Raw genomic sequence first — 95,832 nt, forward strand, 5'->3', positions numbered from 1 at the left:
GCTGGCGGAAGACCGCAGCAGCCTGCGTGACGATCTGCGCCGCTACTTCGCCGGCTGGGCCGCGCCGGTGCAGCGGCTGATCGCCGCGCTGGATCCGGAGACCACCAACCGCATTGAGATCCACGATATCGACCCGTTTGAGCGGCTGGTGCGGGGGCGCATCGCGCTGCTGGGTGACGCCGGCCACAGCACCACGCCGGATATCGGCCAGGGCGGCTGTGCGGCGATGGAGGATGCGGTGGTGCTGGGTCAGGCGTTTCAGCAGCATACGACAGTCGCCGACGCGCTGGCCTGGTACGAGGCGCAACGCGTCGAACGGGTGCAGGACCTGGTGCTGAAAGCGCGCAAACGCTGCGACGTCACCCACGGCAAAGATCGCCAGCTGACCGACGCCTGGTATCGCGAACTGGCGCAGGAGAGCGGCGAACGGATTATTAACGGACTCTGCGACACCATCCAGGGCGGGCCGCTGGGCTAAAACCCGCTGCGGTGACAGGTAACAGGTAACAGGTAACAGGTAACAGGTAACAGGTAACAGGTAACAAGTGAGTGTGCCCGCACCGGTAACGCGCCAGGCTAAACCGGTGTCGACCCTCGTTCGGGAGCGGCGGCGGCATCGCTCAACCCAGATCGACCTGACGCCCCTCAGCTCACGTGCGGCTGATGTAGTCCTTCAATCACCTTCGTCAGCTGCTGGATCGCCTGCTGCGCCGCGCGTGACAGCTGCCGCGCGGGGGCCACGCACAGCGCCAGCGTCAGCGGCCGCAGCCGGGCGTGGCTGAGCGGCACAAACGCCAGCTCACCGCGCGCCAGCTCCGGCAGGACGTCCAGCTTACTCAGCACCGCCACCCCGCTGCCCCGCGCCACCAGCGATTTAATCAGCCGCACGTCGTTGCAGCTGATCGGGTTGCCCGGAGCCAGATCGTGATGGCGGTAAAGCATCGCCACCCGTTCATGCACCATCAGCGGCGGGCCGGGCAGGATATGACGCCAATCGCTCAGCGCCCCCGGCGACAGGCTCTCCGCCCCGGCCAGCGGATGGTTCGCAGGCATCACCACCCCCATCGCCAGTTCGGCAAACGCCATCACGCTCAGGCCCGCCTGCCCTTCCGGCTCCAGCACCAGGCCAAAATCCAGCTGCGCGTCGCGGATCCGCTGGCTGATGCTCTGGCTGTCGGCCACCTGCAGATCCAGCGCCAGCCACGGCCAGCCGGCGATGATCTCCGCCAGCGCATCGGCGATCGCCCCGCCGGATAACGCCTGTACCAGCCCGACGCTGACCGAGCCGCGCTTCAGCCCCTGCAGCTCGTCGAACTTTTGCCGGGTGACGCGAAACTCGCGCTGCCAGCGCAGCAGATCGCCGTACAGCAGCTCGCCGGCGGTGGTCATGCGCAGCCCCTCCGGCAGCCGTTCAAACAGCGGCGTGCCCAGCTCCTCTTCCGCCTGCAGGATCTGCCGGTTGATCGCCGAAGCAGAGATATGCAGCCGCTCCGCCGCGCGGCGCAGGCTGCCGCTGCGCGCCACTTCGGCAAAGTAAAGGGCAAAACGGGAAAACGGGCTCATCGGTGACCTGTACGCATTTTTGCAACACCTGATTGAATTAATGCTGATGGATGCGTACACCCTATTATGACCACAATAAGCCTGCAACTACTATCGTTAACCCCGGCAGGTATCCCTATGACGAAAATCACGCCCCCCGCGCACTGCACCTTTGAACCCGATGACTGGCTGCGCCTGGCGCGCTACTGGCACCCGGTGGCCCGTTCCGCCGACGTCGCCGCGGCCCCGGTCAAAGTGACGCTGCTGGACGAACAGCTGGTGATTTACCGCATCGGCGGTGAAGCGGTGGTGGCACGCGACGTCTGCCCGCACCGCGGCGTGCCGCTGACCCTCGGCTATAACGATGAGGAGGGCATTATCTGCCCGTATCACGGGCTGCGTTTTGGTGCCGGTGGCCGCTGTAACCGCATTCCCTCGTCACCTGACCAGCCGATCCCGGCCAAACTCAACCTGATCAACTACGCGGTGCAGGAGCGCTGGGGGCTGATCTGGACCTGCCTCGCCCCGGACGAGGAACATCCGGCGGCGCTGCCGACGATGCCGCACTGGGACGACGCCGGTTTTCAGCAGATCAACTGTCCGCCGTTCGAGGTTAACGGCTTTGCCGGTCGCCAGGTGGAGGGCTTCCTCGATGTGGCACACTTCGCCTGGGTGCATACCGACACCTTTGCCGACCCGGCCAACCAGCTGGTGCCCGACTACCATCCGCAGGAGACCGACTACGGCTTCTTCGCCGACTACTGGAGCAGCGTCAGCAACTACGCGGCCAACTCCGGCCGGTCGGCTCCCGCCGGTTTTCAGTGGCTGCGCCACTTCGAGATGCATCTGCCGTTTACCGCCACGCTGACCATTCACTTTCCCGGCAGCGAGCGGCTGGTGATTATGAACGCCGCCTCGCCGGTCTCCGCGCGGGTGACGCGGATGTTTGCCCCGATCGCCCGCAACCTGGATCTGCATATTCCGGTCGCCGACGTACACGCCTTTAACCAGCGGGTGTTTGAGGAGGATCGCCTGATGGTGGAGACACAGCGCCCGGAACGCCTGCCGCTCGATCTGAGCATGGAGGCGCATATCCCGGCGGATCGCAGTTCGATCGCCTACCGCCGCGGGCTGAAGAAGCTCGGCTTCGGCGAGTTTTTCCTGGTCTAAGGGGGCAGCATGGAGACAACGCTGAAGGTGGTGGTGGACGGCATCTGGCGCCAGGGCAGCCACAGCCTGGCGGTCAGCCTGGCCGCGGCGGACGGCGGCGAGCTGCCGGGCTGGCAGCCGGGCGCGCATATCGATATGCAGCTGGCCAGCGGGCTGACCCGCCAGTATTCGCTGACCGGCAGCCCTCAGCAGAGCGGGCGCTATCTGGTGTGCGTGGCGCGCGACGCGCGCTCGCGCGGCGGCTCGCGCTACGTGCATGAGCAGCTGCGGCCGGGACAGACGCTGACCATCTCCGCGCCGCGCAACCTGTTTGCCCTGCAGGAGAGCGGCCGGGTGCTGCTGCTGGCGGCGGGGATCGGCATTACGCCGCTGTACGCGATGGCTGAACGGCTGGAGGCGCAGGGCCGCCCGTTTGAACTGCACTACTATGTGCGCAACCGGCATGAAGTGGTGTTCGCAGAGGCGCTGACGCGGGCGTGGCGGCACGGCAGCTGCACCCTGCACGTCAGCGCCGAAGGTGACAGCGCCCGCGAAAGGCTGCCGGCGGCGCTGCGGCAGCCGGACGGCCACCTTTACCTGTGCGGGCCGGCGGAATTTATGGCGGCGGTGACCGCAGCGGCGCAGGCGCACGGCTGGCCCGCGGACTGCGTGCACAGCGAGGCGTTCCGCCCGGCCGAAGCGGCGGCCGGCGCCGCATCGCAGCAGGCGTTCAGCGTGACTCTCGCCTCATCCGGCCAATGCTGGCCGGTGCCCGCCGGGCAGACCATCGCCCGCGTGCTGCTGGCTAACGGCGTCGACGTGCCGCTCTCCTGCGAAATGGGCATGTGCGGTGCCTGCCTGACCCGGGTGGTCAGAGGCGATCCCGATCACCAGGACAGCGTACAGTCGGCGGCGGAGAAGAGTGCTGCCGAGCAGTATATCGCGCTGTGCTGCTCGCGCAGCCGCTCGCCGGAGCTGGTAATCGATCTTTAATCGTCAGCCTGGCCAGCCCGGAGAATATCACCGGGCTACCGGGGCAAGCCTTCGCGTTTACGCCCTGCCTTCAGCTATTCAGCCATTTTTGGCAATATGCTGGCCTTCACGATTCAGCGTGATCTGCCCCCCCATCTCCTTCGGCAGCCGTCGCGCCTGATAGTAGACTTTTTGCCAGTAAGGGTTATCCAGCGACGAGCGCATTACCCCTTTACTGACCGACGCGTGCAGGAAGTTGCGCGAGGTATCATAGAAGCCAACGTGCATGCCGCCGTCGATGCGGAAGAACACCAGATCGCCGGTGCGCAGCTGGCTCTCTTTCACCGGCTGGCCCATCTTCAGCAGATCGCCGGTGTTCATCCGCTCAACCGGCAGATTGAAACGATCCTTCAGCGTGCGCCAGACAAAGCCGGAACAGTCAACGCCGTTAAGGTTGGTGCCGCCCCACTGATAGGGGGTGTCCTGCCAGGTGTGCATCTGATCGTGCAGCGCGGCCAGCACCGGGATCAGGTCCTGCTGGGAAGCATCTTCAGCCTGGGGTGCGGGTGTGGACGATGCGGCCTGTTGATGATGTGCACAACCGGCCAGCGTCAGCAGGCCACAGCAGAATAAAAATCGGATTGCTCTTAAATTCATAATTAAATCAACAGGTAAGAAAGAGGTTTAATTTCGTGGACTTATAACACCGAATCCGCCCCGGCAACATCATGCACCTGCCCCTTTACACATATTTACCTTACCGGCGGTCCGTCAGCCCGGGATGGTGCAGATTCAGTATCTGAAATTCTGCGCGCTCCCTTCTCCCACCGACGTAAAAGGGAAAAGCGGGCTAATCATCTGAGACTGTGACGGCAATAAGGGTAATGGGAGTAAAGGTTTACGCAATACCAGCATCAAGCGTAGTCAAGGATCGCCGCGTGGTGAAGCAGGGTCCACTAAAAACCGCCGGGAAAGAGTGCAAATATCCGGGATAGTGTGACGGGTCAAGAGTGCTGCGAGGATTGCGATTGCCGGGATATCCGAATTATCTGGCTGACCGGCAGACCGGGAGGCAGTGCAGGTATCAGGCCGTGAGGCTGTGAGGCTGTAAGGCTGTAAGGTTGTGAGGTTGTGAGGTTGTGAGGTTGTGAGGTTGTGACGTTGTGACGTTGTGACGTTGTGACGTTGTGAGTGTTTTCTACGTTCTGTGCGTTCTGTGCGTTCTGTGCGTTCTGTGGGGATTATCCCCCACGCAGGCACACGGCCAGCGTGGGGGATTGGGATTACCTGCGGTTAAGAATGCGCAGGAAGTCCTCTTTACCGGAGATCAGCGACAGCGCGTTAGCGATAATCTCATCGCTGAACACCGACGCCACGTCCTTCAGCACGTCGATATGCTCTTTCTCTTTCGCCGCCACGCCAATCGCGATAAACATCACGTTGCTGCGGTCCCAGATAACGCCATCGGGGAACTGGAAAATCTCTACGCCGGTTTTCAGGATAATGCCGGTTTGCGATTTCGGCAGGTGCGGTAGCGTAATGCCGTTGCCTAAGAAGGTCGACACCTGGCGTTCACGCTCGTCGAGAAACGCCACGCACTCCTGGCTGACGTAGCCTTTAGCCTTAAACTCCCGGCCGACCATGGCTAACACCTCGGCCTTGTTTTTCGCCTGGCATCCAAGATGCAGGTTATCGGTGGTAATGGTCTCGATCATACTCTTTCTCCGCCTGATGAGGTGTTGATAGCGGTTTCACTACCCGAGGAGAGCTCTTCTTCCAGCTGCTCCAGTGACTTATTGGCCGTTTCCGGCAGGGCTTTCACCACAAAGATAATGGCCAGGTAGTTAATTACCGCAAAGATCAGGAACACCGGCCCCAGCCCCAGCTTGGCCTGCAGCAGCGGGAACAGGTAGCTGACGATGGCGTTCATCACCCACATAAAGAACACCGAGATACCCATCGACAGGCCACGTACCTTGAGCGGGAACAGCTCTGCCAGCACCACCCAGGTGAGGAAGCCCAGCGTCGCCTGCATCACGCCGACGAAGAGCGCCCCGAGCAGCCAGATCACCGTTGCCTTCAGATCGCCGACCAGCAGATAGTCCGCGCCGGCAATAATCAGGTGCAGGGTGGCCATCAGCGCGAAGCCGTAAACAATCAGGGTTTTTCGTTTGAAACGGTCCACCAGATACAGCACGCCGAAGATCATCCCGCCGACCGAGAACACGCCGTTAAGCACGTTAGCAACCAATGACATTTTCTCCGAGAAGCCGGCGCTTTTCAGGATTTCGGTGCCGTAGTACATAATCACGTTCACGCCGGTGGTTTGCTGTAAGGCCGCAAAGGCCATGCCCACCAGAATCAGTTTAAACAGCCATGGCGTATTCAAAATAATCGATACGGCGCTTTTCTCGTGCAGCTTCTGCTCTTTTTCCGCCTTCATCAGCGTCAGAATATCTTCATACTCTTTAATCGCGCGTTGTTCAGGGCGGATCTGTTTCAGAATCGTCAGCGCTTCCTCATTTCGCCCTTTACTCATTAACCAGCGCGGACTTTCCGGAGAGCGCAGCATGCCAATCAGCAGGAAGATAGCCGGCAAAGCCTGCACAATCAGCATATAGCGCCAGACATCAGGCAGATGCCCAAAACCAAAGCCGATAGCTGCGTTGATGGCGAAGGCGGCCAGCTGGCCGACCACAATAGCCACTTCGTTTAAACCGGTGAGCCGACCGCGCATCTCGGTGGGGGCAACTTCAGAGATAAACGTAGGTGCGGTAACGGAAGCACCGCCAACGGCATAACCGAGCAGGAAGCGCGCCAGCAGCAGGCTGGTAACGTTTGGTGCAACGGCTGAAAGTACCGCGCCACCAAAGAAGATGACGGAGAGCCAGATCAGGTAGGTACGGCGGCCGAAGAAATCCGCCAGTTTTCCCCCGCAGACGCTGCCGATGGCGGCACCGATCAGCAGGATCCCCATCACCAGCCCTTCTGTTTCCGGCGTTAGCGCCATATTGCTTTTCAGGGAAGAGAACGCCCCGTTAATCACCCCGGTATCATAGCCAAACAGTAAACCACCGAAGGTGGCCACTAAGGTTATCTGATGTAATCGCTTTCTTTGCTGCGGATTGAGACTCATCGCTAACGACATGTTTTTACCCTTCGTGTAAATGATCCGTCAAAAAAATTTACGTTCTGGTAACTAACATATCAGCAAATTTGAAATTAAAATTCTACTGTCGTCACACAATGGCGATTTGATTTCAAAGTGGACGCATTTACAAACTTACATCACCGCACTCAACTCAGGCATTAGATGCTGATAATGATGGTTTTTACTTCATAATAACCTGAAAAATAGTGCGTGTTTTCTGGAATAAGTGGAAAGGTGATTTCAGAACCATCTCTTTTTACAAAACTTTTATTTCATATTGTGGCGAGGAGTGGAAAACTTGCTTTGCCGCTGTCGGGCAATGTCGTTACCGGGCAAAGGGTGCCCGGTAACGGAGGGAACGTTAAGAGGAGGAACGGTAGTGCCGTGTGGCTAACCCACTATGCTTCATCATCCTCGTCATCACGCACCCGCCCGCCGAAGCGGTTACGCACCACCACAAAGAACAGCGGCACAAAGTAGACTGCCAGCAGGGTGGCGGCGACCATGCCACCAATCACCCCGGTGCCCACCGCATTCTGCGCGCCGGAGCCGGCCCCGGAGGCGAGGGCTAACGGCAGCACGCCGAGGATAAACGCCAGCGAGGTCATCAGGATCGGTCGCAGACGCATGCGTGCCGCCTCCAGTGTGGCTTCCACCACCCCTTTGCCCTCTTTCTCAATCAGATCTTTGGCAAACTCAACGATCAGAATGGCGTTCTTCGCCGACAGTCCGATGGTGGTCAGCAGCCCCACCACAAAGTAGACGTCATTATTCAGACCGCGCAGCAGGGTCGCCACCAGTGCGCCCAGCACCCCGAGCGGCACCACCAGCATCACCGAGAACGGGATCGACCAGCTCTCATACAGCGCGGCCAGACACAGGAACACCACGATCAGCGACAGCGCGTACAGCGCCGGCGCCTGCTGGCCCGACATCCGCTCCTGCCAGGACATGCCCGTCCACTCATAGCCGATACCGGGGGGCAGCTGCTGCGCCAGGTGTTCCATCAGCGCCATTGCCTCGCCCGAACTTTTTCCCGCCGCCGGTTGCCCGAGAATTTCCACCGCCGACAGGCCGTTGTAGCGCTCAAGACGCGGTGAACCGAACACCCACTGCGCCGTGGAGAAGCTGGCGAAGGGCACCATCTTGTCGTTGCTGGCGCGCACGTACCACTGGTTAAGATCCTGCGGCATCATGCGGTACGGGGCATCGCTCATCACGTAGACTTTTTTCACCCGACCCGCGTCGATAAAGTCATTAACGTAGTTACCGGCCCACGCGCTGCTCAGCGTGGCATTGATGTCGGCCAGATCCACCCCGAGCGCCAGCGCTTTTTCCTCGTCAATATTCAGCCTGAACTGCGGGCTGTCTTCCATACCGTTAGGACGTACCGCGGCCAGCGTCTCGGGATGCTGCCGCGCCAGATCCAGCAGGGTATTGCGCGCGGCAGTCAGCTGCTGATGGCCGAGTCCCGCCTGGTCGGTCAGCTCAAAGTCAAAGCCGGTGGCGTTACCCAGCGCGATAATCGGCGGCAGGTTAAAGGCCACCACGTTACCGTCAATAATCGCGCTGAACGCCTTCATTGCGCGGCTGACGATGCCGTCGACCTTGTTCTCATCGCCCGCACGCGCGGACCAGTCTTTCAAGCCCACAAAGGCGATCCCGACGTTCTGCCCGCGGCCGGCAAAACCAAAACCGTTGACCGTCAGCACGTTCTCCACGTTATTTTTTTCCGCCGTCAGATACCAGTCACTGACCCGATCCAGCACCGCCTGGGTACGCTCCTGGGTGGCACCGGCAGGCAGGATCGCCTGGGTGGCCAGTACCCCCTGGTCTTCCGAAGGCAGGAACGAGGTCGGCAGGCGCATAAACAGCACCGCCATGCCGACCGCCAGCACGCCATAGATCGTCAGGAAACGACCGCTGCGGTGCAGCATCCGCCCGACGGCATGGCTGTAATGGTCGGCGCTCTGGTCGAACCGGCGGTTAAACCAGCCAAAAAAGCCACGATGCTGGCCGTGGCCGCCCGTCTTAACCGGCTTGAGCAGGGTGACGCACAGCGCAGGGGTGAGGATCAGCGCGACCAGCACCGACAGCACCATCGCCGACACGATGGTAATTGAGAACTGACGATAGATAACGCCGGTACTGCCGCCAAAGAACGCCATCGGCACAAATACAGCCGACAGCACCAGCGCAATCCCCACCAGCGCGCCCTGAATTTGTCCCATCGATTTGCGGGTCGCGGCCTTCGGTTTCAGCCCCTCTTCCGCCATCACCCGTTCAACGTTTTCCACCACCACGATCGCATCATCCACCAGCAGACCGATCGCCAGCACCATACCGAACATCGTCAGGGTGTTGACTGAGTAGCCAAAGGCATCGAGGATCGCGAAGGTGCCCAGCAGCACCACCGGGACGGCAATCGTCGGGATCAGCGTGGCGCGCAGGTTCTGCAGGAACAGATACATCACCAGGAACACCAGCACGATCGCCTCTGCCAGCGTCTTAACCACCTCATGGATAGAGATCGTGATAAACGGCGTGGTGTCATACGGGTAGACCACCTTCAACCCCTGCGGGAAGTAAGGTTTAAGCTGTTCAATTTTGGCACGGATGGCGTTAGCGGTGTCGAGGGCGTTAGCCCCGCTGGCCAGCTGAATACCCAGCGCCGAGGCCGGTTTACCGTTAATTTTCACCACGAAGTTGTAGTTTTCACCGCCACGTTCAACGCGCGCCACGTCATGCAGCCGCACCTGCGAACCGTCCGCGTTAACCTTCAGCAGAATATTGCCAAACGTCTCCGGCGAGGTCAGCCGCGTCTGGGCGATAATCGAGGCGTTAAGCTGCTGCCCTTTTACCGGCGGCGCACCGCCCAGCTGGCCGGCCGCCACCTGCGCATTCTGCGTTTCAATCCGTGCGATCACGTCAACCGGCGTCAGCTGATAGGTGTTGAGTTTGCCGGGATCCAGCCAGATACGCATCGCATACTGCGAACCAAACAGGGTGGTATCCCCTACGCCGCTGATGCGGCTGAGCGGATCCTTCAGGTTGGTCGCCACATAGTCAGCAATATCTTCCATGCTCATGCGGCCGGTTTCATCATAGAAACCGGGCACCAGGAAGAACACGCTGGAGGATTTACGCACGGTAATGCCCTGCTGCTGCACTTCCTGTGGCAGCAGCGGCGTGGCCAGCTGCAGCTTATTCTGCACCTGGACCTGGGCAATATCCGCGTCGGTGCCGTTTGCAAATGACAGCGTCAGTTGCAGCGTGCCGGAGGCGTCACTGGTGGAAGACATGTACATCAGCCCGTCCAGCCCGCTCATGTTTTGCTCAATCACCTGGGTGACGCTGTTCTGCAGCGTGGCCGCATCGGCACCCGGATAGGTCGCACGTACCTGCACCGCCGTCGGGGCGACGTCAGGGTACTGTTCTACCGGCAGTTTCGTAATCGAAATCGCCCCGGCCAGCATCACGATTATCGCCAGTACCCAGGCAAATACCGGCCGATCGATAAAGAATCTGGACATCAGTTGTTGGTTCCTGTGAGCGCTAAAATAGCCAGCGCACAGAACAAGGCCGAAGGCTTAAGTGCCGCATGATAGGGCATTATTATTTTCTCCCGGAGACCGGTTACCGATATATTTAAAGTGGATGGGTGATGCAGGTAGTATTCAACCGCCGATAAGTGGCGGGTGGAACCTGATATTTTTTTGCGAACGAGCGGGTAAATGACTGCTGGGAGTCGTAGCCATATTTAACAGATATGGTTATGACCTTCTCATTACTGCTTATCAGGTCATCCGCCGCCAGCGTCAGCTTACGGTCGCGGATATAATTTCCCAGACTGACGTGGGTGATGCGATAGAACATCCGCTGCAGGTGCCACTTCGAGTAACCAGAACGCAGTGCGACATCATCGATTTTCATCGGGCTGCGGATATTGTTGTCTATCCATTGCAGCAGTTCACAGATAATCGTTGTTTGTCTGTCCATTCTCACCCCGCCTGATTACAGATGCTGCAGATAAATAAAGATGATACACATGCGCAGAATCTTTGATTATGCGCAGAAAAATCAGACGTCCGAAGGTTATTGAACGGACAGTGTTATACCCGCAGGAATATTTCGTCTTTGTCCCGGCCTATTTGTAGATTTCAGCCACACCCTGCATTTTATTCTCGCCACCGGCGGCGATGATTTTCATCGAACCGGCCCCTTCCCGCTCGGCTTTAATAGCCAGCTTGCGGGTCAGGTTATCCAGCGAATAAGCACCGCTGGCGGAGACCACGCCGATTTTGGTTTTACCGGTGGCGTCATTCACCACTTCGACGGCAAACGCCGTGTTAACGCTAAACAGCGCGGTCAGCGCAATAATGGCAACGAAGTTTTTTTTCATAACAGCCTCACAGATGAGTCGTGCTGTCAGAGGCGTCTGACGGCTAACAAAGAGTATCATTGCAAGTTGCACTTTATTAGCGGGGGAAAGCTGATAGGCTTTATGATTAAAAATCATTAATAACCTCAAAAAACACGCTAAGGTAGCCGGGGTGAGGTTCAGGCGCTGATGCGCATCACACAAAACAGGCTGCCGTTGCAGGATTCGTGAAAATTTCACATATATTTCAGTTTATGTATATCGGTCAGGTTGAAGTCTGGCTCTCATTGACAAAGGCGTACACATGCTCAGAGAAAATTTTAACGACCTGATCTATCTGGTGATGGTCGCCCAGGAGCGCAGCTTTACCCGGGCTGCGGCGAAGTTAGGCGTTTCTCAGTCGGCCTTAAGCCACGCGATCCGCGGCCTCGAAGAGCGTTTAAACACCCGTCTGTTAACCCGTACCACCCGCAGCGTGGCCCCGACCGAGGCCGGGGAAAACCTGATCCAGAGCGTCGGGCCGATGCTGCTGGATATCGAGAAAACGCTGCTGCAGCTGACCGACAGCCAGGGCATTACCGCCGGCACTATCCGCATTACCGCCGGGGAGCACGCACTCTCCTCTACGCTGTGGCCGCTGCTGAAACCCTTCCTGCAGCAGTATCCGCAGGTGAAGGTGGAACTGTCGGCGGATAACTCGCTAACCGATATTGTTAACGGCCGCTTCGACGCCGGCGTCAGGCTCGGTGAGCAGGTCGAAAAGGATATGGTGGCGGTGCGGATTGGCCCGGACTGGAAAATGGCGGTGGTCGCCTCCCCCGACTATCTGCGGCAGCACGGCACGCCCGCCACGCCGTATGAGCTGCAGCAGCATAACTGTATCAATATGCGGCTGCCGACGATGGGCGGCTTGTACAGCTGGGAATTCAGCAAGGAGGGCAAAGAGATCAACGTTAAGGTTGAAGGCCAACTGGTGTTTAATAACCTTGCGTCGCGGGTCGATGCGGCGCTGTCCGGCATCGGCATCGCCTGCGTGCCGGAAGACTGCGTGGCTGAACACGTGGCTACCGGCCGGCTGGTGTCCATGCTCGGCGACTGGTGCCGACCGTTCAGCGGCTATTACCTCTATTATCCCAGCCGCCGGCAGCATACTCCGGCCTTTGCAAAACTGATTGAGGCGGTGAGATATCGCGGTTGAGGACCACCCCGCCGCGCCATGACCGCAAACACTCAGCCGATACTGCGCGGTTTTGCTGCATGCTGGCCGGTGGCCGGGCTGCAGAAGTGAGCAGGCAGCAGGTCTGCATGGCTCGGGATCCAACGGGTAAATGTCACCCCGCGCAGCGCCAGCGGGACGTGATCGACAGGGCTGAAGAAGAGCGCCTGAGGGTTGCAAGGGCAGCCGACCGCTGAGGGGTCACCGGCCAACAATCCGGTGCACGTTGCTCTCCAGCCAGTCGGCCAGCCCGGTGACCTGGCCTTCCACCTCGTGGCCAAGCGGCGTCAGCCGGTACTCGACGTGCGGCGGCACCACCTCCCAGGCAATACGCTCAACAAAACCGTCCTCTTCCATATAGCGCAGGGTCTGCGCCAGCATCCGTTCGCTGACGCCGCCAATTTTGCGGCGCAGTTCGCTAAAGCGCAGCGTGTCGTCGCGCAGCGCCAGCAGAACCAGCACGCTCCAGCGGCTGGTAATGCGTTTGAGCACGTCGCGGGACGGGCAGTTGACGTTCAGCAACTCGCCGCGTTGAAATTTTTCACTGAGGTTTTCAGACATTTATCCTGTTCTCTGCAAACTAACATTTCTGTAAGTACTTACTAAAAGTTAGTTTATCGTCCACACTCTTTCCACACCAGATAAAACTGAAGGAGTTAACGATGATTGCGATTACCGGTGCCACCGGCCAGCTGGGCCGTTTGGTGATTGATGCCTTACTGAAAAAAATCCCTGCCGCTGAAATCATTGCCTTAGTCCGCTCGCCGGAAAAAGCCGCTGACCTGCAGGCACAGGGCGTGACGCTGCGCGTGGCCGACTATAACCAGCCTGAAACGCTGGCCGGCGCCCTGACCGGCGTCAGCAAGCTGCTGCTGATCTCCTCCAGCGAAGTCGGCCAGCGCGTCGCGCAGCACCAGGCGGTGATCGACGCGGCCAAAGCGGCGGGCGTCGACTTTATCGCCTACACCAGCCTGCTGCGGGCAGACACCACCCCGTTGGGCCTGGGCGTAGAGCACCGCGCCACCGAGGCGCAGCTTAAGGCGTCGGGCATCCCGTTTGCGCTGCTGCGCAACGGCTGGTACACGGAAAACTACGCCGCCAGCATTGCGCCGGCGCTGGCGCATCACGCCTTTATCGGCGCGGTCGGTGAAGGACGCATTGCTTCTGCGGCACGCGTGGATTACGCCGAGGCGGCGGCGGAAGTGCTGGTGCGCGACGGCCAGGGCGGTAAGGTGTACGAGCTGGCCGGTGACGACAGCTACCAGCTGGCCGATTTTAGCGCGGAGATCGCCCGCCAGTCCGGCGAGCAGGTCGACTATGTCAATCTGCCGCAGGCCGAGTTTGCCGCCGCGTTGAAAGGTGCCGGGCTGCCGGATGGCCTGGCGGAGATGCTGGCCGACTCTGACGCCGGTGCAGCACAGGGCGGGCTGTTTGACGACAGCCGCACGTTAAGCGGGCTGATCGGCCGGCCAACCACGCCGTATGCTGAGGTGATTAAGGCCGCGCTGAAAGGCTGATGTTTTTCGCTGGCCGGTCAGTACAGGAAACGCCGCCCGGCCAGTGCGCAGTTTCTGCACCAGCCAGCGGGTTGACTAAGCAAGTCATCAGCCACTCGCTGGTTTTTACTGCGCTGGTCTGACCGGCGGCGCGGGGCCGTGGCTATCACGGGTTACGCCGGGCTTTCTGGCTGTGCGGTTCAGGGTGGGCTGTCACCGGCTGGCTCATCACCGCCTTACTCAGCGATTCAATAATATAGATCACCGGCATCTGGCTGGTGATGTTGATCACCTCTTCAATGCGCGTCTGCTTCATAAAGTAACAGAGCTGCGAGTCGGCCATCTGCGCCAGCGGCGAGCGGATATCGCTGGTGATGGCGATCACTTCACAGCCGGAGCTTTTCAGCTTAGCGGCGATCTCCAGCGTCGGCGGTGACTCTCCGGAGACCGACAGCACCAGCGCAATATCCCCCTGCCACGCCGAGGCCGACACCGGAAAGGTGGCATCGTCGATGTAAAAACACATTTTTCCGGTGCTGGAGAGATAGCGCGCGCCGTACTTGGCCATAATTCCGGAGATACCGGTGCCGACGAAGACGATGTTCTTTTTGCTTTTGATTTTCTCCGCGCAGCTGGCGATGGCGCGATCCATCTCGTCGTTGTTGATCAGGGTGAAAAAGCCCCGCGCTTCTTGCGCCAGGTCCACCGCGCTGCCCTGCGGATGCGTGTCCAGATAAGCCTTTAACCCCCGCTTAAAATCACTGTAGTTTTTGTAGCCCACCTTGTGGCAGAAACGCAGGATGGTGGTGGTGGAGACGTCGCAGGCGGCGGCGAACTCGCGGATGGTCATATAGCCGAGCGTGGCGTAATTTTTAATCAGATAGTCATAGACTTTGAGGTCGGTGTTGTTGAACTCCCTGACCCGCTGCAGATCGATCATGCTGCTCCCTGGTGCTTATCAGCTGCGCCGTAAAACCCATTCTTCAGGACGGGGAGGTGGTCAACACCCGCTGAAGTGAGCGCTTATCATAAGTCGCGCTTGTTTTTGTGACAAACGTATTTAATTTTTCCAAATGAAAATAAATTTTTTACATTCAAAAAAAAGCGATCTAAATAAAACCCTCAGCAACACAAACAAAATGTTTTTTTGAAAGCGCTATTTTTCACCATAAAAAACAGGGTGTTTTTATTACGATCTGTGACGTTTTTTATCTGTGACAACAATCACACAAGGGTCGCTAACCAGCTGTTTTTACTTGATGTAAAAACCTGGTCATGCCACCGTATCACTATCGACCGCATAGCAGAATGTATTTATCAGCAACGATTAAATTCTTTAACCGCCGATCGTGGCGAGTGAAATATCACTAACAACGTGTGTTCATTGCTATTTCACCATCGGTCTGACACACGCCGCTTATATTCGCACAACGTCGGTTTAACCCGTTCATCCTTCAGGAGACAGCGTGATGACTTATCAATTTCCGGAAAACTTTTTATGGGGAGCCGCCACCGCCGCCAACCAGCACGAAGGCGGCTGGCAGGAGGGCGGTAAAGGGGTCAGCATCTGCGATATCTACCGCGGCGGCGATCTGCACACCGCCCGGGTAGTAACGCCGGAAATCCAGCCGGACGTCTTCTACCCGAACCACCACGGCACCGACTTTTACCATCGCTACGAAGAAGATATCCGCCTGCTGGGCGAGATGGGGCTGAAGTGCTTCCGCTTCTCCATCGCCTGGTCACGTATTTTCCCCGAGGGAACCGAACAACAGCCGAATGCCGAGGGGGTGGCGTTCTATGACCGGGTGCTGACCGAACTGGAAAAATACGGCATTGAGCCACTGGTGACGCTGTCACATTACGAGATGCCCTACGGGCTAACCAAAGCCTTTGGCGGCTGGGACAACCGCGAACTGATCGGCCATTTTACCCGCTACGCCGAAGCGGTAATGAGCCACTTCCGCGGCCGGGTGACCCGCTGGCTGACCTTTAACGAGATCAACATTCTTACCCTGCCGTTTGGCGCGTTTCTCGGCGGCGGTATGATCTTCCCTCAGGGTGAGGACTCGCCGCAGCGCCGTTACCAGGCGATGCACCACCAGCTGGTCGCCAGCGCGCTGACGGTGAAAAAAGGCCATGAGATCGACCCCAACAACCAGCTGGGCTGCATGATTGCTTACCTGACCGCCTACCCGCGCACCTGTTCACCGCAGGACATGCTGTTACAGCAGCAGTGGAACGAAGAACACAATGCACTGGCGGGTGACGTTCACGTGCGCGGTCACTATCCGGCATGGGCACAGCGCTATTTCCGTGAAAACAACGTTACCCTGCAGCAGCGGCCTGAGGATGCGGAGATCCTGCGCGCCGGCGTGGTGGATTTTTACAGCTTCAGCTACTACAACTCGGTGTGCGTCGGCGAGAGAGGCGAGAACGACCAGATCAGCGGCAACGGCCATATTGACGCGCTGGATAACCCGTACCTTAAGGCCAGCGACTGGGGCTGGCAGATCGACCCGCGCGCGCTGCGCTGGGTGCTGAACGGCCTGTCACAGCGTTACCCGAACACGCCGCTGATGGTGGTGGAAAACGGCCTCGGCGCGCTGGACGAGGTGGCGGCAGACGGTGCGATCCACGACGATTACCGCATCAGCTACCTGCGCGATCATATTGCTCAGCTGGGCGAAGCGGTGGCCGACGGCGTAAACGTGATTGGCTACACGCCGTGGTCGGCGGTTGATATCGTCAGCGCCGGCACCGGCGAGTACCGCAAGCGCTACGGTTTTATCTATGTTAACCGCCACGATGACGGCACCGGTGACTTTGCGCGCAGTCTGAAGGATTCGTGGTACTGGTATCGCGGAGTGATTGCGTCTAACGGGGCCGATCTGGCGTAAGTCGCTGTGGGGTTGGCACCCGGCTTACTGGGGATTGGCTTCAGGGCCGGGACGCTTTCGGTTCAGGTGTCTGGCCTGGCGGGGGGTAGCTTCCAGGCCGGGTCGCTTTAAAAACGGTGACGGGCTTATCGGGGGGGATATCCGGAACGCGGACACGCTGTGAATGCGTCCCTGCACGCTCGGCGTCGCGCATCCCTGCGCGCCGACGGTCCGCTTATCCGGATATCCCCCCCGATTGCCTTTCATCTGTTGTGTCGCTGCTCTAAAACCTTTGTACTGGACTCAGCACTAAGCACTAAGCACTAAGCACTAAGCACTAAGCACTAAGCACTAAGCACTAAGCATATAAAATCCATCCTTAGCCGCAACACTTTCCTCTAACGATTAATCTGAGCCTAAAGCCCTGCCTGTAACCGCAACGTAAGTGCCTGCATGGGAGGCCGTTGGCGAGCAGGTTAGCCGGGCGTATGCCGCACGGATGCGGCATCCGAGCCTCCAGGGATGGATTATTTTTTAAAGCCCGTACTTTTGGGCTTTAAAAAATTAACGGCGTCCCGGCGTTCTGTCGCCAGCGGCCGAACCCGGCACCAGTATATGAAGCGATGCCTTTAAGACAGCAAAACAGTAGCTTACAACGGCCGAACCCGGCGCCCAGACTAAAAGCGACGCCCTTATTACAGCAACGCAAATGCCAGAGAGTGAAGCAGCTGGCATCTGACGCGGGGGTTACTGCACCCCGTACTCCCGCAGGCTGTCGCGGCACGATTTCGCGATATCGGCGAGGTCCCACTCCCAGTGCTGCGGGCTGAGCAGCTCCGGGCACCAGCCGCCCCGATAGCCGGTTTCCCGCACCGCCGCCAGCCAGGCCGGAATATCCACATCGCCCTGCCCCGGCGCGTAGTCGCGCTGCACCCACTCATCCCAGGCTTCGCCCGGACGCGCCGCGCGGCCATCGCAAAAGTGCACGCCGTAGATCAGATTAACATCCATCGCCGCCACCTCTTCCGGCCGGGTGTTACCGCCCGCGTGCAGGTGCCAGAAGTCAACCACCAGGCCGACGTTGTCGCGGCCGCAGGCGGCGATCATATCCAGCCCCTGCTGCAGCGAGTTGAAGGCGGTAAACGCCACCACTTCGATCTGGAACTTCAGCCCTAAGGGTTTACCGATATCGGCGATCGCGCAGATATTTTCACGCAGGATGGCGTTGCGTTCGGCTTCCGGCAGGTGGTCCAGCTCGGTCAGCGCCATGATCTGCACCACCGGGCAGCGCAGCTCTACCGCAGCTTCGCAGATGCGCGCGGCTTCACGCAGCAGCGCCTCGCGCTCCTCCGGCTGGTGGCGGCCAATGCGCTTCAGCGCGTTGATGCAGGTGATCTCAACCTGATTTTCCGCCATCAGCTCGCGGAAGCGGGCATAGCTGCCGCCGTTCTCCAGATAGCGGTACAGGTGTTCGGGCAGCAGTTCCAGCCCGTCAAATCCGGCTTCACGCGCCAGCCGCAGCTGGGTAACGGCGTTGCTGTACCAGACAGAGACGCCGTGCAGAGACAACTTCATGTTCGCTCCTTGATGCCGGCCAGCCGCTGAGCGCATCCACGACGCGCCCCGGCGGCTGGCCGCGGTTGAGTAAGCCTGTGCCGGCACGTATTACGCACCTGCGCGGCGATTATGTGATCAGATGCACCCGGGTGCAAACTGCATTTTGCAACCGGGTGCGATTTAAATCAATTCTGTGAGCATGATTTTATTTCTGAAATGAGGCCAATTGACTAATTTTCCATCATGGCAGAGATTCAGGTTAACAGCATGTTGCCATATGCGACGTAATGTTAATTATCCGGGCTGCTCTCATTCTTTCTTGCACCCGGGTGCATAAAAACAAAACCAACTGACCTGACAGGAAATAACAATGAAAAAATTCAAGTGGTTACTGATACTCATAAGCGCCCTCAGCGTATTCACAGCCCAGGCAAAAACCTATATGGTCGGCGTGGCGCTGGCCAATCTGGATCTCAACTTTGTCTCAATCCTGCGCAGCCAGATGGAGAAGCAACTGAACGAGAAAGGGGTTAAGAGCCAGTACGCCGATGCCAAAGGGGACGTGTCGCTACAGATCCAGCAGGTCGACGACTTTATCAATCAGGGAGCCGACGCCATTATCCTCAACCCGGTGGATACCCAGGGCGTGCTGCCGATTATCAGGGCGGCGCAGAAGGCCAATATCCCGCTGGTATTTGTTAACCGCAAGCCGGAAACCGCGCTGACCGGTAAGGTCGCCTACGTCGGTTCTGACTCCGCCGTCAGCGGCAAAATGGAGATCGAGGCGCTGGCGCAGCGGATGAATCATAAGGGTAATGTGGCGATCCTGATGGGCTCGCTGTCGACTGAAGAGGCGCGTCAGCGCACCAAAGCGGTGGAAGACTTTGTCAGCGCCCATCCGGGCATGAAGGTGGTGCAGAAGCAAACCGCCAACTGGCAGCGCAATGAAGCGGTGGATAAAACCCTCTCCTGGCTGCAGGACGGTAACCAGATTGACGCGATAGTTGCCAACAACGATGAAATGGCGATCGGTGCCATCATGGCGCTGGACCAGCTGAAGAAGAAAGATGTGCTGGTGGCGGGGATTGACGGTACGCCGGACGCGCTGCAGTTTGTTAAAAACGGCAAACTGGCGGTCACCATCTTCCAGGACGCCAAAGGTCAGGCGATCGGCGCGGTCGACGTTGCCCTGGCGATGCTGGCCGGTAAGAAAACCGAAGTCTATAACTGGGTTCCTTATCAGACCATTACCCAGGCCAATCTGCAGGAGTTTAGCGATAAAAACCTGAAGTAGACCCTCATCCGCAGGCGGCCATTCCGGTATGGCCGCCGTGCAGGTTTACGCCTTTATCCGCCGTAGCGCAGCAGGCAGCAAATTCAGCGCCGGCGGGTCAGCTTCGCCGCCATCTTCGTCACCGCGATAAACAGCACCGGTACCACGAAGATCGCCAGCAGCGTGCCGCTGATCATCCCGCCAAACACCCCGGTACCGATGGCGTGCTGGGTGCTTTCGCTGGCACCGGTTGCCAGCATCAGCGGCACCACGCCCAGCGTAAAGGCCAGCGAGGTCATCAGGATTGGCCGCAGGCGCAGGCGGGCGGCCTGTACCGTAGCCTCCAGCAGCGGCGTACCCTGTGCGTGCAGCTGCCGGGCGAACTCGACGATCAGAATGGCGTTTTTGGCGGACAGCCCGATCAGCGTAATCACCCCCACCTTAAAGAATACGTCGTTAGGCATCCCGGCGATCCAGACGGCAGCCAGCGCGCCTGCCAGTCCGGCTGGCACCACCAGCATCACCGCCACCGGCACCGACCAGCTCTCATACAGCGCCGCCAGCACCATAAACACCACCAGGACAGACAGCGCGGCCAGCAGCAGCATCTGCGCGGCGGAGTCGCGCTCCTGCAGCGAGCTGCCCGTCCACTCCAGCAGGTAACCTTTCGGCAGTTCTGCCATCAGCTGCTCCATTTTCGCCATCGCCGCGCCGCTGGAAGCCCCCTCCGCCGCACCGCCGGAAATACTGACCGCCGGATAGCCCTGAAAGCGGTTTAACTGCTGCGGTGCCTGGGTCCAGCCGGCGCTGGCGAAGGCGGAGAACGGCACCATCTCACCGCTGGCGTTCTTCACGTACAGCTTCAGTACGTCCTGCAGGTGCATTCGCCAGGCCACGTCGGCCTGCACGATCACCTGCTGGACGCGGCCGTCATCGGTGTAGTCGTTAACGTAGTAAGAGCCGGACGCCGCGGAGAGCGTCTGGTTGATCTCCTCAAAGGTAACGCCCAGCGCCTGGGCTTTTTCACGATCCACGTCCAGCGCGGCGCTGACGCCTTCCGGCAGACCGTCGATGTAGGCATACGCCGCCACGCCGCTCTGATTGGCCAGTTCGGTTAACTGCTGCGCCGCCGCCATCAGCGCGGCGTAGCCGTGGCCAGCACGATCCTCAAGCGCCAGCGTAAAGCCGGATGAGGTGCCCATCTCCGCAATCGCCGGCGGCATCAGGCTCATCACCGTGGCGTCAGGCTGTTTGCTCATCTCTTCCTGCACGTAAGCGGCTTCTCCGGCGGCGGTCGCGCCCTGACGCTGGTCCCACTCCCTGAGGGTGGTAAACGCCATCGCGGTATTCGGGCCGGAGCCGGAAAAACTGAAGCCAAATATCGACAGGTTGCTCTCCGTGCCCGGCCGCCCGGCGACCAGCGATTCCAGATGGCCGACCACCTCACGGGTGCGCTGCTGGGTCGCGTCCGACGGCAGCTGGATGGAGGTCATAAAGTAGCCCTGATCCTCGTCCGGCAGGAACGCCGAGGGCAGCGCCCGCCAGGCAAACAGCAGCACCACGCACAGCACGCCGTATAAGGCCAGCACCCGGCCACCGCGCTTTAGCGTGGCGCGCAGGCCGGACTCATAGCCGGCCGTCAGACGGTTAAAACCACGGTTGAAGCCGCCAAAAAAGCCTTTCTTCTCATCAGGATGTCCGTTTACCGGTTTGAGAAGCGAGGCGCACAGTGCCGGCGTCAGCGTCAGGGCCAGAAACGCTGAGATCAGGATCGACACCGCCATCGACAGCGTAAACTGGCGGTAGATAATCCCCACCGAGCCGCTGGCAAACGCCATCGGGATAAACACCGCGGTCAGTACCAGGGTAATACCGATAATCGCCGGAGTGATCTCCTGCATCGCCTGCTGCGTGGCCTGCTTTGGTGACAGACCCTGCTGCGCCATCAGCCGTTCAACGTTTTCCACCACCACGATGGCGTCATCGACGATGATGCCAATCGCCAGCACCATGCCAAACATGGTCAGCACGTTGATCGAAAACCCGCTGAGCAGCATCACGGTGAAGGTGCCCATCAGCGCCACCGGCGCGACGATGGCCGGAATAAAGGTGTAGCGCAGGTTCTGCAGGAACAGCAGCATCACCAGGAACACCAGCACCATTGCTTCCAGGAAGGTGTGGATCACTTTTTCAATCGACAGTTTGACGAACGGCGCGGTATCGAAGGGCACCGAAAACGCCATATCGTCCGGCAGCACGCCGTTCAGCTCCGCCAGGCGCGCACGCACGCCGGCGGCGGTGCTCACCGCGTTGGCACCGGGCGACAGCTGTATGGCCGCTGCCGTTGACGGCTGGCCGTTCTCGCGAATGGCAAAGGCATAGCTCTGCAGGCCCTGCTCCACCCGGGCCACGTCGCCGAGGCGCACCCGCGCGCCGTTGGCCTGCGCTTTCAGTGTAATATTGCGGAACTCCGCCAGTGAATGCAGCTGCCCGCGCACGGTCAGTGGATAGGTGACGCGTTGCCCTGCCGCCGCCGGCTCATCCCCCACCCGGCCGGGTGAGATCAGCGCATTCTGCGCGCTCAGCGCGGCAATCACCTCAGAAACCGACAGGCGATAACGGAACAGCTTGTCCGGATCCAGCCAGACCCGCATCGCCTTTTCGGCACCGAACAGCTGCACTTTTCCGACGCCGGGCACGCGCTTCAGCTCGTCAGAGGCATTACGGGCAAACCAGTCGCTGAGATCCGCCTCGCTATGGCTGCCGTCGGGGGACTTCAGGCCGACCAGCATTAAAAATCCGGAGCTGGCCGCTTCGACGCTGAGGCCATTCTGCCGCACCGCAGCGGGCAGCCGCGACTCCACTTCTTTAAGTTTGTTCTGTACGTCAACCTGCGCCAGCTTGATATCGGTACCGGGACGGAAGGTGATGGAGATACTGGCGCTGCCGGACGTATCGCTGGAGGACTCAAAGTAGAGCAGGTTTTCCACGCCGGAGAGATCGCGTTCCAGCAGCGAGATGACCGAGGTATTCATCGTTTCCGGCGTAGCGCCCGGATAGCTGACGCTCACCGAAAGCTGCGGCGGGGCCACCGAAGGATACTGCGCCACGGGAAGCTGCGGAATGGCGATAACGCCGGAAAGGACGATAAAAAGAGCCACCACCCAGGCAAAAACAGGGCGATGAATAAAGAACTGCGGCATCGGTAATTTCCTTTCGCGTTACCACGTGTTAACAAAAAATAAAACAGATATGAATCCCTGTTTTGCACCTGTCTGACAGGACACAGCACGAAAGGTTCATGTTACGCTATTTTTTAATTAACGAAAATGACTTCACGTTGATCCTGTTTTACCCTGTTCACATCCCCTTTGCGGTTTTATCCTTATTTAAAATTCATTCAGGCGTCTGCGGCGTTTTTTTATTTTTGCCGGATTTCCCAATGAATCATAAACAAAGTGGAAACGCCTTAGTACTTCCCTGAAAACCCCGGACCCAACGTCGCAATTCGATTACTTCCAGAAAAAACGAAATTTAATATCGCATTACCGGTCATTGATGAATCATTGATAATCGCTACGCATAATCGGTTTACACCGTCGGGTCGCTTACACCGATGACGCCCACCCGATTAAAATGCGTCACGCAGTCTGACAGACTTTCCTGAAAAGGAGGTCATGCGCTGCGTTGAAATTAAGGTTAACTCTATGTCGCAACTCACAGATATCAATACCCTGCCCGCGCTGCCCACTACGCCGCTGGCCCTTTTTATCGCCTTGTGCAGCGGGAAACTGATCCCCCATTCCCTGTGGCAATCCCCGAAGTTTCGCCGTAAGTATCTGTTGCGCGGACTATTGTTGCCGGTACCGACCTACACCCTCCTGACCATGCTGATCCGTCACCCGCACTATGAGCAGTTGCTCTCTTCACAACCCCGTCTGCCGTGCCGCAACCACCGCCCCTATCTGACCAACCGCCTGGGCAGGCAGGCGGGCGCACGGGCGGTAATCCTGCATTATCAGCACATTACCGAACGCCTGGGCGTAACTCTCTTTGCTCAGCACCTTGGCGGAGCGGGGCTCTGCCTTGCGCAGATCGCCGCGAAAGACGAGCAGCGTTATGTAATGAGCCTGATCTCAACGCATACCCTCGATCGCGAAGGCGAAGCGAGCATTATATTACGGGACGCCGCCGGGCAGCTGCTCTGTGAGCTGACCTTTACCCTTTGTCAGCACCACGGGCAATTAACCCTGATGATTGGCGGCCTGCAGGGGCCAAATAACCCGGACGCCCAGCAGATCGTGCAGCAGGCGACCAAAACGCTGTACGGACTGTTCCCGAAAAGAGTGGTATTCGAAGCGCTGCTCCAGGTCAGTAAATGGCTTGACGTGAAAGCGATCTGTGCGGTTTCAAACGCCACCCATGTCTACCGATCCCTGCGCTACGGCAGCCGAAAAAAACTGATGCACGCGGATTATAACGACTTCTGGGAAATGCTCGGCGGCACGGCGACCGCCGAAGGCTATTATTCACTGCCTGCGGCGATCCCCCGCAAAGAGATGGAAGAGATCGCCAGTAAAAAACGTTCTGAGTATCGTAAACGCTATGCGCTGCTTGACCAGCTCGAACAGGATATCGGGCAGGTGCTGCCGCGGCCGCTATCCACTGGCGTGAACGCTTAGCCGACGTAACGTTTCAGCCGCCGCCCACCCACCCGTTAATTCCCTTTGAAAAGACGCCTGCCATCACGTTTCTCAGAAACGGCGGCGTCCGTCATGGAAAATTAAACTATCTCGTATAGAAGATTAAGTAGCGCTGATTTCTGCAAAAATACCGAAAAAGAGGTTCGTATGATCGCAACGCATCAATCACTTCGTTTCAGCAGCCTGGCCATCTTCCTCGCCCTAACCGCCCCCGCCTGCGCATTTGATTCGCTAACGGTGTTTGGCGACAGCCTGAGCGATACCGGCAACAACGGGCGCTGGACATGGAACAGCAGCCAGAACCCGCTCTACGATGAACAGCTGGCCAGCCATTACGGGCTGACGTTAACCCCTTCAGATGCCGGCGGCAGCAACTATGCTGCCGGTGGTGCCACGGCGGTGGCCGCGCTGAACGCCACCGATAACAGTGCGGCTCAGGTCGCCGCGTATCTGAGCCAGAACGGCGGCCGCGCCGACGCTAACGGCCTCTATATTCACTGGATCGGTGGCAACGATCTGGCAGCCGCCGCGACGCAACCGGCGCTGGCGCAGGGGCTGGCGGTGAACAGCGCCACCAGCGCCGCGGCCCAGGTCGGCAGCCTGCTGGATGCCGGAGCAGGTCTGGTGGTGGTCGCCAACGTGCCGGATATCTCAGCTACTCCAACGCTGCTGGAGCTGGTGTTGACGACAGGGCTGGGGGCAGCGGCAGCGCCGGCTATCCAGGCCGCGTATGCGTCACTGAACGCCGCGGCGACGCCAGACCTCGCCAGCCGTCAGCAGGCGATCGATCGCTCACTGCTGGCCGCTGCATCGGTCGTCAGCGGCAATTCCGCCGTTCAGCAGGCTATCGCCGCCCAGCTGAGCGCCGCTTACGCCACCGCCGCCCAGCAGGCTTCTGCGCTGACCGGCCTGTATAACCGTACCGAAGAGGCGGCGTTGCAGCAGCACGGCGGTAACATCGCGCTGGCCGACATCAACGCCGTGTTCCGGGAGCTGCTGGACGACCCGCTGGCGTTTGGCCTGACCAACACCGCCGGTATGGCCTGCCCGGCCGGCGTGGCCGCCACCGACTGCACCACCAGCACCAGCGGCTTCAACACCGCGCAGGATTATCTGTTTGCCGACCATTTCCACCCCGGCCCGCAGGTACACGACATTATCGCCCGGTACATTACCTCAATTGTTTCCGCCCCGCTGCAGGTCACGGCGCTGAACCAGGGCACGCTGGCGATGGTTAACGGCAGCCGCAGTACCCTCGATAGCCGCTATCAGCAGCTGCGTCAGAACCCGGCGGCCACCGGCGCGCTCGGCGCGTTTGGCGGCTACAGCGGCGGTTATCAGCGCTATCGCGCTAACGGAGAAAACGGTTCCGGCAGGGGCAATGCCAACAGCCTGACGGTCGGCGTCGACTACCAGCTGAGCGACAATCTGCTGGTCGGAGGCCTGATCGCCGGTTCGCTGGACAACCAGCGCCCGGACGACCGCTACCGTTATGATGCCCGTGGTTTCCAGACCGCGTTGTTCAGCCAGCTGCGGCTGGGCCAGGCGTGGATCGCTGGCGACGTGCACTATCTGTCGGCGGACTTTGCCAATATTCAGCGTGATATCACCCTAGGACAACTGACGCACACCGAAAAAGGCGAGACCAGCGGCAGGCTGTATGGTACGCGGCTGACGGCAGGCTACGACTTCGCGGCGACCGACTGGCTGACCACCGGGCCAACGCTGCAGTATGCCTGGGACTATGGCCACGTGCGCGGCTACAGCGAACAGGGCAACAGCAGTACGTCAATGCGCTTTGGCGACCAGAACGGCCACTCGCAGATCGGCAGCGCGGGGTGGCGTATTGATGCCCGCGCGGGTACGATCAATCCTTGGGCACAGGCCAGCTGGCGTCATCAGTTCGGCGATGACGTGTACCGCGCCAACGGCGGCCTGAAATCCACCGCGCTGACCTTCACCCGCGTCAGCGAGAAACAGGATAAGGACTGGGCCGAACTCTCCGCCGGGGCCACTATGCCGATCTCGGACAGGGTGTCGGCGTTTGCAGCGATTGCACAGACCGCCGGGCTGAGCGACGGCAACCAGACCCGTTATAACGCCGGTATCAGCGTAAAATTCTAATCAGCAAAATGTGATGAGCCTCATAGCCCGGTCCCCGGAGCATATTTCTCTATGTTCATGGCAGCTTATTTTATCTTTGCGCTTTTCATCCCGGCTAACGTACCGCAACTGTGTACGAGAACTAACGGGGATGAGAGATGGAAAAGCTGTTATACGGTGTGGCCTATTATCGTGAGTATCTGCCGGTAGAGCGGCTGGATGAGGACATCCGGCTGATGAAAGCCGCCGGGATCAACGTGGTACGCATTGCCGAGAGCACCTGGAGCACCTATGAACCGCGCGACGGCGAGTTTGATTTCAGCAGCGTGCTCACCGTGCTGGAACGGATGCATGCTAATCAGATCGCGGTGATTATCGGTACGCCAACCTACGCACTGCCCGCCTGGCTGGCAAAAAAACATCCGTCGGTGATGGCCACCACCCCACAGGGAGTCAATAAATACGGCCCGCGGCAGAAGATGGACATCACCAGCCCGGTCTATCTGCGCTACGCCGAGCGGATCATTCGCCAGCTGTTGCAGGCTACCGCGCAGCACCCGGCGGTGATCGGTTTTCAGGTGGATAACGAAACCAAGTATTACGACAGCTGTGGCGAACACGTGCAGCGCGGCTTTATTCAACAGCTTAAACAGCGTTTTAACGGCGATCTGCAGCAGCTCAACGCGGCGTTCGGTCTTGACTACTGGAGCAACCGCATCGATGCGTGGGAAGATTTCCCGCCGCTGGAAAGCACCATCAACGCCAGCCTTGGCGCCGCGTTTCAGCACTATCAGCGCCAGCTGGTCACCGATTTCCTCGCCTGGCAGGCGGCGCTGGTGCGCGAGTACCGGCAACCCGCGCAGTTTATCACCCATAACTTCGATTTTGAGTGGCGCACCTGGTCTTACGGCGTGCGCGGCGAGGTCGATCACTTTGCGGCGTCAGAAGCGCTGGATATTACCGGCGTGGATATCTACCACCCCAGCCAGCATCAGCTGACCGGTGCCGAAATCGCCTTCTGCGGTGATATCGCCCGCACCACCAAAGATGCCAGCTACCTGGTGCTGGAGACCGAAGCCCAGGCGTTTAAAAACTGGACCCCGTATCCGGGCCAGCTGCGGCTGCAGGCCTTCAGCCATATCGCCTCCGGCGCCGGGATGATCGGCTACTGGCACTGGCATTCGCTGCACAATTCGTTCGAAACCTACTGGAAGGGGCTGCTCAGCCACGACCTGCAGCCCAACCCGGTGTATCGCGAGGCGCAGCAGATCGGCGCGGAGCTGGCACGGCTTTCACCCCAGCTGGCCGGCCTGCAAAAACCCAACCGGGTGGCGCTGCTGGTCAGCAACGACTGCCTGACCGCCATTGACTGGCACCCGTATCAGGGGCATCAGTTTGGCCGTCACAGGGAGCATCAGTACAACGACCTGTTCCGCCGCTATTACGACACGCTGTACCGGATGAACGTTGAGGTGGATATCCTGACGCCGGACGACCCGCGCATTGAGCGCTATCAGCTGCTGGTGGTGCCGCTGCTGTATGCGGTAACGGACGAGGTACTGCAGCGTCTGAACCGCTTTGTCGCCGAGGGCGGCCATATCCTCTATTCGTTTAAATCGGGATTTGCCGACGCCGACCTGAAGGTGCGTCATGAACGGCAGCCGGCCATTATCCGTGAGACGATTGGGGCCAGCTATCAGCTGTTCGTTGAGCCGCATGAGGTCACGCTGCAGTCGGAGGTGCTGGATCTGCCGCCGCAGCACGGCGAGGTCAGCCACTGGATGGAGCTGCTGGAGGTGGATAACGCCGGAGCAGAGGTGTGGGCGCGCTATCAGCACCCTTACTGGGGAAAATACGCCGCCATCGTGCACAACCGCAGCGGCAAGGGCAGCGCCACCTATATCGGCTGCGACATCAGCGAAGCGGCGCTGCAGGCGGTAATGACCCGTCTGCTGCCGCAGGCCGGCGTGCACGACGTGAGCGGTCATCGCTTCCCGCTGGTGGTGAAGCACGGCGTGAGTCGTACCGGTCATTCACTGATGTTCTATCTCAATTTCTCGGCAGAGCCGCTGAGCGTGGCGTGGCCGGCCGCCGGCCGTGAGCTGCTGAGCGGCCACAGCGGACGGCACGGTGAGACCCTGACGCTGGCCGACTGGGGCGTGGCAATCGTTGAACTGGAGAAGCAGGCATGACGCAATCAACTCTGCCGGATGAGCTGCAACGCATTGGCCTGAAGGAGCGGCTGGCCTTTGGCATCGGTGACTACGGCACCAATCTGACCTACACCATGATGGTGACCTTTCTCGCCTATTTCTACACCGACGTGGTCGGCATCTCCGCGCTGCTGATCGGTTCGCTGATGTTCTTCGCCCGCGTGCTCGACGGGATTATCTGTATCTGGGTCGGCATCCGCATCGATAAAACCCGTTCACGCCTCGGCAAGGCGCGGCCGTGGGTGCTGTGGACCGCGGTACCCTTTGGCCTGTCGGCGTTTCTAATGGCCACGGTGCCGGACGTCAGCTACGGCCTCAAGGTGGCCTACGTTTGCGTTACCTACCTGCTGGCCAACGTCTTTTTTACCGCCAACAATATCGCCTACGGATCGCTGCTGGCGCTGATCACCCGCGATCCCTATCAGCGCGGCATTCTCAGCGTATTTCGTAAAGGGTTGTCCACCTGCGGATCGCTGACGGTGGGGGTGCTGACCCTGCCGCTGGTGGCGCTGTTTGGCGACAGCCACGCCTCATGGGTGATCGTTTTCGCCATCTTCGGCTTCTTTACCGCGCTGCTCCTGCTGCTGACCGCCCTCGGCACCCGCGAACGCATTGAGCCGGTGAGCAAGGATAACAGCCAGCGTATTACCCCCCGCCAGGTGGTCAGCTCGATGCTGGCGAACCGCTACTGGCTGATTATGTTCTTCTATCTGCTGATCACCTTTACCGGCTTAACCGCGCTCTCCGCCGTCGGCGTTTACTACTCGAAGTATATTCTCGACGACGTGTCGCTGATCGCCTACATCAGCATGGCGCAGTATATTCCCGGCCTGCTGACGCTGCTGATTATACCTTTCCTGCTGAAAAGGCTGGGTAAACGCCGGCTGGCGATGCTGGGCCTGCTGGTCAGCTCGCTGGCCTACCTGCTGCCGCTGCTGGGTAAACAGGACGCGCTGTTTGTGATTATCGCGACCGCCATCCGCAGCGTCGGCTTCTGCGGCATCGGGGCGACCACGTTTGCGCTGCTGGCAGATACCATCGACTACGGCGAGTGGCGCACCGGGCTGCGCATCGAAGGTATCCTGTTCAGCGCCGGCACGCTGGGGCAGACGCTGGGTATGGGGCTGGGCACCGCCAGCGTCGGCTGGATCCTCGGTGCCGCCGGCTTTGTCAGCGGCGGCAGCACACCGCAGCCGGCCACGGTGGTCGAAACCATCGAGTTTCTGTTTATCTTCTTCCCGCTGATCCTCGCCGCGCTGAACCTGCTGCTGCTGTGGTTCTACCGGCTGGATGAGATCTACCCGCAGGTGGCGGCGGACCTCTCCGCCGGGCGCTACCAGCAGGGCGTCAGCGGCACAGCGGTATCGACCGGAGAGCAGTTGCCCGGTCAACCGTGAGCGATAGCACAAAAGTAACCTGCGGCCTCCGGTGAGACGGGGGCCGCGGCTATACTAGCCGCACTTACTTCCGCCGGATGCCGCCGATGACCGCGTCAGACAACGCCGAGCTGTTAAACTTCTCCCCGCTGATGAAGCGCTTTACCTTTAACGCCTTTATGGTTTCCGGCTTTACGCCTATCACGCCCGGCAGCAAGCTTGACTGGTTTATTCACCGCCCCAGCGGCATGAAGGGTTATATGCTTAATCTGACCCTGAAAGGCCGTGGCGTGATCCATCACGCCGACGGGCAGTTTTGCTGCAGTGAGGATGAGATGCTGCTCTTTCCACCCGGGGTGATCCACCATTACGGTCGCGCCAAAGAGAGCCCGGCGTGGGATCATCTGTGGATCTATTTTATCCCGCGCCCCGGCTGGAGCGACTGGCTGCGCTGGGATCGCTACCAGGGCCAGATTGGACGCACGGCGCTTGATGCGACCGCCAGCCGGCAGATGGCGCTGCTGTTTAAAGAGGTGATCCGTTGGAACGCGGCGGCGGAGCCGCTGGCCGAGGCGCTGGCGATGAACACGCTGGAGCGGCTGATACTGCAGACTTTTCAGCTGCAGCCCGCCAGCAACCGGCAAAACCGCGACCCGCGCATCCAGACGGTGTGCCACTACATCAATGAACACCTGGCCGAGGAGACCCGGGTAGAGCAACTGGCGCGCATGGCTTTTATCTCCACCTCGCGGCTGGCGCACCTGTTCCGCAAAGAGATGGGCACCACCCTTTCCGCCTGGCGCGAGCAGCAGCGCGTCTCCCGCGCCTGCGATCTGCTGCAGCAGACGCAGCTGTCAATTGCCCAGGTGGCGCGCGCGGTCGGCTATGAAGACCCGCTCTACTTCTCGCGCATCTTCAGCCAGCACCGCACGTTAAGTCCACGCGAATACCGTAAAAAGTTCGATCAGGCACCGCTGTTTTGACCGGTGAGGATGATCCGGAAGCGTGGCATTACAGAAAAGGAGGCGCCAGGCTTAAAGATCACTGGACAGCGAAGTATAAAGACGCTGAGACAGAAAAGCGGAGAGAATGGCTAATGGCTAATGGCTAATGGCTAATGGCTGCCGGGTGCCGGGTGCCGGGTGCCGGGTGGCAGGATAAACCTGACGGAAAAAGGGCCCTGAGTTCCCTCAGAGCCCTTTGTAAAAGCGCTTGCGCTGCCCGCCACATCAGTGACCGAAAGGCGGGGTTACCCCCGCCAGTGGTTCGCTACTTACCCGGTTCGCAGGTCATCATCGCCGCCACCTCCCTGAACGGATCCCGGTAGCGGATCTCACACAGCGATTTCCGCATCAGAAACGTGAATATTAACAGCGTTAAACACAGCGTTAATACGCACCAGAACAGGGTGCTTTGCGGCAGTTTCATGACCTTCTTCTCCTTGCCTTGCGGCAGGTAAGAGGATACCCTGATGTTGCGTGTCATACAGGGGCCTCGGGGTTAATGAGAATTAACTTCGGGGCTTTTCTGCATCTGCCTCACGCACATCAGCACTGCTGCCGACAACCTGAAGCAGAAGCTTCAAGCGCCGGGGTCATTATACTGCCGTCGTTCCGTTCCTGCCTGACGATCATACCAGGAATACATCCAAAATCAGTGTGTTACGCTAACCCGCTAGTGATAATTTGCGTGTCTGCCGGGCGCGGCGGCAGGCACCGCAGGATGCGCCAGCCTTAAGAAGCACTGAACAGAGAGGCTCCAGGACACTGAGCCAGAAAAACGGAGAGCGGAGAAAATGGCTACCGGGTGGCGGGATAAACCTGACGGAAAAAGGGCCCTGAGTTCCCTCAGAGCCCTTTGTAAAAGCGCTTGCGCCGCCCGCCCCATCAGTGACCGTAAAGGCGGGGTTTCCCCCGCCTGCGGTTCGCTACTTACCCGGTTCGCAGGTCATCATCGCCGCCACCTCCCTGAACGGGTCTCTGTAGCGGATCTCACACAGCGATTTCCGCATCAGAAACGTGAATATTAACAGCGTTAAACACAGCGTTAATACGCACCAGAACAGGGTGCTTTGCGGCAGTTTCATGACCTTCTTCTCCTTGCCTTGCGGCAGGTAAGAGGATACCCTGATGTTTCGTGGCATACAGGGGCCTCGGGGTTAATGAGAATTAACTTCGGGGCTTTTCTGCATCTGCCTCACGCACATCAGCACTGCTGCCGACAACCTGAAGCAGAAGCCTCAAGCGCCGGGGTCATTATACTGCCGTCTTTCCGTTCCCGCCTGACGATCATACCAGGAATACATCCAAAATCAGCGTGTTACGTTAGCGCGTTAGTGGTAACGACGGAAAAAGGGCCCTGAGTTTCCCCAGAGCCCTTTGTAAAAGCGCTTGCGCTGCCCGCCACATCAGTGACCGAAAGGCGGGGTTACCCCCGCCAGTGGTTCGCTACTTACCCGGTTCGCAGGTCATCATCGCCGCCACCTCCCTGAACGGATCCCGGTAGCGGATCTCACACAGCGATTTCCGCATCAGAAACGTGAATATTAACAGCGTTAAACACAGCGTTAATACGCACCAGAACAGGGTGCTTTGCGGCAGTTTCATGACCTTCTTCTCCTTGCCTTGCGGCAGGTAAGAGGATACCCTGATGTTTCTGGGCATACAGGGGCCTCGGGGTTAATGGAAATTAACTTCGGGGCTTTTCTGCATCTGCCTCACGCACATCAGCACTGCTGCCGACGACCTGAAGCAGAAGCCTCAAGCGCCGGGGTCATTATACTGCCATCTGCCTGTTCATACCTGACGATTAAGCCAGGAATCTGTCCAAAAACATAGTGTTACGGCAACGCGTTAATCGCCTCGCCCACGGATTATCGGCCCTCTCCGCCCTGGCGGAACTGCCGTTTCGTCAGAGATATCAGTGGTGCAGCATCTCGTCAACCACCTGCGCATCGTTCAGCTGATAAGGATAGTAAGTCGGCCAGTTGTCCATCTCTTTCAGCAGCGCTTCCTGAGAGGTATTTCCGGTGAAGATATGGAAATGCGCGGACTTGCGTGGGCCGATGGTGTGGTCGCTGAACTGCACAAACTTCGGTGCGCTGCTGCGGGCATCTTTGCACTCGAACAGGTAGCGCACGCCTTTTTTACCGGAGGCGTAGGTCAGAATTTTGTAGCCGGCGTAGTCGTAGCGGCAGGCGCTGCTTTTGTCGCCGCGATGGAACTCCATCACGCCGTTTTCGATACCCAGCATATCCACATCGGTGGCGTAGCCTTTGCGATAGTACTCTTTGAATTCTGCCGCCGTTTTACTGCCGTCCTGCTTAGCCTTTTTCTCAAACACCGGATCCAACGCCCCCTTCTGCAGCAGCGGATAAACCGACTGCCAGACGCCTTCCCAGTCGGTCAGCGCGCGGTCTTTCACGTCTTTATCCGCAAATACGCCTGCCGCCGCCTGGGTTTCAGCCGCGGTCAGCGGCTTGCCGTGATCGTGATGGCCATGGGCCAGCGCCTGATAGCTGAAGCATAATGTTCCCAGAACCACTGCCAGTTTTGTTACCTGTACCAAGGGGGGATCCTCTCTCTCTGTTATTTTATGTTACGTTATAACATATTGTGATGCATTTCAATCAAAGTTCCTCGATCGTCTCTAAAGTTCAGTACCGCAACGTCCTGCTGTGAAGCCGTGCGGAATGCCAGCATTGCCTGCGTGCATTAAGCCCAACCGATACACCTGTGGTTATGCCTGACTTCCTGTTTGCACTTAAAATAAAAAATGCACATATGTGCAAATGCATCGCAAAACTGTCATACGGCGTCGCTATAGTCCGCTTACTCTTTCACTGACCGAGGTCAGAGCGTGTCTTATCAAGCTGAACGCCCGACAACGATTTCCCCGTGGCAGCGGTTACGTCACGGTTTCGCCATCGCCAGCCATGAGCCGGCCAACCTGCTGGGCATGCTGCTGGTGCTGCTCTTCAGCGGATTAATTCTGGCACCGGTACTCTCGGTACTGGTGAACGCCGTGCTGGTGCAGAGCGGCGACGAGAACCGCACCGCCGCCGCAGAAGGCAGCCTCACCGCTTACTACCTGCTGCGCACCCTCACCTCACGGATGTCCGAACTGCTGCTGTGGACGCCGCTGCTCAACACGCTGACGGTGGCACTGTTTACCGTGGCCGGTGCGCTGCTGATCGGCGTGGTGCTGGCCTGGCTGGTTAACCGCACCGATCTCGCCGGGCGCAAAAGCTTCGCCACGCTGCTAATCGTGCCCTTTATGCTGCCCTCCTGGACCTTCGCGCTGGCGTGGAGCACCCTGTTTAAAAACCAGGCGATCGGCGGCCAGCCCGGCTGGCTGGAAGCAATGGGCATTCAGACGCCAGACTGGCTGGCCTACGGCGCGTTTCCGATGGTGGTAATTATGGTGCTGCACTATGCGCCGCTGGTGATACTGATGGTCGGTAACGCGCTGCGCAGGATGGACAGCCAGATGGAGGAGTCCGCACGCGTGCTGGGCGCATCGCGCCGCACTATTGCCCTGCGCATTGTCCTGCCGCTGCTGCGCCCGGCGCTGCTCTCAGGCGCGCTGCTGATCTTCGCCGACTGCATCGGCGAGTTCGCCCTGCCCTATATTCTCGGCCTGCCGGTACACTTTGATACGCTGTCTACCGGCCTGTATCGCGCCATCGGCACCCGTCAGTCTGGCGTGGCAGCGGTGCTGGCCTCGGTGATTATGCTGATGGGGATGGTCACCCTGCTGCTGGATATGAAGATGCTGCGTGAGGCGAAACGCTTTGTCACCGTCGGCGGCAAAGGGGTAATGGAGCGCCGCCGCGGGCTGGGCAGCTGGCGCATCCTCGCCGCCGCCGCGCCGCTGGCGTTTGTGCTGCTGGGGGTGGCGATCCCGCTGCTGACCCTGTTCCTCTCTACCATCATGATCCTGCCCGGGCGCTTTAACAGCGACAACTTCACCTTTGCTTACTGGATCGGCCACAACCTCGATACCGTGGCGCTGCACAGCGGTATTCTGTTGACCGGCGAGTTCTGGCGCGCTGCGGGCAATACGCTGGTGATTGTCGGTTCGGCCTCGCTGGCCTGCGGCGTACTGGGGCTGCTGGTGGGCTATGCGGTGATGCGCTGCCACCTGCGCTGGGTCGGCACCTTCCTGCGTCAGGTGACCTTTGTGCCATACCTGGTGCCCGGCATCGCCTTCGCCGCCGCGTTTTTATCGTTGTTTGCGGTCAGCCACGGTCCACTGCCCGCGCTGTACGGCACGCCGCTGATTCTGGTGCTGGCGCTGATCGCCGAAAAGATGCCCTACGCCAGCCGCTCCGGCATCGCGGCGATGACCCAGCTGGGCAAGGAGGCGGAAGAGGCCGCACGCGTGGCCGGTGCAGGCTGGTTGTCGCGTATCTGCCGCATCGTTATCCCGATTCAGGCCGGGCCGCTGGCCACAGCGATCCTGCTGCCGTTTATCTCCGGCATTAAGGGCGTCAGCCTGTTTATTATCCTGGCCATCCCCGCGACCGACGTGTTGACCACCTACTCACTGCGCCTGATTGATTACAACTACCAGCAGGCGGCCAATGCCGTGGTGCTGATGATCGCCCTGATTTCATGGGCCGGTACCCTGCTGATCCAGAAGATCACCGGCAGCGGGCTGGCCAGCGGACTGGAGAACTGACATGCCCTCAATTCAGCTAAGCAACCTGAGCAAACGCTATCCCGGCAGCGAGACGCCGGCGGTGAACAACGTCAGCCTGACGGTAAAAGACGGCGAGTTTTTGTGCCTGCTGGGCCCGTCCGGCTGCGGCAAAACCACCATCCTGCGGATGATTGCCGGTATAGAGCACGCCAGCGGCGGTGAAATCACCATTGGCGACCGGCTGGTCGATTCCGTGGCGCGCGGCACATATCTGCCGCCGGAAAAACGCGGTATCGGGCTGGTATTTCAGAGCTACGCGCTGTGGCCGCATATGACCGTCGAACAGAACGTCGATTTCGGCCTGCGCCTGCAGAAGCTGCCTGCACGCGAGCGCAGCGCCCGCTGCCAGGACGTAATGGAGAAGCTGCGCATCGCCGACTATGCACGCCGCTATCCGGCGCAGCTCTCCGGTGGCCAGCAGCAGCGGGTGGCGCTGGCGCGGATGCTGGCGGTTAACCCCGGCGTGCTGCTGCTCGATGAGCCACTTTCCAACCTCGACGCCACGCTGCGGCTGGAGATGCGCGCCGAGCTGAAGCGCCTGCATGCCACCTTTGGCACCACCATCATGTTTGTCAGCCACGACCAGTGGGAAGCGATGACGCTGGCCACCACCATTGCGGTGATGAGCGCCGGTGAGATGCAGCAGGTCGGCACGCCGGATGCGATTTACGCGCGTCCTGCCAACCGCTTTGTGGCGGAGTTTATCGGCACGCCGAAGCTGAATATGATCCCGCTGCATCAGCCTGTGAGCCTGCTCTCGGAACATCTGCAGCAGCGCTACCCGAGCGTTAACGGGGAGGCCTGCGCGTGCGGCATCCGTCCGGAAGAGATCGTGCTGCATGAACGACCTTATCCGCACAGCGTCGCGATGACCCTCGACAATATTATGCCCACCGGCGGCAGCTGGGTGATTGAGCTGGTCAACGGCCACGACCGGCTGTTCCACTCCACCCAGCTGCGCCCGCGCTGGCAGGCCGGCCAGCAGGTTTACTGCCAGCTGCCGGCCGATGCGCTGCACTTCTTTACCCCCGCAGGCCAGCGCCACGAGCCGGCCGCCGCCGATTTTTCACTTTTCACTCAGGAAGCAGGATGAAACAGACTCTGACCGCCCTCGCCGTTTTTGCCGCACTGACCGCCAGCCCGCTGACCCACGCACAGGACAGCCAGCTACAGGCGCTGATCGACGCCGCCCGTCAGGAGCAGCCGATTACCGTCTACGCCTCCACCGGCAAAATTGTTCAGCAGGCCAAATCCTTCAGCGCGCAGTACGGCCTGCAGGCGGTGGGCGTAAAGGCCGATGCGCCGCAGATCATTGAAATTATGAGCCGCGAAGCGCAGGCCAAAAACGTGCGCACCGACGTGGCGATCGTGGAAGACGCGCCGGCGGGGATCACCCAGCTGCTGGATAAAGGCTACGTACAGAGCTGGGTGCCCGACGACCTGAAGGGCAGCATCGCCGACCGCTATCAGCAGCCGCTTACCCTGGTACTGGCCCCTAACGTGTTTGCCTATAACACCGCTCATCACGCCACCTGCCCGGTGAACAACATCTGGCAGCTGACCCAGCCGGCGTGGCGCGGCCGGGTGGCGATGCAGGACCCGGGCAGCAAGCCGGCCTACACCGACTGGTTCAGCCAGCTGGAGACCCATTATGACGCACAGATCCGCGCGGCCTATCAGCAGGCGTTTGGCAAACCGCTGCAGACGACTGAAGCTTCGGCCACCGCCGCCTGGGTCAAGGCGCTGGCGGCCAACGGCGTGCTGCTGACCCATTCCGATAACGATGCTGCCGCCGCCATCGGCGCGCCGGACGCCAAATCCGATTTTGTCGGGCTGGTCTCTACCGCCAAGTTTCGCGATAACAAACAGGGCATGACGCTGGGGCTGTGCAGTGGCATGCAGCCGTTTATCGGCTGGAACTACCCGAGCCTCGGGGTGATCGCCACCGGCAGCCGCAGCCCGAACAGCGCGAAGCTGTTTATCCGCTATCTGCTGAGCGCCGAAGGCATCGCGCCGCAGGGGGTGGACGGCAAGATGTCGACCAACCCGGCGGTCAGCCTGCCAGCGGATGAGGCCTCCGGCATTGGCGCGCACCGCGGCGAGCTGATGGAGTACCTGACCGCCACGGCGAAAGAGGACTGGCGCAGCCGCCAGGACTGGCAGGACCTCTGGAGCCTGAGCGTTAAAAAATAACCGACCGCCGCGCCGGGCGCGGCGGTTTGCTTCTTTGCAACAGGGAGTACATTTTGACTCATTTTGAGACAGAGCCGCGTGAAGCGGCGTTAAAACAGCTGATCCTGCAGGCCGGCACGACCGCACTTGCCGGTTTTAACGCGCGCCAGCCGGGCGAATACCAGCTGAAGGGCCATCAGGATATCCTTACCGAAACCGATACGCTGGTAGAGGCGCAGCTGATGCAGGCCCTGCGCGAGCGGTTCCCACAGGATCTGATCCTCGGGGAAGAGTCCGCGCAGCCGCCCGCCGACGCGCACAGCCTGTGGGTGATTGACCCGATCGACGGCACCGCCAACTTTGCCCGCGGCATCGCCCATTTCTGTATCTGTATCGCCTGGGTGCGCCACGGCGTCACCGAGCTGGGGGCGATTTATAACCCGGTCAGCGAGGAATTGTATCTGGCGCGGCGCGGCCACTACGCGCTGAAAAACGATCGCCCGCTGCGCTGCGCCGGCACCGACGACAGCCGCCGTGCCGCCTTTGAGCTGGGCTGGTCGTCACGCCACAGCCAGCGCCGCTACCTCGACGTGATGGCAGCACTGCTGAACGGCGGCGCCACCGTGCGGCGTGGCGGTTCCGGCGCGCTGGCGCTGGCCTGGGTGGCCGAAGGGCGCAGCGATGGTTACGTTGAGGCCCATATGAACGCCTGGGACTGCCTTGCCGGGCTGCTGCTGGTGGCGGAAGCCGGCGGCCGCATCGGAGTCGTGCCCGAGGATTCCGCCGGGATTTACGCCGGGCTACCGGTGCTGGCTGCGGCACCCGGCGTGGCTGCGGCGCTGGCGCAGGCCAGTGCGATCCCGCTGGCAGAGCATTCAACAAAGGATCTGAAGGCTGAACGGCATAACGTCAACGCGGCGGGCAGCGAAACAGCCCTCTTCACCGATACGCTGCCGACTGACTCTGCCAACACCGGCGGATCACCCGCCAGCCAGCGGACGGCTGCTGGCCACGCTTCCGCAGAGGGGGAGGATGCGCTGAATAACGCCGCCCGGCATTATCCTCGACCGCCGGTCAGCCTGATTGCCGCCGACCTTCCCGGCTGGGGAATGGATATTTATATCGGCGGCTCCGACGGCGTCACCGATCTGGCCCTGCTGGACCAGCACCATATCCGCACGGTGATCAACTGCGCGGTCAATCTCGATATTGACTGGGTCAACCTTGCGGAGCCGGGCAGCGCGCCGCACCTGTTGCGCCACGGCAGCGGCAGCGTGCGCTACTACAAGCTGGGGCTGATCGACGGCGAGGGTAACGCGCCGGAGATGCTGCACGCCGGCTATCTGCTGATGCGCGCCGCGCTGCTGCAGCAGATCCCGGACAAAGCCTCCTACCGCAACCGCGAACGCGGCAATATTCTGGTCAACTGCCGCGGCGGGCGCAGCCGCTCGGTGGCGCTGGTGGCGCTGTTTCTGCATCTTGAATGCCCGCAGCAGTTTCCGACGCTGGACGCGGCGATTGCGCTGATCCGCGATAAACGTGAGCTGCACCCCGACGAGTGGTCTGAAACGCCGAAGCCATCGCTGACCCGGCTGGCAGAGTGGGCGATCGTCCGTGAACGGGCGCTGCGGGCCACGGAGCACCGCGATGACCGGGCGTGACGACGGTGGAAAGGGCCAGCCCCATGCTGGTGGATTAGCCAGTCTGGCCGATGTTGACCACGGCGACACCGGCCTGGCTCGCGCCGGTGAAACGACAGAGCAGGCCGCCCATAACGCTGGCAATAAAGGCCTGCACCACGCCGGCGCAGCGGCAGCGTGGGCCGAGGGTGTCAACGCCACAAAAGGCTTTGCCAGCGCCAGCGAGGTCGCGCGGCTGGCGGGCGTGTCGCGTTCGGCGGTGTCGCGCACCTTTACCACCGGCGGCAGCGTCTCGGCGGAAACCCGCCGCAGGGTGCTGGCCGCCGCCGAAACGCTGAACTACCACGTTAATCACCTGGCGCGCGGCCTGTCGAAGGAGGCAAGTCGCCCGGTGTGTATCCTCGGCGGCAACCTCAGTTCGCCGTACCAGGCCAGCCTGCTGGAGCACCTGACCCGCCGTCTGCACCAGGCGCAGCGGGCGGTGATGGTGATCAACACCGATGAGGGCGCGGAGAGCGCACGCGACGCGCTGGCGCAGACGCTGAACTACCGCTCTACCGCCACCATCGTACTTTCCGGCAAGCCGGACCGCTCGCTGATTGAGACCTGCCTGCAGAGCGGGCAGCAGGTGATCCTGATTAACCGCATGGGGGAGTTCAGCGGCGCTGACCATATTGAAATTGACTACCGGTCCACCATGAGCGAGGCCTTTGCCCTGCTGCGCGAGGCCGGACGTCGCCGGCTGGCGCTGGTCTCCTCTACCGCGCGCTCACCCAGTATGGTGACGCGGGAAGCGGGTTTTCTCACCGCCGCACGGCAGGCAGCCATTGACTGCCGGGTCGTACGGGCCGGGCCGGCCAGCTATCAGAGCGGGGTGGCCGCCGCGCGTGAACTGTTCGGCGGCGGCCAGCCGCCGGACGGCATCTTCTGCGTGACCGACCTGCTGGCCTGCGGCGTGCTGGACGTGGCACGGCACGAATATGGCCTGCGCGTGCCGGAGGATCTCAGCGTGATGGGGTTTGATGATATTGAACAGGCGGGCTGGATTGGCTATCAGCTGACTACCTTCGCCCAGCCGCTGGCGGAGATGGCCCAGGCCGCCTGCGAGATGCTGCTGTCACCGGCAGCGTGGCCGCCGGGCAAACGGCTGTTTCAGGCGGCAGCCGTGCGTCGCAGGACGCTGTAAGCGCGCTGGATGAGAAACGCCATCCCTGGGGATGGCGTGGACGGCAGAGCAAAGGCAACCCCGGCCGGGTGTAAACCCGCCCGGCAACTACACCGCTTCGCGCGGACGTGATTTCATCCATGACAGCGGCCCCGGGCCGCTGAGGGTGAAGACGGATATCAGCGTAAAGGCCAGCGCCACCAGACCCATCACCAGGTACGCGCCCTGGAAACCGATGCTGTCATACATGTTACCGGCAAACACCGACATAAAGATCATCGCCAGCTGCTTGAAGAAGCAGAAGCACACCAGGTAGATGGTGGCCGAGAAACGCACCTCAAACTGGCTGGTGATGTATTTGAAGCAGCCGACGATCAGGAACGGAATTTCAAACATGTGCAGCGTCTTCAGCACCACCACCTCCACCGCGGTGGTGGCAAACGAGGAGCCGATAATGCGCACCGACATGATCATCCCGGCCAGCAGCAGCGCGTTCTTACCGCCGATGCGGTTAACGATCAGCGGGGCGAAGAACATCACGCTGGCGTTAAGCAGCTCGCCCAGGGTGGTGACGTAACCGAACACCCGCGTGCCCTGATCGGTGGTGGCGAAGAAGCCGGTAAAGAAGTTGGCGAACTGCTGGTCAAACACGTCATAGGTGCAGGAGACGCCGACCACGTACAGCGACAGGAACCACAGCTTTGGCTGTTTAAACAGCTCCAGCGCCAGCCTGACGTTAAACGTCGGCTGATTGGCCCCGACCGCATCCGCCACGCCGGCGGTGGAGTTTTTATCCGTACGCGAGAAGTACAGCAGGATAGCGAGGATCACCGCACAGCCGGATCCGAGCCAGAAGACAAACTGATTGTTGATGGTGAACATAATGCCGACGATCGAGGCGCACAGCGCCCAGCCCACGCAGCCGAACATGCGCGCGCGGCCAAATTCAAACTGGCTGCGGCGGCTGGCTTTCTCGATATAGGCTTCGATCGCCGGCGCGCCGGCGTTGTAGATAAAGCCCAGGTAGATGCCGCCGACGATCGAGCCCAGCAGAATGTTGGTCTGCAGCAGCGGGCCAAACACGTAGATAAAGAACGGCGCAAACATCACCAGCATGCCGGTGATCACCCACAGCAGGTGCTTGCGCAGCCCCAACTTGTCGGAGAGCAGGCCAAAAATCGGCTGAAACAGCAGAGCAAACAGCGAAATACAGGAGAAGATAATGCCGGTGTCGCTTTTGCTGATGTGGTTAATGTCGTGAAGCCAGATCGGGAAGAACGGGAAATAGGCTCCCATAATGAAGAAGTAGAAAAAGAAGAAGAAACCAAACATCCAGAAATTGGTGTTCTTTAAATAGTTCATGCTGAAGATCCTTACGCCAGTGACGGGCAGGGTTAACTTCCCTGCCCGCTGAGGATGCCGTTAATTATTCTGTGACCAGCACAGCTGATAGTGATAACGCTGCGCGCTGAGCAGATACTCCGGCGACACCGACGGGCTCCAGGAGTCATCGCCGCCGACCCCCATATGGAAGCCGTCAATATTCAGCCAGGTGCCCTCTTCCGGCAGCAGCAGGTGGCGATGGCTGGTGGCCATCAGCTGCTGCTGGCCGTAGCGGCCGATGCTGAACTGGAAGTCGCCGCGCCACTGGTGTGCGCCGTACCGCAGTTCGCGGGTGCCGCAGCGCAGGCCGTTCTCACACGGATGCACGTAAGGGGTGTGCATCTCCTCCAGCGCCAGATCCCAGCGGTCGAAGCAGGCGGAGGCCAGACGATCCGGGTAGTTTTCATGCGGGCCAAGGCCCAGCCAGCTGACCCGCGGCTGCACGGTCGCCAGCTGGCAGCTGAGGCCGATACGCGCCGGGTGCGGCGTATTGCGCGACACCTCCACGTCCACGTCAATCTGCACGCTGCTGCCGCTGAAGCGGTAAGTTTTGCGGCTGATAAACTGCGTCTGGCCCTGGTGCTTCCAGGCGTGCACGGTGGTCACCAGCACGGCGGCGGCAAGCGCTTCTGCCTCGCACTGCAGCAGCTGCGCTTCGCCCTGATAGTGGCCGGCGGCCTTCCAGCGCTCAACCCAGGCATTGGGATCGATGCGGCTGGCTTCGCTGACGCCGATATCGTTATCCAGCGGCGCGCGGGTAAACTGGTCGGTGAGCGGGCTGAGCAGCTGCGCCTGTCCGTTGACCCACTGCTGCACCAGCAGCCCCTGCTGGCGGCAGATCTCCCAGCGGGTGCTGCCGCTGTCAATCGTAAAGCTCTGCTCGCTGACGCTCAGCTCTGGCGCCTGACCGGCAGGCTGCTCCGGCGTGGCGCTCAGCACCTCCGCCAGCGGCCACTGCTGCCAGGCGCTGATGTGCCCGGCGTCGGACCAGGCGGTGGCCTGCGGCTGTTGCACACGTACGGTGAGCCACAGATCGCCTGCGCTGGCGGGCAGGGTAAAGGCCGGCAGCGTAACAACCTGCGTCCCTTCCGGGCCGATATCCAGCGGCCACTCGCCGCTGGCGAGCTGATGGCCGTTCTGCGCCAGCGTCCAGTGCAGGACCTCGTTATCGCTGTGGCGGAACAGGTATTCGCTGGTGACTTCAATTTTCGGCGTTTCACCGTTCAGCAGGCGGAACTGGAAGAACTGCTGAGCGTGTTTCGCCTCGTACAGCGACGGGTGCGGCGTGCGGTCGGCAAACACCAGCCCGTTCATGCAGAACTGACGGTCGTTCGGCGTGTCGCCAAAGTCGCCGCCGTAGGCCGACCACGGCTGGCCCTGGTCGTCGTATCTGATCAGCGACTGGTCGACCCAGTCCCAGACAAAGCCGCCCTGCAGGCGCGGGTAAGCGCGGAACGCCTGCCAGTATTTGTCATAGCCGCCGAGGCTGTTGCCCATCGCGTGGGCGTATTCGCAGAGGATCAGCGGACGCTGCTCGCCCGGCATCGACAGCCATTTTTTGATCGACCATTTCGGCACCGCGGGGAACGGCTGGTCCTGGTCGACGCGCGCGTACATCGGGCAGATAATATCGGTGGCCGCGCTGTTGGCCCCACCGCCTTCATACTGCACCGGGCGCGACGGATCTTCCGACTTCAGCCAGCGGTAGAGCGCGTCGTGGTTTGCGCCGTGGCCGGATTCATTGCCCAGCGACCAGATGATGATGCTCGGGTGGTTACGGTCGCGCTGCACCATGCGGGTAACGCGCTCGCTCATTGCCGGCAGCCACGTTGGATCGTCGCTCAGGCGGTTCATCGGCACCATGCCGTGGGTTTCGATATTGGCTTCATCCACCACGTACAGGCCATACTGGTCGCACAGGCTGTACCACAGCGGATGATTCGGGTAGTGCGAGCAGCGCACGGCGTTAAAGTTGTTCTGCTTCATCAGCAGGATATCTTTAATCATCGTCTCGCGATCCATCACCTGACCGTATTCCGGGTGGTGTTCGTGGCGGTTGGTGCCGCGGATCAGCAGCGGTTTGCCGTTCACCCGCAGCAGCCCGTCCTCAATGCTTACCTGACGGAAACCGACGTCGCAGGCTTCCGCTTCAATCAGCTCGCCGTCAGCACGCTGCAGCAGCACCACCGCGCGGTACAGGTTCGGCGTTTCAGCGTTCCACAGCGCCGGATTTTCAACCTTAAGCGACAGCGTAGTGCGGTCCGCGTACGCGCCGCGTTCGTCAATAATGTCGCTGCCCAGCGCGGAGGTAGCGCTGCCGACCTGGGTTTCCCCCTGCCACAGCTGCAGGCAGATGCGCAGATCGTCCGTTACGGTCCCCTGCACTCTCACCTGCGCGTCCAGCACCGAACGGCTGAAATCGTCGTTAAAGCGGGTGGTGATACGCAGGTCGCGCAGCCGCGTGGCCGGCTTGTGCAGCAGCGACACGTCGCGGAAGATGCCGCTCATGCGCCACATATCCTGGTCTTCCAGGTAGCTGCCGTCGCTCCAGCGCAGCACCAGCACCGCCAGCCGGTTTTCGCCCGGCTGTAAAAACGCGCTGAGGTCAAACTCAGACGGCAGGCGGCTGTCCTGGCCGTAGCCGACCCAGCGACCGTTGCACCACAGGTGGAACGCCGAGTTGACGCCGTCAAACACGATGCGGGTCTGTCCGTCGCGCAGCGCGTCGTCATCCAGAGTAAAGGTGTGCGAGTAACAGCCGGTCGGGTTATCGGCGGGAACAAACGGCGGATTGACCGGGATCGGATAGGTGACGTTGGTGTAGATCGGCGCGTCGTAGCCGTCCATCTGCCAGTTTGAGGGCACCCGCACCGAATCAGCATCGGCCAGATCGCCGCTTACCCAGCTTTCCGGCACCGCTTCCGGCTGTGAAAAATACGAGAACTTCCAGCTGCCGTTCAGGCTGCGGCGCTGGTCCGAATGGCGGTTGTCACGCGCATCCGCGGCGTTACGCCAGCTAAAGAACGGCGGGTGCGCCTCCAGACGGTTAATCTGCGTTACGCCGGGGTTTTCCCAGTCGCGGCGGGCCAGTACGGCGTTCAGTGAATCAGTGTTCAGGGTCATCGCGCGATCCTCAGTAAAATTGTTACTCGCTCACAATTTTTTCAACATAGGTTGCGGAAATGATGCTGTAAAGCAAACGATGCCCAATGAGTGAGGTGCCTCACAGATATCGTTATCTGAACGGATGATATGCGTGGAAAACTGCGCCCTGCGGCGGAAAATTAACCTTCCGGTTTCATCTGCGCCAGCTGTCGGGAGATCTGCAGCAGCGTATCCGCCAGCGCCTGCGGTGAGGCGGCATGGGCACCGGGAGCGCTCACGGTCTGCCGCTCCACCAGCGTCACTGATAACAGCTGGTTGCCGGTGATCGTTTCACCCTGGGTCATGCGCAGCAACCGGTCAACGCTGCTCTGCCCCAGCAGCGGGAAATCCTGCTTGACGGTGGTCAGCGGCGGAATATAGCAGGAGCTGTCTTCGGTATCGTCATAGCCAATCACCGAAATATCCGCCGGCACCCGCAGGCCATACTCGCTGATTGCCCGCATCGCCCCCAGCGCCATCTGGTCATTGGCCACCAGCAGCGCCTGCGGCACCGTGCCGCCGTTGAGCAGGCGGCTGGTTTGCTCAAAACCGGAGATGGCGCTCCAGTCTCCTTCCAGCTGCGCCAGCGGCTGCAGCTGATGCTGCGCCAGCCAGCGATGCCAGCCGGCCAGGCGCTGGCGTGCGGCCACCGAACTCTGCGGGCCAGCCAGCAGCGCGATACGCCGGTGGCCGCACGCGACCAGGCGCTCCACCCCCAGCCGCGCCCCGGCCTCATGGGAGAAACTGACGCTGTTGATCGGCGAACTGTCGGAGACGTCCAGAAACAGCACCGGCACGCCGCCGCAGGCGGCGGCTACCGTGGCGGCATCGTCATCTTCCAGCGGGAAATTGACGATCAGGCCGCTGACCCGCTGCCCGAGCAGGTTGTTGACCGCCGCCACGCAGGCCTGCACGCCGCTGCGCTCGACCATCGCGATCACCACGCTGGCACCGGCGCGGTCGGCGCGGGATTTGATCGCCGCCACGATCTGTGACGGGGCGTGCAGCGCCAGGTTGACGGTGGCCACGCCGATCAGCGCCGTCTGCTTGCCCGCCAGCTGCTGCGCCACCCGGTTGGGAATGTAGTTCAGCTCCGCCATCGCCGCTTCCACCCGTTCACGGGTGCGATCCGAGACGTGCTTTGCCTGGTTCACCACCCGTGAAACGGTCTGATAAGAGACCCCGGCGTGGTCGGCGACGTCGTACAGCGTAACGGGTTTCATAAGAGGTTCCTGATGGCGGTGGGGGTTGGCGGGTATCATGCCACAGCGAGGCGGGGGTGGCACAGGAATCCCGGCGTGTTGAAAGCTAAAAAACCGATCGGCGCACCGTACGGGCCGATCGATTCGAGTGAACTCATTACGAGGTGGGTTTCTTATTACTTGCTTAGCAATTGTGCTTTTAACCAAACTGACGGCGGGTATTAGTGCGTGTTAGCCGCATGGCCGCAACGTTCAGCAGCCAAAAATCTGATATCCCCTTTTTACTCGCTAACGCCTCAAAACGACGATGATGGCCTTGTTGACGAAATGCGTGGTAGCGCACAGGGCTGACCCAGAGCAAACCTTCAAACATATCATTCCAGGCTCTTTCCAATAAATTGAGCGACGCATTAAGCCCATACACCGGCCGGGTATAGTCCCGCTTACCCGTTTCATCCATCTCATAAAACTTCCAGACAGCCTCATGGTGAGCTAACCGATTACGGAGATCCCGAATGAGATTAAACTTTTTGTCGACAATATGCCGTGGCATGCCTGCAGGCGCACCGGGAAAAACGTGTCCGGTCAGATTCGGCCACAGCAGGCTGCGATTGCGCGGTTCATCATAGGCAGAACTCAAAAAGTGTGTCCAGAATCCGAAATCCAATCCGGAGATCACACGCTCAGCGGTAACAATCTTACCCGCCATTTTTATACGTTTTGCTACCTTACGGATGCACTCTTCTTCCCAGACCGTTTTCTGATAAAGAGGGGATCCCTGGCTGTACCGCCTGTTACCCTGCGCATCAAGCTGAAATCGTTTACCCTGACGGATCCAGACTTTATCACCCATGTAGCGGGGAAGATCAAAAATCCAGTTACTGTCGGTTCGCCAGAGGCCCTCAGCACCTGGTGGGGGATGATTGCGGATGGTATGGTCAATGGCATTGCGCAGCGAAACCTCCAGACAATGAAACAGCGGCTGCATTGAGCTGCCGAGCGCCTTATTCCAGTTATAGCCTGCCATCACCTGATCGGGCTTAAGCTTAAGTATCTCAGTATAAATTCTCAATCCTGGCTCAGAAATATAATCCTGCAGTTTCATCTTGCCCCTCCCGGGCCACAGAAACAGAATACCGATTGACGACCTTCATCGATCCCGGTAGATTCATGCTCGTGAAGGCACGGATTTCTTCGGACCCGTGCGCCTGAGTTAGTACCGGAAAAGCCACCTGTAAAGGTGGCTTTTCTCGTTTACGTTCCAGCACGACTATCTTCCCTTTTTCAGCCAGACTCTTGAAGTAAGAACCACAGCGCGGGGAGAGTTAACGCTTCGATTTGCGAACTCTGCCGCAATTTCAGATTTAATGCCGCTTCGCCATCACGCGGTTATCCTCCGGCGTATTGCGGTAACATTGAGGTTTCTGGCATCCAGCCCATTCACAACCCCGCTTTCCAATTATATGGTGCCGGTTGGGCTAACTGTCGCCGAAAGTTTCGCCGTTGCTTACGGTGCCAGTGAGGTCACGATCGGCCAACCAGACAGGAATTTGATTGCAGCCTATCGCAGGGAGGGTAATAGGCTGGTAGCGGCTGACCGCTCACGTGAAAAGCGTGGATGCCCGATACGCGCAAAGTCGTTAATTAAGTAACTCAGCACAACTGCGTACATAATGAACAGTCGTGATATAACTCCTCAACGTTCAAAACAGAGGGATAAAACGATGAAACACGTTCCTGAGGCTGAAGTCCTGCAACGTTCCCGCCGACTGGCAGAAAACGCTTCCCTGAGAGCGACGAACTTAACGAGACCTACAGCGAGGTGCTTAACTTCGGATTGCGCTACAAACTGCGTGTTGCCTGTCAGTCCGCCCCTGATGGCGAGCACCTGATTTCAACTAACGTCAGACGTGCAATGCTGCGTCCGAAAGCCCACGTATCATCCTGCAAGCGACTGTGACGAGTGGGTCCCCGCCCCTACTTCGTCATATTCAAAATCGTGCGGATATTCTGCGCAGTCGTCGCGATGATATCGATAGCACCGGTGCGCAGCGCACCGAGGATCGCCATCGCTTTGGTGTTTTCGGAAGCGATAGCAATCACGCAGGGGATTTTGCGCAGCTCGTCGATGCTGACGCCGATCACCCGGTCGTTCATCACCGTATCCACGTGCTGACCCTGCGAGTTAAAGAAGTCATAGCCCGCCACGTCGCCGGTAACGCCCTGATTGAGGCTGGCGTCGATAATCTCGTGCGGGGTGAACCAGCCCAGCTTCACCATATAGCTGTTCTCGTTCATATCGCCGATGCCGACCAGCGCGATATCGGCCTTACGGGCGCGATCCAGCGTCTCTTTAATGGTGCCGTTCTGCATAAACGCCTCTTTCAGCGCTCGGTTTTCCACGTAGGCCGGCGCGTAGAGGGTTTCGCTGATGCCGCCGAACTTCTTCGCCAGGCGGCGGCTGATGTGGTCGGCGTTTATGGCATCGCCGGGGCGGTGGGTGCCGCCGATGCCGCTGATAAAGTGGCAGTTGCGCGTCGGTACCTGGCCGGGGTGATCGGCCACCGCCGCCACGTTCCGCCCCTGGCCGACAGCCACCACCGAATTTTCCTTCAGGGTCTGCTCAAGATAGCCGGAAACCAGCGCGGCCACCTGGCGCCGCTGCTCGTCGCCGTCCTGCAGGTCAAGGGCGATCAGCGCCCGCTGCATCTGCGGAAAGCGGTCGATCAGCTGCTGCTCCAGTCCGGTGCTGAACACCGGATGATAACGCACGGTGATCTCCACGATGCCTTCTTCCTTAGCGCGTTTCAGCAGCCGCCCGACCTTGATCCGCGAAATACCAAATTTGCGCGCGATCTCTTCCTGAGTGATTTCATCCTGGTAATAGGCAACGGCGATTTCGGTCAGCAGTTCCAGGTCCTGAGAGGGCGTCTTTTTTTCCATGCGCGAGGTCCCGCAACGTATGGCCTGACTGAGCTCAGGCGGTTCTGGAAGGATTTATATCATTGATACGGTTCATATCGCCAGGCATTGGCGATATGAACCGCAGGGCGGTCACAGATTAACGACGGATGGCGTCAATCTTCAGCATGCGGGCGATAACGATGTCGAGCTCTTTCTGATCGAAGATCTGCTTCCAGTCCGGCTTAACGATCTTCTCACGGCCGTACTCCATGGCGATCATGCAGGCGTCAGAGAACGGGTTGGTGGCGCGGAAGGCCACCGCCAGCGCGATCTGGATATGGCCGTAGAGCATCGCTTTGGCCGCTTCTTCCGGCACGCCGCTGTGCTTAACGGTCTCATCCAGCGCCTCTTTCATAAAGGCGCCGACCATACAGGCCACGGTTTCCACCAGCGTCGGCTCCAGGTAGGCCAGCTGGGTGACGGTCACCCAGTGCACCTCTTCCACCGGGCCGTACATCACGCTGATTACCTTACTCAGCTCCGCGCGCTGTGCGTCGCTGCCGGCTTCATAGGAGGCCGCCACGTGCTGGATGGCGGCGATACCGCCAAAGGCGTCGGCGTGCTCTTCTTTAGTGTAGCGCTCCAGAAACACCGACGGGTGGCACGGGTGCGCCACCGCGTATTCGATCCCGTCGCGCTGGGCAATCAGGTTGGCGTAGGCGGCGGCCGGATCCAGCGTCAGCAGGATCGCGCCCGCTTTCATCTGCGGCACCACGCCTTCAGAAACCTTACCCAGTACGATATCCGGCACCGCCAGGATCACCACGTCACTGACCGGCACCACCGAAGCAGCGTCAGACAGCTCACGCCCCTGGGCGATCACCTGCTCCTGCGCCTTCGGCGAGTTCTCGCAGTAGAACACCTGATAGTCGCTTTTCTGGAAATTGGCAGAGATACGCATGCCCATTTTGCCGCCGGCACCGATCACGGTGATGGTTTTCAGTACGCTCATTTCATTACTCCTGATCTTGTTTACTACGTAAGAATTCAACGGTGCGCAGCGTCCACTCGGCTTCCCGCTGGCAGGTCAGTTCAGCATCGTCCTGCCACGGCAGCCAGTGCTCTACGATTTGGTTAATGCCTTTTTCCGCCGGGCGCACCGCGGCGATCATCCGGTCATAGTCCAGCAGCCCCTCTCCCATCGGGCAGCCGGCGTAGGTGAAACCGACCCAGCCGTCGCGGCGGGAAAAGGCGAAATCTTTAATGTGCAGGTTGCCGACCCGCGCGGCGGTGCTGGCGATGGTCTGCTCCGGCAGCTCAAGCCCGGCCACGCAGTTGGCGGGGTCAAGGCAGACGCCCAGCCACGGCGACGGGAAGCGGTCGATCACCGACATCATGTCGGCGGTTTTAACCTGCTCGTAGGTCTCCAGGCACAGGCGCACCTGCTGGCGTTCAAAGGCCGGCAGGATCTCCGCTATCAGCTGCGCGGCCTCCTCCAGCGACGGGCGGTGGCTGGCGGTGTGGAACATCGAGCGCACCACGCGGGCACCGAGGATCTGCGCCATATGCAGGTAGCGCTGCAGGTGGGCGGTGCCCAGCCCGCGGGTGCCCAGTTCGAGGGTGATGTTCAGCGCGTCGGCCTGCTGACGCAGCTCCTCCAGCTGCGCGTCTGACCAGCTTTCGATCGCCGGGTAGTCGCAGATCTGAAACACCGGTACGTCAAGCGCGGCGGTCTGCTGCAGCATCTGCAGCAGGCTCAGCGGCTGCGGCACCTGCGGCGACATGCGCCAGAAAAAGGCGTAGGTACTGAGTCCGATCCGGCTCATATACGGCTCTCCGCTAACAGGGCGCTGGCTTCATCAACAATCTGCGCCAGCGCCTGAGGATCGTGGGCAAAACGCCCGAGGAACAGGCCGTCAACGTCGCGCCCCAGCCGCTGGATCAGGCCGGGACCGGCGCTGCCGCCATAGATAATCTGCAGGTCAATGCCCTCCGGCGTCGGCAGGTCGCGCAGGCCGGCGCACACCGCGCGGATAAAGTCGTCCGGGGCCGGCTGCGGCGCACCGATCGCCCACTGCGGTTCATAGGCGAAGAACAGCGTGCCCTTCGCGCCTTCCCGCGCGGCATCGACCAGCGCTTCACCCAGCTGCTGCTGGCATAACGCAACGGCCTCTGCCACTTCGCCCTGCTGCTCTTCACCGATGCACAGCACCGGGCTTAACCCGTGACGCAGCGACACCGCCACCTTGGCGGCGATCTGTGCGGCATCCTCGTGGAAATGGCGGCGGCGTTCGGCGTGGCCGATCTCCGCCAGGCTGCAGCCCAGCTCGGCCAGCATGCTGGCGCTAACTTCACCGGTCCAGGCACCGTTCTCCGCCTGGCAGACGTCCTGCCCGCCAACGCGCACCGGCGTAGCGGCAAAGATCGCCGCAACCGCCGGGATGGCCGGATAGGCGGGCAGCACAAACAGGCCGACCTCGCCGGACCGGATAGCCGGATGGCGCTGGGCCAGCGCGGCCACTTCACGGCTCCAGTCGAGGGTCTGCTGATAACCGAAATACATCTTCAGGCTGACGCCCAGCCAGATTTTTGCCTGTGACATGCTCAGACTCCGTGCGTCGTGGTGGCCTGCGCCAGCAGCAGCCGGCCAACGGTGTTGACGATCATCGCCAGCGACACCGCACCGGCGTCCGGCGTGCCCAGGCTGCGTTCCGCCAGCGGACGGGCGCGGCCCATCTTCGGCAGCAGCTGCGCGGTGGCCTGTGCGGCCTGCTCCGCCACCTGTGCCGCCTGCAGCCAGGCGTCGGTCAGCGAATCCCCGGCCTCCACGCGCTGGTTCAGCGTATCGCTGAACGGCACCAGCACGTCGACCATGGTTTTATCCCCGACGCGGGCTTTACCAAAGTGCTGAATGCCCTGCTGGGCGGCGCGCACGCCGCTCGCCACGCGTTCGGCGCTGGGGGCCTGCCGGTCGCCGATGGCCGTACCCAGCGCGGTCAGCGCCACGCCCCACAGCGCGCCGGAGGTGCCGCCAGCCTTATCGGCCCAGGCATCCGCCGCGCGGCACAGCAGGGTGCCGGCACCGGCCCCTTTCGCCGCCACCTCACGGGCTTTCTCCACCGCGCCCAGCACGCCGCGCTCCATGCCGATGCCGTGATCGCCGTCGCCGGCCACCGCGTCGATATCACCGAGTTTTTCCGCGTTGTCCTGCAGCAGCGTTGCCACCGCTTCCAGCAGCCCGAGCACGCGCTGCGCGCTCTGCTGCGATTCGGCGCTGGCGGCCGGCAGCGCCTCTTCTGCCTGGACTTCACATTCGGTGGCGCTCAGCGGTTCAGCAACAATCACGCTGCCTTTACGGTAGGCCGGGGTGTTAGCCGGCGCGCGCCAGAAGGTCTCCAGCTCGTCGTCCAGCCACATCAGCGTCAGCGACGCGCCAGCCATATTAAAGCTGGTGACAAACTCGCCGACGTCCGGCTCCACCACCTGCAGTTCGGCCTCCGCCAGCAGCTGCGCCACGCGGCGATAAACGACGAACAGCTCCTCATACTTCACCGAACCAAGGCCGTTGAGGATCGGCGCCACGCGCTGACCGGCCACCGATGCGACGTCAGGCGGCAGTTCGCCGAGCAGGCGTTCAACGAAAATTTCCGCCAGTTCATCCGCGGTGGGCACGTCGGTCTCTTTAATGCCCGGCTCGCCATGAATGCCCAGTCCCAGCGCCATGCGGCCGCTGGCCACTTCAAACAGCGGGTGGCTGGCCCCCGGCAACGTACAGCCGGAGAAGGCCACGCCAAACGAACGGGTGCGGGCGTTAGCCCGCTGCGCCACCTGCAGCACGCGGGCCAGATCGTATCCGGCCTCGGCCGCGGCGCTGGCCACCTTAAACACCGTCAGGTCGCCGGCCACGCCGCGGCGTTTTTCACGTTCGTCAACGCTGGCGCTGGAGATATCGTCGGTCACCGCCAGCAGCTCGCAGGGGATGCCTTCGCTGCGCAGACGTTCACAGGCCTGGCCAAAGTGCAGCACGTCTCCGGCGTAGTTGCCGAAGGTCAGCAGCACGCCGCCGCCGTTATCCGCGGCGCGCGCCACGTTGTAAATCTGTTGGGCAGACGGTGAGGCGAACAGGTTACCCATCGCCGCACCGTGTGCCAGACCTTGTCCAACCAACCCGGCGAACGCCGGATAGTGACCGGAACCGCCTCCGACAATCACCGCCACGCTGCCGGGCTGGCTGCGCGTGCTGCGCACCACGCCGCCGGGCACCTGGCGTACTTTGTCGGCATTCGCCGCGACAAACCCTTCGATCAGTTCGGATGCGAAAGCTGAGGGCTGGTTAAACAGGTACGTCATTATTATTGCTCCTGTGCGATAGAGGCCGGCTGAGGCTGGCGGCTGCGGTTCAGTAACACCATCAGCACCGCTGACAGCAACATGAATCCGCCGACCACAAACATCGGCACGGTATAACTGTGGGTGGCGTCGTGCAGCGCGCCGGTGATATAGCCCGCCGAGAAGCCGGCCACGTTACCCAGGGTATTGATCAGGGCAATGGCGGCGGCGGCGGACGCGCCGGTCAGGAACTGCGTCGGCAGCGTCCAGAAGTTTGGCAGCGCGGCAAAAATTGAGCTGGCGGTGATCGCAATCACCAGAATGGTGGTGAACGGTGAGTCCATGTACAGCGCCAGCGGCACGCTGATTGCGCCGGTCAGCGCCGGCAGCGCGATATGCCAGGTTTTGCAGCCGCGACGCGACGCGTCACGTGACCAGAAGAACATCACAATCGCGGCAATCAGGTACGGCACGCCGGTCACCAGCCCTTTTTCCATCACGTTAAAGGTGGTACCGAACTGCTGCTGGAAGCCGCCGATGATGGTCGGCAGGAAGAAGGCCAGCGCGTACAGGCCGTAGATAAAGCCGAAGTAGATCAGGCACAGCACCCAGACGCGGCCCTGGCCGATCACCGAACGCACGCCCTGATGGCCTTTGTGCTGTTTGGCGTTGTGCTCCGCCTCCAGTTCGCGGCTCAGCCACTCTTTCTCATCACTGGTCAGCCACTTCGCCTGGCGCGGTGAGTCCACCAGCCAGAACAGCGCCACGATACCGATGATAATCGCCGGCAGGGAAACGCCCATAAACATCACGCGCCAGCCTTCGAGTCCGAACAGGCCGTGCTGCTCAATAAAGGCGGCGGCCAGCGGCGCGCCAAACACCACGGTCAGCGGCTGAGCAAGGTAGAACAGCGACAGGATCTTGCTGCGGTGGCGTGCCGGAACCCACATGCTCAGGTAGAGGATCGCGCCCGGGAAGAAGCCGGCTTCGGCGATACCCAGCAACACGCGCAGCGTGTAGAGCCCCTCCACGCTGCTCACCCAGGTGAACAGCAGCGACACGATGCCCCAACTGATCATGATGCGCGCCAGCCAGCGGCGTGCGCCGAAGCGGTGCAGCGCCATGTTGCTCGGCACTTCCAGCAGGATATAGCCGATAAAGAAGATGCCGGAGGCCAGCCCAAACTGCACGGCGGTCAGGCCCAGATCCTGGGTCATGCCGTTCGGCCCGGCGAAGGAGATCGCGGTACGGTCAAGGAAGTTAATAAAGAACATCAGGGCGACGAACGGCACCAGCCGCCAGGAGATCTTACGGATGGCGGATTTTTCCACCGCGGTCATAGCTTGCTGAGTCATAACGCACCTCCATTCAGGGCGCGACGAGAGGGTATTAATGGTGTTGGCAACGCTTGCGCATTGTCGGTGCAGGTAGTCAGAGCCGGAATCAGGTAACGCATGTTCGAGTCCTCAACGGGTCTTTTTATCATGGGTATTGTTATGCGAACAAATGAACACTACACGGATAAATGCTCGTTACTCAAGCGCAGCATTCAAAACTGTGAGCAGGCTCAAATGAATGAAATTTTGCGTTCATACGCCGATAAATGGCGCGCACCGCGGCACGGCGGGGCCAGAACGGCGAATGGCGACGGGCTACCGCCCGGCAACACAAAAAAACAAATGATTACCCATTGAACATATGAACGATTTTATGGCAGGCTTACCGATAACAGCTTTAGCCTGCATGCGATGCAGGTACAACGCCTAACCTGCAGGAGAGTTCACCCGATGAAAACCATTGCGATTGGTGCCGACGATGCGGCAATTGAGTTCAAAAACCTGATCAAACGTCATCTGGAAGAGAAACAGTACGAGGTGCTGGATTACAGCAACGATGCGCAGAACGACCGCCCGATGTACCCGGACGTTGCCTGGGCGCTGGCCAGTGCGATTAAGGACGGCACCCACGATCGCGGTATCCTGCTGTGCGGCACCGGCATCGGCGTGGCTATCGTGGCGAACAAAGTGCCGGGCGTGCGCGCGGCGCAGTGCCACGACACCTTTTCCGCCGAGCGGGCGCGTAAAAGTAACAATGCGCAGGTGATGACCATGGGTGCGCGGGTGATTGGCCCGGAGCTGGCGAAAAATATCGTCAACGCCTGGCTGGCATCTGAATTTGAGGGCGGCGGCTCTACCGCCAAGGTCGAGAAAATCGCCTTCTACGAGCAGCACGCGCCGGACGCATAAACGAGGCTGCCGGCCGGGCACGGCGCTCTGTTTCCCACGGCACGCCCGGCAGTCACACCGCGAATTTACCGTTCGTTACGGCATACGCCCTGACGGCTCTCCCGTCGGAGAGTTGAATTAACGTGGCCTGTCGCAATGACCTGTCACTACCCATCCCGTCATTGCCCGTCGTGGTAATCTCTTCTTCACGCGCGATCAGGTCAGATCAGTTCATCTGGCGTAAAATGTATAATCACCTTAAGAACTCCCCCCGGTATCAACCGCCAGCATGGCTGATGACAGATCGCTGGTGCGCGGTTGGTGAGACATTCTCCTCAGGATACCCAGCCCCCTATGAAACCCAGGAAAGTGTTCTTCGAGCAACGAGGATTAACCCTGTACGATAAGCTCTGTTATTTTTTCAGCGGGGGGAGTTATGAGAAAAAACTTCGCCTGACGCTGTTACTGGCCGGAATATTTACCTTCTTAATTGGCATGTATCTGCTCCATCTGAGCGTCATTTCAGGCAGCCGCCGTCTGATCGCCCTCTACCTTTTTTCTTCCGGTTTCGGGTTTTATGTCCTGTGTACGGCATTTTTGAATCCCCTGCGTATTAACCTGCTGATCGTCACCCACGGTTTACTGCTGATCCTGTTCTTAATGTATTTTGTCGATAACGAGCATGAAACTGACGCAAACTATAACTACCTGATTGCCCTGACCGTCGGCGCGTCGCTGGCGCTGCGCCACGAAGACCGCTACCTGAGCCTGGCGTTCCCGCTGCTGTGCTTCAGCTGTTATCTGTTTTTTGTCACCACCGGGGCAGAACTCGGCCAGCAGGGCCTGCAGATTGCCTTTCTCACCTCGCCGGCCTTTTACTACGTTAACAGTATTCTGCCGATGCTGGCGCTGCTGCTGACCATCTTCGTCTACCGCGGCGACTATTCGGAGGCCAAGCTGATCAAACGGGACCTGGCCGGCGCCATCGAACGAAATCAGTTTGAGCTGTTCTATCAACCGCAGGTGGACACCGCCAGACGGGTGACCGGCGTTGAAGTGTTGCTGCGCTGGCATCACCCGCGTAAAGGCTTTATCCCGCCGGATATCTTTATTCCCATCGCGGAAAAAAGCGGTTTAATCATCGTCATTGGCCGCTGGGTAATAGAGCACACGCTGGCGCAGATGGTGCTGTGGCAGCAACATCCGCCGATGCGCGATCTCTGCGTGTCGATCAATATCAGCCCGATGCAGATGATTGAAGAGAGTTTTATCAGTGAAACCGAAGCGCTGCTGAAACGTTATCCGGTTAATCCTGAAAGGGTGAAATTCGAAATCACCGAAAGCACCTTTATTTATAATGAAAAGCGCATCAACCAGATCATCAACCATTTCACGGCGCTGGGCGTGAAGTGGGCGATCGATGATTTCGGCTCCGGCTTCTCCTCGTTAAAGTCGCTGACCACCTTTCCGGTGCATGACGTTAAGATGGATAAATCTCTGGTGATGGACCTCTCTTCTAACCCGTCAGCGGCGGTGGTCGTGGACAAAATTATCGAGCTGTCCAGTACCATCAACATCAATACCCTGGCCGAGGGGATTGAGACCGAGGAGCAGTTTGAGCGGTTGAAAAAAATGGGCTGCCGCTACTTCCAGGGCTATCTGTTTTCAAAACCGGTTAATGCCGCAGACGTTGTGCACTACATCACCCTGCAGGCACCACCGGTGCCTTGTGTCGGGGCAGCCGGCCCGGTTTAGCCCGCCAGCACATCATCTGTCTGCCGGCGGTAGAGAGCCCTCCGGCTATTGCCGCCCTCTGCAAACCGGCTGCTGCCTTGTTGCCAGCCGGTAATACACCAGTGAGGTCAGCCCCAGGCTGACGATCCACGAGATATCTGCCCCGCCCAGCCAGGTTGCCAGCGGTCCGGTATAAAGCGCCTGGCTGAGAAACGGCACCTGCACCACGATGCCAGACAGGTAGCAGCCGATCGCCACGCCGTTCCAGCTGCCGTAGCGCCCGTTAACGTCGTACAGCGCCGGAATATCGACCCGTTCGTGCGACACCAGGTAGTAATCGACCAGGTTGATCGCGCTCCACGGCACAAACACCGCCAGCAGCAGCAGCACGAAGTTCTTAAAAAACTTCAGAAAGTCGGCGCTGGCGTACAGTGCGATCAGCAGCGACAGCAGGATGAAACCAAGAATATACGCGGCGCGCGCCAGCCCGGAGATCGCCTGCCCGCGGCGAAATGCGCTGACCACCGTCAGGGCCGACATAAAGCCGCCGTAGGCGTTCAGGCAGTTCACCGTCAGCTTGCCGGTGACGATCGCCACGTAGATCACCGCGGCCAGCCCCGGTGCGGCCAGCCCGCCGAGGAAGCCAACCTGATCGCTGAGGAAGTGCCCGCCGCAGGCGGCCACCAGCACGCCAAAGGTCATCGCCAGCTGCGCGCCGGTGACGCTGCCGAGCAGCGTCGGCCAGAATACCGCCGCGCGCGGCGTGTCGGCGGGCAGATAGCGGGAATAGTCGGCCACATACGGGGCAAAGGTCATCTGCCAGCCTGCCGCCAGCGCCACGGCCAGCAGCAGCGTCGGCAGCGTAAAGGGTTTTTGCCCGAACGCCGCCGCCACGTCGTACTGCGCAAACAGCTGCCAGGCCAGGTAGCCAAAGCCAATAATGGCGACGACGCTGGCGATGCGCCCCACCACGTGGATCAGCCGGTAGCCGACGATGGCGATAACGGCGGTCAGCACGCCAAAGACGATCATGCCGGTCTGCGGCGCAGTGAAGCCGAACAGCCGGTTGATCGCCTGGCCGGAGAGCACCGTGCCGGTGGCGGCAAAGCCGAGGTACATAATAATTACCAGCAGCAGCGGCAGCGCCGCACCGCGCACGCCAAACTGGGCGCGGCTGGTGATCATCTGCGGCAGGCCGGTGTTGGGCCCCTGTGCCGCGTGCAGCGCCATCACGATGCCGCCGAGCAGGTTGCCGATTAACAGGCCGATGATTGCGGTCAGCGCCTCTGCGCCAAACACGATCGCCAGCGCGCCGTCAACCACCGCGGTGATCTGCAGGTTGGCGCCGAACCACAGGGTAAACTGGCTGGCGGGCGCGCCGTGCCGCTGGGTCAGCGGGATTGGATCGATGGTATGGGTTTCAATCAGTGGAGACGATGCACGGGATTCGGTTGAAGAGATCATTTACAGCCTCTCTCAGCGTTAATAACAGTGGCAACACGGGCGATCTGCGATAGCAGCGAACGGTGAGGAAAGAGGGCCTGATTCATTAAACACTCCTGGTAAGACTGGGAACGGCAAACCGTCAGTAACGACGCGCGACATATGTGTCATGTCATGTATATACAACTACATCGCAGGCAATACACCAGCAAGGGCGTAAAGTTGTGACCCGGTTAATGTTGTAGCTTTGTTAAATAACTTGTCATGACATGTACAGTCAGGATTAGCAAGGTTTGTGCCAGACCGGCTAAAGGCACGCGTGCCGTGACGCCCGACGGCGGATCTCAAGCCAGCGGCCGGGTGAGAAGCAGAACAGTTGCACCGTTTTAGCGCGACCCGCACTGACGGCTTGCGTACTCAGGCAATGGCCTGGGGTGAACAGGCAATGGCCTGGGGTGAACAGGCAACGGCCTGGGGTGAACAGGCCGGCCAGATCGGTGCTGAAGTTAAGACGAGGGACGCAGAAAGGGCCAGCCGCGTTATGACGCGCCGGCAAACTTACCCGGCAATCAGTAAGCGCGCGGTCGGATAGTCGGTGATCAGCACGTTAAGGTAGCCGCCCTGCAGCGCACCCTGGATAGCGGCGGCCTTCTGGCGGCCACCGGCCAGCGCCACCACGTGCGGGCAGTGCTTCAGCTGTTCCAGCTTGATGCCCACCGCCGGATCCTCCGAGGTTTGCAGCACCGGCTGGCCTGCGGCATCGTAGTAGTGCAGGCAGATATCCCCTACCGCGCCCCGCGCCGCCAGCCGATCGAGCATACCCTTATCGTAGTAGTTGCCGGAGTAACGCAGCAGCTGTGACGGCTCCATATCTCCGATACCCACCAGCGCCAGGGTGACGTCGTTAAACTTCTCCAGCACCTGGCGCACGTCGCTGTCGGCCTCCAGCAGATCGCGGCTGTCCACCGATCCTTCCAGCGACTGCGCGGGCAGCAGCCACGCTTTACAGCTGAGCATATCGGCCAGCCCCTGAGTGAGCATTGTCGCCTGCGCATTACCGTTAACGCCCACGCCGCCCAGCAGCTGGATCACCCCGGCCGCCTGCACGGTGAGCGGATGCAGTTCACTGACCATCGCTTTGATGGTGCTGCTCCAGGAGGAGACGCCGACCAGCTCATGCGGGCGCAGGCGCGTCTCCAGATAGTGGGCGGCGGCGGCACCGATCGCCTGACGCACCGCGCCGCCCTCTTCATCTTCCGGCACGTCGACAATAATCGCCTGCTGCAGGCCATAACGCTGCTCGATGCCGCGCTCCAGCTCGGAGAAGACGTTGGGCGGCTGCACCACGCTGATTTTAACGATGCCTTCCTTGACGCTGCGGTTAAGCGCGCGCGAAACAAACGACTGCGACAGGTTCAGCGTGCTGGCTATCTCAGTCTGCTTCATGCCTTCGTTATGGTACAGCGTGGCGATTTTCACCATCAGCCGGAGTTCATTTTGCCTGGTCATACGTCCCTTCACGTGGTTAAGCGGGCCGGGGCCCGTTTAGCGGATTATTAACATACTAACCTGAATATATATGCAACTAACGATATAAATGTGATTGAGATCGGACTTTTCGATCGCTGCTCTGGCTCAGTGTGCCAAAAATGAACACAATAGTGAATATTAAGTCTTGATGGAATATATATTCAATCAGGAATGAATCGAAGGGCACGGCGGCAGGTAACAGAGTGGTGTTGCTGACCGACGTACCAGTTAACTCAGTAGTGCCAGAGCAGGATGCAGCAGCTTAAGTACGCTCCGTTGCCATGGCTATACTGTACAACCATTGAATAAATATTCAATAACGAATTTGTATTCAGGAGGGCACCATGAATTCCTACGCACTCGACGTGCAGGACCTTGAGAAAAGAGCCCGGTCGATCCGTCGCCGGATTATTGAACTGAACGCCAACAGCCCGGCGGGCGGGCATACCGGTGCGGACCTCTCTCAGGTGGAGATCCTGACCGCACTCTACTTCCGCCTGCTGAACTGCGCGCCGGATCGTATTAACGATCCCGAGCGTGATATCTACATTCAGTCGAAGGGCCATGCGGCCGGCGGTTATTACTGCGTACTGGCGGAAGCCGGTTATATCCCGGTTGAGTGGCTGCCGACCTATCAGCACGCCGACTCACACCTGCCCGGCCATCCGGTGCGCCATAAGACGCCGGGCGTCGAGCTGAACACCGGCGCGCTGGGCCACGGCCTGCCCGTTGCGGTCGGCCTGGCGCTGGCGGCGAAGAAAGATAACAGCCCGCGCAAAATTTTCGTGGTCACCGGCGACGGTGAGCTGGCAGAAGGCAGTAACTGGGAAGCCGCGCTGGTCGCCGCCCACTACGGCCTGGATAACCTGATTATCATCAACGACAAGAACAAGCTGCAGCTGGCCGGTCACACCCGCGACATTATGAATACCGACCCGCTGGCGGAAAAATGGCAGGCGTTTGGCTTCAACGTCACCGAGTGCCAGGGCAACGTCATGCAGAGCGTGGTGGACACGCTGGAGAACCTGCCGGCCAACGGCAAACCGAACGTGGTGATCGCCAATACCGAAAAAGGTTTTGGCATCTCCTTTATTCAGGGCAAGCCGGAGTGGCATCACCGGGTGCCGAAAGGCGAAGAAGTGCAGCTGGCGCTGGAGGAGCTGAAAGATGAGTGAGAAAAAACACCTGGCGACCGTGATGGTCGAAGCGTTAATCGACGCGGTTAACGACGGCGTGGACGTGGTGCCGGTGGTGGCTGACTCCACCTCTACTGCCAAAATCGGCCCGTTCCTGAAGGCGTTTCCCGGCCGTACCGTTAACGTCGGTATTGCCGAGCAGGTGCTGGTGGGCACCGCCGCCGGCCTGGCGCTGGGCGGTAAAGTCGCCGTTACCTGTAACGCCGCGCCGTTCCTGATTTCCCGCGCTAACGAGCAGATCAAAGTTGACGTCTGCTATAACAACACCAACGTCAAGCTGTTCGGCCTGAACGCCGGGGCCAGCTACGGCCCGCTGGCCAGCACCCACCACAGCACCGACGATATCGCGGTGATGCGCGGCTTCGGCAACATTGAAATTTATGCGCCATCCTGCCCGGCCGAGTGCCGCCAGATTATTGACTATGCGCTGCGCCACACCGGGCCGGTCTACATCCGCCTTGACGGTAAAGACCTGCCGGTGCTGCACGATGAGCAGTATCAGTTCACGCCGGGTAAAATTGACGTGCTGCGCACGGGTAGTGACGTGGCGCTGGTGGCGCTGGGTTCGGCGGTACATGAAGCGGTGGATGCCGCAGCTCAGCTCAGCGAGCTGGGTATTCAGGCCACGGTGGTCTCCGTGTCATCGGTTCGCCCGTGCGATACCGCCGAACTGGCCCGCGTCATCGGCGACATTCCGCAGGTGATCAGCGTGGAGGAGCACAATATTAACGGCGGCGTCGGCAGTCTGGTGGCCGAAGTCATCGCCGAAAACGGCCTGCGCGCTCGTCTGAAACGACTGGGCGTCACCGACGGCGGTTACGCCATTGCCGGCGACCGTCAGTCCACCCGCGTCGGGCTGGGAATTGATGCCGCCAGCGTGCGTGATACCGCCGCCGCGCTGGTAAAGGGTGAGAACCGCGCCTGAAAATGACCGTTGAGTAGCTTAATGTTTCAGCACTGCGACGTCTGAGCATGAAACCCCGCCATCAAGGTTGCGGGGTTTTTTATTGTCCGGATCGGAAGAACGGGAGCCGGGCATGTTGCAGCGGACTGCGTGAGCTGAATCTTTGCAGGCCGGATAGCGGTTACTGTTGATGTACTTCTACAGCAGGCCTGCCGCCAGCGTCCGGTTACGGCTTCCTGAAGCTCTGCGTATTGAGGAAATTCCCTGTGCTGATTTTTCTGTATACGATAGCGATCACAGCCGCTTAAAATGATTACTGTAAAGTAACTTTACGCGCAATTTTCCCTGCAAAAAGGCGTGACGTCGCGCGGTTGATCCTGCCTGTGGCCGTGTTCAGGCCGCGACGAAAGATAGTCTGCGCACTGATAACTGGCTGAATGTAGAAATAATGATGAAAAAAAACCGCCGCGAAACCAAAGGCGAACGCACCCGTGAACGGCTGCTTACCGTAGCGGCAGAGCTGTTTGCCGAACACAGCTTCCACGGCACCCGCATCAGCGACATCGTGAAGGCCGCTGGCGTAACACAGCCCAGTTTTTACAGTTATTTCAGCACCAAAGAGGTGATTTATCAGGAACTGGTTTCGCGCTTTGACGCTGAACTGGAGGAGCTGGTGGTCTCCATGCTGATTGACGCGTCGCTGCCAAAGGAGGACGTGCAAAAAAACATCATTAACAGCTTTCATCGCTATCTGGAGTTCTTCACCACCCACCGCCACCTGACCCGCATCAGCCTGTTCCAGCAGCCGCAGGGGGAGGCTACCCGCAATAACCTGCTGAAGTGGATTTCACGCAATATGCGGCTGGAGCAGGAGCGTGGATTTTTCAGCACGGACATCTCTACCGCGGTGCTGGCCGCCTGCTATCTTGGCGTGCTGATCCAGACGCTGCTGGAAGATCCGGCTGAAGCGGCGCTGGCGGCGATTGCACAGGAACGCGGAAAATTTCTCTATGGCGGGCTGACCTTCTGAGGCGACTCCCGTCAGGGGTGGGAAAAGTTGCCGGATTCCCGACCACCTTCCCATTTGATATCACCGGGTATTTCTGTGATCCTGCCTGAGCGAAGATTTTTTTTATTATTCCTTCCCGGTTAACCGCAGTCATTTTTATTAACGCTTTCACGCAAAGCGTTAAACTTCCATTTAGTAATGACATCTGCTTTCAGTACATTAACGTCTAATGTATCAAATTTCTTAAGATCGTCATCCCGGAGAAGTACTCCTTTATGGCGCAAGCCACAGAATGCGTACATTTTACTCTCCGGGGTAGATGCACGATCGGAAAGGATAATTTCAAAGATCCTGACTGCGTTTTCGCTGGAAAGTGCTTCTTCGTATAGTTTTTGCTGTGGCATAATTTTCGGATAAAATCCGTTATAGCCCATTGAGAAAACACTGACTTTGCTCAGGTCACTTTCCATGTTCGCCGCAAAGCATTTCACGCACAGAAAGATCGCTATCAGGAAAAAAAGCGCTGGATTGCTCATACCCTCTCCGTAGAATCATAAATAATTCAGGACTGCAAAAAACGTATCAACAGCAGCACGCTTTTTCAAAAAAATATGTGTCTTTAAGCATCACCGGAGAAAAAAATTATTTCACATGAATTCCCATATCGCTGCCGTGCTGATAGCGCGATATGGAAATTCCCTCAGAAAAACCTGTACTGCAGGTTCAGAATGTTTTGGATGAAGAGAGTCAGATGTCGAATCAACCCTCTGCCACCTTGATTAATTAAAAGTACTTTTCCACTAAAGCCCAGAGAATTGCGGTGGTTTCCCCATCCATACAGCCGCAGTAGTTCGATGGCCGGAAATGCAGCTGAAACGCCCTGATCAGGTTCTGATAACCTGCCGGAGTGGTTGCCCCCGAGGTGTCATAACCATATTTCTGCAGCTTTGCGATAATATCTGCCTGCTGCGGCAGCGTATTGCAGAACTGCGTCTGATACTTCTGTTTCGTGGCATCGTCGTACCAGGCACCGACTCCCGCATCATAAAGCGCTTTCCACGGAAACAGCGCCCCCGGATCGCTCTTTCTGCCGGGCGCGATATCGCTGTGGCCGACCACGTTAACCGGCGACAGATCCGGATAACGCTGGATAATATTGAGCGCCAGCTGTTTCACCGCCTCAATCTGTTGCGGATTGTAGGGTGGGAAAGTGAACACGCCGTTATTTTCCGTTGCCAGATTGACGATCTCAATACCAATTGAGGTGTCGTTAAGGTTGCTGCGCCCTGCCCAGCTGCTGACCCCGGCGTGCCATGCCCGTTCGTTCTCATCGACCAGATTGAAAATCTTCAGCGTTTTATAACCGGCAGCGATCCAGGTCGCTTCCGAGGGATCGGGGATCAGATAGTGCACGCTGGTTGCCTTACCCGTCAGGCTGGTGACGGAATCGCGAAAGTTTTCCGCCGTATAGTGCAGAACCAGAAAACGCACCCGACGGTTAAAGCCGGCTATTGAGCGATAAGTATTGTAGTCAATGGTATACATAACTTACTCCTTGTTGAGTTAATGCTTTTTTATCCTGCTCGTTAAGTTTATGCGTTACAACACACAATGTTTTAATTTATGTATCATGACGTAACGTAAAATACTGGCGATCGGACCGCTGCCATACTTTATAGCCCTTTTGATTTCAGACGCGCCATATGGTCAACAAACAGTTTAACCGGGTCAGTGCTGCAGGTAACAACGCCGGCAATTTGATTAACGGCATCCATATGATCCATGGAATAGTCTGAGCGGATAACTTTACCGAGGTGCGTGCTGTAGCGCCCAACCAGGCCATCGTTCTGAGCGTGTTCTTTGGTGAAGAAAAATGAGAGCGCAACCAGTGCAATATGTATCGGATCAATATTATTAAGACCCTGTTCAAATGGGTTGTAATCTATCACCCCACCCCAGGAATAATAATAGACGCCATTCTCAAATTCCTGACCCTCACCACCGAATTTCGCGGGTAAGCCCTGCGGGTATCTGGCATTAAATCTGGCCACCCCTTCAGTGGTGAGTGCATCAAGCGCCGCCACACTGTCCTGGGGTAAACAAGGGTGACCGGTGATGACAGACAATACCGAACCCAGCGCATTCATCACCGCACTGACAATGACTTCAGGAAGGTGGCCGGGTTTGACCGCCAGACGAACCAGACCGGCGATCTCTGAACCAAAGTTGACGCCACATACTGACGTAACCGATGCCGTCAGTTGCGGATGGGTTGCAGCAACATAGCGGCTGGTCAGAGCGCCTTGGCTGTGACCTATCAGATTGACTTTTTTGCACCGGTTTTCTGGAGCACCTGTTTTACAAATTGTAGCAGTTGCTCACCGCGTACTTCATTACTGTTCTCAGCGGATAAAGAGGCAGTAAATACCGTAGCACCTGCCTTTTCTAACGCGCTCTGAATACCAAAAAAATAGGGGTAGACTCCGGCGATTTTATTAAAACCATTGAATCCATGAACGAGGATAATCGGGTACTGTAATTTAGTGAATGCTGACATAACTAACCACCTTAGATCGCTAATCTGACTATAAAATCAAATTAGATTTTAAGCACTATGACAATCCAGACATGTAATTGCCGCTGTATAAATTTTGAGCAACAACGACAATATAACAATCACCGGATTTGTTTTTTCATAAAATGCCAAATTTTATGTGTGGTTAGATGAAAAACATTAAAATTAAAGACGAGCGTTTTAAAACAACACAAAAAACTCATTGATTAAATATCAGGCCATCAACAGGTTAAACGCTCTCTTTTTTAAATTTTTACTTTATTCCAGACGCAGGATTCAGAATTTTCAGACCTGCGCCTAATTTCTTTCAGGAACCTCACTGCTGTTCTCTTTCCGCCCGCCGCCCCCGCTGATACGCCGGGTCAGGCCGTGGAATGCTGGCGATCAGGCTGCGGGTGTAGTCGTGCTGCGGCTGGCTGAAGATCGTCCGGGTACTGCCCTGCTCCACTATCCGCCCCTGCTTCAGCACCATCACGGAATGACACAGGCTGTTAATCACGCCGAGATCGTGGCTGATAAACAGGCAGGCAAAGTGGTACTCGTCGCGCAGATCGCGCAACAGCTGCAGGATGCTTTGCTGGATGGAGACGTCCAGCGCCGAGGTCGGTTCATCGGCAATCAGCAGTTGTGGCTTCAGCGCCAGCGCACGGGCGATGGCCACCCGCTGGCACTGACCGCCGGAGATCTCGTGCGGATAGCGCTGCTGCCATCCGGCAGGAAGCCCGACCTGATCCAGCAGCGTAGCCACCCGCTGCGCGACCTCCCGCGCGCTCAGCGAACGGTGGGTGGTAAGCGGCTCGGCAATTGACTGGGCGAGCGTCAGGCGCGGGTTAAGCGAACTCAGCGGGTTCTGGAATACCGCGCCAATCCTGTCGCGGGGGTCGCTGCGTCTCCCGGTAAGCGGCTCACCGTTAAAGCGGATACTGCCACTCTCTGCCGTGGCGGTGCCCAGCAGCGTGCGGCCAATCGTTGTTTTTCCGGAACCGGACTCGCCCAGCAGCCCGAGGAATTCACCTTTATGCAGTGAAAAGGAGACACCGTGCACCACCTCCCGGCGGCGGCCGAAACCTTCACGCCAGGCGATCGTCAGATCCCTCACCTCAAGCAGCGGGACCGCATCAGTCAGCGCCGCGCGTGCGTCCGGCCCGTCACTGCCCGGCTGCGCCGCCAGCAGCTGACGCGTATAAGGCTGTTCGGGGGCGGCAAACAGCGCGTCCACCGGCTGCGTTTCCACCACCCTTCCCGCACGCATTACCACCACCCGCTGCGCAATATCGGCGACCACGCCAAGGTCGTGCGTGATCAGCAGAATCGCCATGCGGTACCGCCGGTTCAGACGGTGCAGCAGATCGAGGATTTCGCGCTGGGTGGTGACGTCCAGCGCGGTGGTCGGTTCATCGGCGATCAGCACCGCTGGCCTGCCGGCAAGCGCGATGGCGATCATAATGCGCTGCAGCTGGCCGCCGGAAAACTGGTGGGGGTAGTGCTGCAGCCGCTGCTGCGCATCAGGAATACTCACCTGTTCCAGCAGCATAAGCGCCTGCTGACGGCGCTGAGCGCGTCTGAGCGCGGGCTGCGCCGCCGCCAGCGCCTCATCCAGCTGGCTGCCGATGGTGAAAACCGGATCGAGCCCCGCCGCCGGGTCCTGAAACACCATCGCCACCTCACGGCCGCGCAGCGCGGTGCGCCCGGCGCGGCCAAGGCTTAACAGCTGGCGGCCGTTCAGCCGCAGGCTGCCGCTGACGCGTGCGCTGGCCGGCAGCAGGCCGGGGATCGCCTGGGCCACCGCCGATTTACCGGCACCGGATTCGCCGATCAGCGCCAGAATTTCCCCGGCCGCAAGATCAAAGCTGACGTTATCCACCGCACTGACCCGCCCCCGATCGCCCTGATAGATAATGCTCAGACGTTCAACGCTGAGCAGGGGCTGCGGATCAGACATCACCGGCCAGCCCGTCCTGCAACCAGCGATCCAGCCGCGGCAGCGTGATGCCGTAGACGCCGAAGCCGCGTTTCAGGTTATCGAGCACCACAAATTCGTCCGGGCCGTGCGGGGAGCCATGCCCGGCGCGGATAAAGTCCGGGCGCAGGTCGGTAGCCTGTCCTTTAAACGTGCCGCCAGCGTGGCGGCTGAAGCCCGGCCCAAAGGTGATCGAGTTGGGCAGCACGCGGGCGTGGGTGGCGCCGCCCATTGAGAAGGGTTCAGAGCGGGTTTGCGCTACCGCGTCGTAGGTGTGCAGCAGCTGCTGTACCAGCGGGCTGTTTTTGTCGATATGCATCGGCGCATCGTCACGCAGCACGCGCAGCGAACCGCCAGTGGCTTCCACTGCCGTGCGCAGGCTGGCCTGCAGCGCGGCGGAGTCGGCCGCCAGCGGGTAGCGGATATCCAGCCAGAGCTCAAAGCCGACCTCCGCCGGGATCGCCAGCCCGCCATTAAGGGTCAGTTTACCGGTGGCGGCGTCTTCGGCGGCGATCCCCGCGCCCTCTCCCCACGGGTCGGCCAGCAGCTTGCTGACCAGCTGCGCCGCGCGCAGGTCGGCAGGGTCATCCAGCAGCCCCGCGGCAAGCAGCGCGTCCAGCAGCAGCGGAATCGCATTCTGCGTGCCCTCCGGGAAGGCGGCATGGCCGGATTTGCCCTGCGCCACCAGCCGCAGCCCGCCTTCAGCCTCCTCCAGCGTCAGCACCGCACGCTGCGCCTCGCCCAGCGTCGCCAGCGCGGCGCTCACCTGCGCCCGCTGTGCAACCGGGAAGTGCAGCGCAGCGCTGGAAGGGACGGCATTTTCTGCCACCCCTGCGCGCAACCCCGTCAGCAGCGGCCCGGCCGGAATATGCAGCGCCAGGTTCAGCCCGCCTTTCTGCGCATAGTTAACCGGGAAGCCGCCATCGGTGATCAGCGAGAAGCGCGGCAACGTGCCGTGCTGCGCCAGGTAACGGATATCATTCATGCCGATCTCTTCCGCTCCGCCGTAGATAATCCGCAGTTTGTGACTGAGGGTAATCCCGAGGTCGCGGAACGCGCGCAACAGGTAGAGATCAACCAGCGCCGGGCCTTTGTTATCTGACGCGCCACGGCCAATCACAAAACCCTCCTTCTCAAAGGGTTCGAATGGCGCGTACTGCCAGTTATCCCCCGGCGGCACCACGTCGAGATGGGAGACCAGACCGATCTCCGGGACACCTTCGCGATCGTCGGCGTAGATCGATATCGCATAGCCGTCATGGTTTTCAGTGCTGAAACCCAGCGCCTGCGCCCGTGCCAGCACATGGTGAAACACCTCATCCACTGCGGCACCAAAGGGTTTGCCTGGCTGCGCCAGTTTCTCATCAGCAATGCTCGGGTGGGCGACCCACTGCAGCAGGTCCTGCACAAACTCTTCGCGGTGGGCGTCAAACCAGTTGTCCAGTTGTGCCGCCAGGCGGATCTCGTCTTCGCTCAGGTCAGGATCGGTAATATGGCTCATAGCAGACTCCGGTTTTTGAGGTTTATCGCAATGCGATATCGCGGACGGGGGCGGCCGGACGCGGGTTAAGCACCCGGCCAACACCCTCGCCAATCAGATTAATACTGAGGACCATCAGCACGATGGCCAGCCCCGGCGGCACCCACAGCCACCATTCGCCGTCGATCACCCGCAGGCTCTGCGCGGCAGAGAGCATATTGCCCCAAGACGGCTGCGGCTGTCTGACGCCAAGGCCAATAAAGCTCAGCGCCGCTTCGGCGAGAATGGCGTTGGCCACCGCCAGCGTCAGGTTGATCAGTACCGGCGCACAGGCATTTCTCAGCAGATGGCGGAGGATAATGGTCAGCCCCCCCACGCCGATCGCTTTCGCTGCCAGCACATAACCGCTTTCGCGCAGCGCCAGCAGTTCGGCACGCACCAGCCGCGCCAGCCCGGTCCAGTGCAGGATGCCGATAATAAAAATCACGTTCCACAGGCTGGCGCCCAGAATCGCCGCCAGGGTGATGGCCATGGCGTAAAACGGGAAACACATCACGATATCGATCAGCCGCATAATCACGCCGTCCACCCGACCGCCGCAGTACCCGGCCAGGCTGCCCAGCGTGATGCCAATCGCCCCCTGAAACAGCACCGCCGCCAGCGCCACAAAGATCGACACCTGGCCGCCGTACAGCAACCGGGCCAGCACATCGCGGCCAATCTCGTCAGTGCCCAGCCAGTAGACCGCATCAGGCGGTGATTCAATGGCAAACAGGTCGGCTTCATCCGGGCTGTGCCCCGTCAGCCATGGCGCCAGCAACGACAGAGCAACCAGCAGCAGCAGGATCGCCGCCCCGCTGAGAAAAAAGCCGTCGCGCAGCAACGCGGGGCGTGATGCCCGCCCCACCGGCGCAGCGTAGTCAGTTTCAGCGCTCATCGGATCCTTATGCGCGGGTCAACCGCGGCGTAGAGAATATCGGCCAGCAGATTAATCAGCAGCGTGACCACGGCCAGAAACAGCACGATGCCCATCAGCAGCGGATAGTCCCGCGCCTGGATGGCATCAAAACTGAGCCGCCCGACGCCCGGCCAGTTAAAGATGATTTCGGTCAGCAGCGTTGAGGAGAGCAGCGCGGGCAGCTCCAGGCAGAACAGGGTGATCAGCGGTCGGGCGGTGTTTTTAATCAGATGCGGAAAAATCACCCGCCGCAGCGGCAGCCCGCGGGCAAACAGCGCGCGGACAAAAGGCTGGCGGATCATGTCGTCAATCGCCGCACGCAGATAGCGGCTGAAGATGGCGATGTTCGCCACCGCCAGCGCGGCGGCCGGCAGCAACAGGTGACGCAGCACGTCCAGCAGATAGTCAGTGCCGGTCAGGGTGACGCCCAGCGTGGTGGCACCGGAAACCGGCAGCCAGCGCAGGTTCATGGCGAACAGCTTGACCAGCAGAATGGCGGTGAAGAACACCGGGATAGAGACGGTAATAAAGTAGTACAGCGCCACCAGCCGGTCGGTTTTACCGCCGCGCGCAAGGCCGATCCACACCCCGAGCGGCCAGGCAATCAGCAGGGCGATCATCAGCGAGCCGCCGGCCAGCAGAAAGGTGTTGCTCAGCCGTTCCGCGATCAGCGTCAGTACCGCCACGCCGTTCTGCGTCGAGTGGCCGAGGTCGCCCTGCAGCACCTGCAGCGCCCAGCGGCCGTACTGCTGCCACAGCGGATCGCGGTAGCCCGCCGCGCGCATCATCTCCTCTTTCTGCTGCGGCGTGGTTTCCGGCGAAATCATGCCGGCCAGTGGGTCACCGGGCTGCAGTTTGATCAGGAAAAAGACGATCAGGGAAATACCGACCAGCACCGGCACCGAGATCAGCAACCGGTGGAAGAGATAACGCAGCATCGCAGGTTCCGTATTCCGTAAATAAATAACCGCTTCCCGCCCGTCAGCGCGGGAAGTGCACAGGCTTAAGGTTGAACCGTCCAGCTGCTGACGTCAGCAAAAGGTTCATAAGCCCAGGAGTGATAATGCGTCACCCGTTTACTCAGCACGTAGCCCTCGTTGGGAATATAAAGCCAGACGTGCGGCACTTCGGTATTAATGTCCCGCAGCCAGCCGCCGACGCTGGTTTTTAACGCCGCCGGGTCGATGGTCGAATTAAATTCATCCGCGAACTTATCCAGCTGCGGTGATTTAAACCGTTCCCACCAGAAATTATTATCGTAAACGCCAGGACGGAACGTCCCCCCCATCAGCAGGCCGTCGTATTTCCGCTGGCCGTCCTGCAGGATCGACAGGGTGGCGTTAAAGTCTGCGGCGTTCAGCACCACGTTAATGCCTGCCGCCTTCAGGTTCTGCTGAATAATCGGTGCCGTGAGTTCGCGGGTGCGGTTGCCGGTCGGGTAATCGATAGTCAGGGTAAACGGCTTACCGTCTTTTTCGACGATGCCGTCCCCGTTGCTGTCCACCCAGCCCGCTTCTTTCAGCAGCGCTTTTGCTTTTTGCGGGTCGTAGGCATACGGGTTTAAGCCTGACGGATAGAACGGGCTCTGCGGACTCTCTTTGGTGTTAAACACCTGACCGTGACCGGCCAGCAGCTTGTCGACGATCGCCTGGCGGTTAATGCCATACGCCAGCGCCTGGCGCACACGGCGGTCCTGCAGCTTGCCGTTAGTGGTGTCCAGCGACAGATACTGGGCGGTGGTGCCGCGCTGCTCCTCGACGCGGATGCCGGCCTTCTGGTAAGCGGCCAGATCGCGCGGATTCCAGCTGGAGAGCTCGGCGATATCAATATCGCCGTTGATGATTTCATTCTGCACCGTCTGCGCGCTGGATACTTTGAAAATCAGCGTCTTCACTCTGGCTTTGTCGCCAAAGTAGTCGTCATTACGCTCCAGCTTAACGTACCGATCGGAGATAAATTCAACGAATTTATAAGGTCCGCTGCCGACCGGATGGCGCAGCAGCTGGCTGGCTTTGTTCCACTCTTTAACCGGCACCTTCTGCCAGATATGTTTTGCCAGCACCGGCTTATCGGCAAAGTGTGCCAGCGCACCGGAGTAAGGGGCGGTAAAGGTGAAGCTGACGGTTAGCGGATCGATCACCTTAATCCCGGACGGCGCCTGCGCTTTACCGCTATCAACGTCGTCAAACCCTGCCAGGCGCTTAACAAAATCCGGGCGATCGCGCGGAAAGTCCGGCGAGGCTTCGCTGGCGTAGGTAAAGGCGACGTCTTCGGCGGTCAGCGGCTGGCCGTCGTGCCATTTGACGCCAGGGCGCAGATGCAGGGTCAGCGTTTTACCGTCGGCAGAATAATCATATTTTTCCACCAGCGACGGCACCGGCTTCTGCTGCGGATCCAGGATAAACAGGCGGCTGTATACGGTGAAAATGACGGCGCGGTCATAATTAGAAAAATAGAGCGTGGGATGAAACGTACCGTTGGGATTACTCCAGATGGCGTAACGTAATACGCTGTTATCCTCCGCCGCCGCAACGGTGATGGCACTTATGCCAAATACCGCCAGCGCGGCAGCCTTAATTAACGCTTTCATCCCTACTCCCGATTATCTTTAGTATACAGTTGCGCATGAGCCAGCAGGCGCAAATTTCTCTTGCTGCCCGAGGAATTAACTCAGAAAAAAGAGGTAAGGCCGCACAATAATTGAAGCGGGAGGGAGTGACAAATGCTTAAAGCGCAAAACAATTGCCGGTAATTTCACGTGAATGATTTAACCGGCAGTGGCCGACCAAACCTGAATAACCCGCACCGCAGCTCTGGCGGGTAACTGCCGCGTATCGGTTCAGGGGGCGTCACCGGTCAGGAGACGGTTGTCATTTTTTGCATATCGACTGCCGGATTGCTTATTTCCCCTGCGCCGACGGTCAGGACACACTCCATCGCAGGTCGCTCCCGGCCCGGTGGAGCACAGGCGAATACAAGGACTGCGTGGGTACTTTTATGGCAAAACTGGCAATTTCACATATCGCATTTCTCACCCCCGGCAATTACCCGGATGAAACGCCGCTGCAGGGGCTGGAGGAGACGCTGCAGCTGTTCGAACTGGGCGAGGCGCTCGGGTTTAACGGGGCCTGGGTGCGCCAGCGCCACCTCGAGCACGGCGTGTCGTCGGCCAGCACCTTCCTCGCCGCCGCCAGCCAGCGCACCCGGCGCATAGAACTGGGTACCGCGGTGATCCAGATGGGCTATGAGAATCCGTTCCGGCTGGCGGAAGATCTGCTGACCGTTGACGTCCTCTCCGGCGGGCGGCTGAACGCCGGACTGAGCGCCGGTAAGCCTAACCATCTGGAGCTTATCGGGCCGTCGGTGTTCTTTGATGACTGGCAGCAGCAGGACTATTCGTATGGTCGCGTTAAGCAGCTGCAGGACAATCTGCGCGGCCACTATCTCGGCCCGGAGGGGGAAACTATCGTTTCGCCGGGCAACCAGCAGCGTCCGCGCCTGCACCCGCAGTCGCCGGGGCTGGCGGACAGGCTGTGGTACGGCGGCGGCTCGCTGCGTTCGGTCAGCTGGGCGGCGGCCAACGGCTTTAACCTGCTGATCGGCAACCTCACCTCCGGTGAAAATACCGATGACTACCACACCGCGCAGCTGGCGCAGCTCAAGGCCTACCGCGAGAACCTGCCCGCCGGCGCACGCCCGCCGCGCATCGCGGCAGGACGGGTGATCGTCCCCACCGACGGTGCCAGCGAGGCCAGCCGCCGCCGTTACGCCGGGTTTGCCGCCAGCCGCCACGCGCGGACGCTCGCCCCGCAGGGCGAACGCCGCACGCTGTTCTCAAAGGATATCGTCGGTAGCGCAGAGGAGATTATCGAACGGCTGGTGAACGATCCGGTGCTGCATCAGGTGGACGAGCTGCGGCTGGAGCTGCCGTATGAGTTCAGCGCGGCGGAGTACCGGCAGATCCTCACCGACTTTGCGACGCTGATCGCGCCAGAACTGGGCTGGCAGGCGCAACGGACGCCACTGACACGTATTGCCTGATATCCTTCACGCCCTGAAGGACGGGGATTCCTGCCGCGTTCAGACCGGAGCCTGCTGCTGACGGCGCAGCTGATAAGTCACAGGTCAGTCAGAAAAACACCCCAGGCTTCGCCGGCAACCGGCTCAGGTCAGGCGTTAAGGGGAAGTGATAACTCTCAGAAGGCCCGTAAATCCTCGACGTTGCCGCTGGTTCAGATGGCGGGATGTGGTTATCGTCGGAGATAAATCGGCCCCGTCGGGTGACGGGGCCGGGGTTTTAAGGTTGTTCAATCCACACCGTCTGCGGATTGGTAAACTCACGCAGGCCAAAATGCGACAGCTCGCGGCCAAAGCCGCTGTTTTTTACTCCGCCGATCGGCACGCGTGGGTCGGAGAAGCTCGGGCTGTTGATAAACATGCCGCCGGTCTCCACGCGCGACGCCAGCTGCTGCGCTTTCTCCAGATCGCGGCTCCACAGGCTGCCGCCCAGGCCAAATTCGGAGTCGTTAGCCAGCTCAATGGCGTGATCGGCATCTTTTGCCACCACCAGCGAGGCGACCGGGCCAAACAGCTCCTGCTTAAAGCTGGTCATCGCCGGCGTGACGTTAGCCAGCACCGTTGGCGCATACCAGTTACCCACGCCCGGCAGCGGCTTGCCGCCCAGCAGCAGTTCAGCGCCTTCGCGCAGGGTCGCCTGTACCTGACCGTCCAGCTCGTCGCGCAGATCGTAACGCGCCATCGGGCCGATCCAGACGCCGCTTTCACGCGGGTCGCCAATTTTCATTGCCTCAACCGCGCTGACAAACTTGTCGCGGAAGGTGTCATACACCGATTCCTCCACGATAATGCGCTTGGCGGCGATACAGATCTGGCCGCTGTTCTGGAAGCGCCCGGTGATGGCGCCTTTTACCGCAGCATCAATGTCCGCATCCGCCAGCACGATAAAGGCGTCCGAACCGCCCAGCTCCAGCACGCATTTTTTGATGGCGGCACCGGCCAGCGCGGCAATCGCCGAACCGGCGCGCACGCTGCCGGTGACGGTGACCGCTTTGATGCGCGGGTCGCGGATCGCCTGCGCCACGCCGTCGTTACCGGCGTTGATCACCGCAAACAGACCGACCGGTACGCCGGCATCCTGCAGCACCTGCTGCAGCAGCAGCGCGCAGCCGATAACGTTAGGGGCCGGCTTCAGCAGGTAGCTGTTGCCTCCGAGCAGGATCGGCACCGCGCCGCGCAGTACCTGCCAGATCGGGAAGTTCCACGGCATCACCGACAGCACCGGGCCCAGCGGCAGGTAGTCAACAAAGGCTTTGTTACCTTCCACCAGCGTCGGTTCGCGCGCGATATAGGCCGGGCCGTGCTCGGCGTACCAGTCGCACAGCTTCGCGCTCTTCTCCACTTCAGCCAGCCCCTGGTCGATCGGCTTGCCCATCTCGGCGGTCATCATCTCCGCCAGCGGCCGGGCGTGCTGACGGATCGCCCCGGCCATGGTGCGCAGCAGCTGCGCGCGATCGGCTACCGGACGGCTGCGCCAGGCCTTAAAGGCAGCATCCGTCTGCGCCAGCGCGGCGTCCACGTCGGCCTGGCTGGCAAACGGATAGCGCGCCAGCTCTTCACCGGTTGCGGGGTTACGGGATACGGCGACGGTTGTCTGGGTCATGATTGGCACCTTTTATCAGAGTTGACTGTGAAGTATGGCAGCCAGCGCCAGCTTCGAATGGACTTATCATAGGCTTGCGATACCTTCATGAAAAATGAATAATTAAGAAAATAACCGTACTAAAAAGAGAAAGATGATGGATCTGACCCAGCTGGAGGTATTTCGCACCGTGGCCGAAGAGGGCAGCATTACCGCCGCCGCCGGGAAGCTGCACCGCGTGCCGTCGAACGTCTCCACCCGCCTGCGCCAGCTGGAAGAGGAGCTGGGCTGCGAACTGTTTCGCCGCGAGAAGCTGCGGCTGCATATAACCGACAGCGGCCGCACGCTGCTCGACTACGCAAGGCGGCTGCAGGCGCTCGCGGACGAGGCGCGCGCCTGCGTCTCCGGCCAGCAGCCGGGCGGCATTTTTACGCTGGGGTCGATTGAGAGCACCGCCGCCGTGCGCCTGCCGCCGCTGATTTCGCGCTATCATCAGCGCTGGCCGCAGGTAGAGCTGGACCTGACCACCGGCCCGTCCGGGGCGATGATTGACGGCGTGCTGAGCGGCCGCTACAGCGCCGCCTTTGTTGACGGCCCGCCCAGGCATCCGCAGCTTGAGGGGGTGGCGGTGTTTGCCGAAGAGCTGGTGCTGATCTCGGCGCTCCATCACCCGCCGGTGCCGGACGCCGCCAGCATCTCCGGCGCGACTGTCTACGCCTTTCGCGCCAACTGCTCCTATCGACGGCGCTTTGAGAACTGGTTTGCCCGCGACGGCGCGGTGCCGGGTAAAATTTTTGAGATGGAGTCCTATCACGGCATCGTCGCCTGCGTCAGCGCCGGTGCCGGGCTGGCGCTGGTGCCGGCCAGCATGCTGGCGAGCATGCCGGGGCGCGACAGCGTGCGCGCCTGGCCACTGGCTGACGGTCAGGGTGCCGCCGAAATCTGGCTGGTGTGGCTGAAGGGCAGCCAATCCGCTAACCGGCGGGCGATGACGGAGATGTTCGAACCGCTTGTTTAAGCAGCGAGGCTGGTGGGGCAAAAGATCTGAGGAACCACAGGGATTCTCTTCAGGATGCTGAAGATCAGATCGGTATTGCAACAGGGTTTGCGATTAGCGCATCAATTTGAGATTGAACAGGGGTCAGAAGGTCTACTTCAGTGCCCGGCACATGGATGGATACGATCAGGCTGTATCTCGCTTCCGAATCATATTTTTCAAGCGCCTGACGAGTTCTCCACCATCCCTGCCCCGGAAATACGGCCAGAAAGCCACAGTTAGCCAATTCAGCAGCGGTGCCCTGCCAGATGTCCTGATGAAGCGAGCCCTTATGGCGCTGAGTCTTACCCAGCAGCCAGTTTCTATCATTACCTGAAGCCATTGCCTCTTCGCCCACAACCTGGGCGGCAGCATTAATACGTGCTCTGAAATCATCGAACTGTTCTGTAGGGCGCTTCATCGCGAAACGCAAACGATGCGAAGGGTAATAGAATTTTGACACAGACCCTCGTGACGATGGGTTGGGCTCAATGAAATAAGAAAGAGTCACCCTCATTTCAACAGGCGTATCACGAAGCTCAAGCAACTCCTGGACAGGCCAGGGAAGTGCATGAACGTTCATTTGATGGGTTTTAATACCCTCATGGGTTTTCTGATAGGGTCGCAGGCTGCTTTCTTCAATCAGGGACAGGCTGTTGTTGACGCTCCACATGGCAAGATTTTGATCGGGTATACCCCAACCACAGTGCCTGATGAGCCTTGCATACCCTGCCTGATTGTTCGGCGGATACATTTCCAGCATTTTTGGCGTCCAGCGAGCTGAATGCGTCATCAAACCGCGGATGGTTTCAGGGCGAAGGTCCGGAAAATGAGCCATCAGCTTCGCGGCCATGCTGGCAGCCAGGGCAGAAGCCGCACTGGTGGCGTTGATAGTGGTAAATAAATTCCGGTGAAACCGGGCGTTTGCCGTCAATAGCTCCAGGCTGTCGAAGTTATCAGACATTGTGCCATCAGTACCGGCATTACCGCCTTCGAATACAACATCCGGCTTAAGCGGCCAGACGTTGTCCCAGCCAGATGAAGTTGAGGTGAATGGACTCAAGCCACCTTCAGCCGCCAGCACGTTAAATCCGGGTTCATCCAGCGAGGTTTTTCTGGTGCTGGCCCCCACCGTCAGAGCATTCCACGCCTGCGCCGGATCGTGGATACGATTTACTGAAAGGCTGTCCGGGTATCTTTGCCAGTGGTCAGAATGATACGATTTACTGAAAGGCTGTCCGGGTATCTTTGCCAGTGGTCAGAATTGAAGATGTTACCGGCAGACAGGACAAACAGCCGCGGAAAAGCAGGTTCCGCTCCTGAGTCAGCAGCCAGAGAATCTACCATTGCAGACCACGCTGAAGGTTTACCAAAATCGCGATAGTCTGTAGCCGTTACCGCCGAGCTGAATACCCGCTTTCTCTCTGCAAAACGAATCTCCGGACGCGTCACGGCCATGCTGAACAGATAAGCATGATCGTGGGCGTCGCCATTTTGTTCTCCGGACGCTGAGTAAAGCTTTACAGATTCCAGACGATGGTTAATACCGAACTCCCCCTGAGAAACTAATACGTCAAACATGTCGCCATACAGTGCCAGCCCGGCAAGTCCGGTGCCGTGATTGATGCGATCGTCCGTTCCCCAGGCCTCGTCAGCGGCATAAACGTCATCTTCATGCACCAACGGGGAAATCAGAGGATGGGCACGATTTAGGCCCGAGTCGAGCAGGCAAACATAAGGGATGGCCTCCCGCTCAACTGGTACGCGCAGGCGTCCCAGCATTTCTTCAGCCCACAAGCTCTGCTCATTTAGGGATTCACGTGTGAAGAACTCTGCTGTCTCTTTTGCCCGGCGCAGCTCTGCCACGCAGTTGAGAAGCAGTCCTGAACGGGAAAACTCACGCTGCGAACCAAACATCCAGGTAACCGTTCGCTCCGGGAAAGTAACGGCATGCCCGCTGGCCTTACAGCCTGTCGTTGAGATTATTGTGCGAAAATCGGCGAGAACGGCGTCACGATTACCACGCACCGGCAGCCAGACTTCCCACCAGAACGATTCTTCCTGATCGGTTGGCAACAACTCATCATCATCCGTCCAGAGAGAGCGAATAGTGGAGAGACGGATAGCAGAGAGGGTATTAATTAATGGCTTGTGTGCGAGTGAAACGCCACTTACGCTCCGCCTGTCTTCCAGATAGGCTTTCAGGTATTTCTCAAAGTGGCTTATTTTACCGTCAGGGATGAAGACGTTTGCCGAGGTAATATTTTCTTCACTGACGTGCAGGCTCAGTACTTCAATGTTCCTGGAGCGGTCACGACTTCGTTCGTTGCTGAGGCTCTCAAAGGCCAGGGCAACGTCTGCCTGACCAACAAACTCAACCTGTATACCAATACCGCTTTGCAATGCCGCTGCTCTCTGCTGATCCCGAGCCTGCTCCGCCTTCTCACTTACCTGCTTAAGCTGGCCACTGAGCATTTGCCCGTGCTGCTGACGATCTCTCTCAGGCAATGGAGGAGAGCCACTACTAACCGAAGGAGGAGTGGTAAAAGGTTCGTTCTTTGCAGTACTCGGGAGAATGAAATGCGGTCGTTTATTTGCGGCTGGTTCCGTCATGATTCAGATTCTTATTTCCATTTTTCGCAAGCTTTAGGCTAATCTGATGCCGTTCTTCCAGCGCATGTCTGAGCAGAGTGACATCAACCGTAGTACGGTCGCTCATTAACGCATCTTTGATCGACTCATCCACCGCCCGGCAAATTTCCGCATAGTTCAGCCCATCGAGCAGGGCTGGCAGGCCAGTCTTCCTGAAGGGTTTTGGACTAAAGGCACCCAGTCTTACCCTAAGCAGATCCATTCCCTGTTCCGGCGTTGGCAAATGGTATTCAATCACATCATCAAATCGCCTGAAGAGTGCGTAATCAAGGATTTCCGGATGGTTAGTGGCGGCAACAATCACGCTATTAGAATTATCCTGCTCGATCATTTGCAGAAAGCTGTTCAGTACTCGACGAATTTCACCAACGTCATTCGCCAGGCTGCGCTGTGAGCCAATAGCATCGAATTCATCGAAAAAATAGACCCCGCGAATATCCGCCATAGCGTCGAACACCTGGCGAAGCTTGGCGGCGGTTTCGCCCATAAACTTGGTGATGAGAGCATCGAAGCGTACCTGAAACAACGGGATACCGAGTTCACCGGCCAGAGCGGAAGCGGTAAGCGTTTTTCCCGTTCCCGGCGGGCCGACCAGCAGAACTTTACGCCGCGGCGAAAGGCCGTGTTCACGGATGCGCGCCATCATTCGCTGTTCGCGAACAAGGCGGTTTAACTGTGCTTCCGCAGATTTTTCAAGCACAACATCTGAGAGGCGATAATCCGGCTCGCTTACGTTCAGCAGGTTCCCAAGATCGGTTCGCGATTTGGCTGCATTGGCAAAGGGCACAAGCTTGCCGTTTTTGTCACCGGCCAGTTTTGCCTTACCTTTGTCGAGCATACTCACCAGCTCATCGGCTAAACGGCCATGGCCTTGTTTAGCTTCGTGCGCAGCAACTTGCATGGCCACCGAATAGAAGTGTCCATCATCGCGACTGATGTGCGATTTAATCAGTGCTTTAAGTTGGTCTGCGCTTGCCACGTTAGTAACCCTGTGTTCTGGTGCCTGAGAAAAAATATCATCCTTTAAGAGTTTAGAATGAAGCCGATCCTGAGTAAATGTGATTTAACTCTTGGGTTGACTACTTCTCCTGATCCCATTGGCCTGCGCATAAGATTAGATACAACTCACAGTTTGACCTGGAGTGACCCTGACCCGGAATCCTGCACACTTGTCCCTCCGCGCTCCTAACGTTCAGTAACGCATCATCACTGATTTCAGCCGGGTGTAATCCTGAATAAAGGCGCTGCCAAACTCGCGGCCGTTGCCTGAGCCCTTGATGCCGCCAAACGGCAGCGCCGGGTCGAGGATGTTATGCATGTTGATCCAGACGGTGCCCGCCTGTATACCTTCGCTGTAGCGCAGTGCCTTGCTGAGGTCGTGGGTCCAGACGCTGGCGGAGAGTCCGTAAGGGGAGTCGTTAATCCACTGCAGCGCCTGTTCCTCCTGCTGCCAGGCGAGAAAGGCCCCGACCGGGCCGAAGGTTTCCTGCTGCATAATGGCGGAGTCCGCGCTGCGGGCGGCGATCGCCGCCGGCAGCAGGTAATATCCCTCCCCTGCCGGGCGGGTACCACCAAAGACCAGCCGGTCTCCGTCCTGCTGCGCGGCGGCAATCAGCCCCTGTACTTTTTCCAGATGCGGCGCGTTGGCCAGCGGGCCGAGCAGGCAGTCATCATCCAGTGGCGAATCTGGCTTCAGAGCCGCCAGGCGCAGGCTGAGCGCCTGCAGCACCGCGTCTAATTTCCCTGCCGGCAGATAGAAACGTTCGGCGGAAGAGCAAATTTGCCCCTGGTTGAGATAACCCGCCTCCATAATGCCGTCGACCATCTCCTCAACGCTAAGATCGTCAAGGAACAGTGCCGCGTTTTTCCCCCCCAGTTCCAGCGTGACCGGGATGCCGCGCTGGCTGGCGGCGTCCCCAACCACGCGTCCGGTTTTCATTGAGCCAGTGAAACTGACCTTCCCGCAGGCGGGGTGAGCAATTAACAGTGGCCCCAGCACCTGGCCATCGCCATTGACAACGTTCAGGGTACCGGGCGGAAACCCCACCTCATTCGCCAGCTCCGCCAACCGCAGCAAGGTTAGCGGGGTATACTCGCTGGGCTTCAGCACCACGGTATTGCCACAGATCAGCGCGGCAGCAAACTTCCATACCGCAATCATGATCGAAAAATTCCACGGCAGAATGCCAACCACCACCCCCAGCGGTTCACGCACGGTGAAGGCACGGTATTTCTCGTCAGCGAAGGGGGGGATTGATACCGCCAGGGTTTCCCCGTTAATCTTTCCGGCCCAGCCGGCGAAATAGCGCAGAAACGCCACCGACTGATCCAGCTCCAGCCCGCGTGACAGCGCGATGGTTTTGCCGGAGCAGAGGGTTTCCAGCTGCGCCAGCTCCTCACGATGTGCCTCCAGCGCCGCGGCCAGCTTCAGCAGCAGGTTGCCACGCGCCAGCGTTGGCGTGGCGGCCCATTCGCCGTTAAAGGCCGCCTGCGCGGCGGCCATCGCGGCGGTGACCTCTGCGGCACCGCCGTCGTGCACTTCTGCAATGCGCTTACCGCTGGCCGGATCCACCACCGGCCGCCGTGTGCCGCTGCCGCTGCGGCGTTGTCCGTTAATAAAGTGGCCGTGATCGCGCGGTAAAAACTCGCTTACCGTCGTGAGAAGTTGTGCCCTGCCCATATCGCCTCCGCTGAATTCTGAGTGGTCAGATCATCTCAGCACCGGACAGCGGCGAAAAAAATCCCCCATACGGATGAGCGGCACAAAAGGTCAGTCGGCCAGCAGGCTCTTTAAGGGCAGCATCGCCAGGGTCACCGCCGCATTGAGCCGTTCGCGGCTGGCACCGTCGCGCGCCTGTACCGACAGACCATGCAGTACGGTGGCGTAATACTCCCCCAGCGGCTGCGCGGCCGCTTCCGCCCGCAGCTGCCCCTCCGCCTGCGCCTGTTGCAGCCGGGCAACGATTTCTGCAGTACGATCTTTACGTTGCTGTGCCAGCCACTGCGCCAGCGGCTGATTCTCTTGGCTCAGCCCGCCCGCCGCCGAGACCACCATACAGCCGACGGGCGGTTCGCTGTCGGTGTACAGCACTACCGCCTGCTCCAGCATCTGGCGCACGGCGCTGAGGATCTGCGGATGCTGCAGCGCGCGCGCGGCAAATCCTCCTTCGTACTGTTCGTAGTGGCCGATCGCCTCACGGTACAGCTGCTCCTTTGAACCGAAGGCCTTATAGATACGCGCCGAGGCAATGCCCAGCGCGGCCACCAGATCGGCCAGCGAGGTGCCCTCATAGCCGTGACGCCAGAACAGATCTCTGGCGGCAATTAACGCCTGCTCACGGTCAAATTCTCTTGGTCTGCCCGCCATCATGGCTCCATCGTTGGGTGCTGGTTGCCGGTTATTATGCTAATTATTCAGCCTGTTAGCACCTTAATCCGCTAATAAATACGCCGCGGGATGAGCGAATTGTGCGGCACACGGCCAACAGCCGTTGCCCAGGACGCTGATTTTACCCTATTGTTTGTCAATCAACAAACAACAGGGGTTCAGTATGCAAACCATTAAGGGTCCAAGCCTGCACCTTGCTCAGTACAGCGACGACGCGTTTCCGTTTAACAGTCTGGCGGCGGTGGCCGCATGGGCGCAGGAGAACGGCTTCCGGGCGCTGCAGATCCCGGCCTGGGACCGGCGTTTTATCGATATTAATCTGGCGGCGGAAAGTCAGTCGTACTGCGATGAAATCCGCCAGCTGCTGGCACGGCATCAGCTGCAAATCAGCGAACTGACCAGCCATATCTTCGGCCAGCTGATGGCGGTACATCCGGCCTATGATGCGCTGTGCGACAGTTTCGCCCCGCCGCATCTGCAGGGTAATCCCATCGCCCGCCAGCAGTGGGCGGCCGGTCAGATGCTGGCGGCGGTAAAGGCGTCGGCGCGCTTCGGGCTGACCGAACTTGGCACCTTCTCCGGTTCGCTGGCCTGGCCCTATATCTTCCCGTTCCCGCAGCGCCCCGCCGGGCTGGTAGAGACCGCGTTTGACGAACTGGCCCACCGCTGGCTGCCGATCCTTGACGCCTGCGACGCGCACAACGTCAATCTGTGCTTTGAGATCCATCCCGGTGAAGATCTGCACGATGGCATCAGCTTTGAGATGTTCCTGCAGCGCACCGGCCACCATCCGCGCTGCCGGATGCTGTTTGATCCCAGCCACTTTGTGCTGCAGCAGCTCGACTACCGCGCGTTTCTGGAGATTTACCAGCCTTACATCCGCATGTTCCACGTCAAAGACGCCGAGTTTAATCCGACCGGCCGTCAGGGAATGTACGGTGGCTATCAGCCGTGGGCCGACCGCGCCGGGCGGTTCCGTTCCACCGGCGACGGCCAGGTCGATTTTAAGGCCATTTTCGCCACACTAACCCGTCAGGGTTATGCGGGCTGGGCCACGCTGGAATGGGAGTGCTGCCTGAAAAACAAGCTGGACGGTGCACGGGAGGGCGCGGCGTTTATCCGCAGCCAGATTATTGAGGTTGCCGACACGGTATTTGACGACTTCGCTGCCGCACCGCTTGATCCGGTTGGCCTGCGTACGCTGCTGGGGATGACATCATGAAGACAATCTTTTCACCCGTCAGCCCCGATATGCTGCCGCAGGGCTGGCAGCACCACTATCCGCAGGTGTCCGGCCGTAAACTGCATCTGGTCACCGCCGGCGAGGGTAAACCGGTGCTGCTGCTGCCGGGCTGGCCGCAGACCTGGTACACCTGGCGCTATGTGATGCAGGCGCTGGCCGCGGCCGGCTTTCAGGCGATTGCTATCGACCCACCGGGTTGCGGGGAGTCAGACACGCCGGCGGCGGGGTATGACACCGGCGCGATTGCCGCCATCCTGCATCAGATGATGCTGCAACTCGGGCATCCGCGCTTTGCGCTGATCGGTCACGATATCGGGATGTGGGTCGGTTACGCGCTGGCGGCCGATTTTCCACAGGCGGTCGAGCGGCTGGTGCTGACCGAAGCGGTGATCCCGGGACTGGCCCCGCCGCCGCCGGTTTTTGTCGCGCCGGAAGAGAATATTTTCCTCTGGCACTTTATGTTTAATCAGCTGGCCGATCTGCCGGAAGCCTTAACCGTTGGCCGTGAACGGCAGTACCTCAGCTATATCTTCGACCGCTGGTCGTGGCGACGCGATGCGGTGGCGACAGAGGTTTATATCAACGCCTACAGCGCGCCAGGGAGGCTGCACGCGGGTTTTAACTACTATCGCGCGATCCCGGAAACGGTACAGCAGAATCTGCAGCGGGCGCAAACCCCGCTGGCGATGCCGGTGCTGGCCATCGGTGCCCGGCACGCCACCGCAGAGGCACCCTATCAGACGCTGCTGCCGGTGACCCGCGATTTGCAGCACGCCATCGTCGATGACTGCGGCCACTTTATTACCGAAGAGTGCCCGCAGGCGTTCTGCAATCTGCTGCTGCCGTTCCTGCAACAGGGAGCAGACCATGTCGCTTGATCCCGCCGTTGCCGCCTGGCTGGCGGCGCAATCCGGAGTCCCTGCCCCGCACACGCTGGCCGGGCTGCGTCAGGCCACCGATGCGTCACTAATCCGGCAACAGGGTGGCGATCGCGATGCGCACTATCAGCATCGCCTGAGCCTGCCCGCCGCGGACGGCACGCCGATCGCGGTGAGGATCTACGAACCCTATGCGCTGGCGAAGAGGCAAAACCGCCCGGCTCTGGTGTACGCCCACGGCGGCGGCTGGGGTCGCCTGACGCATGGGATCGCCCCTGCCGGCGGCTGGCGGAGGCCACCGGCTGTGTGGTGCTGTCGGTCGACTACCGGCTGGCGCCGGAGCATCCCTGGCCGCAGCCGCTGGATGATTTTTATGCTGCGCTGTGCGGCATTCACCTGCTGGCGGAACCGCTCCGGCTGGATCCCGCACGTATCGCGGTGGGCGGCGACAGTGCAGGCGGCAATCTTGCGGCGGCGGCCTGCCTGCTGGCTCGCCAGCGCGGCGGGCCCGGCATCTTCCACCAGCTGCTGCTATGGCCGGCACTGGATGCGACGATGAGCAGCGCGTCATATCAGTATTTCGCTACGGGCTATGGTTTAACGGCGGAAATGATGACGCGTTGCTGGCAGGGTTATACCGCGGGAGCTTCGCAACAGGAGCCGCTGCTGTCGCCGCTGGCGGCCACGCAGTTGCAGGATCTGCCGCCGGCGACCATTCTGAGCTGTGAATACGATCCGTTACGCGATGAGGCGGAAGCGTACGCCGCACGACTCGCCGACGCTGGCGTCAGGGTACGTTCTGAACGCCTGGCTGGGCAGATCCACGGCGCAATGCATATGACGGCGGTGACTTCACAGGCAGACCGCTGCTATGACCGGGCGGCGTTTCTTGAGAACCACCACTGATCCCCTTCCCCCCCACACCGGCCGGTATACCGTACCGGCAATCCACAGGCAAAAAAAACCACTGCATCAGAGATGCAGTGGTTTGCTGATTTTACCTGCCGGTCGCCTGGCGATTAACGATCGCTAATGGCAATCCCGTTCGCTTCATTCAGCCCCCACAGGGAGGCGGTGCGTAAAGTTGCCTGACGGGGTTGTGGTTTTCCCGTCAGTTGCCCGTCCAGTGACACCAGCGTGGTGCTGCCGGTGACGTTAGACACCACCGCAGAAACCGGTGGAAGTGCCCCCGCAGAAGATGCAGCCAGGCTGGCACCGGACAGGGTGCTCAGGATGACGGCAACAAGGGCTAAAGATGTGCTTTTCATAGTTCCCCCTGATGCACCATCACATTTTGCTGTTACTGGTAAATAACCGCAGTGCCGTGCAGTTTGTTATTGCCGGATGCTGAGGTGATACGGAATGATTTTGCACCGGCCTGCTCTGCTTTTGCTGCCAGACGCGCTTCAAGAGAAGTCAGGTTAGAGGCGCCGCTGGCGGATACCACGCCGATTTCCTGCTGCTGTTCAGGCGCGCTGCTGACCTGATCGGCGGCAAAACCGGCGAAAGAAACAGTAGTCAGGGCGATGGCGGCCAGGGTCATTTTGATGGTTTTCATGATTTTATCTCGCTTTGATTCGTTGATTTAAGGTTGCCGTCGTTATTTATTAACGATCGATAGGTAAATAATAAGCAGTGCGTGGCAACCCGTCAACACCATTTTATTAACGATCGATAACTTAATGGTTAAGATACTGAATTTACGTTGAATAAAGTTAGAATTTTTTGTTCTTACTGCTGTGAAAATCTGCGAGCAATGTCACTCGACAGGCGCATATAATATTTTTATACTGATTGATAACTTAATCTTTTGTGCGCTAATGCGAAGTGAGGAGTAATGACGATGACTGAGCAGGACGCCGTAACACGTAAAGGCCGTGGCCGGCCAAAAACCTTCGACCGCGAGGCGGCGCTGGATAAAGCGCTGGAGCTGTTCTGGCGGCACGGCTATGAAGCCACCTCGCTGGCCGATCTGGTCGCCGCCACCGGTGCCAAAGCGCCGACGCTGTATGCGGAATTTACCAATAAAGAGGGGATGTTTCGCGCCGCCGTCGATCGCTACACGGATAAATTTGCCAGCCAGAGCGAGGCGCAGCTGGTCTGCCCGGAGAGCTGCGTAGCCGGGGGAATCGAGAACTATTTTCGCACCACCGCCGCCTGCTTTACCGACGGTGAAAAGCCTGGCGGCTGCTTTTTGATCTGCACCTCCACCGGCCTGTCGGCCGACTCAACCGAGGTGGCGGAGATGCTGCGTAAAAAGCATCAGGGCCAGGAGGCACAGCTGCTGGCGTTTCTGCAGGGCCGTCAGGCGGCAGGCGAGCTGGATCCGCAGACCCACGTGCAGCAGCTGGCAAGTTATCTTGGCTGCCTGCTGCAGGGCATGTCGGTGCGCGCGCGCGAAGGGGCTTCCCGCGCGGAGCTGGATGGGCTCATCGATACCTTAATGCTGCAGTGGCCGCTGCTGAGCCGGCTGGGCTGCGACGCATCAGGCACCGAAACTGACTGAATCTCCGGGCGTGTACGTTACGCCCGGTTTTTTTACCGCGGGTAGATCGCCTGCAGGCCGGTTATGCCCGGGCAGCCAGGTCTGATGGCATGACCCTCAGCTGCGCTTTGCGCGTTCCGCCTGCACCTGCTGCGCGATACGGTCGCCTATCGTCCGATCGATTGCGCGCCAGTAATCAAAGGCGCGCGACAGCACCGGTTCTTCAACGCCGTTCAGCAGATGACCGCTGACGTTATTCACCAGCCGCTGACGGGCGGCGTCATCCATCACCTGATTAATCAGCGTATTAGCCTGACCTACGTCATCGTCATCGCGGCGCAGCGTGTAGGCCTGGCGCACCATCTCGCCGCTGGCCGGCCAGGCAGAATCGGTAGGATAACGCACGCCGTCGGCGGCCGGGCCGCCTTTAGAGTTCGGCGCATAGACCGGATCGCTGACCGGGTTAATCCGCATCGCACCGTCCTTGCTGTAGCTGTTGACCGGCGAGTGCGGTGCGTTGACCGGGATCTGCTTGTAGTTGACGCCCAGCCGTGCCCGGTGCGCATCGGCATAGGCAAAGATACGGCCAATCAGCATCTTGTCCGGGCTGAGGCCGATACCGGGGACCAGATTGTTCGGCTCAAACGCCGCCTGCTCGATCTGCGCGTGGTTATCCGTTGGATTACGATCCAGCGTCAGCCTGCCCACGCGAATTAACGGATAGTCAGCGTGCGGCCACACTTTGGTCAGATCGAACGGGTTAAAACGGTAGTGTTCCGCTTCGGCAAACGGCATCACCTGCATATACAGCGTCCAGCTGGGGTGCTCACCGCGCTTAATCGCTTCAAACAGATCGCGCGTATGGTAATCACCGTCCTGGCCGGCCAGCTGGTCAGCCTGCTCCTGCGCCAGGAACTCAACGCCCTGATCGGTTTTGAAGTGATACTTGACCCAGAACTTTTCCCCGGCGGCGTTAACCCACAGGTAGGTGTGGCTGGAGTAGCCGTTCATATGCCGCCAGCTTGACGGAATGCCGCGATCCCCCATCAGCCAGGTTACCTGATGGGATGACTCCGGCGACAGCGTCCAGAAGTCCCACTGCATATCGTTGTCGCGCAGGTTGTTATCGGCGCGGCGCTTCTGCGAACGGATAAAGTGCTGGAACTTCATCGGATCGCGGATAAAGAACACCGGCGTATTGTTACCCACCATGTCGTAATTGCCTTCCTCGGTATAAAACTTGATGGCAAAGCCGCGCGGGTCGCGCCAGGTATCAGGGCTGCCGCGCTCTCCCGCCACGGTGGAGAAACGCATTACCACGTCCGTTTTTACGCCCGGCTGAAACAGCGCCGCTCTGGTGTAGCGGCTGACGTCATCCGTTACCTGGAAATGGCCGAAAGCGCCGCTGCCTTTGGCGTGGGGCTGGCGTTCAGGAATGCGCTCGCGGTTGAAGTTGGCCATCTGTTCGATCAGGTAGTGATCGTGCAGCATAATCGGGCCATCAGGGCCGACAGTCAGCGAATGTTCATCGCTGGCGACCGGTATGCCAGCGTCGGTGGTGGTGGGTTTGCGGGGATCGTGGCTCATCGTTGTCTCCTGACGAATTGAAGAATCAACGGTTAAAGGTAGTTCAAACACCCACTTTTGGTGGGTGATTAGTGTACAAGCCGTTAAATAAGGCTGCCGGGCGGTGCAATCCGAGGTGGCATCACCACAAAACCATTCACCGCACGCTGCTGATACCACTGCGTCATGCGTTCCGCCAGTGAATCAGCCGTAGATAAAGCCGGAACCGGCGATCCATCGTCAGCCCGCGTAGCAGACTGTGGTTTCAGGGAACAGCGCCAGATGCATCGTCATAACGTTATCCTTTTGCAGGCTGATTGCTGACGGTAAGGTCACGCTCAAACCACTTTTCTGAAATCTTCTTCAGCGTGCCGTCGGCGCGCAGCTGTTCGATCGCCACGTCGACTTTTTTACGCAGCGCTTCACCGCGTTGATCCTTGCGGAACGGCAGCGCCACGGTTTTCTCACCGAAGGTTTCCCCCACCACCTTCAGCGGCAGGTTGCGGTGTTTAATCCGGCCCAGCAGCAGCACTTCACCGGAAACATAGGCGTCAACCTTGCCCTGCGCCACGCTGTTAATCACCACGTCAGAACCGTCAAAGGTCACCAGCCTGATTTTGTTTTCCGGATCAAATTCTTTCAGTACGTTGGCATAGTTGGAGCCGAGATCGGCGGCCACGGTCTTACCGGCCAGGTCTTTCAGCCCGTGCACGGTGGTATTGTTGACGCTCACCGCCAGCGCGGCGGCGGAGTAGTAATAAGGCACGCTGAAGTCATACTTCTCGCGGCGCTGCGGGGTATCAGCAAAGTTACCCACCGTATCCACCTTGCCGGTTTCCAGTGAGCCGAGCACCCCCACCCAGTCCGAGGTGACCCACTCAATTTTGTAGTGGATTTTGTCCGCCACTGCCATCAGGATTTCGGCGCTGAAGCCCTTCACCTGTTTGCCTTCCACAAAGTAGTGCGGATAGCCATCCGGCGTGGCGCCGACCCGCAGCACCGGCTGCTCCGCCGCGGAGTCAGCGGCCTTGTCGCAGCCGCTCAGCACGGCCAGCGCGCCGGCCAGCAGCGCAATTTTATAGCCTTTCATAACGTGATTTCCCGATGAGTCAGACGAGGTAAGGTTTGCCAACGGCCCGTTCCAGCCGGCGCTGCAGCGCGCTGAGCACGATGGTCAGCGCCCAGTAGATCAGGCCGACGGCAAAATAGGCTTCAAAGTACTTCAGTGATTCGGTGGCAATCAGCTTGCCGCCGGCCAGCAGTTCGCTGACGCCGAGGGTGAAGGCCAGTGAGGAGTTCTTGATCAGTCCAATCCAGATATTACCGGCCGCCGGCAGCGCGTTGCGCCCGGCCTGCGGCAGCACGATGCGCCGCGAGGCCTGGAACCCGCTCAGCCCGGACGCCAGCGAGGCTTCCCACTGGCCTTTATCCACCGAGTCGATGGCGGCGCGAAACACCTCGGCCAGATAGGCGGCGCTGTTCAGGCTCAGCCCGATAATCACCGCCCAGGTGGCGTTCAGGCTGTTCATCGCCGGAAACAGCTGCGGCAGGCCGAAGTAGATGATCAGCAGCTGCACCAGCACCGGCGTGCCGCGAAAGAAGGAGATATAAACCTGAGCGAAGACGGCCAGCGGCCGCGCGCCCCGCAGCAGCACCGCCAGGCCGATGCCCAGCAGCGTGGCCAGCACGATGGAGAACAGCGCGATATACAGGGTGACCGGCAGGTACGTCAGCAGCTGGGGGATCAGCGCCAGCATATAGTTCACATCAAAATTCATCAGCAAAACTCCCTTTTACCGGCTCAGGCAAACTCATGAAGAAAACGGTGCGCGCGGTGGTGCGCGCCGGCGTCAAACAGCTGGTCAGGGGCACCCTGTTCGATGATACGGCCCTGATCCATAAAGAAAATTCGCTGGGAGATGTCACGGGCGAAGCGCATTTCGTGGGTGACGATCAGCATGGTCAGCGCACGCTCCGCCAGGCTGGCGATCAGGTTAAGCACGTCGCGACGCAGTTCCGGGTCAAGTGAGGAGGTCGGTTCATCCAGCAGCAGCGCGGCCGGCTCCAGGCTCAGCGCACGGGCAATGCCCACCCGCTGCTGCTGCCCGCCGGAAAGGGTGACCGGATAGGCGTCGGCCTTATGCGCCAGCCCCACCTGGTCCAGCAGCTCCCTGCCCCTTGCTTCAGCATCACCGCGTGAAAAACCACGGCCGTAGATCAGCACTTCAGTGATATTTTCCAGCGCGGTTTTATTGCGGAACAGGTTGTAGTGCTGAAACACCATCGCGCTCTGGCGACGAAATTCTGCGGTGCCGCGGCGCGTTAAGCGCCCGGCGTCGATCTGCTTATCGCCGATCTGCAGCTGGCCGCTATCCGGTTTCACCAGCAGGTTGAGGCTGCGCAACAGGGTCGATTTACCGGAACCGGACGGGCCGATAATGGAGACAACTTCGCCCCGCTTCACGCTGAAGTTAATGTCGTTAAGCGCCTGGTAATCTTTGAATTTTTTATTTAAACCGCTAACGCTGATCATTGAGTTTTCCGCCCTTTTCACATGAAATTCAGTGTAACGCGGGCAAAAAAACAGGACGAATGATTAAAAAATATATGGTTAACCGGGAGATGGGTTAAGGCGAGAGGTCAGCGGACAGGACCCACGGTGCGCCGCAGTCAAAAGAGCAGGCAGGGAAATTCAGGGCGAAAAAAAACCCGACCTGGTAAGACGGGTTTGATTTCTGTTCCTGCTGTGGGTGGTGACCACGTCAGAAACTGTGCCACAGGCAATTTCAGCAAGAGGGTGATATTTTAGTCCTGAACCTGGTGCTGTCAATCTGTAAACCTCATCGAAGTGATGAAGCATGCTAATTGTCACGTGGGTAATTATCGCTATGATGTGCTGGCTGAGAAATGTAAGTCATGGCATTCAATCGGGTGGCAAAGCGTCAGGCGCTCAGATTTTCCCGTTCGGCAACAGGTGGTGCTGTCCGTTCTGCCTCCACCCCGTTGAGTGCCACAGACAATTTCAGCAAGATACGCGTCGTGAGGGAGACCCAAAGGCATAAGCGACGTGTGGCACTCTCCGCGTGATGGAGAACGCCCAAGTGATTAATCTGGCAACCATCCTGGTAACGTTGCAGATCGTTTACGTTACCCTGCAGATTATCGTTGCAGTCAGGCAACTGACCGGAAGCCCGTAAGGGCCAAAGGGACTTGAAACAAGGCGGGGGCGACCACCCCTGCCTTTTTTCGTGGAGTGTGGGAAATTCAGGGGGCGAAAAAAAACCGACCCGGTAAGACGGGTTTAATTTCGGTTCCTGTTATGGGTGGTGACCACTTCAGGCGTTGTGCTACGGGTATCTTCTTGCAAAAGTAAGCCTACCCCCGCCATCGATTGTGTCAACAGGTTATCAGTTGTTAACCGGGATCACCGCACCTTTGTACTTGGTGCGGATCCACTCCTGAATAGCTTTCGAGTGCAGCACGTCGACCAGCGCCTTGATGTCCGGCTTGTTCTCGTCGCCGCGGTGTACGGTGATGATGTTGGCGTACGGGTTGTTTTCACCGCTTTCGACGGCGATGGGATCTTTCACCGGGTTCAGGCCGGCGTCGATGGCGTAGTTGGCGTTGATCACCACCGCGTCGCCTTCGTCGTTGTTATACATCTGCGGCAGCAGCGCGCCTTCCACGTTCGCCAGGAACTTCAGCTTTTTCGGGTTTTCCACCACGTCGCTGATGCGCGCGTCAACCTTGCTGACGCCCGGCTTCAGCTTGATGACGCCGGCTTTCTCAAAGATCGACAGGATACGCCCCTCTTCGGCTACCGCGTCACGCATAATGATTTTGCCGTTCTGCGGCAGATCCTGCAGCGATTTGTACTTTTTAGAGTAGATGCCAATCGGCTCGATATGGATCGCACCGGCGCTGACGAAGTCATAGGTTTTGTCGCCCGCGTGATCTTTCAGCACGCTGTTCAGGTACGGGATGTGCTGGAAGTAGTTGGCATCGATATCACGGCTGGCCAGCGCGGTGTTCGGCAGGATGTAGTCCTGGAACGGTTTGATCTCCAGGTCAATGCCCTGCTTCGCCAGAATCGGTTTAGCCTGCTCCAGAATCTCCGCGTGCGGTACGTTAGAGGCGCCCACGGTCAGCGTGTCTGCCCATGCGCTCAGGCTCAGGGCTCCCAGGGTGGCCGCAGCCAGCAGCGTCAGTGTTTTTTTCATGTTTTAAGTTCCTAAAAGTTAACGTTTATCGAGCCGTGTAGTCAGTACATCACCTAAAAACTGGATAATAAACACGATCACCAGAATCATCACCGTTGCCACCAGCGTCACGTCCCCGTGGTTGCGCTGGAAGCCCTCAAGGTAGGCCAGGTTGCCGAGGCCGCCGGCACCGATCACCCCGGCCATCGCGCTGTAGCTGACCAGCGCAATCAGGGTGACGGTAATCCCGGAGACCAGCGCCGGCGAGGACTCCGGCAGCAATACGCGGAAAATCAGCGTGCTCAGGCGTGCCCCCATCGAACGCGAGGCCTCAATCACCCCTTTATCGACTTCGCGCAGGCCGATCTCCACCAGCCGGGCGTAAAACGGTGCCGCCCCGACGATCAGCGCCGGCAGCGCGGCGTCCGCACCGAGAATGGTGCCGATCAGCGCCTTGGTAAACGGGATCAGCAGCACGATCAGGATGATGAACGGAATCGAGCGGAACACGTTGACCAGCAGCGAAATCGTCGAGTAAATGGCCCGGTTCTGAAACAGGCCGCCGCGGGCGGTCAGGAACAGCGCCAGCCCGAGCAGAATACCGAGCACAAAGGTCGCCACGCCGGACAGCGCGGTCATATACAGAGTTTCAAGCGTGGCGTTCCACAGCTGGTCGAGCTTCAGGTGGGGAAACAGGGACTCAGACATGGCTTACCACCTCGACAGAAATTTCGTGAGCGTGCAGATCCGTAAGGATGCTCTCCAGCTGGGGACCGCTGGCCGGGACCTGCAGCCACAGCTCACCGAAGGTGCCGTTGCTGGTCTGGGTCATTTTGCCGTGCAGGATGTTGAACGGCAGCGCATATTTCAGCGTCAGTTCACCGACAACCGGCTCACGGGTGCTCTGGCCGACAAAGGTCAGCTTCAGCACGCTGCCCACCTCTGCATCCACCAGCGCCGGGTTAAACGGCGTGTCAGCATTGCTGTATTCGGTAGTCTGGCGAACGAACTGACGGGTAATCGGCTGCTGCGGATGGGTAAATACCGACAGCACTTCACCCTCTTCCACGATTCGCCCGGCTTCCATTACCGCCACGCGGTGGCAGATTTTGCGCACCACGTGCATCTCGTGGGTGATCAGCACGATGGTCAGCTTCAGCTGACGGTTAATATCTGACAGCAGGTCAAGAATGGCATCCGTGGTTTGTGGATCCAGCGCGGAGGTTGCCTCATCGCACAGCAGCACGTCCGGGCTGTTGGCCAGCGCGCGGGCGATACCGACGCGCTGTTTTTGTCCGCCGGAAAGCTGAGCGGGATAAGCCTGCTCTTTGCCGCTCAGACCAACCAGCTGGACCAGTTCAGCAACCCGGCGCTGGATGACCGCTTTTGGCGCACCGGCGATTTGCAGCGAAAAAGCGATATTCTCGCTGACGGTAAGCGACCACAGCAGGTTAAAGTGCTGAAACACCATGCTGATCTTCAGCCGCGCCTGGCGCAGCGCTTCGCCGCGCGCCCGGGCAATATCCTGCCCGGCGATGATCACGCTACCGGCGGTGGGTTTTTCCAGGCCATTCAGCAGGCGGATCAGCGTACTTTTACCCGCACCGCTGTAGCCAATAATGCCGTAAATCTGCCCCTGTTCCACACGCAGGCTGACGTCGTCTACGGCGGCGATCGGGCCGCTTCGGGCGTCGAATGTTTTGGATACGTGACGTAATTCAATCATCTGAGCTCTGTTTTTCTGCCGTAGATCAGCAAAATATGCTGATTAATTAATCTGATTATCGGTCGGGAATTATCGATAGCATTAATTGCTAAGCGATAGTAAGCAGCGGTGAAATAGTTGGAAACGACTGAAATGCTATGGCTTATAACGAAATGACATATCAAGGGCGCGGAGCGGATGAACAACAGGCTTTCTGCCGACGTTTACTGACGTCAGCCGCCTGTTCCGGCCTGTGCCGGGATGAGGACCAGGATAGACACTGCTCAGCCCACGCCCCAGTCAGAGTCAGAGTCAGAGTCAGAGTCAGAGTCAGAGCAGGTTAGCCCCCCCCCC

At 59.6% G+C, this 95,832-nt stretch carries 78 protein-coding genes and 4 pseudogenes; 29 read left to right on the forward strand and 53 right to left on the reverse strand.

Annotated elements, in window-relative coordinates:
• Nucleotides 1-478: FAD-dependent monooxygenase (locus NV64_RS00380; RefSeq protein ID WP_199177599.1), on the forward strand; the 478-nt coding region annotated here is incomplete at its 5' end.
• A gap of 167 nt (nucleotides 479-645) precedes the next feature.
• Here NV64_RS00380 and NV64_RS00385 read toward each other — a convergent pair.
• Nucleotides 646-1,563, reverse strand: a complete 918-nt coding sequence (locus NV64_RS00385) for a LysR family transcriptional regulator (protein ID WP_056237344.1) — start codon at nucleotides 1,561-1,563, stop codon at nucleotides 646-648.
• 117 nt (nucleotides 1,564-1,680) lie between these two features.
• Between NV64_RS00385 and hpxD the strand changes: the two genes are divergently transcribed.
• Both hpxD and NV64_RS00395 read left to right on the forward strand, forming a co-directional pair.
• Nucleotides 1,681-2,712 (forward strand): molybdenum cofactor-independent xanthine hydroxylase subunit HpxD, encoded by a 1,032-nt coding sequence (gene hpxD / locus NV64_RS00390; RefSeq protein ID WP_056237347.1) that lies wholly within the window; start codon nucleotides 1,681-1,683, stop codon nucleotides 2,710-2,712.
• A gap of 9 nt (nucleotides 2,713-2,721) precedes the next feature.
• Nucleotides 2,722-3,684, forward strand: a complete 963-nt coding sequence (locus NV64_RS00395; RefSeq protein WP_101505051.1) for a PDR/VanB family oxidoreductase — start codon at nucleotides 2,722-2,724, stop codon at nucleotides 3,682-3,684.
• Between the two features lie 78 nt (nucleotides 3,685-3,762).
• On the opposite strand, the gene NV64_RS00400 is transcribed toward NV64_RS00395, so the two are convergent.
• From NV64_RS00400 to NV64_RS00425, 6 genes are all read right to left on the reverse strand, one after another.
• Nucleotides 3,763-4,320 carry a C40 family peptidase gene (locus NV64_RS00400; RefSeq protein WP_056237352.1) on the reverse strand — a complete coding sequence of 186 codons (558 nt, stop codon included), beginning with the start codon at nucleotides 4,318-4,320 and terminating at the stop codon, nucleotides 3,763-3,765.
• A gap of 626 nt (nucleotides 4,321-4,946) precedes the next feature.
• A complete protein-coding gene (locus NV64_RS00405; protein ID WP_056237358.1) occupies nucleotides 4,947-5,378 on the reverse strand; it encodes a PTS sugar transporter subunit IIA in 432 nt (143 codons plus the stop codon).
• On the reverse strand, nucleotides 5,375-6,811 hold the full coding sequence (locus tag NV64_RS00410) for a sugar porter family MFS transporter (RefSeq protein ID WP_101505052.1): 1,437 nt from the start codon (nucleotides 6,809-6,811) through the stop codon (nucleotides 5,375-5,377). Before NV64_RS00410 ends, NV64_RS00405 begins: the two co-directional genes overlap by 4 nt.
• 401 nt (nucleotides 6,812-7,212) lie before the next feature.
• Nucleotides 7,213-10,347: an efflux RND transporter permease subunit gene (locus NV64_RS00415; RefSeq protein ID WP_101505053.1), complete on the reverse strand. Its 3,135-nt coding sequence runs from the start codon at nucleotides 10,345-10,347 to the stop codon at nucleotides 7,213-7,215.
• 115 nt (nucleotides 10,348-10,462) lie between these two features.
• Nucleotides 10,463-10,813: a helix-turn-helix domain-containing protein gene (locus tag NV64_RS00420; RefSeq protein ID WP_101505054.1), complete on the reverse strand. Its 351-nt coding sequence runs from the start codon at nucleotides 10,811-10,813 to the stop codon at nucleotides 10,463-10,465.
• Between the two features lie 148 nt (nucleotides 10,814-10,961).
• Nucleotides 10,962-11,216 carry a YdgH/BhsA/McbA-like domain containing protein gene (locus tag NV64_RS00425; protein ID WP_101505055.1) on the reverse strand — a complete coding sequence of 85 codons (255 nt, stop codon included), beginning with the start codon at nucleotides 11,214-11,216 and terminating at the stop codon, nucleotides 10,962-10,964.
• Nucleotides 11,217-11,499: 283 nt separating this feature from the next.
• On the opposite strand from NV64_RS00425, the gene NV64_RS00430 reads away from it, so the two are divergent.
• A complete protein-coding gene (locus NV64_RS00430; RefSeq protein ID WP_101505056.1) occupies nucleotides 11,500-12,393 on the forward strand; it encodes a LysR family transcriptional regulator in 894 nt (297 codons plus the stop codon).
• Nucleotides 12,394-12,612: 219 nt separating this feature from the next.
• On the opposite strand, the gene NV64_RS00435 is transcribed toward NV64_RS00430, so the two are convergent.
• Nucleotides 12,613-12,972, reverse strand: a complete 360-nt coding sequence (locus NV64_RS00435; RefSeq protein WP_056237372.1) for a helix-turn-helix domain-containing protein — start codon at nucleotides 12,970-12,972, stop codon at nucleotides 12,613-12,615.
• 101 nt (nucleotides 12,973-13,073) lie between these two features.
• Between NV64_RS00435 and NV64_RS00440 the strand changes: the two genes are divergently transcribed.
• Entirely contained in the window at nucleotides 13,074-13,928 is an 855-nt protein-coding gene (locus tag NV64_RS00440; RefSeq protein ID WP_056237376.1) for an SDR family oxidoreductase, read from the forward strand.
• Nucleotides 13,929-14,073: 145 nt separating this feature from the next.
• On the opposite strand, the gene NV64_RS00445 is transcribed toward NV64_RS00440, so the two are convergent.
• A complete protein-coding gene (locus NV64_RS00445) occupies nucleotides 14,074-14,847 on the reverse strand; it encodes a MurR/RpiR family transcriptional regulator (RefSeq protein ID WP_056237379.1) in 774 nt (257 codons plus the stop codon).
• A gap of 529 nt (nucleotides 14,848-15,376) precedes the next feature.
• Between NV64_RS00445 and NV64_RS00450 the strand changes: the two genes are divergently transcribed.
• Nucleotides 15,377-16,807, forward strand: coding sequence for a glycoside hydrolase family 1 protein (locus tag NV64_RS00450; protein WP_101505057.1), 1,431 nt, complete (start codon nucleotides 15,377-15,379; stop codon nucleotides 16,805-16,807).
• A gap of 726 nt (nucleotides 16,808-17,533) precedes the next feature.
• Here NV64_RS00450 and NV64_RS00455 read toward each other — a convergent pair.
• A complete protein-coding gene (locus NV64_RS00455; RefSeq protein ID WP_101505058.1) occupies nucleotides 17,534-18,361 on the reverse strand; it encodes a sugar phosphate isomerase/epimerase in 828 nt (275 codons plus the stop codon).
• A 352-nt stretch (nucleotides 18,362-18,713) separates the two neighbouring features.
• Between NV64_RS00455 and NV64_RS00460 the strand changes: the two genes are divergently transcribed.
• Nucleotides 18,714-19,637 (forward strand): substrate-binding domain-containing protein, encoded by a 924-nt coding sequence (locus tag NV64_RS00460; RefSeq protein ID WP_101505059.1) that lies wholly within the window; start codon nucleotides 18,714-18,716, stop codon nucleotides 19,635-19,637.
• Nucleotides 19,638-19,720: 83 nt separating this feature from the next.
• Here the strand turns inward: NV64_RS00460 and NV64_RS00465 are convergent, their stop codons facing one another.
• Nucleotides 19,721-22,819 (reverse strand): multidrug efflux RND transporter permease subunit, encoded by a 3,099-nt coding sequence (locus NV64_RS00465; RefSeq protein WP_101505060.1) that lies wholly within the window; start codon nucleotides 22,817-22,819, stop codon nucleotides 19,721-19,723.
• A 504-nt stretch (nucleotides 22,820-23,323) separates the two neighbouring features.
• On the opposite strand from NV64_RS00465, the gene NV64_RS00470 reads away from it, so the two are divergent.
• The 5 genes from NV64_RS00470 to araC all read left to right on the forward strand — a co-directional run bounded on the left by NV64_RS00470 (nucleotide 23,324) and on the right by araC (nucleotide 30,994).
• On the forward strand, nucleotides 23,324-24,298 hold the full coding sequence (locus NV64_RS00470; protein ID WP_158239868.1) for a VirK/YbjX family protein: 975 nt from the start codon (nucleotides 23,324-23,326) through the stop codon (nucleotides 24,296-24,298).
• Nucleotides 24,299-24,466: 168 nt separating this feature from the next.
• Nucleotides 24,467-26,443 (forward strand): autotransporter outer membrane beta-barrel domain-containing protein, encoded by a 1,977-nt coding sequence (locus tag NV64_RS00475; RefSeq protein ID WP_101505062.1) that lies wholly within the window; start codon nucleotides 24,467-24,469, stop codon nucleotides 26,441-26,443.
• A gap of 137 nt (nucleotides 26,444-26,580) precedes the next feature.
• Complete coding sequence (locus NV64_RS00480) at nucleotides 26,581-28,614, forward strand: beta-galactosidase (protein WP_056237401.1); 2,034 nt, start codon at nucleotides 26,581-26,583, stop codon at nucleotides 28,612-28,614.
• Entirely contained in the window at nucleotides 28,611-30,032 is a 1,422-nt protein-coding gene (locus NV64_RS00485; protein ID WP_101505063.1) for an MFS transporter, read from the forward strand. The genes NV64_RS00480 and NV64_RS00485 overlap by 4 nt, the downstream gene beginning before the upstream one ends.
• Before the next feature lie 86 nt (nucleotides 30,033-30,118).
• On the forward strand, nucleotides 30,119-30,994 hold the full coding sequence (araC, locus tag NV64_RS00490) for an arabinose operon transcriptional regulator AraC (RefSeq protein WP_056237407.1): 876 nt from the start codon (nucleotides 30,119-30,121) through the stop codon (nucleotides 30,992-30,994).
• A gap of 286 nt (nucleotides 30,995-31,280) precedes the next feature.
• Here araC and NV64_RS00495 read toward each other — a convergent pair whose 3' ends face one another.
• The 7 genes and pseudogenes from NV64_RS00495 to zinT form a co-directional block, all read right to left on the reverse strand.
• Nucleotides 31,281-31,439 (reverse strand): type I toxin-antitoxin system Hok family toxin, encoded by a 159-nt coding sequence (locus NV64_RS00495; protein WP_056237410.1) that lies wholly within the window; start codon nucleotides 31,437-31,439, stop codon nucleotides 31,281-31,283.
• Nucleotides 31,408-31,500, reverse strand: a pseudogene (locus NV64_RS24400) (DUF5431 family protein); the annotation flags it as partial. The pseudogene NV64_RS24400 and the gene NV64_RS00495, both read right to left, overlap by 32 nt.
• Nucleotides 31,501-31,938: 438 nt before the next feature.
• A complete protein-coding gene (locus tag NV64_RS00500) occupies nucleotides 31,939-32,097 on the reverse strand; it encodes a type I toxin-antitoxin system Hok family toxin (RefSeq protein ID WP_056237410.1) in 159 nt (52 codons plus the stop codon).
• Nucleotides 32,066-32,158 (reverse strand): annotated as a pseudogene (locus NV64_RS24405) (DUF5431 family protein); the annotation flags it as partial. The gene NV64_RS00500 and the pseudogene NV64_RS24405, both read right to left, overlap by 32 nt.
• A gap of 300 nt (nucleotides 32,159-32,458) precedes the next feature.
• On the reverse strand, nucleotides 32,459-32,617 hold the full coding sequence (locus tag NV64_RS00505; RefSeq protein ID WP_056237410.1) for a type I toxin-antitoxin system Hok family toxin: 159 nt from the start codon (nucleotides 32,615-32,617) through the stop codon (nucleotides 32,459-32,461).
• A pseudogene (locus tag NV64_RS24410) lies at nucleotides 32,586-32,678 on the reverse strand (DUF5431 family protein); the annotation flags it as partial. The gene NV64_RS00505 and the pseudogene NV64_RS24410, both read right to left, overlap by 32 nt.
• 252 nt (nucleotides 32,679-32,930) lie before the next feature.
• Entirely contained in the window at nucleotides 32,931-33,578 is a 648-nt protein-coding gene (gene zinT / locus NV64_RS00510; protein ID WP_056237412.1) for a metal-binding protein ZinT, read from the reverse strand.
• A 291-nt stretch (nucleotides 33,579-33,869) separates the two neighbouring features.
• On the opposite strand from zinT, the gene NV64_RS00515 reads away from it, so the two are divergent.
• From NV64_RS00515 to NV64_RS00540, 5 genes are read left to right on the forward strand one after another with little or no spacing between them, the layout of a single operon-like run.
• Nucleotides 33,870-35,693 carry an iron ABC transporter permease gene (locus tag NV64_RS00515; protein WP_101505065.1) on the forward strand — a complete coding sequence of 608 codons (1,824 nt, stop codon included), beginning with the start codon at nucleotides 33,870-33,872 and terminating at the stop codon, nucleotides 35,691-35,693.
• 1 nt (nucleotide 35,694) lies between these two features.
• Nucleotides 35,695-36,807 (forward strand): ABC transporter ATP-binding protein, encoded by a 1,113-nt coding sequence (locus NV64_RS00520; protein WP_056237419.1) that lies wholly within the window; start codon nucleotides 35,695-35,697, stop codon nucleotides 36,805-36,807.
• The gene (locus NV64_RS00525; RefSeq protein ID WP_101505066.1) at nucleotides 36,804-37,907 is read left to right on the forward strand and encodes an ABC transporter substrate-binding protein; all 1,104 of its coding nucleotides are present in this window, start codon (nucleotides 36,804-36,806) and stop codon (nucleotides 37,905-37,907) included. Before NV64_RS00520 ends, NV64_RS00525 begins: the two co-directional genes overlap by 4 nt.
• 53 nt (nucleotides 37,908-37,960) lie before the next feature.
• Complete coding sequence (locus tag NV64_RS23780) at nucleotides 37,961-39,547, forward strand: inositol monophosphatase family protein (protein ID WP_233208884.1); 1,587 nt, start codon at nucleotides 37,961-37,963, stop codon at nucleotides 39,545-39,547.
• On the forward strand, nucleotides 39,534-40,712 hold the full coding sequence (locus NV64_RS00540; RefSeq protein WP_101505067.1) for a LacI family DNA-binding transcriptional regulator: 1,179 nt from the start codon (nucleotides 39,534-39,536) through the stop codon (nucleotides 40,710-40,712). The genes NV64_RS23780 and NV64_RS00540 overlap by 14 nt, the downstream gene beginning before the upstream one ends.
• Before the next feature lie 87 nt (nucleotides 40,713-40,799).
• Here the strand turns inward: NV64_RS00540 and NV64_RS00545 are convergent, their stop codons facing one another.
• The 10 genes from NV64_RS00545 to NV64_RS00590 form a co-directional block, all read right to left on the reverse strand.
• Nucleotides 40,800-42,053 (reverse strand): MFS transporter, encoded by a 1,254-nt coding sequence (locus NV64_RS00545; RefSeq protein ID WP_056237429.1) that lies wholly within the window; start codon nucleotides 42,051-42,053, stop codon nucleotides 40,800-40,802.
• A gap of 60 nt (nucleotides 42,054-42,113) precedes the next feature.
• Nucleotides 42,114-45,197, reverse strand: coding sequence for a beta-galactosidase (locus NV64_RS00550; protein ID WP_101505068.1), 3,084 nt, complete (start codon nucleotides 45,195-45,197; stop codon nucleotides 42,114-42,116).
• Nucleotides 45,198-45,358: 161 nt separating this feature from the next.
• Entirely contained in the window at nucleotides 45,359-46,441 is a 1,083-nt protein-coding gene (locus NV64_RS00555; protein WP_056237434.1) for a LacI family DNA-binding transcriptional regulator, read from the reverse strand.
• Nucleotides 46,442-46,619: 178 nt separating this feature from the next.
• Entirely contained in the window at nucleotides 46,620-47,525 is a 906-nt protein-coding gene (locus NV64_RS00560; protein ID WP_101505069.1) for an Abi family protein, read from the reverse strand.
• 872 nt (nucleotides 47,526-48,397) lie between these two features.
• Nucleotides 48,398-49,363 carry a sugar-binding transcriptional regulator gene (locus NV64_RS00565; RefSeq protein ID WP_101505070.1) on the reverse strand — a complete coding sequence of 322 codons (966 nt, stop codon included), beginning with the start codon at nucleotides 49,361-49,363 and terminating at the stop codon, nucleotides 48,398-48,400.
• 118 nt (nucleotides 49,364-49,481) lie between these two features.
• The gene (locus NV64_RS00570) at nucleotides 49,482-50,336 is read right to left on the reverse strand and encodes a phosphogluconate dehydrogenase C-terminal domain-containing protein (RefSeq protein ID WP_101505071.1); all 855 of its coding nucleotides are present in this window, start codon (nucleotides 50,334-50,336) and stop codon (nucleotides 49,482-49,484) included.
• A gap of 4 nt (nucleotides 50,337-50,340) precedes the next feature.
• Nucleotides 50,341-51,150: a sugar phosphate isomerase/epimerase gene (locus NV64_RS00575; RefSeq protein WP_056237452.1), complete on the reverse strand. Its 810-nt coding sequence runs from the start codon at nucleotides 51,148-51,150 to the stop codon at nucleotides 50,341-50,343.
• Nucleotides 51,147-51,926, reverse strand: coding sequence for a triose-phosphate isomerase family protein (locus NV64_RS00580; RefSeq protein WP_101505072.1), 780 nt, complete (start codon nucleotides 51,924-51,926; stop codon nucleotides 51,147-51,149). Before NV64_RS00580 ends, NV64_RS00575 begins: the two co-directional genes overlap by 4 nt.
• Nucleotides 51,927-51,928: 2 nt before the next feature.
• A complete protein-coding gene (locus NV64_RS00585) occupies nucleotides 51,929-53,674 on the reverse strand; it encodes a dihydroxyacetone kinase family protein (protein WP_101505073.1) in 1,746 nt (581 codons plus the stop codon).
• Between the two features lie 2 nt (nucleotides 53,675-53,676).
• Nucleotides 53,677-55,008 (reverse strand): MFS transporter, encoded by a 1,332-nt coding sequence (locus NV64_RS00590; RefSeq protein ID WP_101505074.1) that lies wholly within the window; start codon nucleotides 55,006-55,008, stop codon nucleotides 53,677-53,679.
• 99 nt (nucleotides 55,009-55,107) lie between these two features.
• On the opposite strand from NV64_RS00590, the gene NV64_RS00595 reads away from it, so the two are divergent.
• The 3 genes from NV64_RS00595 to NV64_RS00605 all read left to right on the forward strand — a co-directional run bounded on the left by NV64_RS00595 (nucleotide 55,108) and on the right by NV64_RS00605 (nucleotide 57,633).
• The gene (locus NV64_RS00595; protein ID WP_101505075.1) at nucleotides 55,108-55,347 is read left to right on the forward strand and encodes a hypothetical protein; all 240 of its coding nucleotides are present in this window, start codon (nucleotides 55,108-55,110) and stop codon (nucleotides 55,345-55,347) included.
• Between the two features lie 93 nt (nucleotides 55,348-55,440).
• Complete coding sequence (gene rpiB / locus NV64_RS00600; protein WP_056237465.1) at nucleotides 55,441-55,899, forward strand: ribose 5-phosphate isomerase B; 459 nt, start codon at nucleotides 55,441-55,443, stop codon at nucleotides 55,897-55,899.
• Between the two features lie 333 nt (nucleotides 55,900-56,232).
• Nucleotides 56,233-57,633 carry a bifunctional diguanylate cyclase/phosphodiesterase gene (locus NV64_RS00605; RefSeq protein ID WP_101505076.1) on the forward strand — a complete coding sequence of 467 codons (1,401 nt, stop codon included), beginning with the start codon at nucleotides 56,233-56,235 and terminating at the stop codon, nucleotides 57,631-57,633.
• 45 nt (nucleotides 57,634-57,678) lie between these two features.
• Here the strand turns inward: NV64_RS00605 and NV64_RS00610 are convergent, their stop codons facing one another.
• Together NV64_RS00610 and NV64_RS00615 are read right to left on the reverse strand one after the other, a co-directional pair.
• Entirely contained in the window at nucleotides 57,679-59,076 is a 1,398-nt protein-coding gene (locus NV64_RS00610) for a cytosine permease (protein WP_101505077.1), read from the reverse strand.
• Nucleotides 59,077-59,613: 537 nt separating this feature from the next.
• Nucleotides 59,614-60,564 (reverse strand): sugar-binding transcriptional regulator, encoded by a 951-nt coding sequence (locus NV64_RS00615; RefSeq protein ID WP_056237474.1) that lies wholly within the window; start codon nucleotides 60,562-60,564, stop codon nucleotides 59,614-59,616.
• 365 nt (nucleotides 60,565-60,929) lie between these two features.
• Here NV64_RS00615 and NV64_RS00620 point away from each other — a divergent pair, with 365 nt between their 5' ends.
• The 3 genes from NV64_RS00620 (at nucleotide 60,930) to NV64_RS00630 (ending at nucleotide 63,715) form a co-directional block, all read left to right on the forward strand.
• Entirely contained in the window at nucleotides 60,930-61,760 is an 831-nt protein-coding gene (locus NV64_RS00620) for a transketolase (RefSeq protein WP_056237476.1), read from the forward strand.
• On the forward strand, nucleotides 61,753-62,706 hold the full coding sequence (locus tag NV64_RS00625) for a transketolase family protein (RefSeq protein WP_101505078.1): 954 nt from the start codon (nucleotides 61,753-61,755) through the stop codon (nucleotides 62,704-62,706). The genes NV64_RS00620 and NV64_RS00625 overlap by 8 nt, the downstream gene beginning before the upstream one ends.
• A 427-nt stretch (nucleotides 62,707-63,133) precedes the next feature.
• On the forward strand, nucleotides 63,134-63,715 hold the full coding sequence (locus NV64_RS00630) for a TetR/AcrR family transcriptional regulator (protein WP_101505079.1): 582 nt from the start codon (nucleotides 63,134-63,136) through the stop codon (nucleotides 63,713-63,715).
• 119 nt (nucleotides 63,716-63,834) lie between these two features.
• Here the strand turns inward: NV64_RS00630 and NV64_RS00635 are convergent, their stop codons facing one another.
• The 8 genes and pseudogenes from NV64_RS00635 to NV64_RS00670 all read right to left on the reverse strand — a co-directional run bounded on the left by NV64_RS00635 (nucleotide 63,835) and on the right by NV64_RS00670 (nucleotide 73,257).
• Nucleotides 63,835-64,230 (reverse strand): hypothetical protein, encoded by a 396-nt coding sequence (locus NV64_RS00635; RefSeq protein ID WP_101505080.1) that lies wholly within the window; start codon nucleotides 64,228-64,230, stop codon nucleotides 63,835-63,837.
• Nucleotides 64,231-64,477: 247 nt separating this feature from the next.
• Nucleotides 64,478-65,239 (reverse strand): N-acetylmuramoyl-L-alanine amidase, encoded by a 762-nt coding sequence (locus tag NV64_RS00640; RefSeq protein WP_101505081.1) that lies wholly within the window; start codon nucleotides 65,237-65,239, stop codon nucleotides 64,478-64,480.
• A gap of 128 nt (nucleotides 65,240-65,367) precedes the next feature.
• Nucleotides 65,368-66,251, reverse strand: a pseudogene (locus NV64_RS24430) (esterase/lipase family protein).
• A gap of 334 nt (nucleotides 66,252-66,585) precedes the next feature.
• Nucleotides 66,586-68,211, reverse strand: coding sequence for an ABC transporter ATP-binding protein (locus tag NV64_RS00650; RefSeq protein WP_101505082.1), 1,626 nt, complete (start codon nucleotides 68,209-68,211; stop codon nucleotides 66,586-66,588).
• On the reverse strand, nucleotides 68,204-69,730 hold the full coding sequence (locus tag NV64_RS00655; protein WP_101505083.1) for a Sapep family Mn(2+)-dependent dipeptidase: 1,527 nt from the start codon (nucleotides 69,728-69,730) through the stop codon (nucleotides 68,204-68,206). The genes NV64_RS00650 and NV64_RS00655 overlap by 8 nt, the downstream gene beginning before the upstream one ends.
• 22 nt (nucleotides 69,731-69,752) lie before the next feature.
• Complete coding sequence (locus NV64_RS00660; protein WP_101505084.1) at nucleotides 69,753-70,646, reverse strand: ABC transporter permease; 894 nt, start codon at nucleotides 70,644-70,646, stop codon at nucleotides 69,753-69,755.
• Entirely contained in the window at nucleotides 70,643-71,605 is a 963-nt protein-coding gene (locus NV64_RS00665; RefSeq protein ID WP_056237498.1) for an ABC transporter permease, read from the reverse strand. Before NV64_RS00665 ends, NV64_RS00660 begins: the two co-directional genes overlap by 4 nt.
• A 65-nt stretch (nucleotides 71,606-71,670) precedes the next feature.
• Nucleotides 71,671-73,257 (reverse strand): ABC transporter substrate-binding protein, encoded by a 1,587-nt coding sequence (locus NV64_RS00670; protein ID WP_056237500.1) that lies wholly within the window; start codon nucleotides 73,255-73,257, stop codon nucleotides 71,671-71,673.
• A 407-nt stretch (nucleotides 73,258-73,664) separates the two neighbouring features.
• Here NV64_RS00670 and NV64_RS00675 point away from each other — a divergent pair, with 407 nt between their 5' ends.
• Nucleotides 73,665-74,708, forward strand: coding sequence for an LLM class flavin-dependent oxidoreductase (locus tag NV64_RS00675; protein WP_056237504.1), 1,044 nt, complete (start codon nucleotides 73,665-73,667; stop codon nucleotides 74,706-74,708).
• Between the two features lie 256 nt (nucleotides 74,709-74,964).
• Here the strand turns inward: NV64_RS00675 and NV64_RS00680 are convergent, their stop codons facing one another.
• The gene (locus tag NV64_RS00680; protein WP_056237507.1) at nucleotides 74,965-76,347 is read right to left on the reverse strand and encodes an aldehyde dehydrogenase family protein; all 1,383 of its coding nucleotides are present in this window, start codon (nucleotides 76,345-76,347) and stop codon (nucleotides 74,965-74,967) included.
• Nucleotides 76,348-76,483: 136 nt separating this feature from the next.
• On the opposite strand from NV64_RS00680, the gene NV64_RS00685 reads away from it, so the two are divergent.
• A complete protein-coding gene (locus NV64_RS00685; RefSeq protein WP_101505158.1) occupies nucleotides 76,484-77,344 on the forward strand; it encodes a LysR family transcriptional regulator in 861 nt (286 codons plus the stop codon).
• Nucleotides 77,345-77,408: 64 nt separating this feature from the next.
• Here NV64_RS00685 and NV64_RS23605 read toward each other — a convergent pair whose 3' ends face one another.
• From NV64_RS23605 to NV64_RS00705, 5 genes are all read right to left on the reverse strand, one after another.
• A complete protein-coding gene (locus NV64_RS23605; protein ID WP_199177600.1) occupies nucleotides 77,409-78,494 on the reverse strand; it encodes a S8 family serine peptidase in 1,086 nt (361 codons plus the stop codon).
• Between the two features lie 41 nt (nucleotides 78,495-78,535).
• Entirely contained in the window at nucleotides 78,536-79,975 is a 1,440-nt protein-coding gene (locus tag NV64_RS23610) for a S8 family serine peptidase (protein ID WP_199177601.1), read from the reverse strand.
• Complete coding sequence (locus NV64_RS00695; protein WP_101505085.1) at nucleotides 79,953-80,993, reverse strand: AAA family ATPase; 1,041 nt, start codon at nucleotides 80,991-80,993, stop codon at nucleotides 79,953-79,955. Before NV64_RS00695 ends, NV64_RS23610 begins: the two co-directional genes overlap by 23 nt.
• A gap of 213 nt (nucleotides 80,994-81,206) precedes the next feature.
• On the reverse strand, nucleotides 81,207-82,694 hold the full coding sequence (locus NV64_RS00700) for an aldehyde dehydrogenase family protein (RefSeq protein WP_101505086.1): 1,488 nt from the start codon (nucleotides 82,692-82,694) through the stop codon (nucleotides 81,207-81,209).
• Nucleotides 82,695-82,784: 90 nt separating this feature from the next.
• Nucleotides 82,785-83,381 carry a TetR/AcrR family transcriptional regulator gene (locus tag NV64_RS00705; protein ID WP_101505087.1) on the reverse strand — a complete coding sequence of 199 codons (597 nt, stop codon included), beginning with the start codon at nucleotides 83,379-83,381 and terminating at the stop codon, nucleotides 82,785-82,787.
• Nucleotides 83,382-83,565: 184 nt separating this feature from the next.
• On the opposite strand from NV64_RS00705, the gene NV64_RS00710 reads away from it, so the two are divergent.
• From NV64_RS00710 to NV64_RS00720, 3 genes are all read left to right on the forward strand, one after another.
• Nucleotides 83,566-84,624, forward strand: coding sequence for a sugar phosphate isomerase/epimerase (locus NV64_RS00710; RefSeq protein ID WP_101505088.1), 1,059 nt, complete (start codon nucleotides 83,566-83,568; stop codon nucleotides 84,622-84,624).
• Nucleotides 84,621-85,523, forward strand: coding sequence for an alpha/beta fold hydrolase (locus NV64_RS00715; RefSeq protein WP_101505089.1), 903 nt, complete (start codon nucleotides 84,621-84,623; stop codon nucleotides 85,521-85,523). The genes NV64_RS00710 and NV64_RS00715 overlap by 4 nt, the downstream gene beginning before the upstream one ends.
• 306 nt (nucleotides 85,524-85,829) lie before the next feature.
• Nucleotides 85,830-86,429, forward strand: a complete 600-nt coding sequence (locus tag NV64_RS00720) for an alpha/beta hydrolase (RefSeq protein WP_369878837.1) — start codon at nucleotides 85,830-85,832, stop codon at nucleotides 86,427-86,429.
• 113 nt (nucleotides 86,430-86,542) lie between these two features.
• Here the strand turns inward: NV64_RS00720 and NV64_RS00725 are convergent, their stop codons facing one another.
• Complete coding sequence (locus tag NV64_RS00725) at nucleotides 86,543-86,791, reverse strand: hypothetical protein (RefSeq protein WP_056237523.1); 249 nt, start codon at nucleotides 86,789-86,791, stop codon at nucleotides 86,543-86,545.
• 32 nt (nucleotides 86,792-86,823) lie between these two features.
• Complete coding sequence (locus tag NV64_RS00730; RefSeq protein WP_056237527.1) at nucleotides 86,824-87,081, reverse strand: YdgH/BhsA/McbA-like domain containing protein; 258 nt, start codon at nucleotides 87,079-87,081, stop codon at nucleotides 86,824-86,826.
• Between the two features lie 285 nt (nucleotides 87,082-87,366).
• On the opposite strand from NV64_RS00730, the gene NV64_RS00735 reads away from it, so the two are divergent.
• Nucleotides 87,367-88,029, forward strand: a complete 663-nt coding sequence (locus tag NV64_RS00735) for a TetR/AcrR family transcriptional regulator (RefSeq protein ID WP_056237530.1) — start codon at nucleotides 87,367-87,369, stop codon at nucleotides 88,027-88,029.
• Nucleotides 88,030-88,125: 96 nt separating this feature from the next.
• Here NV64_RS00735 and NV64_RS00740 read toward each other — a convergent pair whose 3' ends face one another.
• The 7 genes from NV64_RS00740 to NV64_RS00770 form a co-directional block, all read right to left on the reverse strand.
• Nucleotides 88,126-89,595 carry a catalase gene (locus tag NV64_RS00740; protein ID WP_056237532.1) on the reverse strand — a complete coding sequence of 490 codons (1,470 nt, stop codon included), beginning with the start codon at nucleotides 89,593-89,595 and terminating at the stop codon, nucleotides 88,126-88,128.
• Nucleotides 89,596-89,872: 277 nt separating this feature from the next.
• Nucleotides 89,873-90,664: a transporter substrate-binding domain-containing protein gene (locus tag NV64_RS00745; RefSeq protein ID WP_056237536.1), complete on the reverse strand. Its 792-nt coding sequence runs from the start codon at nucleotides 90,662-90,664 to the stop codon at nucleotides 89,873-89,875.
• A gap of 19 nt (nucleotides 90,665-90,683) precedes the next feature.
• Nucleotides 90,684-91,352, reverse strand: coding sequence for an amino acid ABC transporter permease (locus tag NV64_RS00750; protein WP_056237538.1), 669 nt, complete (start codon nucleotides 91,350-91,352; stop codon nucleotides 90,684-90,686).
• Nucleotides 91,353-91,375: 23 nt separating this feature from the next.
• Nucleotides 91,376-92,107, reverse strand: coding sequence for an amino acid ABC transporter ATP-binding protein (locus NV64_RS00755; protein ID WP_056237540.1), 732 nt, complete (start codon nucleotides 92,105-92,107; stop codon nucleotides 91,376-91,378).
• A gap of 874 nt (nucleotides 92,108-92,981) precedes the next feature.
• On the reverse strand, nucleotides 92,982-93,794 hold the full coding sequence (locus NV64_RS00760; protein ID WP_056237542.1) for a MetQ/NlpA family ABC transporter substrate-binding protein: 813 nt from the start codon (nucleotides 93,792-93,794) through the stop codon (nucleotides 92,982-92,984).
• 18 nt (nucleotides 93,795-93,812) lie between these two features.
• Complete coding sequence (locus NV64_RS00765) at nucleotides 93,813-94,481, reverse strand: methionine ABC transporter permease (protein WP_056237545.1); 669 nt, start codon at nucleotides 94,479-94,481, stop codon at nucleotides 93,813-93,815.
• Nucleotides 94,474-95,499, reverse strand: coding sequence for a methionine ABC transporter ATP-binding protein (locus NV64_RS00770; protein ID WP_101505090.1), 1,026 nt, complete (start codon nucleotides 95,497-95,499; stop codon nucleotides 94,474-94,476). Before NV64_RS00770 ends, NV64_RS00765 begins: the two co-directional genes overlap by 8 nt.
• Nucleotides 95,500-95,832: the final 333 nt, after the last annotated feature.

The sequence above is a fragment of the Erwinia sp. B116 genome (assembly GCF_002865965.1).
GTDB lineage: Bacteria > Pseudomonadota > Gammaproteobacteria > Enterobacterales > Enterobacteriaceae > Erwinia.

Bases quoted from the DNA above. Each gene is read 5' to 3' on its own strand.
- NV64_RS00385 (WP_056237344.1), bottom strand. From the start codon at position 1,563: ATGAGCCCGTTTTCCCGTTTTGCCCTTTACTTTGCCGAAGTGGCGCGC.
- hpxD (WP_056237347.1), top strand. From the start codon at position 1,681: ATGACGAAAATCACGCCCCCCGCGCACTGCACCTTTGAACCCGATGAC.
- NV64_RS00395 (WP_101505051.1), top strand. From the start codon at position 2,722: ATGGAGACAACGCTGAAGGTGGTGGTGGACGGCATCTGGCGCCAGGGC.
- NV64_RS00400 (WP_056237352.1), bottom strand. From the start codon at position 4,320: ATGAATTTAAGAGCAATCCGATTTTTATTCTGCTGTGGCCTGCTGACG.
- NV64_RS00405 (WP_056237358.1), bottom strand. From the start codon at position 5,378: ATGATCGAGACCATTACCACCGATAACCTGCATCTTGGATGCCAGGCG.
- NV64_RS00410 (WP_101505052.1), bottom strand. From the start codon at position 6,811: ATGTCGTTAGCGATGAGTCTCAATCCGCAGCAAAGAAAGCGATTACAT.
- NV64_RS00415 (WP_101505053.1), bottom strand. From the start codon at position 10,347: ATGTCCAGATTCTTTATCGATCGGCCGGTATTTGCCTGGGTACTGGCG.
- NV64_RS00420 (WP_101505054.1), bottom strand. From the start codon at position 10,813: ATGGACAGACAAACAACGATTATCTGTGAACTGCTGCAATGGATAGAC.
- NV64_RS00425 (WP_101505055.1), bottom strand. From the start codon at position 11,216: ATGAAAAAAAACTTCGTTGCCATTATTGCGCTGACCGCGCTGTTTAGC.
- NV64_RS00430 (WP_101505056.1), top strand. From the start codon at position 11,500: ATGCTCAGAGAAAATTTTAACGACCTGATCTATCTGGTGATGGTCGCC.
- NV64_RS00435 (WP_056237372.1), bottom strand. From the start codon at position 12,972: ATGTCTGAAAACCTCAGTGAAAAATTTCAACGCGGCGAGTTGCTGAAC.
- NV64_RS00440 (WP_056237376.1), top strand. From the start codon at position 13,074: ATGATTGCGATTACCGGTGCCACCGGCCAGCTGGGCCGTTTGGTGATT.
- NV64_RS00445 (WP_056237379.1), bottom strand. From the start codon at position 14,847: ATGATCGATCTGCAGCGGGTCAGGGAGTTCAACAACACCGACCTCAAA.
- NV64_RS00450 (WP_101505057.1), top strand. From the start codon at position 15,377: ATGACTTATCAATTTCCGGAAAACTTTTTATGGGGAGCCGCCACCGCC.
- NV64_RS00455 (WP_101505058.1), bottom strand. From the start codon at position 18,361: ATGAAGTTGTCTCTGCACGGCGTCTCTGTCTGGTACAGCAACGCCGTT.
- NV64_RS00460 (WP_101505059.1), top strand. From the start codon at position 18,714: ATGAAAAAATTCAAGTGGTTACTGATACTCATAAGCGCCCTCAGCGTA.
- NV64_RS00465 (WP_101505060.1), bottom strand. From the start codon at position 22,819: ATGCCGCAGTTCTTTATTCATCGCCCTGTTTTTGCCTGGGTGGTGGCT.
- NV64_RS00470 (WP_158239868.1), top strand. From the start codon at position 23,324: ATGTCGCAACTCACAGATATCAATACCCTGCCCGCGCTGCCCACTACG.
- NV64_RS00475 (WP_101505062.1), top strand. From the start codon at position 24,467: ATGATCGCAACGCATCAATCACTTCGTTTCAGCAGCCTGGCCATCTTC.
- NV64_RS00480 (WP_056237401.1), top strand. From the start codon at position 26,581: ATGGAAAAGCTGTTATACGGTGTGGCCTATTATCGTGAGTATCTGCCG.
- NV64_RS00485 (WP_101505063.1), top strand. From the start codon at position 28,611: ATGACGCAATCAACTCTGCCGGATGAGCTGCAACGCATTGGCCTGAAG.
- araC (WP_056237407.1), top strand. From the start codon at position 30,119: ATGACCGCGTCAGACAACGCCGAGCTGTTAAACTTCTCCCCGCTGATG.
- NV64_RS00495 (WP_056237410.1), bottom strand. From the start codon at position 31,439: ATGAAACTGCCGCAAAGCACCCTGTTCTGGTGCGTATTAACGCTGTGT.
- NV64_RS00500 (WP_056237410.1), bottom strand. From the start codon at position 32,097: ATGAAACTGCCGCAAAGCACCCTGTTCTGGTGCGTATTAACGCTGTGT.
- NV64_RS00505 (WP_056237410.1), bottom strand. From the start codon at position 32,617: ATGAAACTGCCGCAAAGCACCCTGTTCTGGTGCGTATTAACGCTGTGT.
- NV64_RS00520 (WP_056237419.1), top strand. From the start codon at position 35,695: ATGCCCTCAATTCAGCTAAGCAACCTGAGCAAACGCTATCCCGGCAGC.
- NV64_RS00525 (WP_101505066.1), top strand. From the start codon at position 36,804: ATGAAACAGACTCTGACCGCCCTCGCCGTTTTTGCCGCACTGACCGCC.
- NV64_RS00540 (WP_101505067.1), top strand. From the start codon at position 39,534: ATGACCGGGCGTGACGACGGTGGAAAGGGCCAGCCCCATGCTGGTGGA.
- NV64_RS00545 (WP_056237429.1), bottom strand. From the start codon at position 42,053: ATGAACTATTTAAAGAACACCAATTTCTGGATGTTTGGTTTCTTCTTC.
- NV64_RS00550 (WP_101505068.1), bottom strand. From the start codon at position 45,197: ATGACCCTGAACACTGATTCACTGAACGCCGTACTGGCCCGCCGCGAC.
- NV64_RS00555 (WP_056237434.1), bottom strand. From the start codon at position 46,441: ATGAAACCCGTTACGCTGTACGACGTCGCCGACCACGCCGGGGTCTCT.
- NV64_RS00560 (WP_101505069.1), bottom strand. From the start codon at position 47,525: ATGAAACTGCAGGATTATATTTCTGAGCCAGGATTGAGAATTTATACT.
- NV64_RS00565 (WP_101505070.1), bottom strand. From the start codon at position 49,363: ATGGAAAAAAAGACGCCCTCTCAGGACCTGGAACTGCTGACCGAAATC.
- NV64_RS00570 (WP_101505071.1), bottom strand. From the start codon at position 50,336: ATGAGCGTACTGAAAACCATCACCGTGATCGGTGCCGGCGGCAAAATG.
- NV64_RS00575 (WP_056237452.1), bottom strand. From the start codon at position 51,150: ATGAGCCGGATCGGACTCAGTACCTACGCCTTTTTCTGGCGCATGTCG.
- NV64_RS00580 (WP_101505072.1), bottom strand. From the start codon at position 51,926: ATGTCACAGGCAAAAATCTGGCTGGGCGTCAGCCTGAAGATGTATTTC.
- NV64_RS00585 (WP_101505073.1), bottom strand. From the start codon at position 53,674: ATGACGTACCTGTTTAACCAGCCCTCAGCTTTCGCATCCGAACTGATC.
- NV64_RS00590 (WP_101505074.1), bottom strand. From the start codon at position 55,008: ATGACTCAGCAAGCTATGACCGCGGTGGAAAAATCCGCCATCCGTAAG.
- NV64_RS00595 (WP_101505075.1), top strand. From the start codon at position 55,108: ATGTTCGAGTCCTCAACGGGTCTTTTTATCATGGGTATTGTTATGCGA.
- rpiB (WP_056237465.1), top strand. From the start codon at position 55,441: ATGAAAACCATTGCGATTGGTGCCGACGATGCGGCAATTGAGTTCAAA.
- NV64_RS00605 (WP_101505076.1), top strand. From the start codon at position 56,233: ATGAAACCCAGGAAAGTGTTCTTCGAGCAACGAGGATTAACCCTGTAC.
- NV64_RS00610 (WP_101505077.1), bottom strand. From the start codon at position 59,076: ATGATCTCTTCAACCGAATCCCGTGCATCGTCTCCACTGATTGAAACC.
- NV64_RS00615 (WP_056237474.1), bottom strand. From the start codon at position 60,564: ATGACCAGGCAAAATGAACTCCGGCTGATGGTGAAAATCGCCACGCTG.
- NV64_RS00620 (WP_056237476.1), top strand. From the start codon at position 60,930: ATGAATTCCTACGCACTCGACGTGCAGGACCTTGAGAAAAGAGCCCGG.
- NV64_RS00625 (WP_101505078.1), top strand. From the start codon at position 61,753: ATGAGTGAGAAAAAACACCTGGCGACCGTGATGGTCGAAGCGTTAATC.
- NV64_RS00630 (WP_101505079.1), top strand. From the start codon at position 63,134: ATGATGAAAAAAAACCGCCGCGAAACCAAAGGCGAACGCACCCGTGAA.
- NV64_RS00635 (WP_101505080.1), bottom strand. From the start codon at position 64,230: ATGAGCAATCCAGCGCTTTTTTTCCTGATAGCGATCTTTCTGTGCGTG.
- NV64_RS00640 (WP_101505081.1), bottom strand. From the start codon at position 65,239: ATGTATACCATTGACTACAATACTTATCGCTCAATAGCCGGCTTTAAC.
- NV64_RS00650 (WP_101505082.1), bottom strand. From the start codon at position 68,211: ATGTCTGATCCGCAGCCCCTGCTCAGCGTTGAACGTCTGAGCATTATC.
- NV64_RS00655 (WP_101505083.1), bottom strand. From the start codon at position 69,730: ATGAGCCATATTACCGATCCTGACCTGAGCGAAGACGAGATCCGCCTG.
- NV64_RS00660 (WP_101505084.1), bottom strand. From the start codon at position 70,646: ATGAGCGCTGAAACTGACTACGCTGCGCCGGTGGGGCGGGCATCACGC.
- NV64_RS00665 (WP_056237498.1), bottom strand. From the start codon at position 71,605: ATGCTGCGTTATCTCTTCCACCGGTTGCTGATCTCGGTGCCGGTGCTG.
- NV64_RS00670 (WP_056237500.1), bottom strand. From the start codon at position 73,257: ATGAAAGCGTTAATTAAGGCTGCCGCGCTGGCGGTATTTGGCATAAGT.
- NV64_RS00675 (WP_056237504.1), top strand. From the start codon at position 73,665: ATGGCAAAACTGGCAATTTCACATATCGCATTTCTCACCCCCGGCAAT.
- NV64_RS00680 (WP_056237507.1), bottom strand. From the start codon at position 76,347: ATGACCCAGACAACCGTCGCCGTATCCCGTAACCCCGCAACCGGTGAA.
- NV64_RS00685 (WP_101505158.1), top strand. From the start codon at position 76,484: ATGGATCTGACCCAGCTGGAGGTATTTCGCACCGTGGCCGAAGAGGGC.
- NV64_RS23610 (WP_199177601.1), bottom strand. From the start codon at position 79,975: ATGACGGAACCAGCCGCAAATAAACGACCGCATTTCATTCTCCCGAGT.
- NV64_RS00700 (WP_101505086.1), bottom strand. From the start codon at position 82,694: ATGGGCAGGGCACAACTTCTCACGACGGTAAGCGAGTTTTTACCGCGC.
- NV64_RS00705 (WP_101505087.1), bottom strand. From the start codon at position 83,381: ATGGCGGGCAGACCAAGAGAATTTGACCGTGAGCAGGCGTTAATTGCC.
- NV64_RS00710 (WP_101505088.1), top strand. From the start codon at position 83,566: ATGCAAACCATTAAGGGTCCAAGCCTGCACCTTGCTCAGTACAGCGAC.
- NV64_RS00715 (WP_101505089.1), top strand. From the start codon at position 84,621: ATGAAGACAATCTTTTCACCCGTCAGCCCCGATATGCTGCCGCAGGGC.
- NV64_RS00725 (WP_056237523.1), bottom strand. From the start codon at position 86,791: ATGAAAAGCACATCTTTAGCCCTTGTTGCCGTCATCCTGAGCACCCTG.
- NV64_RS00730 (WP_056237527.1), bottom strand. From the start codon at position 87,081: ATGAAAACCATCAAAATGACCCTGGCCGCCATCGCCCTGACTACTGTT.
- NV64_RS00735 (WP_056237530.1), top strand. From the start codon at position 87,367: ATGACTGAGCAGGACGCCGTAACACGTAAAGGCCGTGGCCGGCCAAAA.
- NV64_RS00740 (WP_056237532.1), bottom strand. From the start codon at position 89,595: ATGAGCCACGATCCCCGCAAACCCACCACCACCGACGCTGGCATACCG.
- NV64_RS00745 (WP_056237536.1), bottom strand. From the start codon at position 90,664: ATGAAAGGCTATAAAATTGCGCTGCTGGCCGGCGCGCTGGCCGTGCTG.
- NV64_RS00750 (WP_056237538.1), bottom strand. From the start codon at position 91,352: ATGAATTTTGATGTGAACTATATGCTGGCGCTGATCCCCCAGCTGCTG.
- NV64_RS00755 (WP_056237540.1), bottom strand. From the start codon at position 92,107: ATGATCAGCGTTAGCGGTTTAAATAAAAAATTCAAAGATTACCAGGCG.
- NV64_RS00760 (WP_056237542.1), bottom strand. From the start codon at position 93,794: ATGAAAAAAACACTGACGCTGCTGGCTGCGGCCACCCTGGGAGCCCTG.
- NV64_RS00765 (WP_056237545.1), bottom strand. From the start codon at position 94,481: ATGTCTGAGTCCCTGTTTCCCCACCTGAAGCTCGACCAGCTGTGGAAC.
- NV64_RS00770 (WP_101505090.1), bottom strand. From the start codon at position 95,499: ATGATTGAATTACGTCACGTATCCAAAACATTCGACGCCCGAAGCGGC.